Here is a 115,343-nt window from a genome sequence, read left to right as displayed (position 1 = left end):
CCTAATCCAATGGCCATTTTCGCTGCGTTTGTACCAACAATACCACCGCCAATAATGGTCACTTTTCCACGGCTTACACCAGGAACACCTGCGAGAAGAATTCCTTTACCTCCATTTGACTTTTGTAAAAATTGCGCACCTATTTGGGCAGCCATCCGGCCAGCAACCTCACTCATAGGTGTCAGCAGCGGCAACGTACGATTCATTGAAACGGTTTCATAAGCAATCGCAAGTATCACTTTTTCCTTAAGCGCCTGAGCTAACGCAGGTTCAGCGGCCAAATGTAAATAAGTGAATAATAGTAAGCCTTCACGGAAATAGCCATATTCACTTGAAAGCGGCTCTTTTACTTTCATAATCATATCTGACCCGGCCCATACGTCTGCCGCATTTTCAATAATTTCCGCACCAGTATTTAGGTAATCTTCATTGGAAAAACCACTGCACACACCAGCGTTTTTCTCAACTAACACTTTATGCCCTGCATTTACAAATGAAACGACACCAGCTGGAGTTAAAGCTACACGGTTTTCGTTGTTTTTAATCTCTTTAGGTACACCAATAATCATGACAATCTCTCCTTTTTTTTAAAAAATTAGATTAAACAGCCTCTTTATTCTTCAAATCATCAGATTTCTGAGGGTTCTTTTTCTTCACAATAAAATAACCAATTGATAAAAACAGCAGCCAAGGGATACCAAATTGAAGCATTATTTTGAAATCAGTAAACCATGCTGTGATCATTAAACTTAGTAGGAGGAGTCCTCCCACTATCGTTAAATACGGAAATCCAATCATTCTTACCGGCAGTTTGCGTCCACCTATTTTTTCCCACTTCCTGCGGAAAGATAGGTGAGAAACGAAGATAACTAACCAGGTAAAAAGTGAACCAAACATGGATATGCCCATCATGAAGGCATAGGATGATCCAGGCAGCAGCGCATTCACAGCTGCAGCAAGGCCGATTCCAGTCGTTGAAGCTGCCAAAGCAGTAGTTGGAACACCTTTTTTATTCAATTTACTGAGAATGGCTGGAGCAAACTTTTCAGTTGATAAGGAATACATCGTTCGTGAGGCAGCATATAGCTGTCCGTTCATGGCTGATAAAGCAGCTGTTAAAACGATAAAATTCATCACTCCAGAGGCACCTGGTATATTTAAGATTTCCATTACTTGTACAAACGGACTTTCTTCAATTCCAGCCGATTTCCATGGGACAATCATCAACATGATTGCCATCGTCAAAACATAGAAACCACTCAAACGAAATACCGTTGCTTTCAATGCTTTCGGAACAGCAATATCTGGCTCTTTTGCTTCACCTGCTGTAACGGCTACTAATTCTGTACCTAAAAAGCTAAAAAGTGAAATGAATACGGCAATCCACATTCCCTTTACACCAAACGGCATGAAACCACCATGGTCGAATAGGTTCTTAGCCCCCACACCTTCATGGCCAGAAGTTCCAAATAACACATATGCTCCAAGCAGAATAAACCCAACAATGGCACTAACCTTTATCATCGAGAACCAATACTCAAATGTAGCAAACGCATTCACACTAGTAGCGTTTACATAAATGAGGACTGCTGCAAATGCAATAATCCAAACAATCCCAGGGACTTCAGGAAACCAATACTTCATATAAATGGCAATTGCACTTATTTCAACCCCAATAGCAAGAACCTGAGCAATCCAATAGGAGTACCGGACAAGAAACCCTACCATCGGATGAAGAAATTTATCGGCTATCGTCCCAAAAGATCCTGAAGTGGGGTAGGCAACCGTCATTTCTGCCAAACAGCCCATTAATAATAAAACGATGAATGCACCTATGGTATAACTCAGTATCACACTAGGTCCAGCCGTACCAATAGCTAATCCACTTCCAAGGAATAAACCGGTCCCAATTGCCATCCCCATCGCAATCATCGAAAGCTGACCGGTTGATAATTCCCTCTTTAAACCCTCACCACTACTTGTATCCTTCATCCTAATTCATCCCCTTCTCTAACCAAAAGGCTTTGTCCGTATTTTATTTAGCAACTGTCCGCCTCAGGTGGACAGTGTCCACGTGTGGTGACAGGCACCGTGTTCGTTAAGCGACTACTTCCCGTTCGTTTTTGAATTTTTCATACTGCTTTTCTGTCATGATGGTTTTAAGGATTTGAACGACTTTCCAAACTTCTTCATAAGAGGTGTATAGGGCTACTGGTGCAAGGCGAATTATGTTTGGAGCACGAAAATCCGGAACGATGCCGTTTTCCTTTAATGACTTACAAATTCGTGCTGCTTCATTATGCTCAAGGCTCACGTGACCGCCACGGCGTGCATCTTCTCTTGGCGTGCCAATGAAGAATCCCATATCTGCCAGTTCGGTATCAATTAAATCCATTAAATATTGATTGATTTTTAGTGATTTAGCGCGAATATTTTCAATGCCTGCTTCTGTGAAAATTTCTAAAGACCCAATCAAAGGGGCAACGCTTAACACATGAGGAGTTCCAATTTGGAAGGCTCCTGCAGATTCAGCAGGTGTTAATGTATGCTCCATATCAAATTGTTTTTCTTTTTTAGAACTAAACCATCCAGCGAGTCCAGGCATTTTTCCAAAATGCCTCTTATTGACAAATAAGCCTCCAACACCGCCAGGTCCGCCGTTTAAATGTTTATAATTGCACCAAAACGCAAAGTCAACATCCCAGTCACTGAAAAAATGTGGAATTGATCCAGCCGAGTGGCAAGCGTCAAAACCGATTAAGATGCCCCTATTGTGTGCTGCTTCCGTTAAACGTTTGATGTCTAATATCTGACCGCTGCGATAAAGAACCGTTGGCAAGACGATTAATGCAACTTCGTCGGTCATTGCTTCAATAATTTCATCCTCGTTTAAAAAGCGGCCATCACGGCTTTTTACACGAATGAGATGTTCATCCGGATTATATCCATGAATCCTTAGCTGACTTTGAAGAGCATAAATATCAGATGGGAAAGTTAGTTCATCTGCTAAAATTTTTGTGCGCATACCATCTGCTTTATAAAAAGTCGAAACAAGCTGATGCAGATTAGTAGTGGTAGAACCGGTCACAATGACTTCTTTAGCAGAACCGCCTACTAACGGCGCAAGCTTTTCTCCAAGCTCCTCTGCCATAAAGAACCATGGATGGTTCCCCTGCGTCCAGCCATCAATCCCATGCTCTTTCCAATCCTCTAAAGATTCTAAAAGAGTTCTTTCTGCTCTTTTCGAAAGAAGGCCCAATGAGTTCCCGTCCATATAAATGGATCCTGGCTTTAAATAAAACTCTTCTCGAAAATGCTTAAGAGAATCTTCCTTATCCAAACCTTTCGCGTATTCTAAAGTTGCTTGAAAGTTATTTAAAAGCATTATGATTCTCCCCTTTACAGTATTAAAAACGCTTACACAAATGTATATGACATAATGTCAATATTATTATCTATGGAATATGACATTGTGTCAATATTATTTTTTTCAGAGAATTATTACTACTCGACCCCTTCCCTTTTTAAGAAAATCCCTTTATCCTAGAGATAATGAGTTGTGGAGGAATAAAAATGACTGTAGAGGATAAACGACATTTACGCTCGATTTTGACACGGCAAAAATTACTAGGAGCCGCAAAAGAAGTTTTTCTTCAAGAAGGCTTTCAAAAAGCAACCATCTCACAAATGATAAAAAAAGCTAAAGTCGGATACGGAACGGCCTATGTTCATTTTGAGGGCAAAGAAGATCTGTTAATTGTATTGATGGAAGATGTCATGGAGCGGTTTTACGAAATTGCGGAAATCTCTTTCTTACCAAAATCAAAACAAGAAGCAGAGGAAATTATTTATAAACAAGCCAATGGTTTTTTAACAATGGCAGAAGCCGAACGCGATATGATGCAGGTCTTTGAACAGGCAATTGGCGTGTCTTCCTTAATATCAGATAAATGGAAAATGATACGGGAAAAATTTATTCAACGAATTTCAAAGGACATTGCCTATACACAGAAAAATGGGTTAGCTCGAGCGGAATTAGATCATGAAATTGTGGCACGGGGTTGGTTTTTTACCAATGAAATGTACCTGTGGGAGATTGTCAGGAACGAACACCATACATCAGTTGAAGAAATAGCAAAAACAATTACCTCGATCTACGTCGCAGGACTGTATATCTAAGGCAGGAAGAAGAACGTACCTATCACTCAGGTGGTGACAGGTACCATTTATACATCACTGTATATTTCTGATTCATGCTTCTTCCTCTATTTCTTCTACTATCTCTTCTTCTGAGTCTGTTTGTTCTTGTTCTTTTTCTGCTTGTATTCTTGTGATTTCTCCTGTTAGTTGTTCGAATGCAATTAGTCGATAGTGGGCGCAAGCTAGCAGGTCGTCAATGATTTCAATGAATTTTTCATAGGGAACTCCATTTTTGCTGCATTCGGTTATTAGTTTAAAGAAGTCTTTTTCAAATAAATGATACCGTTCTTTAAATGTTTTCGAATCCATGGTTAGAAAATACTCATCCTCAACGACAAATTCGTTAAACACTTTCTTAGTTAACCGTTTTTTTGTAACCTCTATATCTTGTTTATCTTGATCTTTGTCATAATGGGCTTCGTCCTCATACTCGGAGCAAAGCGTGTCATAGATTTTCTCCAGCAGCTCGGTCGGGTTTAGATATTTCAACTCTTCCACAAAAATCACCCCTATTTATATAGTTACCCAAAAAAGGAAATTTCCGACACTTGGATTAAACCAAAACCTTTTGTTACCGAATTTTCTACTTCCCCCTGTTTTTGGGCACAATCCCGCCTTCCCACATCTAATAAGATGCAAGAAAAAAGCGCATGCAACATGCTGCATGCACTTTTTTTATAAATCTCCTAAACATATACGCCTTCTTCAAACTTTTTTGTTAGCGTTGGCCAGAAGTCTTTATTCGCTTCGATTAAATCATCGAGAATTTTTTTTGCCACAATCGCAGATGGGATCGTCTTATTAAGAATAAATGCTTGTAATGCTTTTTCATAAGAGCCTTCTGTGATGGCTTCTACTAAGATTTTCTCAGAAGCAAGCTGAGTATCAATCATCGCTTTGTGGAAGTATGGAATTTCTCCCACATATTCAGGTACTGGACCTTTGCACTTTATCAATGACCTTGCTGATTTCACCGGAACGGGAAAAGATGATCAGTAGATTATACTTTTGGATATTTATTATTGAAAAAGATCGCTCTGCTATCGCTTGTAGAAGTGTTTGAAACATAGTAACCAAATAACTCAAGTTTTTTTGCCAGATAGTTTGAAAATAAAGTAGAGAATCCGGCGCCATAGAAATAAACCATTTTATTACGCTCAATTTCATATAAAAAACCTTCTATATTCTTTTCCCCGGTTGCCTCAAAAGTGAGCTTGAAGTTTTTACTAAACTCCTTCAGGTTTTCCTCGTAAGGTCCGTGAATGCCAGCAACAGACTCTGATTCTGAATCAATCATTTTCGTTACTTTTAGACCTAAGTTATACGTAATTTCACTATATCCACTAAAACCGAGCTTTTTGCAAACTCGAATGATTGAAGTCGTCGAAACAAAAAGATCACTGGCCGCTTTTCGGATACTTAGCTGTTGGCTTTTAAACTTTTTTTGAATCAGATAGGACAAAATATCTTTTTCCGATTGATTCAGGTCCTTATCATGTATGTAATCTAAAAAAACCTTTTCTGACTGTTCCATTTCCCAACCTCAACCCTTAACGCTACCCCAAAATGATCTGCCCCGTAAAGGTTAGACACCATTCTAACATATACAGGGAATTTTTTATGGCTAAGTTTAGTGCGGAGGATAAATCAGCGGCTGTTCATAGCTACTTACAAGGCAATGATAGTTATCGTATGATTGGGGCATCCCTCCTTGAAGAAAGAAACAAAGAAAACAAAAACCGTCAAAACGATCAAGCTTACAAAGCTTGACCGTTTTTCATTGATTCATAATCTTATTTCTTTGCCATTTCTATTGCCATGTCCAAAACCGCTCCACCGTTCATGGTTCCATAAAGAATGGAATCAATAACCGCAACGGGAATTCCCTTGGGTTCTGCCTCACTTTTCACCTTATCAAGGGCATAACGAGCCTGTGGTCCTAACAGAACAACATCCGCTCTATCTAGTTCATCATAGATTTCTGTTGCTGGCAAAGCGCTGATATTAGCCTCAATTCCACGTTCCGCAGCGATCTTCTCCATTTTGCTAACCAGCATACTTGTTGACATACCTGCAAAGCAGACTAAAATGATATTCATCTTTTGTTCCTCCTATTTCTTTAATAGCGTAAAGAGTTTTTTCAGCAAGTCCTTACTTATGTTCTTAAAGGGAGAACTCTCAACCCTCACAGCGGTACCGAAATGATATTCAGGGGCACTGGTCGCTTCCATGATTTCCTTAATATTTTCAAAGTTCAAGCCCCCTCCAACCAATATCTTGATATGACCGGAGTGAAGGACCATGTTTCGGATGATCTCTCTATTCTTACTCAAGCTTCCTTTCCCGCCTGATGTCAAAATTCTATTTATGCTTTTATAGTGTGAAAGAATTTTTACTCCTTCCACTGGATGTTCTAGTTCATCGATTGCTCGATGAAAGGTAACCTCTAGACCATATGCAGCTTCTAAGAGTCTGTTAAGGCTTTGTTCACATATTTGATTTTTTTCATCAAGAGCGCCAATCACGATACCATTGGCTCCTAACTCCTTGGCCATTTTAATGTCCTGCCTCATCATCTCAATCTCTTCATCCGTATAAACAAAGGATTGTGAATGCGGTCTTATAATCACATTGACCGGGATGCTGACAGATTCGATCACAGCTTTCATGAGCCCATAACTTGGCGTTAATCCGCCTTCTGATAGAGCACTGACAAGCTCAATCCTATCACCTCCATAGGCTTCAATCTTCTTTGCATCCTCACAAGTAGCCGCAATAAGCTCAATCTTCACTGCATCTCCAAATGAATCAGCACGTTTTTCCTCTTGATTCTCAGCAATATTCTCACTCATGACGAAACGCTCATTTTCCCTTTTGAATTCTTGCTATCAGAAACACCCGTTTCTTCGGCTACCTTTTTCTTGTCCATCACGGCAATGAACGGGAACCAAATGAGCATAACGATGACGATATCGACAAGTTGAAGCAACGCACCTGACCAATGTCCTGTTATCAGGAATCCTTGGATTAAAGGTGGTGTGGTCCATGGAATGATTACTCCTGTCGGTCTAGCGACAATTTCGAGGGCCATCAGAGTATAGTTAAGGATAGTAATAACGATTGGTCCAAGGATTAACGGAAGCATCAAGACTGGATTTAGAACCACAGGCAGCCCAAACATGATCGGCTCATTGATATTAAATAACCCAGGTGCCAGTGACATTTTTCCAAGTTCCTTATACTGCTTTGACTTTGCGTTGTATAAAAGCACCAAGACAACCGCAAGCGTTGCACCTGCACCGCCAATCCAAATCATATCAAAGAACTGCTCGGTAATGATATTTGGTGCTATTTTCCCAGCTTCGATTGCAGCCAAGTTTTCATCCTGAAGCGGTACCCAGAATGGTCTCATGATTCCATTTACTATGGTTCCGCCATTTAACCCCAAACACCAGAGAAGACTTATGGCAAATACCGTTCCGATGGCACCAAAAATATTATTAGCCACCAAACTCTGCATTGGCAATGAAACTACTTGATAGATAAAATCATGGATATTTTCGTATGGTGTTTGCAGGAATAACAATCGGATTAAAAGCATAACAACAATGATGACAAAGCCCGGCAGAAGTGCCGAGAATGCCCGTGAAACCGCTGGTGGCACACCATCAGGCATCTTGATGATGATTCCTTTTTTAATAAAATAATTGAACATTTCCGTTACCACTATCGCCGTAATTATTGACACAATAATTCCGTTTGTACCGTACCAGCCGCCAATTGTGATGACCTTTTCCACCACGTGGCTCGTCCCATCAATGTCAATCGTCGTGGTAATCGGTGTTAACAGGATAAAGCCACTAATAGACAACATAGAAGCCGAGAAGGCATCAATCCGATACGATTGTGCGAGTTTATAAGATATAGCTGCGACAATAAAGATTGACATGATATCATAGGTTACCCGTTTTGGAAGAATGATAAATTGATTAAAAAATTCTCCAAAGAGTTTGACCTGCAGCTCCTGCCAGCCTGGTGCAGGGAAATCTTGGATAATGATAAAGATCGAGCCGATAATTAAAAATGGAATAAATGAGATAAATCCGTCTCTGATTGCAGCAAGATGTCTTTGCCCAGCTACCCTTGTTGCCGCAGGTAAAAGCTTGGTCTCAAGGAATCTTTGAATTTTCTCCATATACTACACCCCTTTTATACAATTAGGGATCTAAAATCCCCGAATTCATCTTAAACCCTGACTTTCTATTAAACTGGACTTGTAATCCTCTTAGTATAGGCTTCTAGCCATTCTTCCGATGCCGGTTCGTATAAAGTTTTGTCTCCTATTGGATAGGCAACATACACCATTGGCCTTTCTTCTGCGGTGGAGGCGACAAAGGAGAACTCCACATTCGTACCGACTCCCCACTCACCACAGTTGTTCATGGCAATCACCGACATGGCTCCCGCTTTTCCACTTTTCTCTGTCAGATAGCGGGCAAACTGATACACTACACGCTCGGCAGCAGCCTGAGGATGCATGCCCTCCCTCATCAGCCGGACCACTTCATAGGATACACAGCCCTTCATCAGATCTTCGCCAAGCCCGGTTGCCGAAGCTCCGCCTATGTTGCTGTCAACGTAGAATCCTGATCCTGATAGCGGGGAATCTCCCACTCTTCCTCGTTTTTTCATAAAAAGTCCACTTGTGGATGTGGCGGATGCCATCTGTCCCTTGGAATCAACGGAGACCATTCCCACCGTATCATGGCCATCGTAAGGGCTCAGATTTTTCTCACGAATCTCTTTAACCCGCATTTCCCAAAGTTTTCTTGCTCTTTCTGTCAGCATATTCCTTCTTTGAAAACCATTTTTATGGGCATATTCCTCGGCACCATTTCCTACAAGGAAGGTATTAAACCGTTCTTCACTCAGTCGTCTTGCGATGGACACCGGGTTTTTATAGTCCTTTATCCCAGCTACAGCACCGATTGAAAGCGTATCTCCATCCATAAATGCGGCGTCAAGTTCAACCTCGCAGTTTTCATTCGGAAGCCCGCCATAACCCACTGATTTATAAAGGGGAAAATCCTCTACCATCCCTACGGCTATCTCCACTGCATCACCTGAACTTCCGCCTTCCTTCAGCATGTCACTAGCGGCTTCCACACCTTCTTTCGCCATCCGCCAGGTCGCAATAATACCCCACTTCACCTTCATCCCTCCTTATTTCTCCTCTAATTTTCTATACAAATGAAGCATTTCACCGATTAATGTTTGAGATAGTATGGCATTCATTAAATGATCCTGTGCATGAACCATAATGATTGAGTATTTTGATTTATTCCCTTTTGATTCCTCCACGATCAAACCCGTTTGGGCATTATGCGCCTTTGCTAGTGACGTTTTCGCTTCATTCATAAGATTTTCTGCTTCTTGAAACTTCCCTTCTCTTGCACATTGAAGAGCACTCAACATCATGGATTGGGCATCACCTGCGGATGCGATAATCTCAAATGCCGTTTGTTCGACTTCTACCACTAGCTTCACCTCCTTGACAAAAAATAGATTAGGTCTTACTTACCTTTTATTATAATTTTCCATCCTGTTCCTTCTCCAATAAACATTTTCCTATCAAATAGGAAAATGTTTATTGAAGGAATTACGGAAACAAAATGGCAAAAATGCTGAAGACAACAAAATCCCGGCACAAAAGCCGGGATTACTATGCCTCATAAGATAAAATTCGTGAGATAAAATCATTATAATTTTCAGATTTGATTAAGTATTGGACTCCTTCCGGTTTTTCAACGATTTCAATAATATGCTTATATAGTTCATTTAATTTTTTTCTGTCACTTTCCTTAAGGGCAAACATAAACACAAGCTGGACCTTGTTTTTTCCCCACATCATCGGCTTTTGCAGGATCGTTACTGCAATGACCGTCTCATACGCATTCATAACAATCGGATGCGGTATTGCAAGAAGATTCCCAAAAGACGTAGAAGAAATCTTCTCCCTTTCCATCACCAGGTTGACATATTCCTCTGGCGTATACCCCTTTGTAGAGAGCTGATTCCCAAGATATTTAATAACATCCCATTCATCCTTAAACATGTTGCCCTTAAAGAAAAGATCCTTTCTGAAAAAATAATTAACATCATTCAAAAACCGGGATCGCCCGATATCATTTCCATAAAGATATAAATGTTGATTAATCTTTTCAATATCCTTCTGATCAAGGAATGGTGATACCTCAATCACTTTGATGTCCATTTCATATTCAAACTTAACAGTAGAAAGGATGAGGTCTGGCTCCTGCTTCTGCAGCTTATCCAACTCCATAAAGGAAAATGTTCCAAGAATCTCAATCTTGTCTTGATACACGGAATACAGTTTTGACTTCAACAGCTCACTTGTGGTGTAACCCGTCGGGCAAATGAGGGCAATTTTCCGTTTGATGGTTTGGTTGCCATTAAGACTATCAAAGGCTGCACCGAGATGAAGAGCAATAAATCCAATCTCGTCTTCCTTTATGACTAGTCCCGTTATTTTGTAAAATTCCTTCGAAACAAAAACAGCAAGTTCAAAGATAAATGGATATTTAATTTTTAGCTCATCCAGTAAGGGGTTCCGCAACAAAACATGGCTGTTGACCCTTTCAATCATTCTTTTGGTATGTAAACATAATCCGATAAAGAGGTTGTCGTCTTCTATAAAACTGATGCCGAATTCCCTGTTAATTGAAGCAATCAGCGCCTCCGTAAGGCTTGCTATCTGAGGGTCGATAATCCCCTCAAGTTCTTTTTTCTCCTTATATCTATTTTTAATGATGCTTTTCCCTAAGATAAGGTAAGAAATATAGATGATATCTCCTCGAGGGAATTTGACCCCAAACGCATCTTCTAACTGGCCACAAAGCTCTTCAGCCATTTTATATTCCCGCATTCCCAACACCTTGTCCAATTCCACTTCCATATCCAGGATATTTTCACTTTTAATCCTGTCAATGGTAATCGCAATATGGATGACTAGATTGACCACGGCCATTTCATTGAGATGAATGCGATAGTTCTCCACCGCCTGCATGAGCTTTCTCTGAATAAGAGTTAAGTCGAGGTGATGGAAGTACCGTTCATATTTAAAGATATTAAAAAAGTTTCTGTTCGTTTCCTTAAATAAAAGCTCACTAAAAAGCGCTCGTTTATCCTTTTCACTTCCTGCCAACGAGATGGATGCTGCCTTCCTTGATAAGCCCAGGTCCCGGTTATTTTCAGAAATCAACTTCTTAATTTCCTTAAGGTCAAGTTCAATCGTTGCTTCACTGACCAGAAGCATTTCCGAAAGTTCATATAGATCTAGCTCCCTGTTTCGAAAGAGGAGGTGTTTCAAGATATAGTTGATCCGCTCTTCAGGAAGAACAGGAATCCCTTCTCCTTCATTCGCAACAATCTCACTGGCTTTAACGTAATCCGATAATTGATAGCCTTTTTTATTTTGAGACACAATCAGGTCCATATTTACTACGGAATTAATATATGCAATATCGTTTCGTACTGTCCGATCCGATACCCCAAGCTCAGCAGCCAACTCTCCTCCTTTCATCACTGCCTTCTTTTCATAGAGCATTTTTATAATCGTTCGTTGACGGGGATGAAAATTATCCATTTAGGGTTACCTCCAGACAAACCGCGTTGTCGTAAACCATTTTTCATTTATTATATCAGAACCATAGGCATACCACAGGGACAGTTTCAAGTGATCAATTGATAGTTTTGTGCGCGAAAAAGCCCAACTAGTGGATTAATCTAGTTGGGCTTTTTCACGTATTTAGAGATGTTCCTTCTCTTAATTTTGTGTTTCAAAAACGCTGATTTCGTACAATGAGTAGCCCCAGCCGCTTGATCGTTTAATGCCCTGCATTTTAACATATCGGGCGTCCGTTGCCGGGAACTGAATTTCATCGATTCCTCCGTTGCTGTTTAGCTCTGTGTAAACATCTGTCCATTGGCTACCGTCCGTTGATACCTGAATTTTATATTGTTTTCCATAAGCCGCTTCCCAGTTTAATTTCACTTTATCAATGGAATATACCTGCCCCAAGTCGACACTAATCCATTGATTATCGGTGTACAAGGAGGCCCATCTGGTATTATTGTTGCCGTCTACAGCCAGGTTCGGTGTCAGCCAGTCGACTTCACTCGTAGAAGCAGTGGCCTGTTTTCCTTCGGCTAAATTCTTCCCTTTAAGCGCACGGTCTAGGAATGTTGGAACCACGCCGATACTTAACTTCTGAGGGATTTTGTCCATCGCTGTCATCGATTGCTGCAGGGCCAATCTTGCTTCAGCAACTCCAGCAACGTTCCCGCTTTGTTGAGCTAGCACCAAGTTAACGGCGGTTTCACCCGTTTGTCCTAATAGCTCCAGTTTGTTTAAATATCCATCCACCTCTTTCAAGAAGTTCGGATTATTCACCTGATTGCGTAGCTGGCTAGGAGCCTCCTTCAACTTGCTGAATTCTTTTAACAGAGCAGTGCCAGCCTCTGTAACACCCTGACTGTCGTTGGCTTCCTCCGCAGACCAAAACTCCTCAATCAACGGCTTTAATCTTTCTGAAATCGGCTCCTGGTTGCTATTGAGACTCGTAGCATACGAGGCTTCCACTAGGATATTTAAAGGTTCATAGGCCGCTGGAGCAAATTCTATCAAGCTCCGCTTCAACGAGTCAGCTGGGTCATAGGCTTCAGGATTCCACGTATAATCAGCAACTGTAAACAATGGGATTTTCGAAGCCTCGGCCTCATTCATCGGGTTGGCCGTTAAGCCAATCACCCCATGTTCCTCCGTTAAATCCGAATCCCGCCCGGTCAGCGGCGCAAGGAACAAGCGGTTTCGGTCAAAATCATTGACCGGGTAGTTATCCCAGACTAGTAAATCGTGTTTAAAAATTCCATGGATTTTATCAGCGTCCTCCGAGGTAATCGTAGGAGCAACAACACCAATTCCTGTCCATTGAACAATGATGTCAGGCTGAACCAGCGCGGCAAATCGTTCTCGGTAAGGAGTAGTGCCCGCCTGATAATAATCGGTCGGCACCGTGATCAAACGCTCTGCCCCTTCGTGTTTTTGAATAAATTCTTCATTGAATCGATTTAATAGATACGCCTGTGCCGCTGCCGGCGGGTTTCGATCGCTGCCAAACATCGCCCTGTCTTCTGGTGAACGGAGGCTAGGATCAATATCATCGAGGAATAAAGCAAACGATCTTACACCGATATCCCACATTGCTTGTGCCTTATCCATTAAAGCCTGTAGGTCCGCCTCACTGGAATATGTAATGGTATTCCCTGGCGAAATCGCAAAGGTAAAATCGACATGGTTATCGTGAGCTGCTTGGACGAGTTCGGCAATCTCCGTTAACTTGTCTGCCGGATACGGCTCTTTCCATTTATCGCGGTGGTATGGGTCATCCTTCGGGGCATAAATATAGCTATTCATCTTATGCTCGCCGTAAAATTCTAACTGACGTAAACGGTCTTCATGAGACCACGGCGCACCATAAAAACCTTCAATCGAGCCCCTGATCGGCATTGTTGGCCAGTCCTTAATTTCCACCTCAGGAATCCAGTCTGTTCCTTTCCGCTCGACAATTATTTGTTTGAACGTTTGTGTACCGTAAAAAGTACCTGCCTCATCATGTCCGGAGATGACAATATGTTTCTTATCCTGTGTTCCGTGCTTGGAAGCAACAATATATCCCTCATTTTTTGTCATCTCCAAGTCAACCAGGCCCGTGTGCTGCTGAATAATTTTCAGTTCATCAGGTGCAGAGAACTCCCCTAGCCATATGATGACAGGTGCTTGGAGCTTAGGGTCTTTCATACTACTTTCCATAATTGTAGTTACACCTGCCTCTTTTAGGGCTTGCTTCAATTCATTAATCGCAGCAGGATCAGTTCCTTCTTCTGTCACCAATGCAACCTTGGGATTCAAAGGAAATCCATTATCTGTTTGTTCTAAGTATTTCGGGATGGGCGATACCGTCAATTCAAAGCTTTTACTACCCTGTGCTTTCCCGATATGTTGACTATCAAACGGAACCAATAACCCAGATACCAAACAAGCTGAAACAACGGCCTTTATCGCTTTACTTTTTGCCAACGTAACCACCTCTTTTATTATCATTTTAAACAATCAGGGACGAACCTCAGGTTCCAAGATGATCAGGCTCTCAAGGATTCAGAAGCCTACCCATAGCCTTGACACAGAAAAAGGCAGGACAACACGCAGCAACGGGAAAACCCCATTACCAAGTGCCGCCCTGCCTGATCAAGTCAGTAACATGCGATTTAGATATTCGTTCCTATAATGGATATTATAACCAATATACCAATAAGTTCATAGAGTCTAAAAACCTATTTTTGAAAACCCTTTCAATAATTGAGTCAGGACATTTTTTATATTGTTTGATATGGGTACCATCGAATAAATGATAGAATTATATACAATATAATCACAAGGCAAAATTAAAAGACCTGAGTCCAGTGGAATACCAAACTCAAGTCTTAAAAGTTGGATAAAATTAATTATCTACCTTATTGGGTCAGTTCAATATGAAGCAGTTCCCTTTATACATGGATGAATTTTACCCTTTGACCAGGTTTGAGGTAGGACAGAAGCACGATATCTTCCTCAACAACTCTTCCTACCACATTCACCCGATCATCCGCCGGAAGGTCACAAAGAGTAATTTGAACCTCACCCCGATAGCGGCCATAACGGTCATTATCTCTTGTAATACTTCCAACTATCCGTTCAGAAGTATTCTCAGGGCTGATCGGATCTACACTTCTTGTATCCATCAACCGTAAAACATCACGCGCAAAATCTGGACGGAGCTTAAACTCCCCTTCTTGAAAACCTTCAATACATATAGCTACATGATTATTTTCATGAAAGTCTATTAGCCTCTTAAGAAGAGTCTCGCTAACCTCTGGATCACCGATGTAGATATCTTCTACTCCAAAGTGAGCTAACTCTAGTGCCGCCAAAAACGGATCCATTTCGCGGTGCTCTTCTAGTGTAGGAAGTCCTTCAAACAACGGACCACGTTTTTCGCCATCACCTGGAATATAGGCACTAACCGGGATTCCATACTTCCCAAAAAGTTCATTTTGCTTCTGAAAAAACCAATCGGATAATCCTGTCTCAATCCTTGGATAGAAATTATGCCATGCCAAAAGCTGATTCGCTTTTAGACCACCATCCAAGAGCGCACGAATGTCATCCTCAAAAAGAATGCTGGCATTCAGCGCCAGCTTAAATTCAGCCGCCAGTTTCAAAATCAACTCGTTCTCAAAAAAATCATCGAGTCTGAGGCCGCTGACCCCAAGTGATTTCAACGCAAACAAGCTATCTAATCCTAAGTGACCAGGTGTTTTTAATGAAACATCTGCATACACTTCTATCCCAGCGTCCTTCGCACACTGAAGCAGCGTCATGGCACGACCTGCCAAATCACCAGACTCTTCTGGTATGTGAAGCGAGGTAAATGCCCGCTTCACACCCATTTTTCCAGCCAAGGTAATTCGCTGTTCTGCTAAAGGATCATTTAGATAGAAGGAAATGCCGATCAATCAAACTCACCAGCCATGTCATCATTGAAACCGAATAAATACGTGAACAAGAATCCTGCTGCATAGGCGATTAATACCCCAACTAAATAAAGGACAACTTGACCTGCAACAACAAGGAATGCAAGTGGTAAACCAGAAACCCCAATCGCGATTGTGGCAATACCAAATGCAGCTTGGAACGCACCGCCCACACCGGCACCTAAACATGCAGTTAAGAACGGACGACCTAATGGAAGGGTAACACCAAAGATTAACGGCTCACCGATACCAAGAATACCTGCGGGCAGACCGCCGCCAATCGCTCTTTTTAAACGTGTTTTCTTTGTTTTAAGGTAGATGGCAAACGCTGCACCTACCTGCCCTGCTCCACCCATCGCTAAAATTGGTAAAAGCGGGTCATCACCGATTGTATTAATTAACTCTAAGTGGATCGGTGTTAAACCTTGGTGTAAACCAGTTACAACAAGCGGAAGGAACGTTGCACCCAGAACGAAGCCTGCCACAACACCGCCCATATCAAGTAAGGATGTTAACCCTTTTGTGATAATATCTGAAACGAAACCACCAAGCGGCATAAAAACAAGATAAGTAACAATACCAGTAACCAATAAAGCCACAGTTGGTGTAACGAAAAGATCAAGACTTGTTGGAACAAACTTACGTACTCGTTTTTCAACTAAAGCAATAAAAATAGCAGCAAATAGAACTCCGATTAAACCACCGCGTCCAGGAAGTAAATCTTCGCCAAACAAATGAATTCCTGCAACAGCTGGGTTAATAATTAAGATACCGGCAATCGCACCAAGTGCTGGTGAACCGCCAAATTCTTTTGCTGCATTCGTACCAACTAAAATTCCCAGGTAACCGAATAATCCACCGCCGATAACGGAAAGAATCGTTGCTAGCTGCGAATCACCTGCTAACCAGCCTGCTTGAACAATCGCTTTTGTGATCCCTGTAATTAAACCTGACGCCACTAGCGCTGGAATTAATGGAATGAAGATACCAGCAATTTTACGTAAAAACATTTTAAATGGTGTTGCATTCTTCTTGTTGATTTCTGCCTTTGTGCTCGCTGCTTTCTCTTTTAAATTGATTCCCCCGCCAGCATCGATCAACTTACCAAACTCTTCCGTTACCTTGTTTACTTTTCCAGGTCCAAGAATGATTTGAAGGGTTTCCTCCTCTACCACTCCAAGAACTCCGTCGATCTTCTTAAGCGCAGCTTTATTGACAACCGTCTCATCCTTTGGTGTTACGCGAAGTCTTGTCATACAGTGTGTGTAGTTGCCGATATTGGCCGATCCACCTAATTGCTCAAGAATCTTTTCAGCTAAAATTTTATTTTCTCCAGCCATGAATTTCCCCTACTCTCTGTTGTATTTTAAAACCTGAATCACGTGAATCTATTTCCCCATTCGCTCAAGGTGTAAATAGTGTTCACATCACCCCCTACAAGTTTTAATTCCCTTCTTTAATAAATCGAATTGCATCCCTTGTTTGATCAATGGCTTGAATCGTATGCTCATACTGAACCGTTGCCATGGATAAAAACAAAATATCCATCATGTATAACTGAGCAAGACGTGATGATGTCGCTGCACTTCGGAAAGGTGCTTCCCCTGAGTAAGACGTAAACAGTTTAATATCTGCTAAAGACGCAACCGCGGACTGTCCGTATTTGGTCAGACTAATCGTTTTCACACCACGTTCTTTCGCTAGTGCCATCACTTTAACCACTTCCGCCGTTTCACCAGAATGCGAGATGGCAAATACGACATCATCCTTACCGGCATTCGCAATCAATGTCGCCACAAGATGGGTATCCGTAAAAGCGGTTGCATTTTTTTGAATCCGCAGGAACTTCTGCTGAGCATCCTTTGCAATAATATTAGAAGCGCCAATTCCAAAAAAGTGAACATTCTGAGCAGGGAGCAGCGTTTGAACCGCTCGTTCCAACTCCTCATAATTGATAATCTCCTCGGAATCGCGGATGCTCTGAATACTATTGCTGGTTGTCTTTTGAACAATGGAAAAATAAGATTCACCTGGTTCAATGTCACGATACCCTTGTTCCGCAGGCTTTACTAAATCACCTGCAATTCTTACCTTTAAATCTTGAAAACCATTTAATCCAAGTGACTTACATAAGCGAATGACCGCAGCTCCGCTCGTTTTCGCCTGGGTCCCGATATCATTAACGGTACTATTTAAGATACTTCGTGGATTTTCAAGAATATATTGTGCAATTTTTCGCTCGGAAGCCGGAAGCTGTTCAAGCATATTTTGGAGCATTTTCAATCCGCCTGCTGTCACACCTCATTACCACCTTTTCACCCAATCATTTTTTCTGAATGGCAATTTTTACATATCCATTTGCTGCATCTAATAGTTCTTCTGCTTGTTGTTTTGTTGTTTCCGTCATAATCATCACGATTGCTGTTTTAACTTGGAGGCCTGATTTTTCTAATGTTTCCAATGCCACTTCATAGGAAACGCCAGTAATTTTGCGAATAATCCCAATCGCACGTTCCTTTAACTTTAAGTTACTCACTTTTACATCAACCATTAAATTTTCATAGGCTTTTCCTAAAAGAATCATCGATGATGTCGAAATCATGTTCAAAATGATTTTATGTGCGGTCCCTGATTTCAAACGAGTTGAGCCTGTTAGAACCTCTGGACCGACAATGACCTCAATCGCTTGATCGGCTTCTTTACTAATCGCGGCGTTTTTATTACACGACAGCGCAACGGTTTTTGCTCCAATGCTTCGTGCATAGCGAAGGGCACCAATCACATAAGGCGTTCGTCCGCTCGCGGCAATACCAATCACGGTGTCATTTTCAGTCAGTTCCAATTGTTTTAAGTCATTCACACCAAGTTCAGGGTCATCCTCTGCTCCTTCAACAGCTTTCAAAAAGGCGCCTTCTCCTCCGGCCATCAAACCTACTACCATTTCAGGTTCTGTACTGAAGGTAGGCGGACATTCAACGGCGTCGAGCACACCTAATCTTCCGCTCGTGCCGGCACCTAAATAAATCAGGCGGCCGCCATTTTTAAAGGATTCAAATACAAACTGAACCGCTGCCTCTACCTCTGGTAAAACTTCTTTGACAGCCAGTGCTACCAATTGATCTTGTTCGTTCATGATTCGTAATATATCGATGGCCTCGGCCGTATCAATCTGCATCGTTTCTTGATTTCGGGACTCGGTCGTTAATAATTCGAGATTTTCTTCGATCATTTCCTTATCCTCCTGTTTGTTTTCTAGCTGTAAGCGATTTCTACACTTTCATTATAACGCCGTTGAAATAATAATTCAATAATTATATTAAAATTTTAAAATATCATTTCAAAATTCTATTTTAAAGGCTCTATTAAAGACAGATGTTGATTTTTCTTACGGAGAATTCTCCTGATTTGTCTTTCATCGTCCTTTATACCGCTGTGAGAATCAACGATGAATTTAAACAAAGCTATTATATTAAATAACGACGAATCGCCTGTGCAACTCCTGCTTCTTGATTACTTCCTGTTACCTGGTCGGCAAGTGCCTTCACTTCATCCGGTGCATTGCCCATCGCTATTCCAAGTCCTGCAGTGGTAAGCATCAGGGAATCGTTATAATTGTCTCCAATCGCAGCAATTTGGGAGATGGGGATGTCGTACTTCTCACTTAATTTTAAAAGTGTGGAGGCTTTGCTTACTCCTGATGGTGATATCTCCAAATTTAAAAAGTTGAGACTGCTGCTAACCTCCATTCCGCCAACCTGAGCACCAATCACTTTTGAAAAATCAGCAAGTCTTCCCTCTTCATCAAAAACTGCAATTTTCGTAATATCAGGTTGATTGGACTTAATGTATCGATAAAAATCATCCACCATTTTCACCTGGCATTGACCTCGAAATTTTTCTAAATCCACTGCTCTTCCACCTGTTTTCTCAAGAGAAGGAATATTATTTTCAATCCAGTTCTTATTCCATTTCGTTTCTTTTGGAACGAGCAATGTATCTCCCTCATAAAAATGAGCGTAGAAGCCTTCTCCCTCACACAATTCCCAGAAACTCAGGAGATGCTCGTGCTCGAAAACTGCCTGTTCGCTAATCTCCCCATTTTCATCGAGAATAATTGCCCCATTATAAGCAATGATCGGTTCCCCTTTTAGGCCAATGGTATTAGCAATCCACCGTGTTGAAAGCGGTGAACGGCCACTGCAAATAACCACCCTTCCTCCTTTTTGGCGGAAGTCATGGATCGCTTGAATGTTTTCCCGATCAATCTCCCTATTTTCATTTAATAATGTCCCGTCCAAATCGGTTGCTAATAATTTATATGCCATCATACTCTCCCCTTTGCACTATTTTTTCAATATGTTTATAGTATTTAATAAAATATCATTTTAATCAATGGCAGGAGGTGCTGTACATGCTTCAACCAGAACTCGCTGAAAAGATTGTCAGGGAAGTCCAAAAACTAATAACAGAAGAAATTATTGTCGTGAACACAGAGGGCACGATCATGGCCAGCACCAATCGCAGTCGAATAGGTACCTTCCATGAAGGTGCATTAGTCACGTCACAGCAGAAGAAAAAACTGATTATCACCGAAAATGAAACATCAAAATTAAAGGGAGTAAAATCCGGTATCAATCTCCCGATATTCTTTCAGCAGGAAGTCATTGGTGTTATCGGGATTACCGGTGACCCCGAAACGGTCACCCCTTTTGGTGAAATTATCCGCAAAATGACGGAGCTATTAATCAGTGAAAATTATTATGGTGAACAGTTTGACTATCATTCCCGTGCAATGGAAACCTTCGTTCTCGAATGGCTCCAGGCAAAAGAACCAAGTGCTCTCTTGCTTGAACGGGCTCGTACATTGACAATTAATCTTGACCTAAGCCGGATTGCCGTGATTATCGAGTTTGAGCAAAAAGAGCACCTATTATCAAGGGATGTGTGGTCTTCTATTTTGAATTCCTTTTCCCAAAATAAAAACGATGTGGTCACAAGGTCAGGAAACGAACGAATCATTGTGTTAATTGATTGTTCCGATTCCGTTCAGCCAACGTCCATTAAACATCGACTAAAACACTTTCTTCAATTTATTAAAAATAGCTTTGGGATCACTGCCTACGCTGGCGTTGGTCAGTGCGCGGCACCAACCAACCTGCACCATTCCTATGCTCAGGCCGAACGAGCGTTGAAACTGGCTAGAAGGAGTAGCGAGATTGTTTTTGATCAAGAATTAATCCTTGAAATGGTAACAGGAGAACTAACTTCAGAGATAAAGACAGAATACATTCAACGGAGTATTGCACCACTGTTAACAGAAAAAGACCTCCTGGAAACCTTAGTTGAACTATTTAAACAAAATCACTCGTTGAAAAATACAGCCCAATCCTTACACATTCATATCAACACCCTCCATTATCGATTGAAAAAAATCGAGGAGCTAACAAATTTAAATCCAAACAGTATCCATGATTTGTTTTGTTTGTATCTTGCTGTTCTACTTTTAGATGAACAACCAAAAGTTTAATGAAAATAGTTTATTATTTTGTGCGTTTCTCCATAGCAGGCTTAAGCCTGTTTTTTTTATACTTTAGATAGTATGAAAATAGTACGAAATTGGGGGAAATAGCATGCTCTCGAATGAAGTAAAACAAAAATTGATTACCATTGTTACGGAAAAAAACTTCGATGATTCTAAAATAGAACGTTTAGTCTATTCCTATGATGCAACACCTAACTTCCAGTCAATGCCGAACGCTGTCATCAGCCCGCGAAATACAGAGGATGTTTCAGAAATACTGAAAATTTGTAATCAATACGAAGTTCCGATTGTTCCGCGCGGGTCGGGAACTAACCTGTGTGCAGGAACTTGCCCAACCGAAGGCGGGATCGTTCTTCTTTTTAAACATATGAACAAAATTCTCGAGATTGACGAGGAAAATCTAACGATTACCGTTCAGCCTGGTGTGATTACGCTGGATATGATTCATGCCATTGAGGAAAAGGGTCTTTTCTATCCGCCTGATCCAAGTTCAATGAAAATCTCTACGATTGGCGGCAATATCAATGAGAATTCCGGCGGCTTGCGCGGTCTCAAATATGGCGTAACGAGAGATTATGTAATCGGTCTTGAAGCCGTTCTGCCAAATGGCGATATCATTCGCACCGGCGGTAAGCTCGCTAAGGATGTTGCCGGTTACGATTTGACACGTTTATTTGTCGGTTCTGAAGGAACGCTTGGTGTCATCACCGAAGCGACCTTGAAGCTGATTCCAATGCCGGAAACACGGAAAACGATGCTCGCACTTTATCAGGACCTGTCCGCGGCTGCTCGTTCTGTTTCAAAAATTATTGCTAACAAAATCATTCCGACCACGCTTGAGTTTTTGGATCAAGCTACATTAAAAGTAGTCGAAGACTATGCTCAAATTGGGCTGCCAACAGATGTTCAAGCGGTTCTGTTAATTGAACAGGATGGTCCGCCTGAAGTCGTCGAGAGAGATATTCAAAAAATAGCAGAAGTATGTAAGCTCGAAAATGCTGTATCGATTCAAATTGCAGCAACAGAAGAAGAAGCAATGGCACTTAGAACAGCAAGACGTGCGGCACTCTCAGCAGTTGCTCGTTTAGCACCGACAACCATTTTAGAAGACGCAACCGTTCCTCGCTCAGAAATTGCCAATATGGTAAAAGCGATTAATGAAATTACTGAAAAATATCAGTTGACGATTTGTACCTTTGGCCACGCTGGCGACGGGAATCTCCACCCTACCTGTGCAACAGATGCTAGAAACCATGAAGAAATGGAAAGAGTCGAAAAGGCCTTCGCGGAAATTTTTGAAAAAGCGATTGAATTGGGCGGAACGATTACCGGCGAGCACGGAGTAGGCGCGATGAAGGCTCCATATCTTGAGTGGAAGCTGAAAAAAGAGGGAATCGCGGCGATGCTGGGGATCAAACATGCCTTTGATCCGAATAACATTATGAACCCTGGAAAAGTCTTTGCGAAAGACAGCAAGAAACGCGTGGTGATTACCAGATGACAACCTTAGTAGAACAAGAAAAAATTCAACAGCAATTCAAAGAGCGGATGAACGAGGATGAACTCTTAAACTGTATGCGCTGTGGCTTTTGCCTGCCAACCTGCCCAACGTATATTGAATCAGGTTATAAGGAGTCGCATTCACCGCGTGGCAGAATCGCGATGATGAAAGCCGTGGTTGACGGCATCGTTGAACCGGATGAGGATTTTGAGCGTTCACTCGAGCTTTGCCTCGGCTGCCGAGCTTGTGAGCCCGTCTGCCCTTCCGGCGTTAATTATGGCCATTTACTTGAAGAAGCAAGAGATATTATTAATCAAAATAAAAAACACTCTTTACCTGTCAGAGCTGTTAGAAAAACGGTCTTTGAAGGGTTATTCCCTCATCAAAATCGTATGCGTAATATGGTCGGCCTTCTAGGTTTCTATCAGCGGTCCGGGATTCGAACCCTTGCGCGCAAAACAGGCTATTTAGGGTTGTTACCTGACAATTTAGCCACGATGGAAAAAGTGCTTCCTAAGGTTCCAACGCTGAAAGAAATGAAAAACCGGCCTGAACATCTGCCGGCGATTGCGGAGAAAGTTCATAGAGTTGCATTTTTCAGCGGCTGTTTAATGGATACCATGTTCATGAAAACAAACGACGCTACCATGAAATTATTGCAATTAGCTGGCTGTGAGATTGTGATTCCGAAGCAGCAAACATGCTGTGGAGCTTTGCACGGGCATAGCGGTGAAAAGAATGGCGCGAAAGAGCTTGCCAAGAAAAATATTGCGGCATTTGAAGACCTGGGTGTAGATTTTATTATTACCAATGCTGGCGGATGCGGAGCTTTCCTTGTTGATTATGATCACCTGCTGAAGGACGACCCGGTTTGGAAAGAACGCGCTTTGGCGTTCAAATTGAAGATAAAGGATATTTCTGAAATACTAGTGGCCGTTTCTTTTCATAAAAAAGTAAAACTAGAGCTTCCTGCTCAGGTTATTACTTATCAGGATTCCTGTCATTTACGAAATGTGATGAAAACGGCTTCCGCACCACGAACATTGTTGGGGGCAATCAAAGGGGTCCAGTTCAAAGAAATGAAAGAAGCGGACCGCTGCTGTGGGTCTGCTGGTATCTATAATATCGTCGAGTCCGAAATGTCGATGGTCATGCTCGACTATAAAATGGTCCAGGCAAAAGCCACACATGCCACCACCATCGTAACGGCTAACCCTGGGTGCTTGCTGCAAATGCAGCTAGGAATTGAGCGCGAGGGTTTGTCTGATAAAATGCGTGCTGTTCATATCGTGGATTTGCTTGCCGAAGCAGTGAAGTAAAATACGTTTTGGGCACTTTGGAGCTATATCGGCGTTAATTGCATTATATCGGCAATAATCGGAATATATCGGCGTTGCAAACTAAAACCACAAAAAGACGATTCGAGGGGGACGAATCGTCTTTTTTGTTGTTACACACTATGCTGTTACTTTTGCTTTTCCAACAGTTTTGCGGATGAATGGAACCACCCAGCGGTCTAAACCATATTTACCAGCGTTGAAGCCTGCTGCTAAGATGATGAAGCCTAAGAAAATGTCGGTTGGGTTATGAGATACAGTTCCTGCTAAGAAAAAGCTGAAGTTCATCACTAAACCAAAGAACATCGCCGCAGTTGTTAAGCAACCTAGTAGTAGTCCTAAACCAATCAATGTTTCGCCCCAAGGAACGATGAAGTTAAACACATCAATGTTTGGTAAAGCAAAGCTATCTAAGAAGTGAACGTACCAGCTATAAACCATATTGCCATCTGGACCTTTTACGGGATTCGCAATCGCTCCTTTTAGGAATCCGGCAGCGTCAAATCCGCCTGTTAATTTATGAAAACCAGCTGTGAACCAAGAGTAGCCAAGGTATAAACGAATAACGGTTAAAATAGCTGCTGAAATCTTATTTTCTCGTAAAAATTTGTTAAACATAAGTCATTCCGCCTTTCAATATTTAACTTGTTCTTGATACTTACACTATATTAGAATTTGATAGTTAGTAACATAGGTATAGTAAAAAGTTCACAGTTTGTTTGAAATGATATGACGGAATGTTGAACACACTAAAATCGCAGTAATTTTGAGCAGGACTTACATTAAAAATCGGTATCAAAAAACAGACCAACTCTATAGAAAAGTCGGTCTCCAGTTACCATCCAAGTCGATTACTTAGTGAGGTGATATGAGCAATATGATGACGTCCATGCCATGCATATATTCCAATGGTGTTCCCTACTGTTTGAACACCGGAATCAGGATGGATGAAAGTTTTTTCAAAATCAGATTCATTCAAAGAACGCAGCAATGTTACCCACCGCCCATGCAATGCTTCTAGGAGGGACAACGAAATTTCAACCGGTAACTCCGAATCCGGAAGTTCCGCCCACCTATCCTCGAAATAAGGTTTAATGGTTGGCTGATCTTCCGTAAGCGCTAATTTGAATCGAATATAGCTGTTCATATGACTGTCTGCAATGTGATGAACAACTTGGCGAACCGTCCATCCTCCTAGACGGTAAGGTGTATCGAGCTGTTCCTCACTTAAATTCCTTACTGCCTCTCTTAGTTGAAATGGTGCAACTTCAATTTCCTTCACCCAATTATCAACCACTTCCATTGTCAAAGGATTCTCAAAAGAAAATATTCCAATCGGATATCGTAACTCTTCCATCTTCCACCCACACCTCCAATTATTCATTAGGCTTTTTTTCTCAATCCACGTTAAATTCGGCTTTAAGATTTTAACAACAATGCTCACGAAAACAGCCCTTCATTAACATATTCTCAAATTTTGCGACTATGTACCTCCCGACAAACTCTGACTGTTTACACCCCCGCGAATCGTTTAATTAAAACTACTACAAACCATTAAAAAAATCGAACTTTTAACAGTTTCTAAGAAAACTTTTTGTCGAGGAATAGCCAATGCACCCGCCTAATAATTTCCTTTTTTTACAACTCTTTATTTAATAGTAGTAAAATACTATAGGAGACTACTAAATGAATCAATCAAAAATAGAGAACCCTTTTTGGGCTTGGTTTGTCCTGATTGGCGGTGGGATATTTTTACTAAAAGCGGCTCCAGGTATGCTGATAACTGTTGCCATCCCTCTGTGGAAACCAGACGAGTTTAGTACTTTTTCAATCTTTTATTTCGTTTTCGCCCTTGGCATTCTCGCTTTGACGATTTTGGGGATGAAGAAGGCTTATTCAGCCATAAAAGGCATATCAACAGGTTAAAAATAACCAAGTTGTACCCCATGTCGAAGTTTCACCAGAATCGATCTCTCAGATACAACCTGCTGCCAAAAAGCTAGTTTGGCCATGGATCGTAATAGGAGCAGGTGTTGTTCTGGTAATTAGTACCGGTCCTGCCGCTCTTATGCTGCCAGTCATGCCACTTCTATTAGCAGCGTTTTCTACACATTCACCAAGCACGCCTGATTATGTCCCTATTCTGATCATCTTTGTGGGATACGGAATCCTTGTGGGGTATACAATACTATTAATTAAAGCAATTAAAAAACTAAGATTAAAATAACCCTTTTGAGATAAGACGACACGTAAAAATACATCCAATTTTGTTTTACATGAACAGACCATGTCAGGTGTCGACATGGTCTGTTTTATTGGAGAAATACTTTTGATACCAATCAATTGTTCTTCTCAAACCAGATTCAAAGTCATACACCGGTTTCCAGTCCAACAAGTTCCTGGCTTTTGCCGCACTCAAGTTTTGGTTCAAGATTACTTTGATTTTGAATAATCGGCACTAAATCGCTGTTCATCAACTTTGTAATGTTATCGACCACTTCCAAAACACTCTGTGGCCTTTCATAGCTGATGTGGAAGGCTTCGCCTGTAATCTGACTGCTTTCCATTTCGTTTTCTAACAAGCGTAGTTACATTTGCGCCTAATCGCAGTAGTCCTGCACCAAATGACTTCCTACGAACCCTGTGCTGCCAGTCACAAATACATTTTTATTTTTCCAGCTCTGCATTCACATCAGCCTTCCACCAATAAGGTTACGATTCTCTTATGCAGAAATCTTGAATCCTATTCTGCCTTGCTCAGAGATTACCCATTCAATTTGGTCTAGATTTCTCTCAAACTGAAACTCTCCATTAACCAATATCCCAAAGTACAAGCTGATTTTGTCGTTTGGGATTGCTAAACGGACGGCCTTGGCAAATCGAGGGCGGTTTTCAATATGAATAATATCCGGCTTTATTACCTTCAGCTGGTCAATACTTTGGTTTATATACGTTTTAGCCTTGGAAGAGGTATAACGATAGTAAGTAATGGAACCCTTCGTTTCCCATTCAGGCTGCTTCCTAAACCCTTTTCCAAACATAAAAACATATGCCTCTTTTTGAAAAAGATTTGCCAGTTTCTTCATTAACATCTCAATCGAACTAGATTTTCCACCAGAAATCGGAAAAGTACCTGGTGAAATCATCGCGATCTTTAACCTTCTGCCCACAATGCCACCCCTTTCGATTCCTGTCTATCACACTAGCTTATTCGATTGAGTAAAGAATGGTGTGGACAAGTTGATTTACTAACGGTAAAAAGTAATGGGATTTATCTTGACTATGCTATAATTTATAAGGTTTGTTTTATAGAGAGGAGTTGCTTTTTTGGAGTTATTAGAATCAAAAGCAAATACAAAATCAACTTATATATATTTTTTTATTGCCGGGATTGTCCTTATTGCCTTTAATCTGCGCCCAGCGATTACATCGCTCGGACCGTTAGTGGGGATGATTCAGGAGGATGTAGGTCTGGCACATTGGAGTGCAGGTTTATTGATGAGCTTGCCTTTAGTGGTTTTCGCGGTCATGTCTCCACTCGTTCCCAAAATAGCGTCTCGGGTCACAAATGAATTAACCTTAATAATAGGGTTATCATTTCTTTTAATTGGCATTGCGATCCGGTCCATCCCGATGACCTTTTTCCTTTTCACCGGAACTCTTTTGGCGGGAATGGGAATTGCAATTGGAAATGTTTTGTTACCAGCGGTTGTGAAGGATAAGTTTCCACACAAATTCGGTTTAATGACCAGTGTTTATTCAACATCGATGGGATTAATCGCGTCCTTAGCCTCAGGGATCAGTATTCCTTTAGCAATCGATTTGAACCTTGGGTGGCAAGGGGCACAAATTGTATGGACCATACCGGTGGTGGTGGCAATCCTAGTGTGGATACTTCTTCGAAAAAATAATCTAAGGGATCATTCGAGAGCCATTAAGCAGCAGGAGGGTTCTACCACCAATACAATGTGGCGCACTCCTCTGGCATGGCAAATCGCCATTTTTATGGGATTTCAGTCCTTTTTATTTTATGTAACGATTTCTTGGCTGCCTGAGATCTTGCATAGTCATGGAATGAGCATGAAAACTGCTGGTTGGATGCTGTCCTTTACCCAGCTAGTAGGATTACCGGCAAGTTTCTTCATTCCTGTCCTCGCAGGACGTTCTCAATCACAGGTATGGATTGCATTCATGTTAGGGATGTTCTCCATTGTTGGTTATAGTGGATTACTGTTAGGTTCATCGTATCCGGTTTTAATCATGAGTATTGCCTTAATCGGATTCGCGTTGGGAGGAGCCTTTCCCTTAGCGCTAAGCTATATTGGTCTTCGTGCTCGGAGTGCTAATCAAGCTGCTGAGTTATCTGGAATGACACAATCAACAGGTTACATGCTTGCAGCAGTGGGTCCTTTGTTTATTGGCTATTTATATGATATGGCGCATTCTTGGACCCTTCCCATCGTTACCTTGATTGTCGTTTCAATGGTCATTGTGGTATTTGGAATGTTGTCCGGTCGGAATAGGTATGTATAAGGAATAGCAAAAAGACGATTCGAGAGGGACGAATCGTCTTTTTTTTGTTACCACTTATGCAGCTGACTTTGTCTTGGTTTTTCCAACTGTTTTGTTAAAGAATGGTACTACCCAGCGGTCTAAACCGATTCTGCCAGCATTGTAACCTGCTGTTAAGATGATGAAGCCTAAGAAAATGTCTGTTGGGTTATGAGATACTGTTCCTGCTAAGAAGAAGCTGAAATTCATTAATAAACCGAAGAACATAGCTGCTGTTGTTAAGCATCCTAGAAGTAGTCCTAAACCGATTAACGTTTCGCCCCAAGGAACGATGAAGTTGAATACATCAATGTTTGGCAAGGCAAAGTGTTTTAAGAAATCTACATACCAAGCATAAACCATAGTGCCATCTGGACCTTTAACGGGATTAGCTGTTGCACCTTTCAAAAATCCTGAAGCGTCAAAGCCGCCTGTAAGTTTATGAAAACCAGCTGTGAACCAAGCGTAACCAAGGTATAACCGAATAACAGTTAAGATAGCTGCAGAGATTTTATTTTCTCTTAAGAATTTGTTAAACATAAGTCATTCCGCCTTTTCATAATTTGTTTGTTCTTTATACTTACACTATATTGGATTTTGATAGTTAATAACATGGGTACAGTGTTAAGTTCACAGTTTGTTTAAAATGTTATGGCGGAATGTTGAACACACTAGATTTAGCGTCGTTGGAGAGCAACTTTAAATTTTCCCCGTTTATAGTATAGGTAGAAACAATCATACGCCTTAATCTCGGTATTACTCTTCTATAAATAACGAAAAAACTCCTTTATCTAGACAGATGACACAATGCCCATTACTACATATAGTACATTATTGGTGGAAAAGTAGGGGGCGATCTTTTGGTTATACATGTTGTCCGGAGCGGAGAATCACTTTGGCAAATTGCCAATCGTTATAATGTGAGTATGAATGGAATTATCGAAGGAAACGGTCTGCAAAACCCAAACCAGCTGGTGGTTGGACAGTCTTTAGTCGTACTAGTACCAGGGACGTGGCACGTCATAAAAAGCGGTGAAACGTTATGGTCCATTTCACAACAATATGGTGTGACAATTAATTCAATTATCCAGGCAAATCAAATCACCAATCCAAATGTTTTGTATCCTGGAACCCGCCTATTAATTCCGTCAAGAATCCACACTATCCAGCCGGGAGAAACGTTATGGCAAGTGGCTAACCGATATGGAGTTACCGTTCAAGCTCTTATCAGCGAGAATCAGATACAAAATCCAAACCTTATTTACCCGGGTTTACAACTCAGAATTCCAGTGCAGAAACCAACCATTGAAGTAAATGCTTATTCCTATCAAGCAGACGCCTCAGGTGCCCAAACCATACATGAACTTGGTGACTTCCTTACGTATGCCAGTCCTTTTGCCTATCTTATTAATGAAAGCGGGGACTTGCAGCCAGTACGCGACGATTTAATGATTCAAGCCGCCATAGCAGAAAACGTCGTACCGATGATGTCGATTACAAACTTTACTTCAACTGCAGCCGGCTCCAATGTAGCCCATACCATTTTGGCTAGTCCGGAAATACGAGAAAAAGTCATTACCAATGTTCTACGGATTATGGAGGAAAAGGGATACCGGGGAGTAAACATTGATTTTGAAAATGTATTACCGGCTGACCGGGTGAATTACAATCAATTTCTTCAGCTCACCGTCGACCGCCTTCATCCACGAGGCTATTTTGTCTCAACCGCCGTAGCTCCAAAATTGAGTGCAACACAAGCCGGTCTGTTATATGAGGCCCATGATTACGAGGCACATGGTCGAATTGCCGATTTCGTTGTGCTCATGACCTATGAGTGGGGATATCGTCTTGGCCCGCCGCAAGCAATCTCACCGGTTAACCAAATGAGACGTGTCGTGGAGTATGCTCTATCAGTCATGCCAGCAGAAAAAATATTCTTAGGATTTCAAATTTATGCTCGAGATTGGCTTACCCCACATGTTCAAGGGCAGGAGGCTGAAACATTTAGTACGCAAGAAGCAGTTGCTCGAGCCGTAAAATACGGTGCCGCCATTCAATATGACACCCTCACCCAATCACCATATTTCCGCTACGTCGATGAACAAGGACGCGGGCATGAAGTTTGGTTTGAAGACGCTCGAAGTGCCCAAGCAAAATTCGACTTGGCAAAAGAATTCAAACTTCGCGGAATCAGTTACTGGGCATTAGGATATCCATATCCGTCAAACTGGACGTTATTAAGAGACAATTTTAATATAAGAAAGTTAAGTCAATAAATTTGGAGTTAATTTGGCAATTTAAAGATTAAACAAAGGCATGATACAATGTGGGGATATAAAAAATGGTTTGATGAATAAAATGGCAACTGTGTCAGAATCAGGGATAATTCTGACAGGCTTGCCGGATTCCGTTGCTTCTGTGTCTGAACCTGGAGCGTCTTCTGACTTCAGTGTGAAAAGAATACAATATTTTTATACTAATTTAACATGTTAAGATTAATAGAAAAATATAAAAAACCGAAGGAAAAATCCTTCGGTTTCTCATTTAATATTTATTAATTTTTTAAGTCAATTTCGACCACAGCATCTTCTTCAGTTACAACTTCAGTTCCTACTTCAATAGCTTCTTGAGCAGGTACTACATCTTCTGCAACCTCTTCAGATCCAACTTCGGTCGTAACTTCAACAGCTTCCTCAGCAGGTACTTCTACTGCTACTGCAAGTACAGCTGAATTCGCTGCTACATGTGCTTTAGCAGTTTCACTTGCTTTTACACTTGCTTGTGACTTTGCTTTGTTTGCCGCAGATGGGTTTACTTTTTCAACCTCAGTTACTTCTGCCTCTTCTTCAACTACTTCGGTTTCTTCTGTTTCAGTATCAACTACTACTGTTTCTTCTTCAGTCACTACTTCTTCAGCAACCTCTTCAGATTCAACACCAGTTTCCACTTCAACAGCTTCCTCAGCAGGTACTTCTACTGCTACTGCAAGTACAGCTGAATTCGCTGCTGCATGTGCTTTAGCAGTTTCACTTGCTTTTACACTTGCTTGTGACTTTGCTTTGTTTGCCGCAGATGGTTTTACTTTTTCAACCTCAGTTACTTCTGCCTCTTCTTCAACTACTTCGGTTTCTTCTGTTTCAGTATCAACTACTACTGTTTCTTCTTCAGTCACTACTTCTTCAGCAACCTCTTCAGATTCAACACCAGTTTCCAATTCAACAGCGTCCTCAGCAGGTACTTCTACTGCTACTGCAAGTACAGCTGAATTCGCTGCTGCATGTGCTTTAGCAGTTTCACTTGCTTTTACACCTGCTTGTGACTTTGCTTTGTTAGCTGCAGATGGGTTTACTTTTTCAACCTCAGTTACTTCTGCCTCTTCTTCAACTACTTCTGTTTCTTCTGTTTCAGTATCAACTACTACTGTTTCTTCTTCAGTCACTACTTCTTCAGCAACCTCTTCAGATTCAACACCAGTTTCCACTTCAACAGCGTCCTCAGCAGGTACTTCTACTGCTACTGCAAGTACAGCCGAATTCGCTGCTGCATGTTCTTTAGCAGTTTCACTTGCTTTTACACTTGCTTGTGACTTTGCTTTGTTAGCCGCAGATGGGTTTACTTTTTCCTCTTCTTCAACAACCTCAGCTTCTTCGTCATCTTCCGTTTTTACAATTGCGTCTGTTTCAAAGTCGACGTTTTCGGAATCTTCATCCTCATCTTCTTCATCTTCAATTCTTACAACTGAATCGGAGTCAGCAGCTGTTTCTTCTTCCTCGTCTTTTGCCGCGTCATCCTCATCTTCTGTTTTTACAGTTACATCTTGATCAACGTCAACCGCTTCTTCAGAATCAGTAGTGGTATCTGCTTCGGTTACATCCGTTGCAGCTTCGGGTTGAAGGTCAATGACAGGTGTGGTTTCCTCAACTGGTTCTTCTTGCTTTACTGCCTCATCCACCACCACATCTTCAGCTTTTTCTCCCTTTCCATGAACAGCTGAATTTGGGGCTGCATGCAATTTTGCATTTTCGCTTGCATGTACGCTTGCCTGCGACTTACTAGCCTTTTCTTTATTAAGCTTTACTTCATCTTTGGCCTGTACTGCTGGTGCTGCTGGTGCTGCTGGTGCTGCCGGTGCTGCCGGAACCACTGGTTTAACCTCCACATTAACCTTTGCGTTATTGGATGGTTTCACTTGAACCGTTTTTTCAGCTTTAGCGTGATCTGGACCTGCTGCTTCAGTAAATTGACCTCCAGCAAAAATTCCAAACGATAATGCTCCTGCAAGTACAAAAGATTTAGCAACTTTATTAGGGTTTAAGTAATGTTTCATTTTTAATTCGCTCCTTTTATTATCATGATCCGTGGCTTTTAGCTGCGGGTGACATTAGTAAATAAAGGAGCTGCCTGCGGCGGCGGTGCTGGCGGAGCATTCACCCATTGAGTATTCATCAAGGCCAACCGGGAAAGGTATGGCTGGGCTAGTTTGATTTCAAAGTAGTGATTCCATTCAAACCATTTATCCAAAAAGCTTAAATTATTTATCCCTTGATTAACCCGATCATTTGATTGACCCCCAGAACTGTTGCTTCTTTGTGATTGATTCAGTACTTGGTTCCCCTTAGGAATCTCTTCCTTCGTGGCAGGTTCTTTCTGTGGCTCCTGCACAACGGATTCTGACATTGTTATGTCTACGTCTTCAGCTTGCAAATACACAGTATCATTTACTGTTTCTGGTTTTACTTTTTCAACATTAACTTCACGATCCGTAACTTGGATAGAATGATTTGGAGTCAACTTTTCTACTGTATGAGTTGCCTCTGCTTGTTCAGGGACATTAACCTGAGCAACATTCTCAGCATTCTTTACCACCGACTTTATGTTTCCATTGGCCTGCTCAGGCAAACTTTTTTCTGATGAAGCCTGATTTTGGGCTGGTCGTTGTTTTGCTTGTACCTGGTTTTCACGAGCCTGTTCAGGAATCGTCTTATTCAGCGATTTCGCTTCTTCAGACTTTGCTGGTACTGCTATTGTCGCTGGTTCTGGAATTGAAGCAGCTTCTGGTACAGATGCCTGCTCTGGTATTGAAACATGTTCCGGTATCGAAGCCGGGGCTTGTCCCTTTTGAGAGCGAAGTTCATTCTTCTCAGCAAAAGCATTGTCTGGAAAAAGCATCGCTGCACCAACCAGTAGTGCAAATATAAGTAATTGGCGGAAGTGCACATTTTCACCCCCTTTCAATGAATATGAATTGTTGCGTTCACGGACAAAATTCGAGCATAATCTTCGTTTTATGTCGTCTTTTCTTAAAAATGCTTCTTTTCACCCAATCACGCTAGAGTTTTTAGGTAATTTTAAGCATTAAAAAAAGACGATTCGGGGGGAACGAATCGTCTTTTTGTACCTATAAGTTAGGCTGCGGCTTTACTTTTTTCAGAATAAGTCTTAGCTGTTTTGCGGATGAATGGTACCACCCAGCGGTCTAAACCATATTTACCAGCGTTGAAGCCTGCTGCTAAGATGATGAAGCCTAAGAAAATATCAGTTGGGTTATGAGATACAGTTCCTGCTAAGAAAAAGCTGAAGTTCATCACTAGACCAAAGAACATAGCCGCTGTTGTTAAACAGCCTAATAGAAGTCCTAAACCGATCAATGTTTCGCCCCAAGGAACGATGAAGTTGAACACATCGATGTTTGGTAAAGCAAAGCTATCTAAGAAATGAACGTACCAGCTATAAACCATGTTGCCATCTGGACCTTTTACTGGATTCGCAATCGCACCTTTTAGGAATCCGGCAGCGTCAAATCCGCCTGTTAATCCGATTTGTCCTCAAGACCCCACATTGAGGACATTTCCTTCTTCGCACTCGTCCGATTTGTCCTCAAGACCCCTAATTGAGGACGAATCCTTTGGGCAGCGAGTACGATTTGTCCTCAACCCCCAGGCATTGAGGACGAATCCCTTGGGCAGCGAGTACGATTTGTCCTCAAGACCCCTATGCCAATAGCCGTAGCCTATTTATTCTGTATTACTGACACCGTTAAAATTCAAAATGCTACGATATCGAGGCGTGTCCCCCACTATTTTGGATGAATTCTAAGAACCCGGAAACGCCGATTTTATTGAAGCGTTGTTGTTTTTTAACAAGCCATAGGTTTCTGGATATGATGACTCCTTCAATACCTACTTCTCTTAATAGTCCAAGCTTCAGCTCTCTAGCAACCGTTAGTCTTGGCAGAATACTGATTCCTAGTCCTGCTTCGACGGCACTTTTGATTGCCTGCGTACTGCCTAATTCCATATAGCTTTCCATTTTTTCTACTATCCCATGTTCTCTTAAGGAGTTCTCCACAATCAATCGTGTTCCTGATCCAGATTCCCGCCAAATCATCCGTTCATGAATCAGCTCTTCAATCTGGATCTGTTCTCCCCACACATGTTCTGGCGAACAAACAACAATGAGTTCATCATCAGCAAATTTCTCAACGATAAATTCCTTATTCTCGACCAGGCCTTCTACCAGGGCCATGTCGATTACATCATTCGATAAATCTTCCAAAACACCTGGGGTATTTTTTATCGTCAACGTCACTTTGATGTCAGGTGTTTGTTTTTTATAACGCCCCAATAAGCTCGGTAATAAATACTCACCGATCGTAAAAGATGCACCGACATGAAGATTTGTATGATACTCACCCATTGCCTGTTTGATGCTTTCCTTGGAACGATGAAAATCATGAACGATGGATTTAGCAAACGGATATAACATTTTTCCAGCTCCTGTTACCTTCAGCTTTCCATCACTCCGGTCAAATAACAATGCACCATAAAAATTTTCCAGTTGGTGAATCTGTCTTGTTACAGCAGGCTGAGAGACATAGCTTAATCTTGCAGCCTGACTAATACTTCCTTCATCTACGACTAAACAAAACATTTGCAGACTCTCTATATTCAAAAAACTCAACCTCCACAAAACAACTATCTTCTCTAGTATTATATTCCACAGGCTATACGTTTTGGTTATAGCCTATAAATTTATTGCAATTTACCCATCAAGTCAGGTCTGATAACCTTAGTATATAGATTCGTATTCCCGCACAGGAGGGATAAAAATGAAGGAACGTTGGAAAGCACTAATTGAAATCTTTTGGACCTTTTTTAAAATAAGCCCTGTTACATTTGGAGGGGGCTTTGCCATGGTCCCTCTAATTGTAAGAGAAATAGTAGAAAAGCGAAAATGGCTGGACAGCGAGGAAGTGGCAGATGTGTTTGCCCTATCACAATCGATACCCGGATCGGTGGCCATTAACTCGGCCACTTTTATTGGCTATAGAATTGGCGGAGTTAAAGGAGCACTAGCCGCAATGATCGGGGTTTCGCTTCCCACTTTTTTAATCGTTCTCGCTTTAGGAGTGTCCTACCTTTTCATTCATGATCATCCAAAGCTAGAAGCGGCATTTGTATCGATAAGAATCAGCATTGTAGCCATTATTATCTATGCAGCCATCAAAATCGCCAAAACGGCGATCGTTGACAAAACCACCTTCTTTATTACGCTTGCAGGGGTTCCGGTATTGTTTTTTGTTCATCCAACCACTGCCATTCTGCTCGGAGCCTTAACCGGTGTTGTAGTGGTTTTTTCAAAGAAAAAAATGGGCTACAAACATAAGAAGAGTAAGGATCCTGCCAAGAACCCTGATTATTTTATGGGGGCTGGAATCTAAGAACAAGGAGGACTAAGCATGGAGTTATGGGAACTATTCCACACATTTTTTCACATGGGGTTTTTCTCCTTTGGAGGAGGATACGCAATGATGCCCTTTATCGAAGCAGCAGTTACAAAATACGGCTGGATGTCCCCCGAACAGTTAACCAATATGATCGCTATTGCTGGTATGTCTCCAGGACCAATTGCTGCCAATAGTGCAATTCTAATAGGTTATTCAACAGCAGGAATCAGCGGCGCCATTCTATCTGCCTTTGCCATCTTGCTTCCCTCTTTGATTTTAGTCCTAATTGCAGCTGCCTTTTTTGTAAAAATGCATCACAATCCCTTGGTAGAAGCGATGTTCTATGGGTTAAAGCCGCTTGTTACTAGTTTAATTATCTTCGCCGCGATAAGTTTTGCAGAGGCCAATCACCTTGTTTCCTTAAATGGCTCTTTTCGTTCCATAAGCTTATGGATTATCTTTGCACTATCCTTATTCGCCTTATTAAAACTTCGTTGGAATCCCATTTATGTAATTGCCCTTTCCGGGCTAATAGGAATAACACTCTATTCTTGATCATACTTATTTTAAATATCAAAAGGCCGGTTCTTGATGAACAGGCCATTTTACTAGCTTAAGAAGATACAAGATTATTACGGTTATGAACCTTATCAAACCAGGAGCTCGCTGATTCTTTCAAAACGACATTAAGTTCTTCAATATTCTTTTTGCCCACGACTTGTAACCATTCACGACCTGCTTGTTCTCCACCAGAAGCAAAAGGGGCAACACCGTCTTTCCAGGTTGCACGGCCGCATAATACGCCATTAAAACTGGAACCAGATTTCTTAGCAAATTTCAAGGTCTCTTGGAATAACTCAGCACTTACTCCGGCACTTAAAAAAATAAACGGCAGGTCTGTTGCCTCACTTTGTTCTTTAAAATACGCTGCAGCTTCTTCTTGACTATAGATCGTTTCACCTTCAGTGTAACCTTCAACAAAGTTCATGTTGACAGGAACTTCTACTTTTAAGACATCCACATGGTACTGCGGTTTGGAAAATTCCCTCATCGCCTCAATCACCTTATGCGGCTTTACTTTTGCATACTCTTTACTTTTTACATCTTCATTTTCGGCGTCATAAGATACGATTTCTAAGAAAAACGGAATATCTTCAGCCACACACTCCGCTCCGACTCGTTCCATATAAACATGTTTATAATCATTGATTTTCTCGTTTTCATCTACATCATAATACAATAAAAATTTAACAGCATCGGCCCCTGCCTCTTTTAATCGTTTGACGGACCATTCCGGTAATAAATCAGGCAGACGGCCCACGGCAGTAGCGTCATATCCTGTCTTTTCATAGGCAACTAATAATCCAGCGTCTTTACTGCGGGCTTTAGCCGCCGGAAGTCCAAATTCTGGATCTAATAGAATCGCAGTTGAGTAGGGTGTTAATTCTTCAGAAACCAATTCTTTAAAGGTGATGATGCCTTCATCCCCGACATCATTCGTACTTCCCGCTGCAATCATTTTTTTTAATGACCCGCGCTGGTCAATCGCTAAAGCTCCTATTACACCATTTTCATCTGATAAACGTTTTAAAGCTGCTAATTTGTTTTGTGTTACTTCTAACATCGTTATTCCCCCTATCAATCTATTCTTTCAACCATTACCAAATCATAATACTGGTCAAACTTGGTCATGTTTATTGAACCGGTTCCTGCTTCCATCGTATTAAGCATTCCTGTCGTCATAGCTGTTTTAAGAACTTCCTCGACAGGCAAATTGAGTTTCAGTGCCACCGCTAACCCTGCAACGGTAGCATCTCCAGAGCCGACTGGATTCACCACGTCTATTTTTGGGATGGTAATCCGGTAGTCATCACCATCATGCCTTACAAAGGCACCATGCTTACCCATCGAGACGACAATCCAGTCAATTCCTTTAAACAACTCCTGATCCAAAGCATGTTTCAAACTGCCTATCCTGCCATCTACCTCAAAGCCAAGCAGTTGAGACAATTCCTCCGTATTGGGCTTAATCGCTAATGGTTTTTCTTTATGTAACAAGGCTTTTCTTAATGATTCACCAGAGGTGTCCAATAGTACAGGAACCCCTTTTTTCTGACTCATCGTTAACATTTTTTTATAAAAGTCGGCCTCCAGCCCCTTTGGTAAACTGCCTGAAATCGTCACAAATGTAACCTTAGACAACAGGTCATTAAATTTCCCTAAAAAATCTGCCCCTTCTTCTTTCGTTAAGGTTGGCCCAGATTCTAAAATTTCTGTTTGCATGCCTTCATGAAGAATAGCGATACAATTTCTCGATTCTTTTTCAATTTTTAAAAAGTCACTGGGAATATCGCTTTTCTTTAATTCTTGGACGATGTAGTCACCGAGTGTTCCGCCGAGTACACCCGTTGCCAAGACATCTTCTTCCATTTGTGTGATCACGCGGGCAACATTCAGGCCTTTGCCGCCCGCCGTTTTCCGAACATTTTCCACACGATTCACTCCATCTAACTTGAATTCATGGAGGTGATAGGAAATATCAACGGATGGATTCATGGTGACCGCTAAAATCATCGCACTCCCTCTTTCTGTACTTGATAACGGCATACTCCATCAAGGTACGTTGCCATTAACCCCAAATCAGGAGTTAATACGATAAAGTCGGCACCATAGCCCGTGGCAATCTTCCCGCATTCGCCTTCCATCCCAATACTTTTAGCAGGAGCTGTACTCGCCATATAGATGGCTTCCTCCGGTGTTGCAATTCCCCATTCAACGACATTTTTAACGGCATCCTTTAATTGTAAAATACTGCCTGCTAAACTGCCGCCTGCGATTCGGGCAGCCCCGTCCTTCACCTCTACAGGAAATTCCCCCAGCTGATAGTTTCCCTCCGGCATGCCTCCAGCCATCATACAATCAGTCACCAGCAGGGTTTGGTCTCTTCCGCGGGCATTCATTAAGATGTTGGCGGCAGCAGGATGAACATGGTGTCCATCACAAATGATTTCGGCAAAAACATCTTTTAGATTTATTGCTGCACCAGCCATCCCCGGCTCACGATGGTGCAGGGGACTCATGCCATTGAAGGTATGAACAAATATGATTGCGCCTTTTTCAACTGCATGTTGTGCTTGTTCATACGTTGCATCGCTATGTGCTAACGCCACCGCAATTTCTTCGCTGGCGGCATATTCAATAAATTCTGCTGCACCCTTTCTTTCAGGGGCAATCGCAATTTTTCTAACCAATTGTTTGGATTGTTTCTGCCATGTTTTTAATTTTTCAATCGAGGGATCACAGAAATATTTCGTGTTTTGCGCCCCTTTATGTTTTTCGGTAAAAAACGGCCCTTCTAAAAAAATTCCTTTAATTTTTGCTCCACGAACTTTTGTGTAGTGGGTACCAATCATTTCAACTATAGTATTCAGTGCTTCAGTGGATGAGGTTAAGGTTGTCGGTAAAAAGGATGTTACTCCGCAGGAAAGAAGCCCTTCAGAAATCTGATTCAGCCCTTCAAAATCACAGTCCATAATATCGTGATTTCGAAATCCATGAATATGTGTATCTACTAAACCAGGAGCAATCCAGTGACCTGTATAATCAATGACTTCTGCAGCCTTATCTGGCATTTCCTTCGAGAAATCGCCGAATCTTCCGTCTTTTATTTTTAAAAAACCAGGACCTGTAACCGTCCCATCTAGAAAAAACTTATCTGCATAGATATAACGTACCATGCCTATTTCCCCTATCATGTTACTGATATTCGTAAATCGTTACGCCTTTAACAACCCGGTTTACCGTTCCTGTCGGAGATGGGGTATCTGGCGTATTACCAACCTTTATCGAAGTCAGCAAAGAAATTGTTTGTCCAATCATGACAAAAGGTAATGCCAAGTATGCATCTGGTATGGACCCGGCCTCGCTGCCAAATGAGAATGTGTTCCCATCATAATTGATTTCTCCATCCACACCGATGGCACAAATGTAGCTGGCAATGTTATCCTGCTGCATTTCTTTTAAAATATCTAAATCGTATTTACGTGTATAGGGATGGTTAGAAACAAATACAAACACCAATGATTTTTCATTGACAAAGGATTTAGGGCCGTGGCGGAACCCCAACGGTGAATCATAGGCGGTGACTATTTTTCCCGCGGTTAACTCTAGTATTTTTAATTGCGATTCTCTTGCTAATCCTTCTAAACTGCCAGACCCTAGGTAAATGATTCTGTCAAAATGACAATCAATTATTTCTTGAATGGCTTCTTCCCTTCGAATGACACTTTCACCCATTTGACAAATGGTTTTCACGATTGACCCTTTCTCTTCCACTGACAAAGGATCAAAAACAAGTAAGGCTGTTAACGCCATGCAAGTATAACTTCCGGTCATGGCAAATCCCTGATCATTCGATTTCTCAGGCATCAATAGTAATAAATGATTCTCATCACCTTTTGCCAGTTGTGCTAATTTACCATCCTTCGCACATGTAATCGTCAACTGATACAAGTCGGTTACAATTTGCTCAGCTAATTGTACGGCGGCCACACTTTCCGGGCTGTTGCCACTTCTAGCAAACGAAACCAGTAATGTTGGAAAATCAGCTTTTAAAAACTGATAAGGATTTGACACCAAATCGGTCGTCGGAATACTTAGCATTTCCCACTTGTTTTCATCAATTTTTCCTTTTAGATAAGGTGTGACAGTTTCACCGACATAAGCAGATGTCCCAGCGCCTGTAAAAATGACTCGAACCCTGGCGTGCTTCATTGATAATTTCAGGAAAAACTCTTCTATCTCTCTGCTTTTTTCTGTAAACAAGGCATAGGCTTCACCCCATAGCTCTGGCTGTTGTTTTATTTCTGCCGTTGTGACCGATGCACCTAATGGCACTAATTTTTCACTGCTTAATGTAAACATAACCACTCACTCCTTATTAGATTCTCTCGAATACTCGCAATCCTGCACCAACAACCCCATTATTTTGCGCCAGTGTACTGATGCTCATTTGGTCTAATAGGTGCTGCTGTTCAGAAATTTGATAGGTTTTTAGCTTTTCTTTGATTAACTCAAGCAGAAAAGGATTATTCACGATGACACTGCCGCCAAATACCATTTTGTGCGGATCTATTAAACTAGAAATGGAATAGAGCCCTTGTGCTAAATGATTGGCCGCCTCATCGATAATGGACTGGAATTCCTTTGACCCGTTTACATATCCAGTAAAAACATCCTTGGTTGGAATCCCCGCTATATTCTGAATCCCTGGACCGGCAGCGATTTTTTCCAGCCGTTCATTGCCCTCTTTCGAAAGAACCGGAATCAACCCCAACTCACCGGCGAATCCGGCTCCTCTCAAAAAGAAACCATTATGGATGATACAACAGGAGATACCTGTACTGATCGTCACGTAAACAAAGGTTTCATTCATTTGGCCTTGTGTCGTTTTCCACTCGGCAAATGCGGCCATATAGACATCGTTGTCAATGGTGATTGGCTTGGCGCCAAATTGTTCCCGTAATCGTGCGGCAATCGGAAACTGCTGCCAAGGCAAATTGTTTTGAAAAATAGCGATACCGTTCTCGCGATCAACTTTTCCTGGTACCCCGGCGCCGATACCTTCAATCTCTGACAACAATGTTCCTTTAAGAACTTGTTCTACCGCTGTTACTACTTGTTTAAACATACTTTCTCGGTCGGAAGGATCACTTTTCACTTCCTGCTGGTGAAGCAATTCTCCCGATTCCGAAATGATTCCGGCTGCAATCTTTGTCCCGCCTATATCAATCCCGATGGCCTTTTTCATTTTTCTGCACCTCTAATTAATATTATGTCAACCTATCATATAGATGGGTTGTTGGTACAAGTATTATTCAATAAAAACTCATAGTCAAAATACTATGAGTTTCCAAACCACACATACAATCTAATTATTAATTATTTTATATCAAACCTACTTGTTGGGTCAACCCGACATATAGATTCTTTTTGGTTGTTCTTTTTTAAAACAAATAATCCAATATATACCCAGGGGCAGGATTATGAAACTTGTTAGCCAATAACTCCATTTAACTCCAAATTCATCCATTATAATAAAACTAATTAAAGGTCCTAGGGCAGCACCAACATCTGAAAATAATGTATATAATGCAATGATTGTTACGTGTGATTGGCTTTCTGTGAGGTCTGCTGCAATCGTGTCACTCATTGTTATTAATAAGGTTGACGTTAACTGGAACAGCAATATCATTCCTATAAATAAACCTACAGATAAATCTAAAGGGAAAACTGCGAAGCATAATGAAGCCGTTAACAATCCTAAAATTAAAATAGGGATTCTCCCCCACTTTAGGTCGGAACATTTTCCAAGATAAGGTGCAAGGAAGGGTTCCCAACCTGTTCGAATAGCCTGAAATATACCTGTCAATGATGCTGCACCTATTGAAAATCCTAATATAACCATTTTTTGATCAATATGAAATTCCACTATTTTACTAAAAGTGGAAGTAAAAACTCCATATACAGCAAAAGCAACTACTAAACCGGTAATAAAAGCTGATACTACTCTTTTATCTTTCCATATGACCAAGGTGTTTTTCTTATCAAAATTTTTCCTTACTTCGATTGTCTTTGTGTTGGGAACATGTTTTACAATAAACGGAAGACTGCAAGCACCCATAACTGAAAACAAAGTAGTCACTGTCTGAATGCCAATAAGATCAGAAAAAAATCCGCCTAGTAACATCCCGAATAATGTTCCAAGTCCCCAAAGTCCGTTATATAAACCGACATATTGTCCTCTTGTTTTGGAGTCGGAGCAAGAAATAATCGTTAAATACCCGCCTAATCGAAAAAATGACCACGATATTCCCCATATGCACCGAGCAAATAAAAGCAGCCAAAATCCTTTTAATACACCATAGGAAAATGTCGAAATAACTGCCAAAATGACAGCAATCATTAAACCTTTTCGTTTGCTGGTCCTTTGATAGCAAAACCCGACTAATGAGTTAAGTGGAATTCTAATAATCCGATTCGCGGATAATAGGATCCCAACCTGCCAAAGGGAGTTTAGACCAAAAAATTCCCAATAAATAGGAAGAACAATAAACAGCATCTCATTTCCCAATAAACAAACAGCCGTGACCAGAGCAATGACAACAATAGGTTTTTTTGAAGGAGTATCTTCAATCATCAGATGTGTTATTCCCTTCTTTATAGACCAAAAAAGTTAATATTCGATGTTTAATTGATATTCTTGAATCCATTGCTTATTCGTAAAATCCCGCCCCAAAATGAATACCCGATCCTTAAATACTTGTATATATAATCCCTGACTTCCAAATGAATCGATAACCGTTTCTCCTCCTGCTCCATCAGGTCCCCATGTATTATATACAGCACCTGTGTTTATCATATTAAAAGGCGTATCTACAAACATCTTTGGAAAACGAAGATCAAAATGGGAATGTCCTGAAAAATAGAATACGTTTTTACAGCCTGATAAAATATTCAATAAATCCTGATCTTGAATAATACTATTTTGATAGTATTCTATATCTGTTCCAAATAAAGTAAATGGTATAGGCTGATGCAAAAAAACAAAAACTGGTTTCGTATCATGTTTCGACTTATCTATTTTTCCTTTTAACCAATTGATTTGTTCATCGCTTAAGACAGCTGAATCTTTCGTAGGACTTCCAATAGGTCCCCAGCTTTCTGTTCCTAAAAATAGGAAGGTATGATTACCTATTTCTTTATCGTAATAAACTTTTTCGAGATGACTAAACGCTAAAAATCGGCCTATTGAAGGTTCATTACCATCGTTTTTAAAGAATTCATGGTTTCCTATTGTGAAAAAAACGTCCTTTGGATGTGGCCCGTTATCCAAAATCTCCCTGATTTTTTTATAACTTTCTGCCTTCCCATCATCAACTAAATCACCATTAATAATTAAAGCTGAGGCATCTAAATCTATTTCATGCAAATCCCGTAAAGCATGGGCAAATTTTTGATGTGAAATTTCGTTTTGGCAAGTTAACTGGATATCGCTAATAACAAAAAATGAAAACAGAGGTTTATTTGTACTCATCGAATCCCCCTTAAATAATGATTGCTTAACCTTAAACAAGGAACTTACCTATTTATTTTCCGCCTGTTACAGCAATTCCTTCAATAAATTGTTTTTGCAGGATGATGAATAAAATCAACATTGGCAGGATAGCTAAAAAGGATCCAGCCATTAGGATCGGATAGTTGGTTAAATATTGACCTTGGAGCGATGACAATCCGGCAGAAAGTGTCATAGATTCTGGAGAACTATTCACAATCATTGGCCACATTAGTTCATTCCAACTCCAAAGAGTAGTGAAAATACCTAATGCAATCAAACCAGGTTTCGCAAGGGGTAGCATTATCTTCCAATAAATTTGGAAGTGATTGCAGCCATCCAGTCTAGCTGCCTCTTCTAGTTCTTTTGGGAGCCCCATAAAGAATTGACGCAGCAGGAATGTACCGAAGGCGCTAAACAATCCAGGGACAATGACAGCTTGCAATGAATTCAACCAACCCAATTTCACCATAATCATATATTGAGGCAACAAAAACACTTGCCCAGGAACCATTAGAACAGATAACGCCAGGATAAACAAAATATTCCTGCCCGGAAATTCAATTCGGGCAAAAGCATAGGCAGCCAACGAACAGAGAAACAATTGCCCGACTGTTCTTAAGACCGTAACAATAACGGTATTATACATAAATTTGAAAAAAGGCAGCAGTCCAAAAACCTCTTTGTAATTCCCCCATTGGAAATCTTCCGGAATAATCACTGGTGGAACCTGAATAGACTCGGCATAGGTCTTTAATGAGGTTAAGATCATCCATAAAAAAGGTACGACCATTGCCACCGATCCAACAATGAGGACTAAATGGATAAGGAATGTTTTACTAGTCAAAAGCTGTCTCGTTCTTTCCAATGAATCTCCCTCCTTTAATCATAATGAACCCATTTTTTCTGTAAGACCATTTGTATTGCTGTGATAATCAGGATAACAATTAATAAGAGAACCGCGATCGCTGCTGCATATCCCTTATCGTTTAATACAAACGCATGCTGATAAAATAAATAAACAATCGATTGCGTATTTTCCAAGGCTGTACTGCTTTTTCCAATCATCATGAAAATTAAATCAAACACTTGAAATGCCCCAATTAAAGACATAATACTAACAAAGAAAATGACTGGGGAGAGCAGCGGCATGGTAATTGTAAAGAACACTCGGAATGGCCCTGCTCCATCCATTTCTGCTGCTTCATAATACGTCTTTGGAATCCCTTGTAGTCCCGAAAGGAAAATGACCATGTTATAACCAATGCCACTCCAGATGCCTACTACAATAATCGAATATAAGGCAATTTTCGGATCACTTGCCCACTGCGGACCCTTGATTCCGAATAAGGATAAAAGGTAGTTTAGTAGACCAAAATCAGAATTATAAAGCCATTTCCAAACCATGGCGATGGCAGCGGGCATGGTAATAACGGGTAAAAAATACAATGTGCGATAAACAGATTTCCCCTTAATGTTCTGATTTAAGAGTACCGCTACAAGTATTGATAAGAATATCCCGATTGGGACAGTAAAAATAATATAAATCCCCGTATTCTTAAACGATTTTATCAAATTTGTATCCTCAAGCATCCGCTTATAATTATCTAACCCCGTCCACTCATATTGTCCAAATGCTCCCCATTCGGTGAAACTAAAATAAAAGGTCTGAACGATTGGCCATAGGTAGAAAATAAACAAGCCTAGCATGGTTGGAGCAATCATGAGATAAGCCCAAAAATAATCGGATCGTTTCCTTGTTTTCGTCAAGTTTGAAACCTTAAAAACTTTTTTCGATTTCACTTCGACCTGTAGAGGAAGTTCCTTCACTATATTCCCTCCTTTTTAGAAAAAAGAAGAGAAGAACTAAATTCTCCTCTTCAATTTTTTTAATTCTTAGATAACGCCTCATTTGCCTTTTTCGATAATTCTTTTACGGCATCTTCTACACTTTCTTCCCCGGCCCAAGCCTTCTTAAGAACATCCGTTTCATACTGCCAGATCTCTCCAGTACTTTTCACACTTGGTAGTGGGTTGGAATATTCTAAAGCATCAATAAATACCTGAAGGTTCATATTCGGTACGGATTTCAACCACATGTCCTGTGAACCGTTATATGCAGGAATAACCACGCCACTTTTTGCAAACTCTTCAGCAACTTCTTTTGAACCTAGAAACTTCACAAATGTCCATGCAGCATCTTTATGTTTTGTGTTGGCAGCAATTACATTGGACAGACCATGAATAGAAACTGCACGATTCTTTCCTTTTGGTGGGATGGTAACGTCTATGTCTGGATTAACTCTATAATCTGGCACCATATATGAACCATCTAACTTCATGGCAAGTTTTCCTGAAATGAATAATTCAGAAGCTGCTGTTTCTGTCATTTGAGCCAGTGTAGGTGATAGTCCTTCCTTAATGAAACTAATATTATATTTTAGAGCCTCAATAGCCTCTGGAGTATCAAATCCAACCTGTTTACCATCCTTCGAAAGAATATGACCGCCATTTTGCCAAATCAAGTCATAATATCCACCTTGATTTTCCATCATTGCTCCAAAGCCCCAAATTCCTTTATCCTTATTAGTTAGCTTTTCGGCCACTTCCTTTAATTTATTCCAATCCCAAGTATCGTCTGGATACGGTATACCTGCTTCATCAAATATTTTTTTATTATAAAACAAACCTGTTGTATCAAAGTCTTTTGGAATTCCATATACTTTTCCATCGACAGTGTAAAGATCAACCAATGACTTCGGATAGTTGTCTAAGCTATAATTGTCTTTTTTTATTAGATCATTAAGTGGGATAATTACCTTCCCCTCAGCATACTGAGCAATATGAGGGCCATTCATCCAAAGAACATCAGGCATTGCACCACCTGTTGCTGCTGTTTCAAGCTTTTGAAAGTATTGACCATATGGAGTTAGTTCAACTTTCACCTTAATATTTGGGTGTTTTTCATTAAACAATTTAATAACATCATTTATGACAGGAACCTGTGCTTTTCCCCATACCCCATAGGTAATTTCAACCTTATCATCTTTTGCGTCACCTGATGTCGTTTCGCCATTACTACATCCTGCTAACCCAAGTAATCCTAACATGACAGTTAAAAGCATTATTAGCCACTTTTTCATTAAGTTTCCCTTCCTCCTATAAAGTTTAGTAGATTTCTAACAAAATACTTCTTAAAACACTATGGAACAATAACAATTTCCCCCTTGATAGCCCTTACATTACTCATAGCGTGATCTTTTAATAAACGATTACCACCCCCTTAACAACATTGCTCTTTCTATTTTTAAAACACATTAAGATTCTACCTTTTCTATTAAACAAGTATAATAATCATCAATATTAATAGATTTCCCTTGATGTAACCGCGATTCTTCAGCAGCAAATGCCATAAGATGGCTTCTTACGGAAGCAGATGTGGAAGAAACACTATCTTTTTTACTTCCATATTGAATTTCGCGAAGAAATTTTCTCATGATTCCTTTATCACCGCCGCCGTGTCCGCCAACAGGTGTGTCAAATTTTATGACGGTTTCATGCTTGGTGAGGAAATCATAGATGGAGATACTATTTTCCTCCATATTTCCACGGATTTCTCCTTTTGTCCCCATGATTTGCACGATCCGCGTTTGCTCTCTCGTAAAGCCACACATACTGAATGTCGCGGTTGCTCCGTCTTCAAACTCCAGGTTGACCACTTGATGGTCAACTACATTATTGTCTGAGCGGTATACACATTTTCCATATGGTGTTTCCTGTAATGCTTTGATTATGCCCTCATTTGTATAATCCTCGGTGAATTTTTTGGCCCAGCCTTTTCCTTCTCCAAGATAGTATCTGCCTGCATGGAATGGACAATCTTGTTCAGCAGGACAGCCATCTAAACATCTTTGCGGTGCTCCAGCCGGGGCATTTTCTACTTTAAAATGCATAAGCGACCCGTAGGAACTCACGCGTTTACACTCTTTGCCCATGACAAACGATATAATATCCATATCGTGGCAAGATTTTTGAAGGATCATCGGACTTGATTTCTCCTTATTATTCCAATTGCCGCGGACAAAGCTGTGGGACATATGCATCACTTCCACATTTTCATTTAATTGCAGCGATATGACCTCTCCGATTTCTCCTTTAGATATAATCTTTTTAATCGCTGCCCAAAATTCTGTATACCTTAGGACATGGCAAATTGTAAGTTGCCGATTATGCTTTTTGGCCGCTTGTTCCATAGCAATGCATTCCAGCGGATCTGGAGACATCGGTTTTTCCAAGAGAACATGATAACCCATTTCTAATGCTTTCATCGTCGGCTTAGAGTGATGGGGGTCAAGTGTACAAATAATCGCGATATCTGCAATTTTTGTATCTTGGTTTAATACCTCTTCCCAAGACTCATAACAATGTTCATTGGAGATCTGATGTTTTCGCTGAAATTTCGTCCTTCTTTCACGATTCGGCTCGGCCACAGCGATAATCTTTAATTCATTCGGATAATCTAAGGCATAAGGCCCGTAAGCTCTTACCCCTCTGTCACCTGCTCCGATAAGGATTGCCGTCATTGGTTTCATGTTAAACTCTCCTACCCTTCATTTTCCAGATATTTTCCCGATTTTATCCAAACGTTTTCCAGAGTGTTGTAAAAAAAGAACCGATTAGGTTCGTTTTTTATTTGCTGATTCACGAAGAACTATTTCAAATGGCAAGATAAGCTTAATTGGTAGATTAATTTTCCCCTCCACCATTTCCATAATCGTTTTGGCTGCCATTTTTCCCATTTCATATTTAGGTATTTCAACCGTTGATAGCTGTGGTGATGAATATTTGCCCATTTCAATATTATCGACCCCAAAGAAAGCGATGTCCTCTGGAATGCGAAGATTGTTTTCTCTGACCGCTCTCATCGCAGCGATAGCCATTAAATCACTGGCACAAACCATGGCTGTCGGTAGATGCGCTGGATCCTGTTTAATCAGACTTTTCATTTTTTCATAGCTGTTTTCCATTTTCCACTGTGTATTAATGATCCATTCAGGATGAATGGCTAATCCAGCTTCTTCCATTGCCAATTGATAGCCTTTAAAACGATATTCGGAATGTAAATCTTCGAAACCTTCGTTTACACCTCCACCAATAAACCCTATCTCCCGATGGCCTTGATTACCTAAATACTGGACCACCTTTTTAATAGCTTCCACACGGTCGTAATCGACGATCGCTATGTTTTTATCTGTATAGTAAAAGTCCAGTCCTACTAATGGTATATTTTGTCGAATATATTCAATCAGGCTATCATCAATCTTATCGATTAGAAGCAGACCTTCAATCCCTAATTCGTGGATGGTCTTAAGGAGCAGTGCCTCGTTATTAATCTCATCCTTTGTGATACTAATCAGGGTATAATCATGATTGGCTAATGTATCACGAATACCCGTATAAATATTGGCAAAATAAGGGTTGGTTTCCGCTTGTTTTGGATTGGCAACCCAGCCAATTTTCATTGTTCGTGTGTTACTCTTTTCTTGCTTGTTGGTTACTAAATTTCGAGCATGCTGATTTGGGACATAGCCTAACTCCTTAACAGCCTCCCAAATTTTTGCTTTTGTTTCCTGGTTAACATTTCGGGTCTGGTCATTTTGAATGACTCTCGAAACCGTTGAAATCGAAACCCCGACATGCTCTGCAATATCCTTTAATCTTATCACGAATTAAACACCTCTTAGCTAAACACTTAAGCGCTTTCTTTAATAGAATAACAAAATTCTAACATCTTTTGTAAGAGAGGTTTTACTTTCTTTTGTAAAGTTCCATAACCACAGATTAAATGAATGGGTTGTTGGTACAGGATATTAAAAACTTCAACTCTTAACTGAAAATTTTAACTAATATGAATATACTTCCTCTCCTAATGACCTGTCAACCCATCAAGTTGAAATAAATTTTTCTTTTTTGAAATTAGCAAAAAACTCATAGACACAGTGCTATGAGTTTTCAATGATTATGTTAGTTCGGTGTAAAAGCGGCAGCGATCGCCACGGACAATAGAAATACAAAATTCAACCGGCACATCGTTGGAATCAAAGGCTGTTCGTTCCAGCAACAGCGCCGGACGGCCTTCTTCCGTTTCAAGGTGCTCACTTTCGTCAGGACGGATAAGAACAGGTTCAAATGCCTCTTTTGCTCTCGTCACTACCGTATTAAATTGTTGCGCAAATAAATCATATAAAGATATTTCGCCCACTTTTTTAAGCTGCTCCATATCAGATACAACATGCTTCGGAATGAAAGATGATTCTAAAATATATGGCTCATCATTGGCACAGCGGAGGCGTTTCATTTCAATCACATTCTCATTTTCTCCAAGTCGGAGTGCCTCGCTTATTTTTGCAGTAGGTTTGACCTCTTCTATTTTTAATATGATATCCTTTGGATTCAGCCCTTTCTCTTTTAATACTTTGCTAAAGCTGTAGAATCCCATCAACGACTGCTGCAATTTCGGCTTTGCCACAAATGTCCCTTTTCCTTGAATTCGGTATAGAATTCCTTCCTGTACAAGCTCCTCAATCGCTTTTTTTGCTGTGTTTCGGCTCACACCAAATTGATCCATTAACTGATTTTCCGATGGAATTTTATCACCAGAAGTCCAATGCCCTTTTTCAATCGAATCCTTCAATCTTTGCATTAATTGATGATATAGCGGAATTAAACTTTCATGCTGCAATGGTTTCATTTTTTAACCTTGCCTCCAAAACATACTTATTAAACTAAATTATATCACCTGTACTTGTACAATCAACCCAACAACTTAGAAAACGTGATTATTAGTTATTAATATGAATAAATTAAATATCCTCCTAAATAACAAGACTTAGGAGGATCTAATCGTTTGACTTTGTTTTAAATGTTAAACTTTTTTAAAGAAGTTATTCTTTTTTAAAACAGAGCCATTTTATCTAAATCCAAGCATGAAAAACTTCCATGTCGGATTTAAAAATTATCATTAACATCCTTTGTAGGCATTCGAATCGGCTTTTTTACTTTTAGGTGGGTGACATTTCTTTTCGAGTTCAGGAACCTTGAACTCGAGTCGGTGCGTCGAACCGGCTGCTCCGGTCGTATCTATTTCATATCCCTTCTCGGTTTGTGTTACTGTATCGTCGCTTGAAAGCAGCGTAATATTATCACGATTTATATTTAACTGAATCTGCGTGTCTGAATGCGTTGGATTAGAAATCGAAATGACCAGCTTGCCATCTTCCTCTGTCGTGACGATAGAAGCAGGCTTATCTACTGTAATCCCATCCACAGTACCACCATTCTCCGACCAAATATTTGCTAGTAATGTAGCGCTTTCTAGTTCTTTAACCGCTTGAATTGATGGATTATTATAAAGAATTTCTAAAGTGTTCTTTTTGGCATACAATTTCGTATTATGTGCTGATTGCCCCGGGAGTAGTACATAAGCGTAGGTTGCATCTTTTACGTTTTGTCCATGATTGATCAGTAATTTTACATAATCATTTGTATAGGTTTGGTCATTATTGAAGTATCCGTTAATATCGGCGTATTTCCCTTCTCTTGTTTCTTTTTGAATTGTTAAAGATGTCTTTTGAGGAAAATAGTAGCCAATGCTCTCTTCTTCTGTCTTACCGGCTAAATGCCCCCAAGCGTGTTCATCTAAATCAATAGTTTGAGCTTCATTAGATATTTGTTTATTATTCAAATTAAACACTTCGTCTTTGACCAAACGATTTTCTACAATGGTCTCAATCGAATATTCCGTCTGTCCCTGAATATCTGCCCCTAGGGCGACAATAGAGTCGTTTAGTAAAAACCATGATTTTTTTGCACGTAAATCCATACCGAGTTGAAGATTCGTTTTATTCAAGTACATACCGACTGCACCAATCTGCCCATTGGTCGCACCACCAACCCATGTTTGCGGCGAGGTCTTCGATTGTGCGGCGCCGTCTGCCAGTGGTTTCGTGTCTACCGTTGTCCCAGGTAAACGATACGGGTCTATAGTTGGCCAATATCCCTCATTAAATTGCTTAGAATCGTGATTGTATACATACAGCATCCCGTCTCCGGTATGCCATCCATGTTTGTTCTCTGTATTGCCATACTCATAATTGGCGATGCGTTTTGAATACATACTGATGCCGATAGCATACGAATCTCTCACTTGTACAGCTCGCGCCATAGAACCGTATACTTTCATTCCTTTGAACGGATTTGCAGCAATAATTGAATCATTGCTTACCACTTCCTTCGCTGCTAACAAAGCTCCTAAATCACGTGCGTTCTCAAAGTAATTATAGGCATTCTTTGACGTTGTCAGCCAAGATTTTACGGCTTGTTTAAAGTATAGTTGATCTTGCATACTAGCAAATTGGCTGATCAATAATGTATTGGCGATTGTCTCAGAACCCGCTGCATACTCAGTTGTGAATGGATTGGTGAATGGTGCTCGTGAAATACTTCTACCATTGACCATTGACATCATCTGCCCACGGTACATGAGAGGAATATATCCATTTCGAATCGTCTGAAAGACATTTTTGATTGAAGCATCTTTCATTTCCCACTCCGTCCCTGCTACAATCGACTGGATGCGCCCTACTCCTTTCAACAACTCATTCCCATAGCTTCCCGTGTACGCATGGTTCACGTGTTGGATAACAGATCCATCTTGATAAAGTCCGTCCCCTGATTTAACCATTTTGAATACGTCAGGAACCTTTTGTTGTACAAGCTCCATCTTGGCATCTTGCTCTGTTAATAAGGCGGTCCCCAATACTGAAATTCCAATATCAGTACGATTTGCACCGGTAGCTGTGTACGATGGCCATTGTTTTGCAGGATCAGAGGCGTACCCACCTATTGCATTCGCATACATCGCCAAACGATTTGAGCCCTCCGGCGTATTCAATAGTTCGTCTCGGAGAAGAATCAGAGCATCAACAAATGGTTGTGTGCTCCCGATTTGCCAATCCCACCAATTCCCAGTATAATAGCTGCCATTATATTTTTTCGTTGTGACCATGAAATCGAATGCATCGAACAAATCATTACGAAGCGCTTCGTTCCCTTGAAGCGTACTTCCTTCTATGCTGTATGCTAAAGCTAATTTCTTTAAATGATTGAACTGCGTTGTATAATCTGCTGATACGGTATCAGTTGAAAGTCTTGGCCATAAATACATTCGATTGTCATCTTTATTCAACGATGCCCAAAGTTCTTCTGCTGTGGCGGAAAGCTTGTTTACGTATGATTTTACATCTTTATCTTCTGTATTTAAATCAACTGGTCCGACCAATTGTTCTCTCCAACGATTGCGCATTTGAACATATTGAGCTTTTTCAGCCACAACCTCTAGCATTGCCTCTGCTTTTTTCCCATTCGATGTTGTGATACTGATTATCGCTTTTCCTTCATGTAACGCACGAACGAGACCTTTTTCAGAGACTGTTGCAACCGCCTGATTAGAAGATGCCCATTCAACTTGTTCAGTTGAAGTCAAATATCCAGGGGTGATAGTATAAGTCAGTTGTTGTTGCATGCCAGGTGTTAACTGGATTTCAGTATCCTCTAGTTGTACATCGGTTACTTGTGGTACTTCTTTAAAAACTTCAAGCTCCTTAATCGATGAACCATAATATTGACCATTTGAAGCATGCCTCCACTGTTTGTTCTGAGAATACTTAACATATCTAACACTCTTGGCTTCAAAAGAAATATTCTTCGTGACCGCTCCCCCTTGTGAACCATTCAATTCTTTAAACACTGATTGATAAGTGATACCATCAGCAGAAACCTGCACCTCGTAATCAGGGCTCTCTGCATGGAATTGGATTGTAACCATTTGTATAGGTTGCTCCTGGCCTAAGTCTACAACGAGCCATTGCTTATCCATTTTATCCGCAGACCATCTCGTCATTACGTCTCCATCAACCGCTTTTTCCCCTACAAACTGTGGATACTTCCAACTACCGTTTACTTTACCACCTTCAACCCCCGAATAAGTCACTGGCTTATTTGATGCGAGATTAAGTATAGGTTCAGGCTCTTCTGCTTTTACTATTTTACTAGCTGTTCCTTCGAACTTGACCATTAGCAACAAACTTAAAAACGCAGCAAACACCAAAGTGACCAACCTCTTTTTCGAACATTCGTTCATACAAATTCCTCCTAACATTCCCCTGTTTTGTATTTCCTAAAAATAATGATAGAAAGCTGTTTATTTTCCTATTTTAATAAACGATGATTTTTTTTATATCCCCTACCCCATTGAAAAACATTTACCACCTCCTTTCACATATTTTTAGATCCCTCTTTACATCAACAAAAAAAGGCATGCGGTAACAAATCAAAAGAATTGAAATTCTTTCAACTGTACCACCATGCCTGATCGAATCAGTAACATGTGATCATATTAAATAAGACTATAATTGAATATTTTCAACCAAACGCTGATAATATTCTTCAATCGCAATAGATTGACCATGATTTAACCTTGATTCCTCAGCTGCAAATGCCATTAGGTGGCTTCTTACCGATGCCGATGCGGAAGAAACACTATCCCGTTTGCTGCCATTTTGAATTTCACTCAGAAACGTTCGAATGATGCCCTTATCTCCTCCGCCATGTCCTCCAATCGGCTTGTTAAAGTGGATGACGGTTTCATGTTTTGATAGAAAATCAAAAATGGAAATACTGTTTTCTGCCATGTTTCCACGTATCTCGCCTTTTGTCCCCATAATTTGGACCATCCGTGTTTGTTCCCTCGTAAAGCCACACATACTAAAGGTCGCTGTTGCTCCGCCCTCAAATTCCATATTTACGACTTGATGGTCCACAACATTATTATCGGAGCGGTATACACATCTTCCATAATGTGTTTCATTCAATGCTTTTATGATACCTTCATTCGTATGGTCTTCTGTGAATTTCCTTGCCCATCCTTTGCCTTCACCAAGATAATACTTGCCAGCATGGAAAGGACATTCCAGTTCGGCAGGACAGCCATCTAAACATCGCATTGGTGCTCCGATGGGTGCATTTTCTTCCTTAAAATGCATAAGGGATCCATAGGAACTAACCCTTTTACAATCCTTGCCCAGCACAAAAGATATAATATCCATATCATGACAAGATTTTTGCAGAATCATCGGGCTCGATTTTTCTTTATTATTCCAATTACCGCGTACAAAGCTGTGAGACATGTGCATCACTTCTACATTTTCATTTAATTGCAGGGAAACAACTTCACCGATTTCTCCTTGAGAAATCATCTTTTTAATCGTCGCCCAAAATTCGGTATACCTTAATACATGGCAGATCGTAAGCTGTCGATTGTATTTTTTGGCGGCTTGTTCCATCGCAATGCATTCCACTGGATCGGGGGACATCGGTTTTTCCAAAAGAACATGATAACCCAACTCCAATGCCTTCATGGTCGGTTTAAAGTGAAAGCGGTCAAGTGTACAGATTATGGCAATATCTGCAATTCTCTTATCAAGATTCAATACGTCTTCCCAGTTCTCATAGCAATGTTCATGAGAAATATGATGTGCTTGTTGAAATTTTATTCTTCTTTCACTATTCGGCTCTGCCACACCGATAATCTTTAATTCATTCGGATACTCTATCGCATATGGAGCATAAGCTCTTAGCCCTCTGTCACCTGCCCCAATTATGATAGCGGTCATTGGCTTCATCTTAAACTCTACCTCCTTCGTTTTCAGCTTTCCATTTTTATCATTTTTACAGCTCTGAGTTTTACCGCAGCTGCTTGCCAAATCTCCGGTCCTTTTGGTTTTTCCCTTACTTTACTAGAGTGTAGTCGTAAGGAGTAGAGTCCTGGTCGTTCGATCTCAAAGATACCTAAATGACTGTGAATTTCGGTATATGGATGCTGGCAAGTCTCCGAATCTTCAATAATATCATCCTCATTTGGCATCACGCTTTTTGACTCATTCCCAATTGCTATTTTCATACTATCTGCAAATTCATTTTTCCAGTCTACACCTGTTCTTTTATAGGTGATAAGATGAACTTCATACTTCCCTTTCTCAGCAATTTTCACTTGCCATTCGGCAGCATTTTGCTGCTGTTCCCTCTCTATTTTTGCATGACCGAAATCCAGTTTAATGACACCGGATTGTTCAATGAAAGCAGGGTCAATCTTTAATTCTTCGGCTAATTCTAAAACGATCACCGAACTAAGTTGACATGGAGGTTCTTCCGGTAGCTCCAATTGCAAACGGTATAAGCCCTCATTTTCACGATTCTCCTGCATAAAAGAAATCTTCTGTTGAGGATTTGAAAGAATATAGGCCTGATGTAACCTAGTTTTAAAGCCATTGATGCGTAACGAACCGGATGACCATTTCTGATTATGAATATGAAGAAAAACTTTATTTTCTTTTACCGTTACTGCTCCCCAATCAAACTCATAGGGAAATGGACTTCCCTTTGTTCCGTAGATGCTTTCGCCATTTTTATCCATCCAGTCTCCGATTTCCTTCAATTTTTCTACTGAAAGTTCTGGAATTTCCCCACGCTCATCAGGCCCTACATTAAGAAGCAGATTCCCTCCCTTGCTTGCAATATTTACCATTTTCCTAATGATTGAATCTGTAGATTTATAATGATCATCACCGGCACTGTAACCCCAGGATTTATTTAATGTCATCGGTGTTTCCCAAGGTTTTGTATCTTCCCCACTCATGGGGATCTCATTATCACCTTTTGATTGAAAATCTCCAAAATCTGGCCAATGGCTGACCCTGCTGTTCACTAGACAATCAGGCTGAAGGCTTTTGACCAATTGAACCATTTCCTCACTATCTTTTTTGGAAAGACCACCTGAGGTATCAAACCATATAAGACCAATGGGGCCGTATTGTGTTAGAAGTTCTGTGACTTGTGGTTTGACCAAACGGTTCCAATAGTGATAAAAGGCCTTTTCTTCCAAATGATAATCCCATGTATTGTTAGCAGAGTCATGAATGGAATGAGGATGATGCCAGTCTATGACATGGGAATAATAAAAACACAACTTCATCCCTTGGAGGGCACATTCCTCGGCTAGCTCTTTTAGCGGGTCTCTGCCAAATGGAGTAGAATCTACGATATTAAATTTGTCTGCCTTCGAGTGGAACATTGCAAAACCATCATGATGCTTTGCGGTAATGACGATATACTTCATCCCTGCTCTTTTAGCCAAACTTACCCATTCCTTCGCATTAAATAGATTGGGATTAAATGTCTCCGTAAGCTGTTCATACTCTTTCACGGGAATTTTTTGGCCGTACATCACCCATTCACCTTTACCGATAGCAGCATATAACCCCCAATGAATAAACATCCCGAATCTCGCATCAGTAAACCAGTCGACCGAACTCCTATTTTCTACCATCAGTTCCTTCATAGAATCACCCTTTTCCTCTATATTTAGCTAAAATAGCATTTTCAAATTGATCGCTTCTCTCCAGCTTCTTCCTGCTTTGCATTTTCAAAGGCGAGATTTGCCATGAACATCAAAAACCATGCCAATAAACTTACACTTAAGAATGGCAGCAGGCCTGGGATATACGTCATAAAGAAGTAAAATGCGACAAGCCCGCCGATCATGGAAATCCCATGAAACGGGCAGGAAAGGCAGAACCAAAGTGACATTTTCAAATATTGAAAGAAACGCAGCTGAAAATGAACAAAAACCGGACCTAAGAACAGGTTCGTAATCAAAAAGACAAAGGTAATCGACAGCACAAGGAGATAAAGAATCAACGAAACTGCACCACCATGTGCCTTTAGAAAAATGAGATAGAAATACAGGATAAACCCTAAAAGGGTGATGATTCCGCCCAATGCATTGGCCTTCCAAAATTCCCTTCGAAAACGGGTCCAAAACGTCTTGAAAAAGGAAAATTCCTCGTCGTGTTGGATCATCTTCCTGAGCACCGCAAACATGGCCATCGTTGCAGGAAAAACCCCGCCAATGACAAGACCCACCACACTTCCAAGAAGCCATAGAAATTGTACATATACGAGCTTTGCAATCCAGTCCATTCCGTTATACAGCCTGCCGATTACCCCGTTTAATTCCATGATGAAAACCACCCATTCCTTTCAAACTACCAGTATAGTGTCCAGTTTTTCGTCAGTCTGACAAGCGCTTCAAAATAAAAATAATCGCCCCACATACAGCTTTCATCGATTCCGTGGCTGAAATTTTTATTGTACACACTATGAAGCAATACACCTTCTTCTGCCTCATCTTCACTTGAGACATACTGCTTTGATAAAGAAGAAATGATTTTTATGGCTGCATGTTCATAGTACCTGCGGTCTTCATCCAAAACCGGAAGCTGTTTGACCATTTCTAGTAATCCGCATGCTGCGATTGCCGCTGCTGAACTATCACGTTCCTCTTCTCCCTCGGTAAAAATCAAATCCCAGTAGCAGACATCATCTTCCGGCAGTCGATTGAGAAAATAATGAGTTAATTTTTTGCTCACGGAGAGGAACTGTTCATCTTTTGTGTAGAGATAACTCAAGGGGAAGCCGTATATTCCCCAAGCCTGCCCTCGTGACCAGCAGGATTCATCGGAAAATCCTTGGTGTGTATCGCCCTTTATTGGTTCGCCACTTTCCGGATTCATATAGTACGTATGGTATGTAGACGCATCATCGCGGACAATATAGTGAAATGCCTGGAGAATATGCTGATAGGCAGCTTGTTTGTATTTAAGGTCGCCGGTTTCGCCTGAAGCCCAATAAAGTAACGACAAATTCATATTACAGTCGATAATCATCCGGCCACGCTGCTTCGGATTGGTTAAATCTCCCCACGCCTGAATAATTCCGGCCTTTTCGTGAAATCTTTCAAGCAAGAGGTCTGCTGCCTTCAAGGCAAGCGTCCGTGCTTCCTGATTACCCGTCAATTTATATGCAGCCATGCAGGAGAGGGTATATAAAAAACCGAGATCATGAGTATTGGTCATCATTCTTTTTTCAATTCTTTCCCGGTAGCTAGCCAACTGAATTTCCGCAACTTCACGGTATTTCGGATCACCCGTGACTTCGTACGCAAGCCATAGCATTCCTGTCCAAAATCCCGGCGTCCACTCAAGATTTTCGGTTGCTTCATAGCGAAGGTTTGATGTACAGGGGGCAGGGAATTGCTCAGTAAATCGCGGGAGCTTTTGGTCTATTTTTTTTAACACATGTCGAATGGCAATTTCTGCATCCTCTTTTGAAAATTCCGGCATGCATGCATACCGATCTTTTCGCTGAATTCCTTCATCTGTAACCATTTTATTGATTTGTTTAATCATCACGTTCTCTCCTCCTCTAACAGTTGATGCGGTACAATTCCCTTAATCTCGTAAACTTCTTTATTTTCATGGCTCACAATGATCAGATGGTCATTTCTTAAAATGAACCCCGGCTTACGTTCCCAAAGGAATTTTCCACGTTCCAAATCACAATGACCTGTGACGGCTGTTACGTATAAATGCGTGCCAGGGTTAATTTGTCCGTGTAAAGTAGGAATGAACGAAGTAGAAGAATGTAGCACATTTGTATTTGGGTCAGCCACTACTAATGAAGACGAACGTTCTCCAAATAAATTTATGATTCCACTAAGACCCCAAGGGCAAAGTGTAGCAATACCATCATCATCTACCACTTCCGTATGGAAGTGTTGAAGACTGATTTCCTTTTCACGGGCAATCGCAAACCCGCCTTCAGCTGTAATAAGCTGTCTTTCCGTTTGAATTTTATGAATTCTTACATGCCACCCATCCAGCGGAATCAGCCAAGTCTCCACCTCTACATTACTCCATGGTTTCCAGCGTGAAAAAATGGCTGCGTCCTCCATCCTTACTTCTTCGCATTTTCTGCGCCCGCGATAATACATATTTTCCTCACTGAAGACAATCATCGAGTCATACGCTCCCTGGATCAGATCATAGTTGCTTTTCGGCACGCTGAATCCAAAGGCTGTGGAATATGCAAACTTTGCATACTTTTCCGCTGTATGGGCAGGTTCGAATAACGCATACTGTCCGGAGGTCAAAGCATACACATGGTCTCCATCCCTTGAAATAATCATGTTCGGATGAAGCAAACCTTTCATGTTTTCCAGTTCAGGCAGCGGTTCCTCTTCCGCTGCCCAGAGCGGGTGATTTTCGTCCAAAGCAAGCAGAAGGAAGTTTTTAAGCGCCCAATAGGGTGAACCGGGGGCATTATATTTTTCCGCCATAATTAAATTTGGATAAGCATACCCAATGCTTAAAATACCATCTGAATGATAGATTGGCTTGCTTAGCCACCAGCGTAAATGGCGCAGAATAATTCCTTTCATCACGCCCCATGAATAAACTTCCAAGTCGGCAAATGCCAGTGCACTCCAAAATGACCCTTGAGCAAATCGATAGGTTAGGCTTCTGCCAAAGGGGATCGATGAACCATCCTCGGAAAACCAATAAATAAAGTCCTTCGCAAAAACTTTTGCCCGGTCTTTAAATCTCTTAGAACGTTCCGGGTCCTTATCCTTCATGACTTCTGCGTAAATAAGCCCATAAAAATAAAACCCAAACGGAATATAGTAATCAACCTGCGGGGCTTTGCCATCTGAAAACCAGCCAACTCCCAAGTAGAACTCTTCTAATCTCTTTAACGTTTTCTCTTGAAGATTTTGGTCATAGGGTAACCCCAACGTATCAAACGCGGTATTCACCATTACTCTAAAAAATAGCCAATTATTATCGACAGGTTGTTTTTCATTTATTTGATTTAACCACTGATACAAGTTTTGCTTTTCCTGGTCAGTTAAAGGATGCCACAGTTTATCCGGGACGAGAACCAGCCCCAGCGAGAGAGCAGCCATCTCTACCATCCGCTGATCAACATCGGTAATCGGTCCCCAATATTCTTCATGGTCCGGATTGGAGCCGTTCCGAATCCCTTCCAGATAAATATCCTCTAAAACAGGGCATTCGCCGCCGCCCTTCCAAAAAGGTACAAGCCCCCATAACGGCCGTGAAAATCCCTCCATTTGAATAACTTGATTTCTTGAGATGGCGCTTGTTCTGCCAACATCTAATAAAGACTTACCGTCTGAGTAAAAATCAACCAATGGCAGACAAAGCTGTCTTACTGCCTCCATAACATCTTTTCTCGTTTTTAGCGGATTTTCCATTATCGGAATTTGATTATATTTCATATTTTTCTCCTATCCTCAGCATGTAAGGAAGGTGTTAGTTCGAAGTGGAGAACTAACACCTCAGGGTCATCGATCTAAATGAAGAACTTAGCTATCTTGATAACGCTTATAAGCATCTTGGTAAACTTTGATATACTCTTTAAATCCGATTTCATCTAAACGCTTTTTGAATACTTCAAGGTTCACAGGCTCTGACCCCATGATCCACTTTTGCACCGTTTCGTCTTTATACGTTGTAATTTGCGTTCCAATATCTGTAAGGACTTTCTCTTCTTCCTCCGTAAATGTCAAGTTCGGAATTTGTTCGGCAAAGTAATTCCCTTTTGTATATTCCTCAATCCCTTTCACCGCAATTGGATTCATCCATAGCTTTTCATATTCAAAGTCTTGATGGAAAGAGAACGGAACTTGAGAGCCGTAAGACCGTAGGTTTTCAACAATATTCCCATCATTCGCCTTCAAAACCTTGTCAGTAAACACCGGATTACCATCCTTGATTTCATAGGTTTCGCCTTCAATCCCATAGTTCATCAGTCTTCGGCCCTCTTCACTGTAGAAAAAGTCGAGATACTTAATAATTTTTTCAGGATCTTCGGCCTGTGCACTAATGGCAACCCCCAGATTATTTCCATAATCAGATCGTTTTGTCGGCTCAATTCGTTTACCGTCTACATTTTCAGGCGGAGCCATCACAATAAAATTAATACCTGGAATAGAATCCTTTAAGGCATCATTGTAGCCTGCTGTACTTCCAGGATAATAACGGGATGCCCCGCCAAGGTTATTACCTAACAAATATTCCCTCGCCTTTTTCCTGGTGAAAATTTCCTGATCAATTAACCCTTCTTTATACCATTTTGATAGGTTTTCCATTGCCGTTTGAAACTCCGCTTCATATGGTCCATATTTAATTTCTCCATTTTCAAGGTAAAGGCCATCGAAGGCTCCCCATAACGTACCCAGACCAAGGATATTATCCTCCGAAAAATAAGGGATTTCATCTTGTTTCCCATTCCCATTCGGATCCTGTTCTTTAAACGCTTTCAAAACGTTGTAAAACTCGTCTACCGTCTGCGGCATTTGAAGCTTGAGCTTATCGAGCCAATCCTGCCTGATAAAATACGTTTCCGCTACCAATCCATCAGAAATATATGGAACCATATACAACTTTCCGTCTGGTCCCTGATTAGCCTTTAAGAATCCTTCTTTCTCTTTTACATACTTTTGGATATTAGGCGCATGTTCTTTGATTAAATCATTCAGCGGCAGAAAAGCACCTTCAATACCATATTTATTTAAGTATTTCTTTTGACCGTGAACCAAATCCGGAATCTCGCCAGAAGCGATCATCAAGTTAAACGCCTCTGTACTGTTGGTAGACGACTTTGGTGCCGTACCTTTTAGTTTAATTCCCGTCTTTTCAGCGGCTTCTTTAAAAGTGGCCCAATCGTCATTGAAAATAAAATAACCATTGGATGCATGCATAAAGACCTTTAATTCTTCGACTTTCCCATCCTTTTTCGAATCCTTGTCTTTGTTGCTGGTGGAAGCCGCATCACTGCACCCGCTTGCTAACATCATCATACTTGCAAGTAAAGGAACCATTAATTTTCTTTTTTTCATTTTATTGCCCCCCGATTTTCAAATTTTACCTGCTAAAGCTTTCATTATAGATGCTATTCATTCACTACCCGATGAAAAAATTATTCTTTTATCCCGCCAATCATTGTACCTTTCACAAAATATTTTTGAAGGAAGGGATAAACCAACACAATCGGCAATATCGACACAATAATAGTGGCATAAATAAACGTTTCTTGTGACATTGCATTGGCGGCATTCATCGAACCTGTCAATTCCTCATTTAAACTCATTTCGACAATCATTTTTTTCAGCAGTACCTGCAGCGGTATCTTACTTTCATCGTTTAAAAGAACCATCGCCCAAAAGTAACTATTCCATTTACCAACAGCATAAATGAGTCCTACGGTCACTAAGGCAGGCTTGGATAATGGTAAATAGATGTGCCTCAGGATTTGCAAATCATTGGCACCGTCCATTTTAGCTGATTCCTCTAATGAATCAGGAATGGATTGAAAAAAGGTTCTCAAGAGAATGACCAGAAAGGCTGAAACGGCAAATCCGACAATGATGCTTGTCCTTGTGTCCAGTAACCCCAATTCTTTAAAATTTAAGTAAGTCGGAATAAGCCCCGCACCAAACCACAAGGTAAATGCGATAAAAAAGGCGACAAAGGTTCTGCCCACAAGTCTGCTTTTCGACAGGGGATAGGCCCCGCAAATGGTCAACAATATACTAAACGCCGTACCGGCTACGGTATAGAAAACGGTATTGCCATAAGCCTGCCATAACCCCTCTTTTGCTAAAATCGACTTATAGGAATCAAGCGTGATGTCCTTCGGAAACAGTAACACTTCCCCCGTAATGACAGCGTTTCCCGAACTAAATGAAGCGGAAAAGACGTATACAAAGGGATATAAACAAACAATGGATAGCAAAATTAGAATTGTTGCAATAAAGATCGACGATAGTTTTTCAGAAAATGATCGTTTCATCTCATCACCTACCATAATCCGACGTTCGTCATTTTTTTACTTAAACGGTTGGCTAGGACTACTAAAATTAAGCTTACCACAGAGTTAAACAAGCCCGCCGCTGCCCCTACCTCATAATTTCCGCCTTGAAGACCCGCACGGTAAACATAGGTATTAATCACATCAGCTGTTTCATAGGTAGCAGGCTGGTACAACAGAATAATTGATTCATAACCTACTTCAAGAAAGCTGCCTAGATTTAAGATTAGTAAAATCATAATCGTTGGCAGCATGCCTGGAAGGGTGATATGCCACATTTGCTTCCACCTGTTCGCCCCATCCATTTTTGCTGCCTCATAAAGGGCCGGATTGATGCCGGCAATAGCCGCTAAATAAATAATGGCACTATAGCCTACATCCTTCCAAATCTGCATCGATCCAATATAAATGGTGCGAAAGAATTCCGGCATCGCAAGAAAATTGATTTTTTCTCCCCCAAATTTTTCAATGATAATGTTCACAATCCCATTCGTTGGCGCTAGAAAATTGGTGACGATACCTGCGATGATGACAACTGAAATAAAGTGTGGAAGATAAGTAATCGTCTGCACTGTCTTTTTAAACATCACATTTTTTACTTCATTTAACAGTAATGCGAGAATAATGGGTGCAGGGAAAGCAAAAATTAATCCCCAAAAATTGATCATAAACGTATTCACTAAGTTTCTGATAAAATACTCACTGCGAAAAAAACGTTCAAAATTTTCAAATCCCACCCAGGGACTTTCTGTTATCCCCTTAAATAAGCTATAATCTTTGAATGCAATTTGCAAACCGTACATCGGCTTATATGCGAAAATTAAATACCATAGAATAAACGGAATTAACATGAAATAGAGGTATTTATCCCGCCAGACAATCGTTTTTACGGCCTGCAGCTTCAAAGCAAATTCCGATCGGTTTGCTTGTGCACTCGTTTCTTTTACTTCTGACAATGGACTATTCAACTGCAACCATCCTTCCTCCGTTTACTCCCAGTGAATGCGCTTTCTTTTATCCAAATGAAAATCCCCCTCCTTATCTCTGTTAATTCTCATCATAAAAAATCGAGGGTCAGGTTTCTATCTTCATTTTTCAAGATACATATGCGAATATTCACTTAATTTAGAAAAACCGAGTGATGTAGCGGTTTTGTTTTCTTCCATTTTGAAAGTTTTGTAGATATTTTAAAAAAATGATTATACTATTTTCACAACCATCAACGTGACAGCCCAATAAAAAAAGCATGAACCGGATGTTTAAATCCTCTCCATGCCAAAAAATTAACTGCTTTTCTCATATTGTCCCGGCGGCAGTCCTACATATCTCTTAAATGTACGGATGAATGTGTTTACATTGTTGAAGCCTACCATTCCGGCCAGTTCCTTTATTTTTATCTCTCTATTTTCTAAGATTTCTTGTGCTTTGGATATTCGATATTTATTCAAGTAATCTTTATAATTTTCACCGGTATGATTTTTAAAAATGGTACTGATATAGCTGGTAGATAATCCAAATTCGTCAGCGAGGTCATGGAGAGAAATATCCTTTTCATAGTTTTGCTGAATATACTTCAAAAACTTCGTCGCAATTGACGTTTCTTCCTTACTCTCCGTCGTACTGATTTGCGTTAACAGCACGGAAAAGATCAAACGGATTCTTTCCTCTAGTTGGTCTTTATCATGAATTTGCTGAAGCTCAAAATGAAAGGTGGAAATTTCATCACCGAAAATCTCTTTCGATGTTTTATTGGCCGCCTGCAATATCCGGTTAATCGTTCCTCTGATCGCAAATACAAATTGGGAGAGTGCATTCTTTGTCAGCTTCTTAGAATGTAAATTTTCATCAAGAACACGATTCAGTATTATTTCCGCTTTTTCAATGTTTCCCTGAACAACTAGCTGAATTAAGCTCCGTTCGACTTCAAACGGAAAATAAAAGTTGGTCTGATCCAAATATTTAAAATCCTCGTAGGAGAGAACTGTATTCCGCTCCAAGGCGAATTTACTCTCTAAGATTTTCAGTGCACTTTCAAATGAATGATAGATATATTCCAATTTTGCAACAGGCTGGCCAACAGCTGTAATAATATTAAGCTCTAATTCTTTGTTCATCGTCGAGAATAATTGTCCCAGTTTTAAAACAATATTTTCCACATCTTCCTGATGAATGATCAGCACGATTTTTTCATAGCCATATTCAAATAATTCACAGGCAAACATCGGCTCAATTTCTTTTTTAAGAATGCCAAGGATTTGCTGCTTTACCGTCAGGATCCCCTCTTTAGAAAGTCTTTCCTGAAGCACGACATTGGAATCGACCTCAATGATGATAACCTTCAAGTCCTCCTGTTTGACCTTTAGGTGAAAGCGGTTTAGTTTTTCTGTAAACTCTTTTTGATTCATGGGTCCTACAACCATTTCGTTGAGGAATTGCTGTTTGAGCGGCAGCTTATTGAGCTCGATGGTCTGCTTCAGATTTTCATTCATTGTGCTAATTTGATCGGTCGTGCTTTTTATAAAAGAAAGTTCATCATTCCCTTCATATTTTTGGTATTGGGACAAATGATGAATGATATGTTGTATCGGTCGATACGTCCGATTCACAAAATAAGCTGCTAATAGAATTCCTGCTGCTAACAACGAAAGGCCAATCAAAAAGGCTTTTACATACACCTCTTTCATCGCTGTAATTAAAGCGGGTTTCGGTGAAAAATAAACATAATTTAAATTACTGAGAATATCTGACTGTGTAAGATGAATATCATACCTTGCCTTTCCCAATGTGACAGAACCGTTTTCAAAACTAAGCTCATCCAATTTAGCTAATTCCTTAGGTGCAAGGATCTCCTCCACCTTGGCGGATTCTAAGTCGGTCTGCAAATATTTTATTTCATCCTTTGTTACCAGGCCAAAGCCTTCCTTGCCCTCTCCTTCTACAAAGGAAAAAAAGCTTTTTGCATAAAAAGAAATAAAGAACAATGTTTCTACGTTATGAAAACTTGTTTCCTTTTTAATTAAAGTTAAATACTCACTATTATTTTCGTTCGAAAGGATCATGACTTGATGATTGCCGTATTGCGGGGTTGATTTATGTACATATTCCTCTAGTGCTGCAATATTCTTCTTAGAAAATCCTAATTCCTTAAAGAACAAGTCTTTGTTCATCGTTGAATCTTGTGTGACGACTACGTTATCTGCAAGATTCAGTATCCCGCTTTTATATTCAAAATTAGCAAATGCAGAATTATTGATTTTCAACTGTTTCAATACTTGCAGCATTCGGTAGTAATATTCATCTTTTTGATTTGGCCTAATATAATCTTTAAATTCCTGGCTATTTTGCAGCTGCATCAAGGCATTAAAAGCTACCTGGATTCTAGTATCAATACTTTCTTTCGCCTGCTCCAGCAGAATTTTCTGATGCTGACTTCTCTCTTTTTGGTACACTTCACTGCTGTCTTTGTATAAAAGGAAGGTGGTAACGGAGGAAAATAAAATAATAAAAACACCGAAGTACATCAGCATCTGCCAAAATAGTTTTCTCTTTTTCATTTTTACCTCCTTAATATTATTAACGCAATGGTCTGTAAGATTTCCCTTGAATGGCGTCTTTTCACGAAAATATCAGAATACATACTAAAGAGAAATAGGCGTAATTTACCATTTTGTATTTTTTGAAAATTTAGAATTGATTTCCGCTATTGATGATGTTAATTTAGTTTACAGTGAAAACACTTACAAAAAGGGAAACAAAGGAGGGTTCGTTTAAAAATTAGTAAGTTGCTTTTCATGAACGATTTGGGTGCTACGTTGAAGTTACTGGTAATTATATCATAACATCTATAAGAATAACTTACTAGAAGACCATTTTTCAGTTCACCCTATCATTCTTTCATTTTGACTCAATTATAATGCATAAACTGGTAGTAACATCACTACAACATTACAAATATAGGAGGGAAATATACCGTGAAAAAAAATATGATAACAGTACTGCTCGCCGGTGGTCTAGCTGTAAGCCCCACTATTGTTCCCCTTGCCAACAACGAAGTACAGGCATTAAGCACCGTAGAAGCGAAGGAATTGAGCGAGTCTACTCAGGAACAAATAAAAAACGATTTGGCAAGGTTCTATAATGGGATAGAAGGATTTCCTAGTTACTCCAGTTCTCATGCAGGTGGTGTAAGCGCCATCGGTGAGAATGCCTTTGCTGTTGCGATTAATCCCGAAACGGTTCCCATTATTGGTGCGGCTAGATTTGGTAAAGGTAGAGTAGTAGCAGCGGGTATGAGTGAGTATTTTGATTTTACTAATACAGATTCAACAAAAACAGCTGTTGCTAGTAACATATTAAAATGGGTGACAGATAAGGATAAAGTCCTACCCGTTCATTTAACCTACGAGGACGCTTTAAAAGGCAAAGGGAAAATTACAATGATTACAAATCGGGATATCCCTGTTAGTCACGATTTGCCAATAGTACTACAACACGTAGATAATTTCTTATCCATTCAGTTAAATCCGTTAAAACACCAGGTTGTTTATGTTAACAATTTTCATCAGCCTCTATCAGATGAAGAAGTACAAGTATTGATTAAATATGTGAAGCAGGGGGGAGCGGTAATTTTCGGAGAAAAAGGCTGGGTAATGGAAGGTTATCCGAAAGAATGGATGGCGAATGAAAACAGTAAACCAAACCTTTCCGATTACGGTATTCAAAAATTCCTCAATGAAGTTGGCCTATCCTTAACAAATATTACAGCAACCACAAAGACAGCAACACTGCCACCTCTCTCCTATGAAAAAGCACAAAATTATTATGTACCTGCACTTATTGATAAAGCTAAGGCGATTGAAAATGGATCATTGGATGTTAGCACCCTTGATATTGGTCCTGAAGGAGCGACATCCACTAAAAAGAAAGAAATTATTGCTCAAATTGTCAGTGGAACCATCGCCGGCTTAATAGAGGGCCACCCTCTTCAGCAGAAGGTCCTATCTGATTTAAGTCAACTCACTGTTACATGGCCATTTATTAAGAGCGATTTCCCTTATTCAAGTGCACTCTTGGCCTATCAAGTGAACGAAGCATCCTTAGATCCAAATGGTGAAAAATCACCCTATGCCGACCACTTTCCGGGCCCGGTTCCACAGGATGCACCTTTGATTAATAACAAAGAAATTCAAGTCGATTTTGATTATGAAGATCTTAGCCACTTAAGAATGGGTTATCCTCCAGGGAACTGGATCAGTACAGGTCTTTATGCCCCTGCAGGAGGCATAATCACCATTGATGTCCCAGAGGGAACAGAGGATTTGTATGTTCAAGTCGGTTCGCACACGGATGTGTTAACAGGAAAACCTACCTGGAGCCGTATGCCGGTGGTCGCATTGCAACAAAAGCTTGAACCTGGAACAAATCAAATAAAAAGCCCTTATGGCGGCCTTGTCTATCTTATTCCTAAAAAAGCAAAGGCAAATACCCAAACCTCTATTCATATAAGTGGCGGCGTTGCCTCCCCAACCTTTGTAAAAGGACAGACATCAAACGAGGAATGGCACAATTCGATTAAAAATAATCCGGCCCCTTGGGGTGAACTTGTAGGTGAGCACGTTATTTTCACATTGCCAAAAGAAGCTTTATTAACCATTAAGGATCCAGTGGCACTCATGGAACAGTGGGATTCCATTACTTCCAGCTACAATACTTTCGTCGGTATCTCGTCTGATTTACCAGTCCCTCATAAAAGTCCCGATAGACAGCACCGATATGTGGCAGATGTTCAGATTAGCGCAGGCTATATGCATGCAGGCTACCCAATCATGATTCCAATTGACCCGGCGGCTTCCCATGTAGTCGATCCAGAATTGGCCTTGGTAAGAGGATGGGGCTTTTGGCACGAAATGGGCCATGAATACCAGCAAAATCCTTGGAAATGGGGTGACATTACAGAAGTCTCAGTGAATATTTATACCCTTTTTATCCAGGAAAAATTTACAGATGTAAAAAGGCTGCTCCAAAAAAGTGCAGATGGGAAATCCCATTATGACAGAGCACTGGAATTTATTGCAAATCCTTCCCCTTCGAAGAAATTTACAGACTTGGATGGGATGGATCAGCTAGTATTCTTTAAACAGCTTCAATTGGCATATGGCTGGGACTTCTATACAGAATTGCATAAAGCCTATCGTGAGCTTGATAGCAGTACGCTTCCAACAACAGACCAGCAGAAGAAAGATATGCTTTTATTTATGACTTCCAAAATAGCCGACCAAAACCTTGTTTCTTTTTACCAGAAGTGGGGTTGGAGTCTTACAGAAGAAGGAATTCAAAAGGTAAATGCTCTAAATCTACCAGAACCTGAAGTTGCTGTTGAGACATTAAGAGAATACGAGTAAACAATAATCAACTATTTCATAAGCAGTGTCGATCATTTATTGTATCGACCTGCTTATAAGAAAAAAATGAGAGTGGTGAAAAAATGATACCTCAATTAAAGAAAATTATATATTCAAGCTTCTCTCTTCTCTTCTTAGCAGCGGCAACGATTCCAGCATCGGGTGCTGCAGAAGTTCAGTCTCCCAATCAGAAAAGTGTGGCCCAAGCCCATTCAGTGGAGGAAGACTACCCTTTTTTTATAAAAGATTTAGATGGAATCCCTGTTGTTTCTGGGAGCGGAGGTGTTGCTGCAATTGGTGAAGATGCATTTCCTGTCAATGTCCCAGAGGCAATTCCAAATATGGCAGCTTCCCGGTACGGGAATGGAAAAGTTGTATTAGCAGGTGATCAAAGATATTTTTCTTTGCAAAATAATCAGGAGCCGTTAAGCGTGCTTTCCCGTAATATTCTAATGTGGTTAACTGAGGAATCTGTTATTAATAATGGCAAGGGAACAAAATATACAGGAAGATATGAAGAAGCGCTAACAGCTAACAAGACTTTAAAATTGATTACGACTTCAGAGGATTTAACGATCGACCCTTCTCTTCCCGTAGAAGTCGTAAAAGTGGACAAATGGGACAGAAGCTCGTTAAACCCCAATAAATATACAGTTGCTTTGATTGATGAATCTGTTAAGGAAAGTGAAATTCCTATTCTTGAAAAATATGTACATCAAGGCGGCAATATTATTGCCACCATAAACGGCGGTGATCTAGAAGGCATTACAAGAAATACACCTGTAGAAAAAAGAGCAAAGCTCGGAAACTGGAGAGGAATCCGAATTAGCGAGCATTACCCTGTCCAGAATCTGTTAAATAAGACTGGTCTATCTCTGCTTAATGTGAAAACCAATTCATCGGGAACCTTAAATCATATGACTCCCGATGCCATTAAGGAAAATCACTTTTTAAATCGACTAAAACAAGGAAAGGAAATTGAGGATGGAGTTTTAGGCTTTAAAGATATTAATCTTGGCCCTGCTGGTACAGATAACGAAAAAAAGAAAAACCTGTTACTAAGTGTCTTAACCGAAACCCTGGAAACCATCACAATAGATTCACCACTGTATAATTGGGCAGTTAAGGAAGCAGCATCCTATGGTAAAGTTCAGTTTCCAATTAAAAAAGGTGAAATGCCCTATCGTAATTCTTTATTAAACTTCCAATTTACTCATTTCTCAATTGATGCCGGAAATGAAAAGTCACCGTATGCTGATGAATTTCCAGGAAAAGTATCTGAAGCGGCACAACCTGTTCAAAATAAAAAAATATCTATCAATCTTGGAAATCCTGATCTTATGTACACTCGTGCATTACCAAGCAAAAACTGGATCAGCACCGGGTTGTATGCACCACCAGGAAAAGACTTCACCATTAAAGTACCTGAAGGTGTTGAAAATGTTAGTGTCCAAATTGGCTCACACGATGATGAATTAAATGGATTGTCAGAGTGGAAAAGGGTGCCGAATATTGTTCACTTTAAAAAACTCACTCCTGGAACCAATGTGGTCAGCAGTCCATACGGAGGTTTAATTTATTTTATTCCTATGATGACCAATACTCCTGATCAGCAAGCGGATTTTTCAATAAGCGGTGCTATCGAAGCTCCCTACTACGAAATCGGAAAGACAACCGAACAAGAATGGCAAAATATAAAGGCTAGAGGAGCTACTACCCCGTTCGGTGAATTAAAAGGAGAAAAACTCATTATAACTCTTCCATCTGAATACTTATTAGAACTGGAAGATCCAGGGCGGATCATGTCACTATGGGATGATATTATTATGGATTATGATCGACTGGCAGGGCTGGATACACAAAAAGAAATGCCAAATAAAAGACATTCGATCCCCTTCCGTATTGTCCTGGATAAACAAATTAAAGGTGGATTAATGCATGCTGGATATCCTATCATGGTGCCAATTGAATATGGTTCCACTAATTATGCAGCTTCCATACTTGATGAATCCTATATCAAGAATAATGCTTGGGGATTCTGGCATGAAATCGGACATGAGTATCAGCAGGCTCCGTGGACTTGGGGAGACCTTGGAGAAGTAACAGTCAATCTTTTCTCCCTGCTGACACAGGAAAAATTCAATAACCCGTCCCGTCTATTGGATATTTCTAATGGAAAAGACTCATACGATAGGGCGTTAGAGTTTGTAATAGACCCCAATCCTGATAAGCTTTACAAGCAATTAGGAAACTTTGAAAGACTCGTCATGTTCCAGCAGCTTAGAATGGTTTATGGCTGGGATTTTTATACGAACATCTTTACAACTTATAGAGAGACGCCGGATGATCGCCTCCCAGCAACAAATCAGCAAATGATCGATACGTTTGTTACAATCGCTTCCAAAACAGCTGGAGAAAATCTGATAGAATATTTCTCTAAATGGGGAATTTACTGTTCGAACGATACTCAATCTCTAATTGAATCATTAAATCTGCCTAAGCCTAAGACTGGAATCTGGCTAATAAGAGAAGAGAAAAAATAATGGGTAAAGCAGCACATTAATAAAAAGAGCCATGTCATTTTTAAGACATGGCTCTTTTCTGCTGCGCGAATTTTCTGACTTCGTGGAATGACAATGGAATACTAAAGTCTTTCAATGTATAATTAGTGTATTCGAAAATAGATTAAATTAACGCAATAAGGAGTAATATATGATGATTAAAGATCCGAGATTACCCCTATATTTTCAATTGATGGATACCATCCTCGAAAAAATTGAACTTGGAGAACTGAAAGAGTATGAAAAACTGCCATCTGAAAGAGAACTCTGTGAATTATATAAAGTTAGCCGGACCACAGTCCGTCAAACCATGCAATCTTTAGAACGGGATGGATATATTTATAAAGTACATGGGAAGGGAAGCTTTGTATCTCCCAAAATATATAATCAAAGCCTAGTCCAATTTTATAGTTTTACCGAAGAAATGAAGAAAGCAGGAAAAAAACCCTCTACTCAAATACTCTCGTTCGAACAGGTTATTTGTGAGGATAACATTGCAAAAAAAATGAACTTATCAGGAAATTCAGATGTATATAAAGTGGCCAGGCTACGATTAGCAGATGATGAACCAATGCTTTATGAAACTTCTTACCTCCCAGTCTCTCGTTTTGAAAATTTAACAAAAAATCAGTTAGAAAATAAGCCGATGTATGAAATTTTCCGTAAATCTTATAATGTTACGATTACCAGGGCGACGGAAACGTTCAAAGCAGTATCCACACGAATGATTGAAGCTGAATATCTTCAAATAATTGAAAATACCCCCAGCCTCATGCTTGAGCGTACAACCTATGAGCACGATTCCATTATTGAATATACTGCTTCTATCGCTAGAGGTGATAAGTTTTCTTATACAGTAGAGTTGAAATAATAGATTATACTCCATGGATAGTAAACTATTTAATAACACCTTTTTTCAAAATTATATTGGCGTATTGTGCCGTTTCACTAGTGGCCACAACCGCAAAAGCCATTTTTGTACGATGATAAAATTCAGATCGTTCCATAAACTCAAAAGGAAATGAATAGTTTAACTGATGAATAATTTCTTCGTAGTCTTTCCATATCGTTGGTTGTACGGAATCACCAAGAACAACCGCCATGAATGCAACGGGATGTTCCACATACGTGTCTAACGGAAGAAATTCTAATATTGCTTTTAATAATTCAGATATTCCATGTCCATCACAACGAATAAGGCGCTCAGTGTGACTGGCAGCTGGGAAATTTCCATCTGCCAGTACAATTTCATCACCGTGCCCCATTTCCATTAAAGCCTTCATTAATTCCGGTGAAATAATCGAAGGTATCCCCTTAAGCATCCTGTATCACACTCGCTTCTTTACTTTTCATCTACAAAATAGTTAGTCAGCGATCCTAATTTTTCTATTTCTACCGTAACCTCGTCCCCTGGTTTAATATACACTTGCTTCTCTTCTGGGTACCCTAAAACGACTCCTTCTGGTGTACCTGTTAATATAATATCTCCAGGCTCCAATGTCATATGACGAGAAATATAACTTACAATTTCCGCACAGGAAAAAATCATATCTGATGTATGAGAATCTTGTCTTAGTTCACCATTTACATATGTTTTTAATGCAAGATCATTAGGATTACCTACTTCATCTGAAGTAACTAAGTATGGACCGATAGGACTGAATTTATCACAGGATTTCCCAAGCAGCCATTGATGCGTTCTCATTTGTAAATCACGTGCTGAAAGATCATTTACAGCACAGTAGCCAAAAACATAATCAAGCGCTTCCTCTTCTTTTACATTTTTCGCCTTTTCCCCAATTACAATGCCTAATTCAACCTCATAATCTAGCATATCTGTCACTTTTGGAACAGGTATTTCACTTTTATGCCCGGTTAACGCGTTATCAAATTTATTAAACAAAATTGGTACTTCCGGATAGTGGGCATTTGTTTCATCCGCATGTCTTCGATAATTTAACCCAACACAAATAATTTTATGAGGCTTTGTTACACACGGTCCCCAAGTCATTTTATCAGGAGCAACAAACACCGCTTTTTCTTCCGCTTGGACACTGGAGATAAAATCCTGAAGATTAGATAGTTCTTCTTTATTACTAGAAATGACAGACATTACATCTGTCTGGATGTTGCATTTTGCATTCTTCTCTGCAGTAGCAGCAATATCAATGATGCCTTGCTCTGTTTGAACACCTAATTTTTGTCTTCCTTGCTCTTCAATCGTTACTAGTTTCATGGTCTCCATCCTCTTCTTTTAAGCATTCTTGCCAAACACAACCCCGCCATCTATATAGAGGGGAGATCCCATCATAAATTTTGCCTCATCCGACGCTAAAAATAAGGCAGCGCTTGCAACATCTTCAGGTCTTCCTAACTCGCCGCTTAATTGCCTAGTTTTTATTTTATCGATGGCCTCTACTGGATCGCTATAAGAGGTTCTTAAATAATTTTCAACAAATGGTGTAAAAATCGTTCCAGGCAATAAGGCATTAACTCGAATATTATAAGGTGCATAGTCCACCTGCATCGCCTTTGTAAGCGATAATATCGCTCCTTTCGTGGCCGAATACAGCGCTCGTTTCATCAGCCCCATTTCTGCGGCACATGAGGACATATTAATGATACAGCCATTCTTCTGTTCCATCATATACGGAACAATATATTTGCTCGGCAAATACACACCCTTCACATTCACACACATTACCTTATCCCACTCTTCAGGCTCTACTTCATCCACTCGTCCAACATTACTGATTCCTACATTATTAAATAAAATATCAATTTTCGTATGTTCTTGAACGATTGATTCTGTCATTGCTCTTACCGATTCAGGGATTGTCACATCTTCATAATAAAATGTCGCACTTCCTCCTTTTTGGTATATTTCTTTCGCCGTATTTTCACCATTTTCCTCGTTGACATCATTGACAATAACGTGTGCACCTTCCTTAGCGAAAAGGAGGGCAGTAGCTCTGCCAATTCCGCTTCCAGCTCCGGTAATTAACGCTACCTTCCCATCTAATCTCATATGATTAAGTTCCTTTCTTGCTCCAAATGATCTTCTGGTTGTGCAGCCTTTACTGTGAGTCCTCCATCTACCATTAACAGATGTCCATTTACCTGCATGGCATATTCTGAGGCTAAAAACACAACCGCATCACCGATTTGTTTTTCCGTTCCAAGCCTCCTCATCGGATTGGCTTGAATTTCTTTGGCTAAAATTTCTTCATCTTTTAAATAATCATGACACATATCCGTTGCAACCGTACTGGGACCGACAGCATTTACATTAATATTGTATTTTCCTAATTCAATCGCCAGTGCCTTTGTTAAATGGCTTGCGGCCGCTTTCGATGAAATATAGTGCGGAATGACTGGGCTTGTAACGAGTAAGCTTGCCGTTGAGGTGATGTTAATGATTTTTCCGTATCTTTTTTCAATCATTTTTTTTGCCACTCGCTGCGTAGTAAGAAAAATAGATTTTACATTTGTTTGATAGGTACGATCCCAAATTTCCTCGGTTACTTTCATAAATGGCTCAAATGGGGCAATGCCAGCATTATTGACAAGGATATCGATCGATCCAAGAGTTTTTTCAACCTCGTCAATCATTTGATCTATCTCTTGCTTGATGCCAACATTCGCTTTCACAACCATGGCGCGGACATGATAATTTTCTATTATTTCCTGCTTTAATTTTTCTGCTTTCTCATAGGAACTCGGTGAGGTGTAATTGATGGCCACATGTGCACCTTCTTCAGCTAACCGCTCTACGATGGCCGCTCCAATACCTCTGCTTCCTCCTGTTACTAGGGCAACGCGATTTCTTAGTATCATCCAATCCCATCCTCCTAAAATTCTATTAAACTTACAAACTGATCCCTATTCTACTAATACTAAATTCCTGATGACCTAAAATCTCAGACTTTGTTTCTTGACCGTTCGCTACGTTTAAAATCATTTCATAGATATTCTGCCCGGATTCATCTAGCGTTTGGATTCCATGTAAAACAGGACTCGTATCGACATCCATATTGTCAGCCATACGTTTGGCCGTTAATTCGTTCCCTGTTATTTTGATTACCGGGATAATAGGATTGCCCGTTGGCGTCCCCCTGCCGGTGGTAAAACACACTAAATGAACGCCTGCTGCTGCCATACCGGAAACACATTCGATATCGTTTCCAGGTGAATCCATAAAATAATAGCCCTTTCCCGGAATTTCTTCCGCAAAGTCAACGATGTCCTGTAATGGAGCTGAGCCAGCTTTACTAATACATCCAAGTGATTTTTCTTCTATGGAAGATAAACCTCCATCAATATTTCCAGGACTCGGATTCCCCCCTCGCATATCTACACCCATTCGTTCAACCTCATTTTCAAATTGCTGGACGCATAGGTATAGTTTTTCCCTTACTTTCGAGTTAACAGCCTTTGCCGTGACAAGGTGCTCTGCTCCAATAATTTCTGTCGTCTCGCCCCTGACAATGGTTCCACCCTCGTTGAGAAGCATGTCTGCAGCCTTCCCAAGTGCTGGATTGCTGCACAAGCCAGAAGTAAAGTCAGAACCTCCGCATTTCACCCCAACGATCAGCTCCGAAACAGAAACATCGTCCATTGGCGTTTTTTCAATTTCCTTCATGAGTTTCTTTGCTTCTTCAACCCCTCTTTGGATCGTTTTAATGGAACCGCTTCATTTTGAATATCAATCCAAATAACAGGTTTACCCGTTGACTCAATTTCTTCTTTTACTTTAGCCGCATTAATTACCTCGCATCCGAGACTAACGATTAAAACAGCTCCTACATTAGGGTTTTTTCCCATACCGACTAACACTTTATGTGTTCGTTCTTTATCCGCACCAACCTGGCTACATCCATGTTGATGAGGAATTGCAACCGAACCGGGCACTTGCTGTTGAACTCTTGAACAGACTTGATTGGCACATATGACAGTAGGCAAGATTAATAGATGATTTCTAATGCCAATTTTTCCATTTTCACGGCGATATCCTCTAATGGTTTGCAAATTCTTTACCTCCTCCGCGGCCTATATCTCCTCTTCCCCTTATGCCTTCGATATTATGAACATGGACATGGGTCCCAGCAGGAATTTCTATAGTAGCAGCACCAATAACTTCACCGTATTTAATCACTTCTTCGTTTTGACGAATGACAGTAATCGATACTTTATGTCCAAAAGGAATGTCTTGAATTAATGTTAACTGAAAAGCTTTTCCATCCCTTATGTACGTTATAACCTCATCCTTTTTACAATCCTTCAGAAGCGTTGCAACATTATCCTGATCGTGCATCACTATGCATGAAAGTCCTTTTTGAAAGGCTTGTTCAGCCATAGAATATTCCCTCCTTCGAATCTTTTTACGGCAATCGATAAAATCGTTTCGCATTTCCTCCATATAACAATTCTATTTCTTCCACCGTCAATTCTTTAGGCAAGTTTTCATGTAAAATCTGGACAATATCATCATAATCTGCTGCAAGGAGGCAGACCGGCCAGTCACTGCCAAACATAATCCGTTCATGACCAAAACACTGAATAATATGATGAATATATGGCTTAAACTCATGAATCTCCCATGATTGATGGTCTGCTTCCGTCACTAGTCCAGACAATTTGCACATTAGTGTTTCATACTTTGAAACTTCTTCTATCCAATCTGCCCACGATTCCCATTGCTGTTCCTTAATATTAGGCTTTGCACAATGATCAATAACAGCTCGTAAGCTAGGAAACTCCTTTAACAACTCTACGATATGCCGTAAATGTTTGGGATAGATTAATAGATCCAGGGGAAAGTCGTTTTCTACCAAAAGCCGAATATTGCGCTTCACTTCAGGTTTTAATATCCAATGATCGTTTGCCATACTTTGTAGCATCGGTCTTATTCCAACAAATTTCGGCCACTTCAACAACCGTTTAAAATGATTAGGAAATTCCGCGGAGGACAAATCAATCCATCCAACAACTCCGCCCATAAATTCATACTGATCGGCTAAATCCAGTAAAAATTCGGTTTCTTCAATAGATTCAGCAGCTTGTACTACAATCGTTTGCTTGATATTGTGCCGTTTTAAATGCATATCCAAATCTCCAGGGAGAAAATCCCTATAAATTGGTTTTAAACCAGGAGTAGGCCAGTCATACAGCTTTGTATCTAATTTCCAAAAGTGCTGATGAGCATCAATTTTCATGTGACACTTCCAAAGACAACGCTCACTTGTATGCATTGGTATATCTCCTCCCCGTTTCTCTGTTAGTACTCATCATAAAAAATTCTGCGATTAGTTTCTATCTTCATTTTTTGTTGTATACACTCAAATTTTCGTCTTATTAGGAATTATCTGAATTTTATTCACCTTAATTTCTATGTTTTTTAAAGTTTTGTAGATGTTTTAAAAAAATGAATATATATAAAAAGACATGAACCAGCTATTAAGACAGCTTCATGCCAAAAGATTAAAAACTTTTATCATATTGCACGGCGGCAGTCCCACATAGTGCGGATGCAAATTTATCGGCCAAATCATTCAGTGAAATATCCTTTTCATAGTTATGGTGAATATAATTCAAAATACTGAAGCAATCAATGCTTCTTCCTTACTTTTCTCTATGCTAATCCTGGTCAAAAGGACGGAAAAAATTGAGAGGCAATTTGATATTTCGCCGTTGCCTATGCCGCGATTAAAAAACCGGACGTTGTTACCCTCTTTTTTTTCATATGATCGTTTTATCCCTAAAAAAAAGTACAAAAAAAGACGATTCGAGAGGGAGCGAATCGTCTTTTTGCTTTACCTATTTAGGCTGTTACTTTTGCTTTGTTTTTTCTAACTGTTTTGTTGATGAATGGTACTACCCAGTAGTTTAAACCATATTTTCCAGCGTTGATCCTGCTGCTAAGATGGTTAAGCCTAAGAAAAAGGGCTGGCTAGAACAGCCCTATTAGCTGAAGACTGAGAAAACTAGCTAATATCTCATACAAAAATTGTTGCAATTTAGACGTTATTACAAAATAACTTATTATGGTCGAAATCATGTCTAATTAAAGGCTGTTTTCAGCAGCAAGATATATCAGTATCATTTACCCTTTTCTCAATTTTCCTACTATTTAAATCAGTGTTCACAGCTAAGATGTTCTGTGTTACTATCGGAAAGGCTTTGGAAAAATGCTATCCATCATAAATTGAAGAACTTGGAAATCAAGTCATCTCACCTTCCAAACCACAGTACAAATAAACATACGAGGTGTATGATGAAAACAAACAAATTAACCCAAATCGAAAACAAGAAACTTTTAATGGACATCGTGGGGCTAAAAATAAAACTAAGTGAATTATTTAACCAAACTGGCCCAAATACTTCCGAATATATAAGTCTATCAATCAAACTTGATTGCCTGATGAATGAATACTTTAATGAGAAAATAGAACAACTAATCTAACAAGTAAGAGACCAGCAAAACTTTGCTGGTCTCTTTTACATCTCCAGACCACCTATAGATCCAACTCCAATTTCTTTTCATAGCGGTTACTCCAGAATGCACAAAACATGTTTATTTTATCGGACCATGTCCTTTTCGCTTATTTTTCTATATATAAAGGGTGAAAGGAGGTGATCGACAATGGCACAGGCAGTTGTAACATCGTCTAAGTTACGTTTGGTGTTTCAAGTAGGCATGGATGACGAAGGGAAACCCGTTTTAAAATCAAAGACACTTAGTAATATCCAGAAATCCGCTACAGCTGATCAACTTTTCCAAGCAGCACAAGCGTTGATCGGTTTATCAAACGATACTCTCAGCAATATTGAGAGAGTCGACAATGCAGATTTACTAGCTTAATGGAAAAATAAATAGCGATAGGAGGTGAATGAAATGGCTAAAACATTAGAGTTGGAGTTTGTTACTGAGTTTGGTAAATCGGCACGTTTATCAATAGAAAATCCAAAGGAACCGATTGAGGAATCAGTCGTGAAGGCAGCGATGGAGGAAATGATCGCATCAGGAGTTTTCACTTCTACAAACGGTAATTTTGCTTCTGTAAAGGGAGCTCGCATGATTGACCGCAATGTAACGGAATATGAAATAATTTAATAGAGTAGAAGGAGGCCGGGTTCCGAGGGAAGCCGGCCTTTATTAAGAAGAAAGGAGTGAAATCTTATGGAGCAAATGATACCTCTTATCAGTGAGGTAGGATTTCCAATCGTTGTGACCCTCTATTTGCTATATCGGATTGAATCGAAGCTAGATATGGTAGTCCAATCGATTCAAAATCTTCCCGAACGCATGAAGGCATAGAAGCTAAACCACTATGTCACCTTCAAATTAATAGAACCTTAAACCTTTGTTCATAGTTTGTTCATACTTAGGGGGTAAGATAAATACATGAAGAGGACAAACATTTTTCTCTCTCTTTCATAAACCCCCTTTTATAAGATTTCTTTTTGGATTCGGCAACCGGCCGGATCCTTTTTTTTAGCTCTTTTCTAAAACTTTGCTGCTGTTGGAGATTAAAAAGCACTTGAATGAATTATGACCTCTTGCAAACTGGATTCAAATTTAAGAAAAGAGCTAGCAAACATACTTTATTCATAAAGATAGATTGTTCCACGTTAAAATCGGCTTTAGGATTTTAACAACCAAATACGGAAGATAGCCTTTTTTATGAAAATTTTGCACCTGACTCGCATAGAATGGAATGTTACTTATTTTTGCTGAAACGTTTCATTCCTTTTTCCGTTTGTTGATGTGAAAATTCACTATGGAGGCAGGTGTTATATGAATCTAACAATAAAAAAGTGTCTAGAATGCGGTGGAACTTCCTTTACGCAAGCAAGTGACCACAAATGCTTTCGTTCAATAGAAAAAAGTTTTACAAAGGGAACCGTAGAGAACTATATTGTATGTTTAACGTGTGGTGAAATTCTGTCCATTTATATCCTGCACCCCGGTAAATTAAAATACGGCAATCACTAAGCTATGTGATTGCCTTCTGGCGCTCAGCTTATCCAGAAAATCTCCTGCTAAGCCCGCTATTTTCCTTTATCCACTCCCCACAAATTTTACTTTTATTAAAAAAGTACAAGTAACCCGCTAAATTAGCGAAGATAAATTCTATCAAACAACTTTTTTAAAAATTTTACTTGCAAGAGCGCTTACATTAAGTTTATAATATCCATAAACCGATTTACTAAACCGATTTACTAAAACAATTTAATTTAATTACTTCAAAGAAGGTGTCATAACCATGCAAAATGTGATTGTTCCTTTAAATGCTTTTGAGAGAGTTGAAGTCTTAGAGAAAGGACAAACTTCTTTTATTAAGCTTATTGCCAGTTCAGGTGCGTTTGGAATTGAGATTCGCCGGGAGTTATTTTCAGAACAAGATCCGCCGTTAGAAAGCATGAAACTAGAAATAGAACAACATCAACTTTTTACTGTGTATTCGGCACCCGTCGAGTTATGGAATGCGAATCATCAGTTAAATGAACAAGAGTTATCTACGATTTTTGAAGAAGGAAAGAAGCTAGGTGCCAAGTGGGTCAAAGTATCACTCGGACATTTTAGTAAAGAGCAATCCAATGTAAGCCACTTGCACTTCATTCTGAAGCAGCATTCTGATATTCAATTGTTCGTAGAGAACGACCAAACGCTGTATGGCGGAAATGTTTCCAACTTAAAGGCATTTTTTGAAAGCGCCTCCGAACAGAATGTGCCGGTTAAAATGACAATGGATGCCGGAAACTGGTACTATTCCAAACAGGATATAGACGACGCTTTAAGTCAGCTCTCCCAATATGTCCAGTATCTTCATTTGAAACAGGTCGATTTGGAAAACGGAGAACTCGTAACCGTGCCGCTTCAAAAAAACATTGGACACAGTTGGGAAAAAGTGATGAACAGCCTCCCTTCCAATCTAGTGAAAGCGCTTGAGTTCCCCATACAACCAAAGGAACGAACAAAAGAGTATATCCAAATGATGACAGAAAGCGAGGTACTACTATGAAAAAGTTAGATGTGGTAACATTTGGCGAAGCAATGGCGATGTTCATGGCGAATCATCCTGGTTCCTTACATGAAGTTAACCAATTCACCCGTGAGCTTGCAGGCGCCGAAACCAACGTTGCAATCGGTCTTGCCCGCCTTGGACTGGGCTCTGGCTGGGCGAGTAAAGTAGGAAATGACGCATTTGGAAAATTTATTATGAACCGTCTCCAAAATGAAAACGTCAACATAGACCATGTTTTGCTAGACAACATGTATCCTACTGGGTTCCAGTTAAAATCAATGGTAGTAGAAGGAGATCCTGAAGTTCAATATTTCCGTAAAGGATCCGCTGCAAGTCATCTTACTGTAGAAGATTTTAACGAAGAGTATTTCACAGCCGCTAAACACCTTCATATGACAGGGATTCCATTAGCGATTTCAACAAGTGCACGAGCATTTGCCAAACATGCATTAACGACTATGAAAAAAAATGGCCGAAAGGTCTCCTTGGATCCGAATTTACGCCCGACTCTTTGGGCATCACAAGAAGAAATGGTAAAAGAAATCAATGAGGCTGCTTTCCAAGCGGATTACGTTTTGCCGGGGTTAGCCGAGGGTGAAATTTTAACAGGTTTCAAAAACCCTCGTGATATTGCTTCCTTTTACTTGGATAAGGGTGTTGAGCTTGTGGTCATTAAGCTTGGACCAGCTGGTGCTTTTTATAAAACAGCAACCGAAGAAGGAACCGTACTCGGCTTTCCTGTAGAAAAAGTCGTCGATACCGTTGGCGCAGGTGATGGTTTTGCTGTCGGAGTGATCAGTGGACTTCTTGAAGGTCTCTCCATACATGACGCGGTTATGCGGGGAAATGCAATTGGTTCACTAGCTGTTCAGTCACCTGGTGACAATGATGGCTATCCAACGAAAGAACAGTTAAAGAAATATATAGATAATAAATTACAGGGAGTGAATTAACATGAAACAAACAATTGCTAAAAAAAGATGGTTTTATTTAATTCCAATTGCTTTTATTACTTACAGTCTTGCCTATCTTGACCGTGCGAACTATGGATTCGGTGCTGCTTCCGGATTAGCGAAGGACCTTGACATTACAGCGGCGACTTCTTCCCTGCTTGGGGCACTTTTCTTCTTGGGTTATTTCTTTTTCCAAGTACCAGGAGCAGCTTACGCAGAGAAAAAGAGCGCCAAGGTACTGATTTTTTGGTCATTGATTGCTTGGGGCTTACTTGCTACGTTTACGGGTATGGTAACGAATGTAAAGTTACTGTTCGTCATTCGTTTCTCCCTTGGAGTCGTAGAAAGCGCTGTTATGCCGTCGATGCTTGTACTATTAAGCAACTGGTTTACGAAAAAAGAACGTTCTCGTGCCAATACATTCTTAATTCTTGGTAATCCTGCAACTGTTTTGTGGATGTCGATTGTTTCTGGTTATTTAGTTGAATCCGTCGGCTGGAGATGGATGTTTATTATTGAAGGACTACCTGCTGTCGTTTGGGCGTTTATTTGGTGGAAGTTAGTTAATGATAAACCGCGTGAAGCAAAATGGTTAACGGATAAAGAAAAGTCTGATCTTGAATTGCAATTAGCTAAAGAGCAAGAAGGTATCAAGCCCGTTAAAAATTACGGCGAAGCCTTCAAATCAAAACCAGTTATTCTATTAAGCGCTCAGTACTTCTTATGGAGCATTGGTGTATATGGCTTTGTGATGTGGCTCCCTTCTATTATTAAAGCGGCGCCAAATATGGATATTGTGACAACAGGTTGGTTGTCTGCAGTCCCTTATTTATTAGCGGTTGTTCTGATGTTAGTTGCTTCCTATTTCTCTGATAAAATGATGAACCGAAGTGCTTTTGTTTGGCCATTCCTATTAATTGGCGCAATCGCCTTCTATGCTTCTTATGCAATTGGTACGCAGCATTTCTGGATTTCCTTTGCGCTGTTGGTCATTGCAGGTGGTGCGATGTATGCTCCGTACGGTCCGTTCTTTGCGATTATTCCTGAGATCCTGCCACGTAACGTTGCCGGTGGTGCAATGGCCCTGATTAACTCTATGGGTGCATTAGGATCCTTCGTTGGTGCCTATATTGTAGGATATTTGAACGGTGCAACAGGTGGATTTGGTGCTTCTTATATCTTTATGGCAGGATCTTTATTCCTATCTGCAATCTTGACTGTTTGGGCGGTAAATGTTGCAAAAAAGGATAGCAGCAAGTCCGCAGATATGAAAATGAGTGCGTAATAATTTCACGTAGCGCGGTTAGCATTATGGTTGAGGATGACAAAAATATGTCATCCTCTTTTCTTTATAAAAAAAAGACCGTACATCGAAGATACTGGATAAATAGCTGATTTGCCGCTAAAATGAAAGCAATGAACCATAGGAAAGAGGAAAATAAGCATGGAAAAAGTAACGATGGCCGATGTGGCTCGTGAAGCAGGTGTTTCAAAAAGTACCGTTTCTCAATACTTAAATAAACGATATGAATATATGAGTGAAAAAACCAAGCAGAAAATTGAGGAGGCCATTGACACCCTAGGGTATCAACCCAATTTTTTAGCCAGGAGCCTCAAACAGAAGCGTACCTCTCTTATTGGAATCATTGTTGCAAATATAACACATTATTTCTCAACAGAAGTGAGCCGTGCGATTGAGGATTTCTTTCATCAATATGATTTGCAGACCATCGTCTGCAATGCCGATGATGATCCCGATAAGGAAAAGAAGTATATTGAAATGTTGCGGGCGAAACAGGTGGATGGGCTGATTATTTTTCCAACAGGAAAAAATAATGAATTATATGAAAGCATGATAAATCAAGGCTATCCCGTTGTGTTTGTCGATCGAAAAGTAGAAAATCTTGATGTGTTTTCCGTGATTACCGACAACACCGAATCCACCTACAAGGCCATTCAGCATTTCATCGAAAACGGACATAAAAATATTGCCTTTGCTGTCCAGCCGCTTACAGTCAGCACGCGGATAGAAAGATTGGAAGGATACAAAAAAGCTTTGAATGACGCAGGCTTAGAGGTAAATCCAAATTACATTATCGAAGCAAGTATTCCCAAAATGAAAAAGAAATTGGAAGAGCTTTTTTCATTAGATGTAAAACCAACAGCCCTATTTGCAGCAAATGATCGTGTTTTTATTGCTCTTGGAGAATTCTTAAAAGAAAAAGGAATGAAGTTTGGGAAAGACCTAGATGTAGTAGTATTTGATAACATCCCCTTCTCCCAAATGCTCGAGACAACCCTATCCTTTATCTTACAACCAGCAGCAAAAATGGGGACCAAAGCCGCCGAACTCCTTTATCAACAAATTCGCAAAGAAAATCATGACCCCGAAGTAATCGTATTTCCGAGCGAGATTAAGTAGGTTGTGCTTAAGTTGGTGCCTGTCACCGCTCGTGGACACTGTCCACCTCAGGAGGACAGTTATTGGCAGGCACTTCCCCCTTCCTCCTCCATTCTAGACTCTCTACTTTTTCTATTGAATAACGCTTACAATTGAAGTATAATGAATTCATAAACCGGTTTAGTAAATCGATTTATCTATCTACCGAAAAGGAGTTAAACCGATGAAAATACAACTTGCTTTGGATCGGATGGAAATAAGTGAAGCGATTGAATTAACAAGAAAAGTAGAAGATTCTGTTGATTGGATAGAGGTCGGAACCTCATTGATTAAGGAATTTGGGATGGCGAGCGTTCGAGAGATGAAACAAGCTTTCCCTGCCAAAACGATTGTTGCCGATATAAAAACGATTGATAATGCCCGTTATGAATTTGAAATGTGCTATGAAGCCGGAGCAGATGTGGCGACTGTGATGGGCGTGTCTCCCATTGTAACCATTGAGGCGTGTATGGAGGTTGCAGGGCGATATAATAAAACCGTAATGATCGATTTATTAAATACAACAGAGCAACAAAAAATGGATTTAATGAAATACAAGAATGCTGTTTTTTGTGAGCATATAAGCAAGGATCAACAAGAGGAGCTTGGGGCTAGCAATCATGGTGCAGTGGAAAACAACTTCTATGGTCCTGATATGACCATTGCAGCTGCAGGCGGAATCACCCTCGATTCATTGGATTTACTACGGAAAACACGTAATCCTTCCATTGTGATTATAGGCTCCGCAATCACGAAGGCAGAGTATCCAGCAGAAGCAGCAGCCAAATTTAAATGTGTGGAGGCAAAATAAATCATGTTATTCATTCCTACTATTATTAAAGAAATCGAAACTGTACTGAGTCAGGTAGAAGAAAATAAGCTGGACGATATTGCCCGCCAATTGCAAAAAGCCAAGCGAATTTTCGTTATTGGTGAAGGTCGTTCCGGGCTGATGGCCAAATCATTTGCCATGCGCTTAATGCATTTAGGTGCCGCCGTCTATGTTGTCGGTGAAACAATCACCCCATCTATTGAAGAAGGAGACATTTTAGTAGCGATTTCTGGTTCAGGAACAACTAAGAATGTGGTTTGGACTGCTGAAAAAACACATTCTCTTGGCTGTTCCGTTATCGCAATCACTACCAACCCAGAGTCTCCATTAGCAGTTGCGGCAACAACGGTTCTTCACGTACCGGCAGCGACTAAATACCGCCGTGAAAACGAGTTGAAAACGATTCAGCCGCTTGGTTCCCTATTCGACCAGTGCGCTCATATCTTATTCGATACGCTTTGTCTGCAATACAGCGCCCTTAACAAAGTGGACCACAACGCTGCATTTGGACGCCATAGTAATTTAGAGTAGACCCATTTCAAATGGGTCTTTTTTTCGACAGTATTTAAGAGTTTTCACCATAAACAAACGATTGATTAAAACTTCCTCAATCACATTTAAAAGAGAATTTTTGAAAGTTTTCCGGGAAATTTTTTGTCGAAGATGGGTTAGTGGATTTCGACACTAAAACGAAATATTCATACCGTAAATAACATTAGGATTTTTACTATATACCTCCATAAAGAGAAGTGATACATTTGAATAACTTCCATATATTAACTTGAAGGGAGTTTTCATCATGCAGCGGATTAAATTTATGGTTCAACTTTTTCTTAAAGAGCCTTTGTGGTTTAAAATACTCATCTCCATAACGTTACTTACCTCCATCATTTTCAGCAGTTCCTTTTTTTCAGCTACCCCACTTTATCAAGGCATATCCAAATTAGCAGCAGCGATCTTCTTTTGTGCGTATGGATTTAAATTCAAGATGAATCGTTTAACTTCTATCCTATTTTTCACTGTAGCCGCTATCTGTATTTACCTATCCATTCTAGCTTTTAGGTAATAATAAAAGCAGTCATGTGACTGCTTTTGCTATGCCTATTCAAACGTTTTGATCGATGGAGCCTCATAGTTTAAAAATTTATCAAGTAATGCCGCTGGCTCATCCTCAATGATTGCCATTGAACGGAACTTTTCTTGCAGAAACTTTTGGCCAATCATATGGTCAAAAAGGCTGATCAATGGGTCATAATAGTGGTTAATATTAAGTAGACCGCACGGCTTTTTATGTAAGCCAATCTGACCCCAGGTAAATACTTCGAAAAACTCTTCAAGGGTGCCGGTCCCGCCGGGCAAAACAACAAAACCATCAACCAAATCAGCCATCTTCGCTTTTCGCTCGTGCATGGTTTCAACCGTTATTAACTCCGTTAACCCTTTATGGGAAATTTCCCGTTCCTCTAACACCTTAGGTATCACGCCAATGGCTTGGCCGCCTTCACGTAACACCGTATCTGCGACAGCGCCCATCAACCCGATACTTGAACCGCCGTATACTAAGGTAATATTCCGTTTTGCGAGCTCTTTTCCCAACTCTATGGCTCCTGTTTTATAAGCCTCTGAAGCACCCAAACTTGAACCGCAATAAACTGCCACTCGTTTCATGCCGCTGCCTCCCTATAGGTAAGTTTTAACTTTATTATAATTAATGCTAGATAAGATAACAAAAAACAGGAAGAATGAACTTCCTGCTTGTTAAGATATGCTGCGCTCTTGCATGGTATAATCTTTTTTTAAGTTTTGGAAAATATTATGAAACTTCACTACCCTTCCATTCGTATGATTATTACTAGGAAAGAAGGTGACTACCATGTTGAAAACGCGGTTTACTAGCATAATCTTACTAGTTTTATTATTCGTTTTCCCCCACCAAAGTTTAGCCGTCGAGTTTTCGATTACCAATTTAAAAATCGATGCAACGTTACAAAACAACGGAAATGTAGAAGTAGAAGAAACCCATACGTATGATTTTGATGGCGAATTTAACGGGATTACCCGTGAAGTGGTTCCGAAAGAAGGAGCTTCTATCAGCCAATTTACGGCAACTGAGAACGGTAAAAATTTACGAATTGAAAAAGAAGATGACCTTTATAAGGTTCACCGTAAAGGTGAGGATGAAACCATTACAGTGAAACTCCACTACACGATTGAAAATGGAATAGAGGTATACCAGGACGTTGCGCAATTTTACTGGCCGTTTTTTGATGACAGAAATGATTCCTCCTATGAGGATCTCTCGATTACGATTCACCCTCCTGTGTCGACAGATGATGTGATTGCCTTTGGATATGACGAGGCGTTTACTATTCAAACCATACAGGAAAATGGTTCCGTCCTTTTTAAATTAGGATATGTTCCTAGTAACACAAATGCCGATATCCGTGTTGCCTATCCTTCCAGTCTATTTCCAAATGCACCTCTCACAGCTGATAAACCGATGAAAGAGGACATTCTTAAGGCGGAACAGGAGCACCTTAAGCAGGCAGAATCCGACGCCAAAACAAAAGAAACACTTTCAACCATTAGCTCGATAGGTCTCCCTTCCTTTGCTATTATTTTATTCCTATTAATGTTGCGAGATTGGTTAAGGGCACGGGCCATGCGAAATGATTTCATGCGTGAGGGAGCAACGTCTTTATCTGTACCAAAACAAATCATGAGTTTACCTGCAACCATCTATTTTACTAACAACAACTATCTTCAGCCCAAAGCCATGGGGGCTGCATTACTAGATTTGGTTCGCAAGGGATTCGTAACAAAAGTGGCAGATGATCAGTTTCAAAGAATCCGATCCAAAAGCCCATTAAATCATGAAAATACATTGATGGAGCTGCTATTTGATAAAATTGGAGCAAACCATATTTTCAGTCTTGACGACTTAATAGCTTATACAAAGAACACAAAAAACCATATTAAATACAACACTTACCAAACCGAGTGGAGGCAGGCAGTAAAACAGGAGGTCGACAGTCACTCCCTTTACGAAAACAAAACCACCTATCGATTACTTATTGGTTTTTCAAGTATCCTTTTACTACCGTTTATTTTCTTTTTCCTGATTTACAGTCTATTTTTTTCCTTTATCGTGACAGTGCTTTTAGTAATAACCGTCATCATCTATGCTAGTGTCTATCGACAAAAGACAGTAGAAGGCGCGCGGATTGCCTATGACTGGAAGCAATTTAAGGTGCGATTTAAAGATTTATCACAAACAGAGTGGGAGAAATGGTCTGAAGATGATCGCATGCGGGCCTATATTTATGGGCTCGGAATCAGCAGCAAAGAAATCGATCGAAAACATGATCAGCTTATCGAAGCCCTCACCCCAACAGGTAACGATTACGTTGATGATGGCAGCTTCTTCTCGATCATCTACATCGGGCCATACGCTTCCTCAAGTTTCCACTCCGCTTATCAATCTTCTTTAAGCAGCGGGGGCGATTCTGGAGGAGGAAGTAGCGGAGGAACCGGTGGAGGCGGCGGCGGGTCCGGTGCTTTCTAAAACAAAAAGGCTTGAGGCTATCCTCAAGCTTTTTCGTTTTACCGTGCAAGGGCTTGTAGTTATGCTTGAAACTATAATATTATAGAGTTAGAGATATCCATGAAATTCCATATTTACTTAAAAAACTATCATTCAAAATGGAGGAAAAAGTATGTATCCGAATATACTAAGGCACCCAGGACCGACTCCAATACCTAAAAGGGTTCAGCTTGCTATGAGCCAGGACATGATTAGCCATCGGACACCAGAGTTCGTACGGTTATATCAAGAAACGACCAATCGTGTGAAACCTATTTTCGGGACATCACAAGATATTCTACTTCTGCCATCAGGCGGTACTGCAGCATTAGAAGCAGCAGCGGTAAATACCGTTTACCCTGGCGAAGAAGTAGTGGTTATCACCGTCGGAGCCTTTGGCAATTATTTCGTGTCTATTTGTGAGAAATACGGGTTTAAAGTACATAAGCTCGAAAAAAGTTGGGGTGAGGCTTGTACGGAGGAAGATCTTACTGAGTTCCTTAAACCGTTATCAAATATAAAGGCAGTATTTGCAACCTATAATGAAACTTCAACAGGAATTCTAAACCCTATTGAAAAATTAGCAGAGGTTGTTCGTACCCATACCGACGCTTTGTTTATTGTCGATGGAGTTAGCTGTCTTGGCGGAGCTCCTGCAGAAATGGACCAATGGGGAATTGACATTTTAGTAACCGGGTCACAAAAAGCGATGATGCTCCCTCCTGGCCTGGCACTGGTAAGCGTCAGTGAAAAGGCATGGAAAATAATCGAGGAAACGAATAAACCAGCTTATTACCTGGATTTACTTAGCTATCGGGAGTGGGCAGAGAAAGGCATGACACCTAACACCCCTGCTATCTCACTGATTATGGGTCTTTCCGCTGTCTGTGACTTGATTGAGGAGGAAGGCGGGTTTTCGCAAACGGTGGCAAGGCATGAACTAATGAAGAATATGGTTCGTGAGGCAATGAGTGCTCTTTCTATCAGACTGCTAACATCCGATGAGCATGCTTCACCAACCATTACGGCTATATGTGCACCAGAAGGACTGGATTTACCTTCCTTTATTGGTCACTTAAAGGAGAAATATCACCTTGATTTTGCTGGTGGACTTGGTCATCTTCAAGGGAAGATATTCCGATTCGGGCATATGGGCTATTGCTTCCCAAGTGATGTCCTTCAAGCCGTTTCTCTGATCGAAGCTGGATTACAAGACTACTCCTATTCCTTCGAACCAGGTGCAGGAGTCGCTGCGGCACAAAATGTTTTCTTGAATTCTCTACGGAAGTAATATAAAGGAGGCATGGTCTTAATGGACTGTGCCTTTTCTCTTTCGGCCACTCTAGAGCTCTTGCATAGACCCAAATGCTTTTACTTCATGCTCTTCGGTCACTCCAGACCACCTGGATTGACCCAAACGCATTTTTTACATGCTCTTCGGTCACTCCAGACCACCTGCTTTGACCCAAACGCTTTTTCTACATGCTCTTCGGTCACTCCACACCACCTGCATTGACCCAAATGCTTTTTCGGCATGCTCTTCGGTCACTCCACACCACCTGCATTGACCCAAATGCTTTTTCGGCATACTCTTCGGTCACTCCACACCACCTGCATTGACCCAAATGCTTTTTCTGCATGCTCTTCGGTCACTCCAGACCACCTGCATTGACCCAAACGCTTTTTCTGCATGCTCTTCGGTCACTCCAGACCACCTGCTTTGACCCAAACGCTTTTTCTACATGCTCTTCGGTCACTCCTGACCACCTGCTTTGACCCAAACGCTTTTACTTCATGCTCTTCGGTCACTCCTGACCACCTGCTTTGACCCAAACGCTTTTTCTACATGCTCTCCGGTCACTCCAAACCACCTGCATTGACCCAAATGCTTTTTCCGCCTGCTCTTCGGTCACTCCAGACTTTCATTACTATTTTACATAAGTACACGGCGTACCCACCCAAACCCATATTATGGTATAGTACCAATATTAAGGAATTTCAATAGTCTGGGAGGAATGAATGCATGCAATATCGTCGTCTAGGCAATACCGGTTTAAAGGTTAGTGAAATTAGTTTAGGTAGCTGGCTAACTTATGGAGGTTACGTAGAAGAACAAAATGCAGTATCCTCGATTGACCTTGCATACGAATCAGGAATCAATTTCTTTGACACCGCAAATGTATACATACGAGGGGAAGCAGAAAAAGTCGTTGGTAAGGCATTAAGCAAATATCCTAGGAGTTCCTATGTTCTAGCTACAAAGGTGTTTGGAAATATGGGAGACGGACCAAATGATCAAGGATTATCCCGCAAACATATCATGGAGCAATGTGATGCAAGTCTAAAACGCCTTGGCATGGATTATATAGATATTTACTACTGCCACCGTTATCACGCTGAAACTCCTTTACACGAAACACTAAGAGCATTGGATGATTTAGTACGCCAAGGGAAGGTTCTATATGTCGGCGTGAGTGAGTGGACAGCAGAACAAATTACCGAAGCAGTGCACCTTGCAGATAAGAAACTTCTAGATCGCATTGTCGTCAATCAACCAAATTACAGCATGCTGCAGCGCTATATTGAAAAAGAAATTATTCCTGTCAGCGAAAAACATGGTATCGGTCAAGTCGTATTCTCCCCTTTGGCACAAGGTGTGCTAACTGGAAAGTATAAAAATGGTGCAAACGTTCCAGAAGGAAGCCGTGCAGCACAAGCAAATACAAACATGTCCCATATCCTTACGGAGGAAAATTTAGATAAAGTGGAACAATTAAGATCAGTAGCCTATGCGGAAGATTTAACCTTAGCTCAGCTCGCTATTGCATGGATCTTACGTCAACCAAATGTAGCAAGTGCTCTAGTGGGTGCAAGCCGTCCAGAGCAGCTCCAAGAAACCATAAAGGCATCTGGAGTCAAACTATCCAGCGATGCGCTAGAAAAAATCAACGAAATTTTAACGAACTAAAAGAAACAAGGATACCATCATAAGACGGTATCCTTGTTTCTTTTAGTTAGCACTCTATAATTTTAGTTCAATTCATAATAACTACAAACTACCTGACCAACCGCTTTGGCGGCTACTAGGAGTGAATCTTCATCAATATCAAATTTCGGGTGATGATTAAAATAAGGATTTTCAACCCCTTTTGGTGTACAGGCAATGTAAAAGAAGCAGGCCGGGAATTTTTCAGCATAATAAGCAAAGTCTTCGGATGGAGCCATCGCCGGAAACTCTTTCACTTCTTTTATATCTGGATCATTCATGCTTCGTAAACTTTCTGCAACCATTGCGGTAAGCTCAGGGTCATTGTATAAAGGCGGATAATCTGGCGTATACGTGAGCTCACAGGTTACGCCAAATTCTTCTTCAATTCCTCGTACAATCCGCTTCACTTCTTTTTCAATCGTTTCTTTTGTTTCTACCGTCATATAACGAATATCGCCTTCAAGTTCTACGCTGTCCTTGATCACGTTGAATGTACCTTTTCCATCAAAAGATCCAATGGTGATGACACCCACATCGAAAGGACTTAATCTTCGGCTAATGATGGTTTGCGCTGCAGTAACAAAATGTGCGGCAGCGACAATGGCATCGTTTGCGAGATGAGGCGAGGAACCATGGCCGCCTCTTCCTTGCACCTTCAATTTCATGTACGCTCGTCCATTGAAGGAATATCCAGCATGGTAACCTACTGTACCGGCCGGCCCCATTGGCAGCAAATGAATGCCATATACAGCATCTAAATCATCAATCAAGCCAGAATCGACAATACTTTTTGCTCCGCCTGGCGGAACCTCTTCTGCATGCTGGTGAATGATTTTGATGGTACCTGGGATGGAGTCCTTTAATTGGATTAAGCAATCAGCTAAAACTAACAAGTAAGCCGTATGTCCGTCATGGCCGCACGCATGCATGACACCTTCATTCTTTGACTTAAACGGAACATCTGCTTCTTCTACAATCGGAAGGGCATCAAAATCCGCACGAAGACCAATGGTTTTTCCAGGTTTTCCACCTTTAATCGTAACGATAATGCCATACCCATTCCCAACATTCGTTTGAATCTCTACATCTTTTCCTTTATAAAAATCCACAATATACTGAGCCGTCTTCTCCTCTTTAAATGAGAGCTCAGGATTTTCATGTAAATGACGGCGGATTTCGATGATTTCTTGTTTACGTGATTCTAACATGCCCATTAAATCGCTTTTCATCATTTTCTTCTCCCCTTTTGATGACAAAGATAATTCAATTAATGACTTCCTGTTGGTGTTGGAGTTGGTGGTGTGCGCCTTGATTTTTTCTCTGGTGCCTCAGCGGGTTTTCCTGCACTACTAGGAACCATGATCATAATCGAAAGTATGGAAAGTACTCCAAAAATCACGTTAACGATAATCCCAATAGATGCGGCAGTCGCTACATTTCCATTCGCTGCAATTGAACTATAAATCGTTGCGGAAATGGCAACACCGAACGCACCGCCAAGTGAACTTGCCATTTTATAAACCCCTGCAGCTTCACCAACTTTGTTGGATGGCGCATTCGATACAGATGTATCTGTAGATGGCGTTGCATATATGCCAAGTCCAAGACCAAATAAGGCAAACCCAATGAATACGACAACGGTATAAGCAAAATCAGGCAGGAAGGTTAAACCCATAATCGCTACACCAACCGTAGTGATAATCGCGCCCCAAATCATTGGTAATTTCGCACCAACTCGTTGCAGGATTTTCTCTCCGACACGAATCATGGCAAGAACGGCTATTAAATATCCAATGGATAACATCCCTGACTGAAAGGCAGTGAATCCTCTTCCGACTTGAACATACGTATTCGCAACAACGAGCGTTCCGGCTACTGCATTTAACAAAAAGTTAGAGTAGGTGGCACCCGCATATGGTTTATTTTTAAATAAAGAAAAATCAATGAGGGCAATCTCTTTCCTTTTTTCAACTTTGAAGAATACAAAAGCTCCAACTACAGTAACGATAGCAGCGATGATGGAAGTAGGGCTTGTCCAGCCTAAGTCTCCACCGAATGTAATAAACACGTTTAATGCAATCATGGTGACGATAAAGATTGCTAAACCACTATAATCGAATTTAAACTTACCAGTTCCTTCTGCTTTGCTTTCAGGTGTGTCCTTAATCAACCACATGGCGAGAAGGGCAAATACAATAGAGAAGATAAAAATCCATCTCCATCCCATATATGTTGCAATGGCACCACCAGCAAACGAACAAACTCCTGAACCGCCCCAAGATCCAATCGACCAGAAACTAAGGGCACGTTGTCTGTCTTTTCCCTCAAAGTACGCTTTCACTAAGGCAATTGTTGCTGGCATAATACAAGCTGCGGAAATTCCTTGAATGATACGTCCGATAATTAACAATGTCGCTCCTTGCGCTACTACTAGGCAAAGAGAACCAACCACGCTTAAAATTAACCCGAGATAGGTAATTTTTTTACGGCCAATTTTATCTGCGAGCCCGCCAGCAGCTACGATAAACATTCCGGAGAATAAAGCGGTTAAGCTAATCGCTATATTCAGCGTCCCTGATGAAATTCCCAAATCTTTTTGTACGGCGGGGACCACATTGACCATTGCCTGTGCAAAAAGCCAAAATGTGATAACGCCGAACACAATCCCTGTGATCATCCTATCTGTACCTTTATAACTTGTCTCCATGATGTGCCTCCTATTATTTTATTAGGTACCTGTTATATAGTTAGAATGCACTACCCAAATAACCTTAATCAAAAAACATTAACTATAATTCAGGACCTTTTCTTGTGGTTCTATACGTTAATTATAAAAATTAACCCATAGTTAAGAGAGTCAATTTTGATGCAAATCAATAAGACAATGTATGTATTTATAAACCTGCTGGTTAATGTGGTAAAAAAAATACGGTCGATTTTTACCCTCCCAACAAAAAAAAGTCCGACCCATCGTAATGGGGTCAGACCCTTTTAGTACTAGCTGTAGGTTTTCCGAATATCAAAAAAGTGAATCGCATTACTGGTTAAATAGGTATAAAATGACCAATCCTCTTCAATCGATTCGTCAAAGATCTCTAAAGAAGGTCTGCTGGAATTAACAATATAATCAATCACCTCAGCATCCATTCCATGCTTACTGTTTAAGCTCCACCATTTTGTATATAATGCTCCATGGTATTTATCAAAGACGTGCTTACGTATTTGATATTCCCCTTTCGGCATTCCAGAAATGGTTACATGAACTTCCTTATTTAGTTTTTGTAGAAATGTCTCCTCCACAGAAAAGTACGGATTGATGATCGTACTATTCATCAGAATCAATTGGTATCCCCGCTCATTCTGTGTCATCACGTAATCTTTGCCATGTGCAACAATCTCGCCATGCAGGCGTTTTAAAAACATCAATGCAAAATAAGCTGGGCGTTTTCCATTTAAATAATGGAATAATTCTACGCCATCCGTCTGGTAACGCTTGTCTTTTCCTGCCTCTTCATGTACGAGGGTATTGATCCAGAGTGCAACAGTACTCACGTCATTGGCAATATCTAAAACATTTTTCAAGACTAAGGCTCCTCGAAAAAAAGTGCCATTTGTATACCGAGTATTGCCGGACAACGTGTTCCATGAAACGAGATGAAGCGGTTTGTCTAACTGGTTTCTTTTTAAATACCGTTTCAACTTGTCCGTTTTTTCCTTTATGTAATCCCTTGCTAAATCGAATTTGGTATCCGCTGTTTCTTTAAAATCAATGACCTCATTTTGGTTCGCGTTATAACCAATAAAATCAATCGACACCCCATTGGCTAGCTGCCAGGCATGATGCTCACTTGTCTTTTCTTTGCCGAACGAAAACGGCATATACACGCCTACCCGTATCGAAGGAATCATGGTCTTCCATACGTTGTGCAGTTTTAAATAAACTCTCTGAAGTTCCTTTGCTTCGACTCCCGTATAATAAGGCTCGTAAAACATTACATGCCATTGCTTCACAAACGATTCTCCGTACACCTGCAAGCAATGTTTGATGAACTGAGTGAGTTTTGTAAAATAGGGTTCTTCATTGCGCGAGATATTCATATAATCGGATCGGATAAACAACGATAAATCTTGCTGTTTCAAGAATTCCAAAACACGATCAATCGTAAAATACGGAGAGGTTGTCGGAATTGCTTCATCTGTTTCCACCTCTGGAGGGATAGCCGTATTGCTAAAAAGATGACGAACTCCGATATAACCTATCTGTAGATCTCTTTTCACATCAAGCACCTGAGAGCGCACATCTTCTTTTAATAAATTGATAATTTCTCCAATTTCTAGAATGTAACTAGGACCATTTAATTTCTTTTTTACCGGTTTGGACAGGTTTAACGGTAACTTTTCATACCTTGTCTCGGTATGGGAGAAAGTTTTTTGATCACCTAAAATCATATCCGTTAACTTTGCAACAATCTCAGGTGAGTTAATAAAACTCGATGCGTCTTCCTTGCTATAGCTTTGAACAGAATCTTCCTTTTGGACATAATGGTTCTCACGATAGAGATGAGGGGTCATGCCGTACACTTCTTTAAAAAAGGTTGAAAAAGACTTTGTATTGGGAAAGCCATTATTCATGGCGATTTGCGAAATCGAGTCAGTCGTATATAGCAAATCCTTCATACTATGTGTAAGCCTGATATTCATTAAAAAACGACTAAAACCCATCCCCATTTTCTTTTTAAAATAGCGGGATAGATAGCCAGTTGACAGGAAGAATTCCTTTGCAACCCCCTCTAATGTAATCATCTGGTCATAGTTTTTTTCTATATAATCAATGATTTGGGATAAACGAAGATCTTCCGTTTCCATATTCTCTAGAACACTGCCTTCTTCTTTAAATCCCCGAATCAGGATCAGTAGCATTTGGCAGATATAACTTTTAACCTCAATTCGATAGCTTTCATCCTGTCGATAAAAACTAATCATCACATTCGCCAGCAGCTTGCGAATCGATAAAATCATCTCTTCTCTTCCCAAATCAATTTCCCTGGAATAGCATTCAAATCGCATATTCCGATAATCTTCGTAATGCTGATCCATGAAGGCATCCGAGATGGTGACAATCATAACCCTATTATCTTCACTGCCTTGAATCTGGTAAAGCTGATTACGATTAATTACAAGCAAATCCTTTTCTTCCATGTGATAAAAACGATAAGAGGTTTCTATTTTCAATTCACCATCTATGACAAGGATAAACTGGAGTCCTTTATTAACCCTTGGAACGAGTAAATCTATATGTTGAAATGATAGTTGAAAGTCTGACAACGGATTGTTCAATCCATACACCCCTAACTTTTATTCAGGTTTACGCTCCAAATAAACTGCCATTCGTCCTCTGCCCTATGTCTTCTTAAGATAACATTTTAATATAATAGCCAGTTAATTTCACCATGGTTGGTTAGGACGTACAGACCGTGGAGCATAAAAATAATGATGTGTTTAGTAAAGTCGACACTTTGAGACAATTACTTTTCATCTGATTAGGGATAAAATAAAGGCAGAATCACATTCATAAATAGACGAGGATGAAAAAGATGGAGTTAAATAAAGATTGTATGTATTGCATGAAGGATGAAAGGCGCGATAACCTTATGATTGAAATTTGTGATCTAGAGGTATCGACGGTTTTTCTTTTTAGAGAACAGACGTACACCGGCAGATGTAATGTGGTATATAAAGGCCATGTTAAAGAACTCTATGAACTTGATAGCCAGGAGTTATCTGCTTATATGAACGATGTGAAGAAGGTTGCAGCCGCTGTGGACAAGGCTTTCCAACCTGGAAAAATTAATTACGGGGCGTATGGCGATAAAATGCACCACCTACATATGCACATTGTGCCAAAATACGAAGGTAAAGAAGATTGGGGTTCCACTTTTGTGATGAACCCAGATAAAACATATCTATCAGAAGAACAATACAAGGAGTTTATCGAAACAATAAAAAAATCACTTTAATGTCAAAAGGATGGTGCACAACTGCACCATCCTTTTTAAATGAGAACTTACAGCACCTTACTTAAAAATGCTTTCGTTCGTTCATGCTGAGGATTGCCGAATAACGCATTCGGTTCATTTTCCTCCACAATATAACCGCCGTCCATGAAAATAACACGGTCTCCCACTTCTCTAGCAAAGCCCATTTCGTGGGTAACTACAACCATGGTCATACCCTCTTTAGCAAGCTGCTTCATAACTTCTAAAACATCCCCGACCATTTCAGGGTCAAGTGCAGAAGTCGGCTCGTCAAAAAGCATAATCTTCGGATTCATCGCTAGTGCCCGTGCAATCGCAACACGCTGCTTTTGTCCTCCGGATAGTTCTCCTGGATAGCTATTTGCTTTTTCTCGTAATCCTACTTTATCGAGTAACTCAAGCGCTAATTTTTCGGCTGCAGTTTTCTCTGTAGAATGAATCTTAACAGGACCCAATGTGATGTTCTCTAAAACAGTCATATGAGGGAATAGGTTAAATTGTTGAAACACCATTCCAACCTCTTGTCTAACCTTGTTAAGATCAACCTTTTTGTCCGTAATATCATGTCCATTAATGACTACCTGTCCGCCAGTAATCTCTTCCAAGCGATTTAAGCAGCGTAGGAATGTACTCTTCCCTGACCCAGAAGGACCTATGACACAAATAACCTCTTTTTCCTTTACTTCTGCATTAATATCTTTCAAAACCTCTAGATTACCAAATGATTTTCTTAAGTTTTTTACCGTGATCATGCTCATCGCAGTTGAAACCTCCTCTCAACGAAATTAGCAAGAAGTGTTAACAAGTAAATGACGATGAAGTAAATGACACCTACAGCCAGCCAAATCTTGAAAGCTTCAAATGTGGCTGAAGCTTGAATCTGTCCTTGCTGTGTTAAATCGGCAATACCAATGACCGATAAAAGCGAAGTATCTTTTAAGCTGATGATGGATTGATTCGTAATGGTTGGGAGCATTCTTCTAAATGCCTGCGGAAGAATGATATAGCGCATTGTTTGTGCACCAGTAAAGCCAATCGATCTGGCCGCTTCCGTTTGTCCTTTATCAATCGATTGAATACCCGCTCTAATAATTTCAGCAAAATAGGCCCCGGCATTAATTGCAACCGTAATGATCCCAGCAGTCGTACTGTTTAAGGAAATAAATTGAAGTGAATTAATACCAAAATAAATAAAGAACAATTGCACAATAAATGGCGTTCCTCGAATAGCGTCGACATAAATCTTTGCGATCCAGTTTAAGATTTTAAGAGGCGCAAGTCGCAGCAAGGCGATTACTAAACCTATTAAAAAACCTAGTAATATAGCAATTAAAAAGATATAGAGTGTTACTTGAAGCCCTTTTAATAATATGGGCAAAGCAGAAACAATAATATCCACCTTTTTCATCCCCTTTCAAAAAGAAGACGCGCTCGCTTTAAGCACGCCTAATCCTATTATTTTATTCACCAAGATACGTTTTTAGAATTTTATCATAGGTTCCATCTTTTTTAAGCTCAGCAAGCCCATTGTTGATTTTTTCTAATAAATCCTGATTTTTACCTTTCAATACAGCAATTCCGTATTGATCTCCATTTAAACGATCTCCCACAGTTTTTAATCCTAAATCCTTCTGGGCAATCGCATAAGTGATAACAGGGTAATCTTCAATTAGAGCATCAGCATTTCCATTCGATACTTCCTGGAACATCGCAGGACTATCGTTAAATTGAACAACTTCGATTCCTAGTTTTGAAGCATTATCTACTGCATATTTCGCACCAGACGTACCTTTTTTAACAGCAACTTTTTTCCCTTTAAGGTCATCAACGGATTTAACTGTTGAATTATCATCTTTAACAACAACGATTAATCCCGCGTCAAAATACGGTGATGAGAAATCTACAATTTTTTTTCTATCTTCTGTAATACTCATTCCGGCAATCGCCACGTCAAGCTGGTTAGCTTGCATAGCTGGAATAATTCCACCAAAGTCCATTGGCGAAAGTTCGATTTCAAACCCTTGTTTTTCCGCAATCGCGTTAATTAACTCGATATCGATACCCTTATATTCGTCTCCTTCTTTAAATTCAAACGGAGGATAAGTTGTATCAACACCAACTTTATATACTTTTTTACTACTACCACTTTCACTCGCTGTTTTATCGGTTCCACACGCTGCGATAAAAAGAGTTAGAACCAGAAACAACGTAAATAGGCCAAATTTTTTCATATCATTCACTCCCCATATAAAAGTTATTAATATTACCGTAGTAATAAAGTTATGACTTTAATAATATAGCATAAATTCAGATAAAATTAATAGTGGCAATTATTGAAATATAATAAATTAAGAGAATAATCAATGATAATTACCTTTATGAACATAAGAATTGCAATGCTTAAAAGCTATTTAAATGAAAATAACACACGAATCGAAATAAGAAAACCTGAAAAATTTACATGCAATTATTTTAAAATGGGTTGTAAAATTTCATATTCAATTTCTTACCTATTAATATGGTGCTGGTGAATCTCCTCTCTCCGAATATTATTTTCTGATTACTAGATTATTTCAGAAATATTATTGCAATATAAATGCCACGGATGTAACCGAACTAACACCTCCCTGTTCTTTTTCTCAGAATATTCTATGTTACGATTATTAAAAATTAGCAACCAAAGAACATGGAGGGTAAAAGAATGCTTAAGAAATTCGTATCAATTTTAGCAGTTGCTGTACTCTCAGTAACTGTAAGTGCTAATGTCCAAGCTGAAAGTATTACGGTTCAAAAAGGGGATACCCTTTGGGCTCTGTCACGGACAAATAACATGTCTTTAGAAAATCTCCAAAAGATAAATAATCTTACTACTGACCTTATTCATCCTGGGGATGTACTAACGGTCGCACCGGAAATACAATATACGGTTATTCAGGACGACACATTATGGGACATAGCCATGAATCATCAGGTAACAGTTTCACAATTGAAAGAATGGAACCAATTACATACTGATCTTATCCATCCTGGATTAAATCTTGTAATCTTTGAAGGTTTCGAAAATACTAATATCGATTTAACAGTACAACCAAAACAGGAAACTGCACCTGCAGCAGAAGCGACAACTGAAAGTACACCCGCTGTAGAGGAGCAAGCGACAGCACCTGCTGAAAGTGAACCCGCAGAGGAAGCACAAGCCCCTGCACCAACAGAAAGTGCACCGGCGGTAGAAGCTGCAGCACCTAGTCAAAAGGAAATTACAGTAGAAGCGACAGCCTATACGGCTAGTTGTGAGGGCTGCTCCGGCATTACGGCCACGGGGATCAACCTTTTAGAAAACCCAAATCAGAAGGTCATCTCTGTTGACCCGACTGTTATACCGCTCGGCAGTAAAGTATATGTAGAAGGCTATGGTGAAGCAATCGCCGGAGATACAGGCGGTGCCATTAAAGGAAATAAAATTGATGTCTTTATCCCGTCAAAATCAGAAGCCATCAATTTTGGAAGAAAACAATTAAAGGTAACCATCTTAAACTAACACTGAAACCCTTAATGGGTTTTTGTGTTTTTGTGTGAAAAAACGCAGTAAAATAACCGAGATTAAAGGCTTTAAACAATCATAAACTCACCGTTCGTTAATCACAAAATATAATTGGAAAAATAAAGAAGAAACTTCTTGAAAAAAAATTAAATTGTCTATTGCGGTGATTTTTATATTCTGCTAATATGAAATAGCGTTGTTATTGGAAAGCTTTTATTCATTATATCTTTGAGTCTTTCCAAGCAGATAATTTTTGACCACTTCCCTAAAGAAGTTAAGGCCATACGGACAGCCGGGTCAAATGCCGATTGGCAACTTTAGTTGCCTTATTGATTGAGTTAAAAGCTCAAATTTTATAAGTTGGTTACTTTACAACCAGTGCAGATGCACACAACTTGTGAAACGGTCAATAAGAGTAGTAAAAGTAATTATTTGCTATATAGACTCTGATCCTATAAAGATATATTCTGAATATTAGTGAGCTTTCTTTCATAATGTCCTAGGACTTTTATGCTAAGAGTATACCCACGCTTTACGGGATACTATGCTTATAATATTTATTAGATATCTAAACAAGTGTTGTGCGCTGTTGTAGCGTTTTTTCACTTGTTTTTTTTGTTGGAAAAAAATCTATTTAGTTGGGAGATAGGAGAATGGGAAAAGCACTTATCATTGGTGCCGGCGGCGTCGCATCAGTAGCAGTTCATAAATGTGTTCAAAACAGTGACGTATTTGAAGAGATTTGTATCGCAAGTCGTACAAAATCCAAATGCGATGATTTAAAAGCAAAATTAGAAGGTACAACCAAAACAAAAATTACAACTGCTCAAGTAGACGCAGACAATGTAGAAGAATTAATCGCTTTAATCAATGAAGTTAAACCAGATATCGTGATGAACTTAGCATTACCATATCAAGACTTAACGATTATGGATGCTTGTCTTGCAACAAAGACACACTATATGGATACAGCGAACTACGAACCTGAAGATACAGCAAAATTTGAATATAAATGGCAATGGGATTACAAAGAGCGCTTTAAAAAAGCTGGCATTACAGCTCTTTTAGGCAGCGGCTTTGACCCAGGTGTAACGGGAGTATTCTCTGCTTATGCATTAAAGCATTACTTTGATGAAATCGAATATATCGATATCCTTGACTGCAACGGCGGCGACCATGGCTATCCGTTTGCAACAAACTTTAACCCTGAAATCAATATCCGTGAAGTTTCTGCTAACGGCCGTTACTGGGAAAATGGCGAATGGGTTGAAACGGAGCCAATGGAAATTAAGCGCGTTTATGACTTCGCTGAAGTTGGCCAAAAAGATATGTACTTGCTTTACCACGAAGAGCTTGAATCTCTTGCGAAAAACATGCCTGGCCTTAAGCGTATCCGCTTCTTCATGACATTTGGCCAAAGCTATATTACACACTTGAAAGCTCTTGAAAATGTAGGAATGACTTCTATCGAACCAATTGAATTCGAAGGAAAACAAATCATTCCCCTTCAGTTCTTGAAGGCTGTATTACCAGATCCAGCTTCTCTTGGACCACGTACAGTTGGAAAAACTAATATCGGCTGTATCTTCCAAGGTAAAAAAGACGGAAAACCGGTAAAGTATTATGTTTACAACGTTTGTGACCACCAAGAGTGCTACAGAGAAGTTGGTTCTCAAGCGATCTCTTATACAACTGGTGTTCCTGCAATGATCGGTGCAGCAATGGTTATGACTGGAAAGTGGAATAAACCAGGCGTATTCAATATTGAAGAATTTGATCCAGATCCATTCATGGAAGAGTTAAACAAATGGGGACTTCCATGGGTAGAAGATTTCAATCCTGTGCTTGTTGATGAGCCAGTAAACGAAAAAGAGTTGGAGCGCGTTCGATAAAATGCGTTTCGAAGAATTACCAACACCATGTTATGTAGTCGATGAAGGTCTTCTAGAGAAGAACCTGAAAATCCTGAACGGTGTCATGGAACGTACAGGAGCTAAAATCGTACTAGCACAAAAAGCCTTTTCTATGACAACAATGTATCCCCTCATTGGAAAGTATTTAAGCGGCACAACAGCAAGTGGCTTATTCGAGGCACGTCTAGGTTACGAAGAAATGGGCAAAGAAAATCATGTCTTTGCCCCTGCCTACCGTGAAGATGAAATTGACGAGATTATTTCTATTTGCGACCATATTATTTTTAATTCCTTCTCACAGTTGGAAAAGTTTAAGGATAAAGCCCTTGCAGCTGGCAGAAAAGTCGGTTTGCGTATCAATCCTGAATGTTCAACACAAGTGGGACATGAAATCTATGATCCATGTTCCCCAGGTTCGAGATTCGGTGTAAGACAAGAAGATTTTCGTCCTGATTTACTAGATGGTGTTTCAGGATTACATTTCCATACTCTTTGTCAGCAAAACTCTGACGATTTAGAGACCACGCTAAATGCAGTCGAAGCTAGGTTTGGCGAGTGGCTTCCACAAATGGAGTGGATTAACTTTGGCGGCGGCCACCATATTACAAGAGAAGATTACGACATTCCGAGACTGGAAAACTGCATCAGAAGAATGCAGGAGAAATACGGATTAGAAGTATATCTGGAGCCAGGTGAAGCGATTGCGCTTAATGCAGGCTATTTAATCACTTCTGTCCTTGACCTCCATCGTAATGGAATCGAGATTGCCATTCTTGACACTTCTGCAACCTGTCATATGCCGGACGTTTTGGAAATGCCTTATCGTCCTCCCTTGTTTGGATCAGGTGAAGCAGGTGAAAAGCCTTTTACCTACCGTCTTGGCGGACAAACCTGCCTTACTGGCGATGTAATCGGCGATTATTCATTTGATCAGCCATTAAAGAGCGGTGACCGTTTAGTTTTCGGTGATATGGCCATCTATACAATGGTGAAAAACACTACATTCAATGGTATGCCTTTACCAGCGATTGCTATTCAAGACAAAGACGGCGACTGTCGTATTGTCCGTGAATTCGGCTATCAAGATTTTAAAGTAAGATTAGCGTAACCAGTTGTGAAACCAGATTCTGAAAATGAATCTGGTTTTTTTACTGTGTTTAAAAAATAAACGGAAAAATTCCGGCTAAATTGGGAAATACCCATATTTCCTTAAAAATAAGCGGAGTTTTTCCGGTTAAATGATCCAAATCTTTTGATTTTGACTTATTTAGAGCAGTTAACCGGATTATCTCCGCTTATATCTGCTTTTTAAGCTACCTCAATATACATTAACCGGAAATTCTCCGCCTATGAATTCTCATACCATAAACAAGAATCATAACAGAGCCTATATATAAAATATGTCCATTAAATAGTAACAATATTTTGATACTTTAACTCGTTAATGAGGTATAATAGAAAGAAACTGGAAAAAAGAAGATGATATCTTGTTATGTAAAAGCCTGGAATTCAAAAATACTTTTGGACAGAAAATTAAAGTCACCGATATCCCTGTATTAGATTCAAACAATCAGTACTATTTTTTAGTACAGGTTCGATTACAGCGGTTTGTTTCACTTCTGAATGGTCAGCATCAAGAAATAAGCAGCCACTCTTTCCGTGAACATTTGAAACGAAAGATGAACTGGGTTGAATTTAAGGAATTATACAGTATTCAAGTCTTTAAAAATAACGCATAATCTCTACATAGGGTCTGCATCCACAACTGGATGCGGACCTTTCTCTTTTTGGATATCCATTACGCCCTGTGCATTTATCTAAGTATCCTTTCTTTTCTCAGCTCCTCCACTCCAAACCCCCTGCATTTACCCAAGCACTTTTTCTTTTCTCATTTCGGTCACTCCAGCCCCTTTGCATTTACCCAAGTACCCTTTCTTTTCTCTTCTCGGTCACTCCAGACCATCTGCATTTACCCAATGTACCCTTTCTTTTCTCCTCTCGGTCACTCCAGCCCCTCTGCATTTACCCAAGTACCCTTTCTTTTCTCATTTCGGTCACTCCAGACCCTTTGCATTTACCCAAATACCCTTTCTTTTCTCTTCTCGGTCACTCCAGACCCTCTGCATTTACCCAAGCATCATTACTTTTCTCATCTAGGTCACTCCCGATCCACTAGACATCTTAATGAGAAAAACCAGCTTATTTGAGAACCGACTATTTATAGCTTTCAAATGATTTATAGTTACCGTGAAAATCTATAACTGAAAAAATAAAACATAATGGTTGACAACTTGGGTGCTTTTATATAATAATAAACATTGTATTAGAATTATTCTAATTTAGTTATTAGTATTTGATGTAAACCATTCTCAAAATTATTTTAGGAGGAAATACACTATGTCATTAATCGGTAAAGAAGTACAAGCATTCACAGCAAACGCGTATCAAAATGGAGATTTCATCACTGTTTCAGAAGAAAACTTTAAAGGTAAATGGAGTGTCGTTTGCTTCTACCCAGCAGATTTCACATTCGTATGCCCTACTGAATTAGAAGACTTACAAAACGAATACGCAACGTTAAAAGATCTTGGAGTTGAAGTATACTCTGTATCAACTGATACTCACTTCACACACAAAGCATGGCACGATCACTCACCAGCTATCAGCAAAATCGAATATATCATGATTGGTGACCCGTCTCAAAAACTTACACGCGCATTTGATGTATTAGATGAAGAAGAAGGTCTTGCACAACGCGGAACATTCATCATCGATCCAGACGGTGTTGTACAAGCTATGGAAATCAATGCAGACGGTATTGGCCGTGACGCAAGCACTCTTGTTAACAAAATTAAAGCAGCTCAATACGTTCGAAACAATCCAGGTGAAGTTTGCCCAGCTAAATGGCAAGAAGGTTCTGAGACACTTAAGCCAAGCCTTGACCTAGTAGGAAAAATTTAAGGAGTAGATAATAATGTTACTAGATGCAGATATAAAAGCTCAGTTATCCCAGTATCTTCAACTGATGGAAGGCGATATCCTTCTTAAAGCCAGCGCAGGAACCGATGACGTATCTCGCGACATGTTGCTGTTAATTGATGAATTGGCAACTATGTCATCTAACATTAAGGTTGAAAAAACAGAACTAGAGAGAACACCAAGCTTTAGTGTAAATCGTATCGGCGAAGACACTGGAGTAACGTTTGCTGGTATTCCTCTAGGACATGAATTCACATCCTTAGTGTTGGCTCTCTTGCAAGTTAGCGGAAGAGCGCCAAAAGTAGAACAAAAAGTAATCGATCAAATCAAAGCCATCAAAGGTGAATATCACTTTGAATCTTATATCAGCCTGACTTGCCACAACTGTCCTGATGTTGTACAAGCCTTAAACTTAATGAGCATTCTCAACCCCGGTATTACCCATACCATGATTGATGGTGCAGCCTTTAAAGCTGAGGTTGAAAGCAAGAACATCATGGCAGTTCCAACTGTTTTCCTAAATGGAGAATCGTTTGGCAGCGGCCGTATGACAATTGAAGAAATCCTCGCTAAAATGGGCACTGGTCCAGATGCAGCTGAGCTTTCTGATAAAGAGCCATACGATGTTCTTGTTGTCGGCGGGGGTCCTGCCGGTGCAAGTGCAGCGATTTATGCAGCTCGAAAAGGTATCCGTACAGGTATTGTAGCTGAACGCTTTGGCGGTCAAGTAATGGACACAATGGGTATTGAAAACTTTATCGGAACCAAATATACAGAAGGTCCGAAACTTGCAGGAAGCCTTGAAGAGCATGTGAAAGATTATGGCGTGGATGTTTTGAACTTACAACGTGCAAAACGCTTAGAAAAGAAAGACCTTGTAGAAATTGAACTCGAAAACGGTGCTGTTCTTAAGAGTAAAGCCGTGATCCTTTCCACTGGTGCACGCTGGCGTAATGTTGGTGTCCCAGGTGAAGCGGAGTTTAAAAATAAAGGTGTAGCTTACTGCCCACACTGTGATGGTCCATTGTTTGCAGGAAAACGCGTTGCTGTAATTGGCGGCGGGAATTCCGGTATTGAGGCTGCAATTGATCTTGCAGGTATCGTAAAGCATGTAACCGTTCTTGAGTTTGCAGCTGAGTTAAAAGCTGACTCCGTGCTTCAGGACCGTCTATACAGCCTGCCTAATGTAACGGTAATCCTGAATGCTCAAACAAAAGAAATTACCGGTACTGACAAGGTAAATGGTATTTCCTATATGGATCGTGAAACAGAAGAAGTTAAGCATATTGAATTAGAAGGTATATTTGTACAAATTGGTCTTGTACCAAACACAGATTGGTTAGAGGGTACCCTTGAACGCACTCGCTTCGGTGAGATTATTGTGGACAAGCATGGTGCTACTAGCATTCCAGGCGTATATGCGGCTGGTGACTGTACAGATAGTGCCTATAAGCAAATCATTATTTCTATGGGATCCGGTGCTACTGCTGCATTAGGTGCATTCGATTACTTGATTCGGAATTAATCTCTCAATAAAAAAGTCGCTGTACTATCTTGACCGATAGTATAGCGGCTTTTTTCCTTTTTACCGGCTTTAACTAGGCTGTATCTCTTTTCCCCCTTCTCTTCCCCTCTCCTTCTAACAGAATAGTATTTTCAATTCTAAGACAACCTAATAATAGAATTAAATTTTCTTCAAGTGATTATACAGCTTACCATATAGAGTTGTTGAAGGGAGATTGATCCGTGAAACTGTATCAAGTAAGAAAAGGACAATTTGTTTATTATAACAATGAGTTACACAAGGTATACGGTGTAAAACCTATGTATAAACTGTCCGTGCATCTAATTAAGCTAAGGGATTTAACTCAGCATATTACCAATGCTGCAAGCGTAGAAAAATACAAGCCGAAGGAAAATGACAGTTTTATTTTTAATCATAAGGCATATACGCTCAAAAAAGAACGAAATGCAGAAGCAGGAGATTATATTTTAATTCACAATCCAATGCCCGATTCCCTTGATACCTATACATTAAATGAAATTGAATTGGTCGAAACGGCGGATAAAAAGGGAGTTATCACAGGTAACTCCCACGGGGTTAAACATAATGAGTATTTATTAATGGTGCCGGGCCGCGCTGCTGATAGTAGTCCTATCGACTATAAAGACAAGGCAAATGAGGAAGACGAGAGCTTAAGTTACATCGGAGCCCTAGGTCCTGCCACCAGCGATCTTCTGCCATCCATAGGAGACATCTATAAAAAGAAAGACAATGACTCCATATTCGAAGCAATGGTGGTAGCAATCAAAGACCAAACTGTTTACCTTGGAGGCGGATTAGAGATTCCACAGGAAGAGTTGATGAACACGGAAAAGTGGGAATTTCTCTATAACCTCCTTGATAAGTGATTACTCCCAAAAAATTATCCTTTCTAAATAACTGACACCAAGCTTTACTAGGAGGTTTCTATGAACAGTAATAATAAGGAAAACAGCGTGTTTATTATTTCATTATTACTTACGCTCATTTTTATTGTCTGGGGAGTCTTTTTTACTGATAATCTAGCCAAAGTGACCGATATTATCTATAATGGTTCGATTGATTACCTTGGTTGGGTGTATCTGGGTGCTACCCTATTCTTTGTTATCTTTTCAATCTATTTATTGTTCTCTAAATATGGTGATATTCGACTGGGAAAGAAAACTGACCGGCCTGATTTTAACACAGCATCTTGGCTTGCTATGTTATTTGGTGCTGGTATGGGAATCGGGATTGTTTACTGGAGTGTCGCCGAACCTGTAACACACTATACATCCCCTCCTTATGGGGAAGGTCATACGATTAATGCCGCCAATACGGCAATGAAATATACATTTTTTCATTGGGGCCTGGACCCATGGGCCATTTATACGGTGATTGGTTTAGCCCTTGCCTTTTTTCAATATAACAAAAGGCTGCCTGCGGCGATAAGTTCAGCATTCCATCCGATATTAGGAGATAGAATTTACGGGCCGATTGGAAAAACAATTGATATCCTGTCTATCTTTGCAACAGTCTTTGGTATCGCGACATCTTTAGGCCTTGGTGCCATGCAGGTGACCGCCGGAATGCATGACCTATTCGGTGTTCCTAATCAGTTATTTGTTCAAATGATTGTGATTGTTGTCGCAACAATTATTTTTATCATTTCCATCAATACAGGATTAGAAAGGGGCATTCAGTACTTATCCAATGCTGCAATGATTCTATCTTTTGCGATTATGCTGCTGATTTTAATCGTTGGTCCCACTCTCACTGTAATAAAAGTTTTTTTTAATACAACTGGTCTTTATATTAGTGACTTTATACATATGAGTTTAAGGTTAAAGCCTTTTGGTGAAGGAGAATGGATTGCCTCCTGGACACTATTTTATTGGGCATGGTGGATTGCCTGGGCACCATTTGTCGGTATGTTTATTGCCAGGGTTTCAAAAGGAAGAACAGTTAAGGAATTTGTTATTGGCGTACTGGTTGTTCCTACTCTCGGAACATGTCTCTGGATGTCCATATTTGGCGGCTCTGCACTTGAATTGGTACAAAACACTGGCAACCATGACCTGGCAAAAAAGATTACCGAAGACGTTTCATTGTCAATCTTTACATTCTTTGATTATCTTCCATTAAGTTCAGTGTTAAGTATTTTAGGGTTTGCAGTTGTAGCCATTTATTATATAACCGTCGCCGATACAGCCACGTTTGTACTGGGGATGTTAAGTGAAGGCGGAACATTAAATCCTTCAAATAAAATAAAAATGACATGGGGTGTCATTCAATCTGCGTTGGCTGCAGTATTGCTTTTAGCTGGGGGTTTGAACGTTTTGCAGACTGCTTCCATTGCGGCTGCCCTGCCTTTTGCGATTATACTTGTAGTGATGTGCTTCTCCTTAGTAAAAGGGTTAAAAAGTGAAGTCGAGGTACAAAGAGGCAATAAAAGAAGCGCAAACCATTCCTGAAGGGTCATTAAATAAAAAAAATAAGAAAAACCACCTTTTAAAAAATGATCATTTTCTTAAAGGTGGTTTTATTATGTATATTGATTATTTTAGAAGGATTAGGCTAACTTTCCTACGTTTCAAAGATGGCTCCGCAGGTAGGACTCGAACCTACGACCGATCGGTTAACAGCCGATAGCTCTACCACTGAGCTACTGCGGAACAATTAAAAGTTGTTTTTGCTGTTGAATAACTCTGGTTATTATATTTGGCAAATGGTTGAATTATTATGCTAAGCAAAAAATTCTGGTGGGCCTAAATGGACTCGAACCATCGACCTCACGCTTATCAGGCGTGCGCTCTAACCAGCTGAGCTATAGGCCCATAATTGGAGCGGGTGATGAGAATCGAACTCACAACATCAGCTTGGAAGGCTGAGGTTTTACCACTAAACTACACCCGCATATTTAATTTGGAGGCAACACCCGGATTTGAACCGGGGATAAAGGTTTTGCAGACCTCTGCCTTACCACTTGGCTATGCTGCCCAAACTTTTAAAGAGCAATCCCAATTTATTAAGATTAATGGGGCGACTGATGGGAATCGAACCCACGAATGCCTGAACCACAATCAGGTGCGTTAACCACTTCGCCACAATCGCCATATTAGTTATTTCACTACCGTGAAAAAACTTTGGTGGAGGGGGACGGATTCGAACCGCCGAACCCAGAGGGAGCGGATTTACAGTCCGCCGCGTTTAGCCACTTCGCTACCCCTCCATATATAAAAGACCAATAAAGTTCAAAAAAATGATGGCTCAGGACGGAATCGAACCGCCGACACAAGGATTTTCAGTCCTTTGCTCTACCGACTGAGCTACTGAGCCACACAAGTAAAGTTTCCTAAAGTTTGATTGATAATCAAACCTTTGCTCAAAAAACCTCACGGTTTTTCTCGCAGATTGCCATGGAAGTCCATTCAGTGAAGTGAGCAATCTGCTCTACCGACTGAGCTACTGAGCCATACAATCTATTATCTATATCAACAGTAGAGTTAACCTACTGATATAAAAAATGGCGGTCCGGACGGGACTCGAACCCGCGACCTCCTGCGTGACAGGCAGGCATTCTAACCAACTGAACTACCGGACCAATGTTTTTCAAGTGTATTACTTGAAAAATTAATTGCGGGGGCAGGATTTGAACCTACGACCTTCGGGTTATGAGCCCGACGAGCTACCAGACTGCTCCACCCCGCGACAATAAAATTATTTAATTATATCCATGCCCAATATAAGAATATAGAATTTATGGAGGAGGAAGAGGGATTCGAACCCCCGCGCGGTTTGACCCGCCTGTCGGTTTTCAAGACCGATCCCTTCAGCCAGACTTGGGTATTCCTCCGAATATAAGTGGAGCCTAGCGGGATCGAACCGCTGACCTCCTGCGTGCAAAGCAGGCGCTCTCCCAGCTGAGCTAAGGCCCCATATATTTAATAGTTTTGAATGGTCGGGAAGACAGGATTCGAACCTGCGACCCCTTGGTCCCAAACCAAGTGCTCTACCAAGCTGAGCTACTTCCCGATTATATATGGCGCGCCCGAAAGGAGTCGAACCCATAACCTTCTGATCCGTAGTCAGACACTCTATCCAATTGAGCTACGGGCGCATTTTAAACTATAATTTTTTATTCAAAAAATGGTGCCGAGGACCGGAATCGAACCGGTACGGTAGTCACCTACCGCAGGATTTTAAGTCCTGTGCGTCTGCCAGTTCCGCCACCCCGGCAACATTGGAGCGGAAGACGGGATTCGAACCCGCGACCCCCACCTTGGCAAGGTGGTGTTCTACCACTGAACTACTTCCGCATTTATTGAGTTATTTTACAGTTAAAAAACCTAAGTGCGGGTGAAGGGAGTCGAACCCCCACGCCTTGCGGCGCCAGATCCTAAGTCTGGTGCGTCTGCCAATTCCGCCACACCCGCATATTTAAAATTATTTGCTTTCGCAAAAGGAAAGTTATTTTCGCTAACGCGAAAAAAATTTGGTGAGCCATGAAGGACTCGAACCTTCGACCCTCTGATTAAAAGTCAGATGCTCTACCAACTGAGCTAATGGCTCTAATAATGAAATTTATCTAAACTTATTTTCTCTGCTTTAAATCCCTTTCGGGATGTCATGCTTCCGCTGATGCAAAATCAACGTAGCAAGAAGCATGGTGCCGGCGAGAGGACTTGAACCCCCAACCTACTGATTACAAGTCAGTTGCTCTACCAATTGAGCTACCCCGGCACATTTTAACTATCGTGAAAAAACATTGGTGGAGGATGACGGGATCGAACCGCCGACCCTCTGCTTGTAAGGCAGATGCTCTCCCAGCTGAGCTAATCCTCCGTATAATGGTAAGATGTTTTTCGTTGATGCAAAAAATCTTTGGTGACCCCTACGGGATTCGAACCCGTGTTACCTCCGTGAAAGGGAGGTGTCTTAACCACTTGACCAAGGGGCCTTAATAATTTTTGAGCAAAAAAATAGCCCCAAAGGGGTAGCCTGGCAACGTCCTACTCTCACAGGGACAAAGTCCCAACTACCATCGGCGCTGAGAAGCTTAACTTCCGTGTTCGGTATGGGAACGGGTGTGA

The 115,343-nt window shown here is 40.3% G+C and carries 98 protein-coding genes, 20 tRNA genes, 1 rRNA gene and 3 pseudogenes (1 of these 122 running past the window's edge); 37 read left to right on the top strand and 85 right to left on the bottom strand.

All coding sequences use genetic code 11. The features are described from left to right. The 3 genes from ald to kynU all read right to left on the bottom strand — a co-directional run. Positions 1-569, bottom strand: the 5' portion of a protein-coding gene (ald, locus tag F4694_RS00605) for an alanine dehydrogenase (protein ID WP_179594967.1). Its footprint begins 565 nt before the window's first position; only the first 569 of its 1,134 coding nucleotides appear in the window; it begins with the start codon at positions 567-569; the stop codon falls past the left edge of the window. Positions 570-600: 31 nt separating this feature from the next. Beyond that, positions 601-1,992, bottom strand: coding sequence for an amino acid permease (locus F4694_RS00600; RefSeq protein ID WP_179594966.1), 1,392 nt, complete (start codon positions 1,990-1,992; stop codon positions 601-603). Between the two features lie 106 nt (positions 1,993-2,098). Continuing rightward, positions 2,099-3,385, bottom strand: a complete 1,287-nt coding sequence (gene kynU / locus F4694_RS00595) for a kynureninase (protein ID WP_179594965.1) — start codon at positions 3,383-3,385, stop codon at positions 2,099-2,101. A gap of 188 nt (positions 3,386-3,573) precedes the next feature. Here kynU and F4694_RS00590 point away from each other — a divergent pair, with 188 nt between their 5' ends. After that, complete coding sequence (locus F4694_RS00590) at positions 3,574-4,179, top strand: TetR/AcrR family transcriptional regulator (RefSeq protein WP_257029067.1); 606 nt, start codon at positions 3,574-3,576, stop codon at positions 4,177-4,179. Positions 4,180-4,251: 72 nt separating this feature from the next. Here F4694_RS00590 and F4694_RS00585 read toward each other — a convergent pair whose 3' ends face one another. The 3 genes and pseudogenes from F4694_RS00585 to F4694_RS00575 all read right to left on the bottom strand — a co-directional run bounded on the left by F4694_RS00585 (position 4,252) and on the right by F4694_RS00575 (position 5,734). Further along, the gene (locus F4694_RS00585; RefSeq protein ID WP_179594963.1) at positions 4,252-4,698 is read right to left on the bottom strand and encodes a hypothetical protein; all 447 of its coding nucleotides are present in this window, start codon (positions 4,696-4,698) and stop codon (positions 4,252-4,254) included. Between the two features lie 188 nt (positions 4,699-4,886). Next, positions 4,887-5,159, bottom strand: a pseudogene (locus F4694_RS00580) (family 4 glycosyl hydrolase); the annotation flags it as partial. A gap of 41 nt (positions 5,160-5,200) precedes the next feature. Beyond that, a complete protein-coding gene (locus F4694_RS00575) occupies positions 5,201-5,734 on the bottom strand; it encodes a MurR/RpiR family transcriptional regulator (RefSeq protein ID WP_257029066.1) in 534 nt (177 codons plus the stop codon). 86 nt (positions 5,735-5,820) lie between these two features. Here F4694_RS00575 and F4694_RS00570 point away from each other — a divergent pair, with 86 nt between their 5' ends. Then, complete coding sequence (locus F4694_RS00570) at positions 5,821-5,970, top strand: hypothetical protein (RefSeq protein WP_179594962.1); 150 nt, start codon at positions 5,821-5,823, stop codon at positions 5,968-5,970. Between the two features lie 23 nt (positions 5,971-5,993). On the opposite strand, the gene F4694_RS00565 is transcribed toward F4694_RS00570, so the two are convergent. From F4694_RS00565 to F4694_RS00510, 12 genes are all read right to left on the bottom strand, one after another. Next, complete coding sequence (locus tag F4694_RS00565; RefSeq protein WP_179594961.1) at positions 5,994-6,299, bottom strand: PTS sugar transporter subunit IIB; 306 nt, start codon at positions 6,297-6,299, stop codon at positions 5,994-5,996. A gap of 12 nt (positions 6,300-6,311) precedes the next feature. Further along, complete coding sequence (locus F4694_RS00560; RefSeq protein WP_179594960.1) at positions 6,312-7,052, bottom strand: copper homeostasis protein CutC; 741 nt, start codon at positions 7,050-7,052, stop codon at positions 6,312-6,314. Continuing rightward, on the bottom strand, positions 7,049-8,395 hold the full coding sequence (locus F4694_RS00555) for a PTS sugar transporter subunit IIC (RefSeq protein ID WP_179594959.1): 1,347 nt from the start codon (positions 8,393-8,395) through the stop codon (positions 7,049-7,051). Before F4694_RS00555 ends, F4694_RS00560 begins: the two co-directional genes overlap by 4 nt. Before the next feature lie 68 nt (positions 8,396-8,463). After that, positions 8,464-9,411, bottom strand: a complete 948-nt coding sequence (locus tag F4694_RS00550) for a N(4)-(beta-N-acetylglucosaminyl)-L-asparaginase (RefSeq protein ID WP_308806216.1) — start codon at positions 9,409-9,411, stop codon at positions 8,464-8,466. A 12-nt stretch (positions 9,412-9,423) separates the two neighbouring features. Beyond that, complete coding sequence (locus F4694_RS00545) at positions 9,424-9,738, bottom strand: PTS lactose/cellobiose transporter subunit IIA (protein ID WP_179594957.1); 315 nt, start codon at positions 9,736-9,738, stop codon at positions 9,424-9,426. 184 nt (positions 9,739-9,922) lie between these two features. After that, positions 9,923-11,866 (bottom strand): BglG family transcription antiterminator, encoded by a 1,944-nt coding sequence (locus F4694_RS00540; protein WP_179594956.1) that lies wholly within the window; start codon positions 11,864-11,866, stop codon positions 9,923-9,925. Between the two features lie 180 nt (positions 11,867-12,046). Then, the gene (locus F4694_RS00535; protein ID WP_218895474.1) at positions 12,047-14,383 is read right to left on the bottom strand and encodes a beta-N-acetylglucosaminidase domain-containing protein; all 2,337 of its coding nucleotides are present in this window, start codon (positions 14,381-14,383) and stop codon (positions 12,047-12,049) included. 443 nt (positions 14,384-14,826) lie between these two features. Next, positions 14,827-15,834, bottom strand: a complete 1,008-nt coding sequence (locus F4694_RS00530) for a MupG family TIM beta-alpha barrel fold protein (protein WP_179594954.1) — start codon at positions 15,832-15,834, stop codon at positions 14,827-14,829. After that, entirely contained in the window at positions 15,831-17,192 is a 1,362-nt protein-coding gene (locus F4694_RS00525) for a PTS transporter subunit EIIC (protein ID WP_179594953.1), read from the bottom strand. Before F4694_RS00525 ends, F4694_RS00530 begins: the two co-directional genes overlap by 4 nt. A gap of 103 nt (positions 17,193-17,295) precedes the next feature. Continuing rightward, positions 17,296-18,150 carry a MurR/RpiR family transcriptional regulator gene (locus F4694_RS00520; protein ID WP_179594952.1) on the bottom strand — a complete coding sequence of 285 codons (855 nt, stop codon included), beginning with the start codon at positions 18,148-18,150 and terminating at the stop codon, positions 17,296-17,298. A 25-nt stretch (positions 18,151-18,175) separates the two neighbouring features. Next, a complete protein-coding gene (gene murQ, locus F4694_RS00515) occupies positions 18,176-19,081 on the bottom strand; it encodes an N-acetylmuramic acid 6-phosphate etherase (RefSeq protein WP_179594951.1) in 906 nt (301 codons plus the stop codon). A gap of 235 nt (positions 19,082-19,316) precedes the next feature. Next, positions 19,317-20,177, bottom strand: a complete 861-nt coding sequence (locus tag F4694_RS00510; RefSeq protein ID WP_179594950.1) for a Cof-type HAD-IIB family hydrolase — start codon at positions 20,175-20,177, stop codon at positions 19,317-19,319. Positions 20,178-20,263: 86 nt separating this feature from the next. Between F4694_RS00510 and F4694_RS00505 the strand changes: the two genes are divergently transcribed. The 3 genes from F4694_RS00505 (at position 20,264) to F4694_RS00495 (ending at position 24,214) form a co-directional block, all read left to right on the top strand. Then, the gene (locus F4694_RS00505; protein ID WP_179594949.1) at positions 20,264-21,379 is read left to right on the top strand and encodes a CdaR family transcriptional regulator; all 1,116 of its coding nucleotides are present in this window, start codon (positions 20,264-20,266) and stop codon (positions 21,377-21,379) included. Between the two features lie 103 nt (positions 21,380-21,482). Beyond that, a complete protein-coding gene (gene glcD, locus F4694_RS00500; RefSeq protein ID WP_179594948.1) occupies positions 21,483-22,895 on the top strand; it encodes a glycolate oxidase subunit GlcD in 1,413 nt (470 codons plus the stop codon). Next, the gene (locus F4694_RS00495) at positions 22,892-24,214 is read left to right on the top strand and encodes a (Fe-S)-binding protein (protein ID WP_179594947.1); all 1,323 of its coding nucleotides are present in this window, start codon (positions 22,892-22,894) and stop codon (positions 24,212-24,214) included. Before glcD ends, F4694_RS00495 begins: the two co-directional genes overlap by 4 nt. Positions 24,215-24,352: 138 nt before the next feature. Here the strand turns inward: F4694_RS00495 and F4694_RS00490 are convergent, their stop codons facing one another. Both F4694_RS00490 and F4694_RS00485 read right to left on the bottom strand, forming a co-directional pair. Continuing rightward, a complete protein-coding gene (locus F4694_RS00490) occupies positions 24,353-24,850 on the bottom strand; it encodes a DoxX family membrane protein (protein ID WP_179594946.1) in 498 nt (165 codons plus the stop codon). 217 nt (positions 24,851-25,067) lie between these two features. After that, entirely contained in the window at positions 25,068-25,589 is a 522-nt protein-coding gene (locus F4694_RS00485; protein WP_179594945.1) for a YfiT family bacillithiol transferase, read from the bottom strand. Positions 25,590-25,918: 329 nt separating this feature from the next. On the opposite strand from F4694_RS00485, the gene F4694_RS00480 reads away from it, so the two are divergent. Next, the gene (locus F4694_RS00480) at positions 25,919-26,158 is read left to right on the top strand and encodes a hypothetical protein (RefSeq protein ID WP_179594944.1); all 240 of its coding nucleotides are present in this window, start codon (positions 25,919-25,921) and stop codon (positions 26,156-26,158) included. A gap of 142 nt (positions 26,159-26,300) precedes the next feature. Beyond that, on the top strand, positions 26,301-26,459 hold the full coding sequence (locus F4694_RS31685; RefSeq protein ID WP_218895473.1) for a hypothetical protein: 159 nt from the start codon (positions 26,301-26,303) through the stop codon (positions 26,457-26,459). Positions 26,460-26,601: 142 nt separating this feature from the next. Here F4694_RS31685 and F4694_RS31680 read toward each other — a convergent pair whose 3' ends face one another. Together F4694_RS31680 and F4694_RS00470 are read right to left on the bottom strand one after the other, a co-directional pair. Further along, positions 26,602-26,814, bottom strand: coding sequence for a hypothetical protein (locus F4694_RS31680; RefSeq protein WP_218895472.1), 213 nt, complete (start codon positions 26,812-26,814; stop codon positions 26,602-26,604). A gap of 141 nt (positions 26,815-26,955) precedes the next feature. Then, entirely contained in the window at positions 26,956-27,402 is a 447-nt protein-coding gene (locus tag F4694_RS00470) for a glycosyltransferase family protein (RefSeq protein ID WP_179594942.1), read from the bottom strand. 157 nt (positions 27,403-27,559) lie between these two features. On the opposite strand from F4694_RS00470, the gene F4694_RS00465 reads away from it, so the two are divergent. Then, the gene (locus F4694_RS00465; protein ID WP_179594941.1) at positions 27,560-28,765 is read left to right on the top strand and encodes a CynX/NimT family MFS transporter; all 1,206 of its coding nucleotides are present in this window, start codon (positions 27,560-27,562) and stop codon (positions 28,763-28,765) included. A gap of 54 nt (positions 28,766-28,819) precedes the next feature. Here the strand turns inward: F4694_RS00465 and F4694_RS00460 are convergent, their stop codons facing one another. Continuing rightward, positions 28,820-29,323, bottom strand: a complete 504-nt coding sequence (locus F4694_RS00460) for a DoxX family membrane protein (protein WP_179594940.1) — start codon at positions 29,321-29,323, stop codon at positions 28,820-28,822. A 320-nt stretch (positions 29,324-29,643) separates the two neighbouring features. Here F4694_RS00460 and F4694_RS00455 point away from each other — a divergent pair, with 320 nt between their 5' ends. Further along, the gene (locus F4694_RS00455) at positions 29,644-31,059 is read left to right on the top strand and encodes a LysM peptidoglycan-binding domain-containing protein (protein ID WP_179594939.1); all 1,416 of its coding nucleotides are present in this window, start codon (positions 29,644-29,646) and stop codon (positions 31,057-31,059) included. Positions 31,060-31,337: 278 nt separating this feature from the next. On the opposite strand, the gene F4694_RS00450 is transcribed toward F4694_RS00455, so the two are convergent. From F4694_RS00450 to F4694_RS00435, 4 genes and pseudogenes are all read right to left on the bottom strand, one after another. After that, positions 31,338-33,110 (bottom strand): hypothetical protein, encoded by a 1,773-nt coding sequence (locus F4694_RS00450; RefSeq protein ID WP_179594938.1) that lies wholly within the window; start codon positions 33,108-33,110, stop codon positions 31,338-31,340. Between the two features lie 38 nt (positions 33,111-33,148). Then, positions 33,149-34,000, bottom strand: a complete 852-nt coding sequence (locus F4694_RS00445; protein ID WP_179594937.1) for a hypothetical protein — start codon at positions 33,998-34,000, stop codon at positions 33,149-33,151. A 188-nt stretch (positions 34,001-34,188) separates the two neighbouring features. After that, positions 34,189-34,596, bottom strand: a pseudogene (locus F4694_RS00440) (Crp/Fnr family transcriptional regulator); the annotation flags it as partial. Positions 34,597-34,834: 238 nt separating this feature from the next. Beyond that, a complete protein-coding gene (locus tag F4694_RS00435; RefSeq protein WP_179594936.1) occupies positions 34,835-35,734 on the bottom strand; it encodes a LysR family transcriptional regulator in 900 nt (299 codons plus the stop codon). Positions 35,735-35,891: 157 nt separating this feature from the next. Between F4694_RS00435 and F4694_RS00430 the strand changes: the two genes are divergently transcribed. Together F4694_RS00430 and F4694_RS00425 are read left to right on the top strand one after the other, a co-directional pair. Further along, positions 35,892-36,503 (top strand): chromate transporter, encoded by a 612-nt coding sequence (locus F4694_RS00430; protein ID WP_179594935.1) that lies wholly within the window; start codon positions 35,892-35,894, stop codon positions 36,501-36,503. A gap of 18 nt (positions 36,504-36,521) precedes the next feature. Then, a complete protein-coding gene (locus F4694_RS00425) occupies positions 36,522-37,064 on the top strand; it encodes a chromate transporter (RefSeq protein ID WP_179594934.1) in 543 nt (180 codons plus the stop codon). A 58-nt stretch (positions 37,065-37,122) separates the two neighbouring features. Here F4694_RS00425 and lacD read toward each other — a convergent pair whose 3' ends face one another. The 23 genes from lacD to F4694_RS00310 all read right to left on the bottom strand — a co-directional run bounded on the left by lacD (position 37,123) and on the right by F4694_RS00310 (position 68,027). Continuing rightward, the gene (gene lacD / locus F4694_RS00420) at positions 37,123-38,133 is read right to left on the bottom strand and encodes a tagatose-bisphosphate aldolase (protein ID WP_179594933.1); all 1,011 of its coding nucleotides are present in this window, start codon (positions 38,131-38,133) and stop codon (positions 37,123-37,125) included. A gap of 14 nt (positions 38,134-38,147) precedes the next feature. Next, positions 38,148-39,083 (bottom strand): tagatose-6-phosphate kinase, encoded by a 936-nt coding sequence (gene lacC / locus F4694_RS00415; protein WP_179594932.1) that lies wholly within the window; start codon positions 39,081-39,083, stop codon positions 38,148-38,150. Further along, positions 39,080-40,246 carry an N-acetylglucosamine-6-phosphate deacetylase gene (gene nagA / locus F4694_RS00410; RefSeq protein WP_179594931.1) on the bottom strand — a complete coding sequence of 389 codons (1,167 nt, stop codon included), beginning with the start codon at positions 40,244-40,246 and terminating at the stop codon, positions 39,080-39,082. Before nagA ends, lacC begins: the two co-directional genes overlap by 4 nt. Positions 40,247-40,265: 19 nt before the next feature. Further along, positions 40,266-41,432, bottom strand: coding sequence for an SIS domain-containing protein (locus F4694_RS00405; RefSeq protein ID WP_179594930.1), 1,167 nt, complete (start codon positions 41,430-41,432; stop codon positions 40,266-40,268). A 16-nt stretch (positions 41,433-41,448) separates the two neighbouring features. After that, entirely contained in the window at positions 41,449-42,318 is an 870-nt protein-coding gene (locus F4694_RS00400) for an ROK family protein (RefSeq protein WP_179594929.1), read from the bottom strand. 159 nt (positions 42,319-42,477) lie between these two features. Further along, positions 42,478-43,707, bottom strand: a complete 1,230-nt coding sequence (locus F4694_RS00395; RefSeq protein WP_179594928.1) for an MFS transporter — start codon at positions 43,705-43,707, stop codon at positions 42,478-42,480. Positions 43,708-43,743: 36 nt separating this feature from the next. Next, positions 43,744-44,604, bottom strand: coding sequence for a metallophosphoesterase family protein (locus F4694_RS00390; protein ID WP_179594927.1), 861 nt, complete (start codon positions 44,602-44,604; stop codon positions 43,744-43,746). A 52-nt stretch (positions 44,605-44,656) separates the two neighbouring features. Then, positions 44,657-45,415, bottom strand: a complete 759-nt coding sequence (locus F4694_RS00385; protein WP_257029094.1) for a carbohydrate ABC transporter permease — start codon at positions 45,413-45,415, stop codon at positions 44,657-44,659. 89 nt (positions 45,416-45,504) lie between these two features. Further along, positions 45,505-46,425 (bottom strand): carbohydrate ABC transporter permease, encoded by a 921-nt coding sequence (locus F4694_RS00380; protein WP_308806258.1) that lies wholly within the window; start codon positions 46,423-46,425, stop codon positions 45,505-45,507. An 86-nt stretch (positions 46,426-46,511) separates the two neighbouring features. Continuing rightward, positions 46,512-47,765 carry an ABC transporter substrate-binding protein gene (locus tag F4694_RS00375; RefSeq protein ID WP_179594925.1) on the bottom strand — a complete coding sequence of 418 codons (1,254 nt, stop codon included), beginning with the start codon at positions 47,763-47,765 and terminating at the stop codon, positions 46,512-46,514. A gap of 174 nt (positions 47,766-47,939) precedes the next feature. Further along, positions 47,940-49,214 (bottom strand): Gfo/Idh/MocA family protein, encoded by a 1,275-nt coding sequence (locus F4694_RS00370; RefSeq protein ID WP_179594924.1) that lies wholly within the window; start codon positions 49,212-49,214, stop codon positions 47,940-47,942. Between the two features lie 84 nt (positions 49,215-49,298). Beyond that, on the bottom strand, positions 49,299-50,348 hold the full coding sequence (locus tag F4694_RS00365) for a LacI family DNA-binding transcriptional regulator (protein WP_179594923.1): 1,050 nt from the start codon (positions 50,346-50,348) through the stop codon (positions 49,299-49,301). Positions 50,349-50,641: 293 nt separating this feature from the next. Continuing rightward, positions 50,642-51,373 (bottom strand): GntR family transcriptional regulator, encoded by a 732-nt coding sequence (locus F4694_RS00360; protein ID WP_179594922.1) that lies wholly within the window; start codon positions 51,371-51,373, stop codon positions 50,642-50,644. A 270-nt stretch (positions 51,374-51,643) separates the two neighbouring features. After that, positions 51,644-54,823, bottom strand: a complete 3,180-nt coding sequence (locus F4694_RS00355) for a polysaccharide lyase family 8 super-sandwich domain-containing protein (RefSeq protein ID WP_179594921.1) — start codon at positions 54,821-54,823, stop codon at positions 51,644-51,646. A 265-nt stretch (positions 54,824-55,088) separates the two neighbouring features. Then, a complete protein-coding gene (locus F4694_RS00350; RefSeq protein ID WP_179594920.1) occupies positions 55,089-56,363 on the bottom strand; it encodes a Gfo/Idh/MocA family protein in 1,275 nt (424 codons plus the stop codon). Positions 56,364-56,386: 23 nt separating this feature from the next. Beyond that, the gene (locus tag F4694_RS00345; RefSeq protein ID WP_179594919.1) at positions 56,387-58,078 is read right to left on the bottom strand and encodes an alpha-L-fucosidase; all 1,692 of its coding nucleotides are present in this window, start codon (positions 58,076-58,078) and stop codon (positions 56,387-56,389) included. Positions 58,079-58,119: 41 nt separating this feature from the next. Continuing rightward, a complete protein-coding gene (locus F4694_RS00340; protein WP_179594918.1) occupies positions 58,120-58,758 on the bottom strand; it encodes a YesL family protein in 639 nt (212 codons plus the stop codon). 26 nt (positions 58,759-58,784) lie between these two features. Next, positions 58,785-59,987, bottom strand: a complete 1,203-nt coding sequence (locus tag F4694_RS00335; RefSeq protein WP_374757397.1) for a glycoside hydrolase family 88 protein — start codon at positions 59,985-59,987, stop codon at positions 58,785-58,787. Further along, entirely contained in the window at positions 59,987-61,879 is a 1,893-nt protein-coding gene (locus tag F4694_RS00330; RefSeq protein WP_179594917.1) for a DUF2264 domain-containing protein, read from the bottom strand. Before F4694_RS00330 ends, F4694_RS00335 begins: the two co-directional genes overlap by 1 nt. Positions 61,880-61,966: 87 nt before the next feature. Beyond that, positions 61,967-63,502 carry an extracellular solute-binding protein gene (locus F4694_RS00325; RefSeq protein ID WP_179594916.1) on the bottom strand — a complete coding sequence of 512 codons (1,536 nt, stop codon included), beginning with the start codon at positions 63,500-63,502 and terminating at the stop codon, positions 61,967-61,969. An 80-nt stretch (positions 63,503-63,582) separates the two neighbouring features. Further along, entirely contained in the window at positions 63,583-64,455 is an 873-nt protein-coding gene (locus F4694_RS00320; protein WP_063254371.1) for a carbohydrate ABC transporter permease, read from the bottom strand. 8 nt (positions 64,456-64,463) lie between these two features. Beyond that, the gene (locus F4694_RS00315) at positions 64,464-65,447 is read right to left on the bottom strand and encodes an ABC transporter permease (protein WP_374757392.1); all 984 of its coding nucleotides are present in this window, start codon (positions 65,445-65,447) and stop codon (positions 64,464-64,466) included. A 309-nt stretch (positions 65,448-65,756) separates the two neighbouring features. After that, the gene (locus tag F4694_RS00310) at positions 65,757-68,027 is read right to left on the bottom strand and encodes a helix-turn-helix transcriptional regulator (RefSeq protein WP_179594915.1); all 2,271 of its coding nucleotides are present in this window, start codon (positions 68,025-68,027) and stop codon (positions 65,757-65,759) included. A 417-nt stretch (positions 68,028-68,444) separates the two neighbouring features. Here F4694_RS00310 and F4694_RS32585 point away from each other — a divergent pair, with 417 nt between their 5' ends. From F4694_RS32585 to F4694_RS00295, 3 genes are all read left to right on the top strand, one after another. Then, positions 68,445-70,874: a M60 family metallopeptidase gene (locus tag F4694_RS32585; RefSeq protein WP_179594914.1), complete on the top strand. Its 2,430-nt coding sequence runs from the start codon at positions 68,445-68,447 to the stop codon at positions 70,872-70,874. An 83-nt stretch (positions 70,875-70,957) separates the two neighbouring features. Further along, positions 70,958-73,417: a M60 family metallopeptidase gene (locus tag F4694_RS00300; RefSeq protein ID WP_179594913.1), complete on the top strand. Its 2,460-nt coding sequence runs from the start codon at positions 70,958-70,960 to the stop codon at positions 73,415-73,417. A 169-nt stretch (positions 73,418-73,586) separates the two neighbouring features. After that, complete coding sequence (locus tag F4694_RS00295; RefSeq protein ID WP_179594912.1) at positions 73,587-74,306, top strand: GntR family transcriptional regulator; 720 nt, start codon at positions 73,587-73,589, stop codon at positions 74,304-74,306. A 25-nt stretch (positions 74,307-74,331) separates the two neighbouring features. On the opposite strand, the gene F4694_RS00290 is transcribed toward F4694_RS00295, so the two are convergent. The 7 genes and pseudogenes from F4694_RS00290 to F4694_RS00260 all read right to left on the bottom strand — a co-directional run bounded on the left by F4694_RS00290 (position 74,332) and on the right by F4694_RS00260 (position 79,650). After that, positions 74,332-74,757, bottom strand: coding sequence for an RbsD/FucU family protein (locus tag F4694_RS00290; protein WP_179594911.1), 426 nt, complete (start codon positions 74,755-74,757; stop codon positions 74,332-74,334). A 20-nt stretch (positions 74,758-74,777) separates the two neighbouring features. After that, positions 74,778-75,671: a fumarylacetoacetate hydrolase family protein gene (locus F4694_RS00285; protein ID WP_179594910.1), complete on the bottom strand. Its 894-nt coding sequence runs from the start codon at positions 75,669-75,671 to the stop codon at positions 74,778-74,780. A gap of 18 nt (positions 75,672-75,689) precedes the next feature. Beyond that, on the bottom strand, positions 75,690-76,463 hold the full coding sequence (locus F4694_RS00280) for an SDR family NAD(P)-dependent oxidoreductase (RefSeq protein ID WP_179594909.1): 774 nt from the start codon (positions 76,461-76,463) through the stop codon (positions 75,690-75,692). Further along, positions 76,460-77,272 carry an SDR family NAD(P)-dependent oxidoreductase gene (locus F4694_RS00275; protein WP_179594908.1) on the bottom strand — a complete coding sequence of 271 codons (813 nt, stop codon included), beginning with the start codon at positions 77,270-77,272 and terminating at the stop codon, positions 76,460-76,462. The genes F4694_RS00280 and F4694_RS00275 overlap by 4 nt, the downstream gene beginning before the upstream one ends. 31 nt (positions 77,273-77,303) lie before the next feature. Continuing rightward, positions 77,304-78,463 (bottom strand): annotated as a pseudogene (locus F4694_RS00270) (UxaA family hydrolase). Further along, entirely contained in the window at positions 78,450-78,791 is a 342-nt protein-coding gene (locus tag F4694_RS00265) for a UxaA family hydrolase (RefSeq protein WP_179594907.1), read from the bottom strand. Before F4694_RS00265 ends, F4694_RS00270 begins: the two are co-directional and overlap by 14 nt. 25 nt (positions 78,792-78,816) lie before the next feature. Next, positions 78,817-79,650 (bottom strand): amidohydrolase family protein, encoded by an 834-nt coding sequence (locus F4694_RS00260; protein WP_218895471.1) that lies wholly within the window; start codon positions 79,648-79,650, stop codon positions 78,817-78,819. 1,058 nt (positions 79,651-80,708) lie between these two features. Between F4694_RS00260 and F4694_RS00255 the strand changes: the two genes are divergently transcribed. The 11 genes from F4694_RS00255 to F4694_RS00205 all read left to right on the top strand — a co-directional run bounded on the left by F4694_RS00255 (position 80,709) and on the right by F4694_RS00205 (position 88,754). Further along, entirely contained in the window at positions 80,709-80,897 is a 189-nt protein-coding gene (locus tag F4694_RS00255) for a Spo0E family sporulation regulatory protein-aspartic acid phosphatase (protein ID WP_179594905.1), read from the top strand. Between the two features lie 180 nt (positions 80,898-81,077). Further along, positions 81,078-81,296: a DUF1659 domain-containing protein gene (locus F4694_RS00250; protein WP_179594904.1), complete on the top strand. Its 219-nt coding sequence runs from the start codon at positions 81,078-81,080 to the stop codon at positions 81,294-81,296. A gap of 33 nt (positions 81,297-81,329) precedes the next feature. Then, entirely contained in the window at positions 81,330-81,548 is a 219-nt protein-coding gene (locus tag F4694_RS00245; protein WP_179594903.1) for a DUF2922 domain-containing protein, read from the top strand. Positions 81,549-81,614: 66 nt separating this feature from the next. Continuing rightward, positions 81,615-81,752: a YvrJ family protein gene (locus F4694_RS00240; protein ID WP_034673739.1), complete on the top strand. Its 138-nt coding sequence runs from the start codon at positions 81,615-81,617 to the stop codon at positions 81,750-81,752. A 949-nt stretch (positions 81,753-82,701) separates the two neighbouring features. Further along, entirely contained in the window at positions 82,702-83,460 is a 759-nt protein-coding gene (locus F4694_RS00235) for a sugar phosphate isomerase/epimerase family protein (RefSeq protein ID WP_179594902.1), read from the top strand. Continuing rightward, positions 83,457-84,416 (top strand): sugar kinase, encoded by a 960-nt coding sequence (locus F4694_RS00230; RefSeq protein ID WP_179594901.1) that lies wholly within the window; start codon positions 83,457-83,459, stop codon positions 84,414-84,416. The genes F4694_RS00235 and F4694_RS00230 overlap by 4 nt, the downstream gene beginning before the upstream one ends. 1 nt (position 84,417) lies before the next feature. Further along, positions 84,418-85,701 (top strand): MFS transporter, encoded by a 1,284-nt coding sequence (locus tag F4694_RS00225; RefSeq protein ID WP_179594900.1) that lies wholly within the window; start codon positions 84,418-84,420, stop codon positions 85,699-85,701. 159 nt (positions 85,702-85,860) lie between these two features. Further along, a complete protein-coding gene (locus F4694_RS00220; RefSeq protein WP_179594899.1) occupies positions 85,861-86,838 on the top strand; it encodes a LacI family DNA-binding transcriptional regulator in 978 nt (325 codons plus the stop codon). Positions 86,839-87,040: 202 nt separating this feature from the next. Continuing rightward, complete coding sequence (hxlA, locus tag F4694_RS00215; RefSeq protein ID WP_179594898.1) at positions 87,041-87,667, top strand: 3-hexulose-6-phosphate synthase; 627 nt, start codon at positions 87,041-87,043, stop codon at positions 87,665-87,667. Positions 87,668-87,670: 3 nt separating this feature from the next. Beyond that, the gene (gene hxlB, locus F4694_RS00210) at positions 87,671-88,219 is read left to right on the top strand and encodes a 6-phospho-3-hexuloisomerase (protein ID WP_179594897.1); all 549 of its coding nucleotides are present in this window, start codon (positions 87,671-87,673) and stop codon (positions 88,217-88,219) included. 268 nt (positions 88,220-88,487) lie between these two features. Then, the gene (locus F4694_RS00205) at positions 88,488-88,754 is read left to right on the top strand and encodes a hypothetical protein (RefSeq protein ID WP_179594896.1); all 267 of its coding nucleotides are present in this window, start codon (positions 88,488-88,490) and stop codon (positions 88,752-88,754) included. A 35-nt stretch (positions 88,755-88,789) separates the two neighbouring features. On the opposite strand, the gene F4694_RS00200 is transcribed toward F4694_RS00205, so the two are convergent. Then, the gene (locus tag F4694_RS00200) at positions 88,790-89,356 is read right to left on the bottom strand and encodes an LOG family protein (protein WP_179594895.1); all 567 of its coding nucleotides are present in this window, start codon (positions 89,354-89,356) and stop codon (positions 88,790-88,792) included. A 205-nt stretch (positions 89,357-89,561) separates the two neighbouring features. Here F4694_RS00200 and F4694_RS00195 point away from each other — a divergent pair, with 205 nt between their 5' ends. From F4694_RS00195 to F4694_RS00185, 3 genes are all read left to right on the top strand, one after another. Then, positions 89,562-91,253, top strand: a complete 1,692-nt coding sequence (locus F4694_RS00195) for a DUF2207 domain-containing protein (RefSeq protein ID WP_179594894.1) — start codon at positions 89,562-89,564, stop codon at positions 91,251-91,253. Positions 91,254-91,404: 151 nt separating this feature from the next. Beyond that, positions 91,405-92,562, top strand: a complete 1,158-nt coding sequence (locus F4694_RS00190; RefSeq protein ID WP_179594893.1) for a pyridoxal-phosphate-dependent aminotransferase family protein — start codon at positions 91,405-91,407, stop codon at positions 92,560-92,562. Positions 92,563-93,294: 732 nt separating this feature from the next. Continuing rightward, positions 93,295-94,239, top strand: coding sequence for an aldo/keto reductase family protein (locus tag F4694_RS00185; RefSeq protein WP_179594892.1), 945 nt, complete (start codon positions 93,295-93,297; stop codon positions 94,237-94,239). Between the two features lie 62 nt (positions 94,240-94,301). Here the strand turns inward: F4694_RS00185 and F4694_RS00180 are convergent, their stop codons facing one another. From F4694_RS00180 to F4694_RS00170, 3 genes are all read right to left on the bottom strand, one after another. Further along, positions 94,302-95,489, bottom strand: a complete 1,188-nt coding sequence (locus tag F4694_RS00180; protein ID WP_179595443.1) for an amidohydrolase — start codon at positions 95,487-95,489, stop codon at positions 94,302-94,304. Positions 95,490-95,527: 38 nt separating this feature from the next. Beyond that, complete coding sequence (locus F4694_RS00175) at positions 95,528-96,970, bottom strand: MFS transporter (RefSeq protein WP_308806257.1); 1,443 nt, start codon at positions 96,968-96,970, stop codon at positions 95,528-95,530. Positions 96,971-97,257: 287 nt separating this feature from the next. Continuing rightward, the gene (locus F4694_RS00170) at positions 97,258-99,597 is read right to left on the bottom strand and encodes a helix-turn-helix domain-containing protein (RefSeq protein WP_179594890.1); all 2,340 of its coding nucleotides are present in this window, start codon (positions 99,595-99,597) and stop codon (positions 97,258-97,260) included. 257 nt (positions 99,598-99,854) lie between these two features. Between F4694_RS00170 and F4694_RS00165 the strand changes: the two genes are divergently transcribed. Then, positions 99,855-100,277, top strand: a complete 423-nt coding sequence (locus tag F4694_RS00165) for an HIT family protein (protein WP_179594889.1) — start codon at positions 99,855-99,857, stop codon at positions 100,275-100,277. A 47-nt stretch (positions 100,278-100,324) separates the two neighbouring features. Here the strand turns inward: F4694_RS00165 and F4694_RS00160 are convergent, their stop codons facing one another. The 3 genes from F4694_RS00160 to F4694_RS00150 all read right to left on the bottom strand — a co-directional run bounded on the left by F4694_RS00160 (position 100,325) and on the right by F4694_RS00150 (position 102,526). Then, positions 100,325-101,053 (bottom strand): amino acid ABC transporter ATP-binding protein, encoded by a 729-nt coding sequence (locus F4694_RS00160; RefSeq protein ID WP_306458353.1) that lies wholly within the window; start codon positions 101,051-101,053, stop codon positions 100,325-100,327. Then, positions 101,050-101,694 (bottom strand): amino acid ABC transporter permease, encoded by a 645-nt coding sequence (locus tag F4694_RS00155; protein ID WP_179594888.1) that lies wholly within the window; start codon positions 101,692-101,694, stop codon positions 101,050-101,052. The genes F4694_RS00160 and F4694_RS00155 overlap by 4 nt, the downstream gene beginning before the upstream one ends. 61 nt (positions 101,695-101,755) lie before the next feature. Then, a complete protein-coding gene (locus F4694_RS00150) occupies positions 101,756-102,526 on the bottom strand; it encodes a transporter substrate-binding domain-containing protein (RefSeq protein WP_179594887.1) in 771 nt (256 codons plus the stop codon). 470 nt (positions 102,527-102,996) lie between these two features. Between F4694_RS00150 and F4694_RS00145 the strand changes: the two genes are divergently transcribed. From F4694_RS00145 to F4694_RS00110, 8 genes are all read left to right on the top strand, one after another. Continuing rightward, positions 102,997-103,833 carry a LysM peptidoglycan-binding and 3D domain-containing protein gene (locus tag F4694_RS00145; RefSeq protein WP_179594886.1) on the top strand — a complete coding sequence of 279 codons (837 nt, stop codon included), beginning with the start codon at positions 102,997-102,999 and terminating at the stop codon, positions 103,831-103,833. A 656-nt stretch (positions 103,834-104,489) separates the two neighbouring features. Further along, positions 104,490-105,728: a saccharopine dehydrogenase family protein gene (locus tag F4694_RS00140; protein ID WP_179594885.1), complete on the top strand. Its 1,239-nt coding sequence runs from the start codon at positions 104,490-104,492 to the stop codon at positions 105,726-105,728. A 1-nt stretch (position 105,729) separates the two neighbouring features. Beyond that, positions 105,730-106,857, top strand: coding sequence for a carboxynorspermidine decarboxylase (gene nspC / locus F4694_RS00135; RefSeq protein ID WP_179594884.1), 1,128 nt, complete (start codon positions 105,730-105,732; stop codon positions 106,855-106,857). Between the two features lie 379 nt (positions 106,858-107,236). Continuing rightward, entirely contained in the window at positions 107,237-107,488 is a 252-nt protein-coding gene (locus F4694_RS00130) for a DUF2535 family protein (RefSeq protein ID WP_179594883.1), read from the top strand. Positions 107,489-108,146: 658 nt separating this feature from the next. Beyond that, positions 108,147-108,710: an alkyl hydroperoxide reductase subunit C gene (gene ahpC, locus F4694_RS00125; protein ID WP_179594882.1), complete on the top strand. Its 564-nt coding sequence runs from the start codon at positions 108,147-108,149 to the stop codon at positions 108,708-108,710. 13 nt (positions 108,711-108,723) lie between these two features. Continuing rightward, entirely contained in the window at positions 108,724-110,253 is a 1,530-nt protein-coding gene (gene ahpF / locus F4694_RS00120; RefSeq protein WP_179594881.1) for an alkyl hydroperoxide reductase subunit F, read from the top strand. Positions 110,254-110,474: 221 nt separating this feature from the next. Further along, positions 110,475-111,140, top strand: a complete 666-nt coding sequence (locus F4694_RS00115) for a hypothetical protein (protein ID WP_179594880.1) — start codon at positions 110,475-110,477, stop codon at positions 111,138-111,140. Positions 111,141-111,200: 60 nt separating this feature from the next. Continuing rightward, positions 111,201-112,724 (top strand): glycine betaine uptake BCCT transporter, encoded by a 1,524-nt coding sequence (locus tag F4694_RS00110; RefSeq protein WP_179594879.1) that lies wholly within the window; start codon positions 111,201-111,203, stop codon positions 112,722-112,724. 126 nt (positions 112,725-112,850) lie between these two features. Here F4694_RS00110 and F4694_RS00105 read toward each other — a convergent pair. The 21 genes from F4694_RS00105 to rrf all read right to left on the bottom strand — a co-directional run. After that, positions 112,851-112,925 (bottom strand) — tRNA-Asn (locus F4694_RS00105). Positions 112,926-113,010: 85 nt separating this feature from the next. After that, positions 113,011-113,087: transfer RNA gene (locus F4694_RS00100), tRNA-Ile, on the bottom strand. A gap of 5 nt (positions 113,088-113,092) precedes the next feature. Beyond that, positions 113,093-113,166, bottom strand: a tRNA-Gly gene (locus F4694_RS00095). Positions 113,167-113,176: 10 nt separating this feature from the next. Beyond that, positions 113,177-113,250 (bottom strand) — tRNA-Cys (locus tag F4694_RS00090). 38 nt (positions 113,251-113,288) lie between these two features. After that, positions 113,289-113,364, bottom strand: a tRNA-His gene (locus F4694_RS00085). 33 nt (positions 113,365-113,397) lie between these two features. Further along, a tRNA-Tyr gene (locus tag F4694_RS00080) sits at positions 113,398-113,482 on the bottom strand. A 34-nt stretch (positions 113,483-113,516) separates the two neighbouring features. Then, a tRNA-Phe gene (locus F4694_RS00075) sits at positions 113,517-113,589 on the bottom strand. A gap of 188 nt (positions 113,590-113,777) precedes the next feature. Beyond that, a tRNA-Asp gene (locus F4694_RS00070) sits at positions 113,778-113,854 on the bottom strand. A 33-nt stretch (positions 113,855-113,887) separates the two neighbouring features. Further along, positions 113,888-113,961, bottom strand: a tRNA-Met gene (locus tag F4694_RS00065). Positions 113,962-114,013: 52 nt separating this feature from the next. Next, positions 114,014-114,106, bottom strand: a tRNA-Ser gene (locus F4694_RS00060). A 9-nt stretch (positions 114,107-114,115) separates the two neighbouring features. Continuing rightward, positions 114,116-114,188: transfer RNA gene (locus F4694_RS00055), tRNA-Ala, on the bottom strand. A 20-nt stretch (positions 114,189-114,208) separates the two neighbouring features. After that, a tRNA-Pro gene (locus tag F4694_RS00050) sits at positions 114,209-114,285 on the bottom strand. A gap of 8 nt (positions 114,286-114,293) precedes the next feature. After that, positions 114,294-114,370 (bottom strand) — tRNA-Arg (locus F4694_RS00045). 30 nt (positions 114,371-114,400) lie between these two features. Beyond that, a tRNA-Leu gene (locus F4694_RS00040) sits at positions 114,401-114,489 on the bottom strand. A gap of 5 nt (positions 114,490-114,494) precedes the next feature. Beyond that, positions 114,495-114,569: transfer RNA gene (locus tag F4694_RS00035), tRNA-Gly, on the bottom strand. A 35-nt stretch (positions 114,570-114,604) separates the two neighbouring features. Next, positions 114,605-114,686 (bottom strand) — tRNA-Leu (locus F4694_RS00030). A gap of 60 nt (positions 114,687-114,746) precedes the next feature. After that, positions 114,747-114,822: transfer RNA gene (locus tag F4694_RS00025), tRNA-Lys, on the bottom strand. Positions 114,823-114,917: 95 nt separating this feature from the next. Next, positions 114,918-114,993, bottom strand: a tRNA-Thr gene (locus F4694_RS00020). A gap of 26 nt (positions 114,994-115,019) precedes the next feature. Further along, a tRNA-Val gene (locus F4694_RS00015) sits at positions 115,020-115,095 on the bottom strand. A 40-nt stretch (positions 115,096-115,135) separates the two neighbouring features. Then, positions 115,136-115,210: transfer RNA gene (locus F4694_RS00010), tRNA-Glu, on the bottom strand. 39 nt (positions 115,211-115,249) lie between these two features. Then, positions 115,250-115,343: ribosomal RNA gene (rrf, locus tag F4694_RS00005) — 5S ribosomal RNA — on the bottom strand; the annotation flags it as partial.

This window comes from Neobacillus driksii (assembly GCF_013409995.1).
GTDB lineage: Bacteria > Bacillota > Bacilli > Bacillales > Cytobacillaceae > Neobacillus > Neobacillus driksii.
The sequence above is the reverse complement of the archived record's forward strand: the minus strand, read 5'-3'. Positions and strand labels throughout refer to the sequence as shown.

Coding starts and splice junctions, on each gene's coding strand:
- F4694_RS00255 (WP_179594905.1), top strand. CDS start 80,709: ATGAAAACAAACAAATTAACCCAAATCGAAAACAAGAAACTTTTAATG.
- F4694_RS00145 (WP_179594886.1), top strand. CDS start 102,997: ATGCTTAAGAAATTCGTATCAATTTTAGCAGTTGCTGTACTCTCAGTA.
- F4694_RS31685 (WP_218895473.1), top strand. CDS start 26,301: ATGCTGCCAGTCATGCCACTTCTATTAGCAGCGTTTTCTACACATTCA.
- F4694_RS00190 (WP_179594893.1), top strand. CDS start 91,405: ATGTATCCGAATATACTAAGGCACCCAGGACCGACTCCAATACCTAAA.
- F4694_RS00570 (WP_179594962.1), top strand. CDS start 5,821: ATGGCTAAGTTTAGTGCGGAGGATAAATCAGCGGCTGTTCATAGCTAC.
- F4694_RS00300 (WP_179594913.1), top strand. CDS start 70,958: ATGATACCTCAATTAAAGAAAATTATATATTCAAGCTTCTCTCTTCTC.
- F4694_RS00185 (WP_179594892.1), top strand. CDS start 93,295: ATGCAATATCGTCGTCTAGGCAATACCGGTTTAAAGGTTAGTGAAATT.
- F4694_RS00240 (WP_034673739.1), top strand. CDS start 81,615: ATGGAGCAAATGATACCTCTTATCAGTGAGGTAGGATTTCCAATCGTT.
- F4694_RS00245 (WP_179594903.1), top strand. CDS start 81,330: ATGGCTAAAACATTAGAGTTGGAGTTTGTTACTGAGTTTGGTAAATCG.
- F4694_RS00295 (WP_179594912.1), top strand. CDS start 73,587: ATGATGATTAAAGATCCGAGATTACCCCTATATTTTCAATTGATGGAT.
- glcD (WP_179594948.1), top strand. CDS start 21,483: ATGCTCTCGAATGAAGTAAAACAAAAATTGATTACCATTGTTACGGAA.
- F4694_RS00375 (WP_179594925.1), bottom strand. CDS start 47,765: ATGAAAAAGTGGCTAATAATGCTTTTAACTGTCATGTTAGGATTACTT.
- F4694_RS00395 (WP_179594928.1), bottom strand. CDS start 43,707: ATGATTGAAGATACTCCTTCAAAAAAACCTATTGTTGTCATTGCTCTG.
- F4694_RS00260 (WP_218895471.1), bottom strand. CDS start 79,650: ATGAAAATTGATGCTCATCAGCACTTTTGGAAATTAGATACAAAGCTG.
- hxlA (WP_179594898.1), top strand. CDS start 87,041: ATGAAAATACAACTTGCTTTGGATCGGATGGAAATAAGTGAAGCGATT.
- F4694_RS00180 (WP_179595443.1), bottom strand. CDS start 95,489: ATGAAAAGCGATTTAATGGGCATGTTAGAATCACGTAAACAAGAAATC.
- F4694_RS00405 (WP_179594930.1), bottom strand. CDS start 41,432: ATGTTTACATTAAGCAGTGAAAAATTAGTGCCATTAGGTGCATCGGTC.
- F4694_RS00385 (WP_257029094.1), bottom strand. CDS start 45,415: ATGGTCGTACCTTTTTTATGGATGATCTTAACCTCATTAAAGACCTAT.
- F4694_RS00590 (WP_257029067.1), top strand. CDS start 3,574: ATGACTGTAGAGGATAAACGACATTTACGCTCGATTTTGACACGGCAA.
- F4694_RS00565 (WP_179594961.1), bottom strand. CDS start 6,299: ATGAATATCATTTTAGTCTGCTTTGCAGGTATGTCAACAAGTATGCTG.
- F4694_RS00355 (WP_179594921.1), bottom strand. CDS start 54,823: ATGAACGAATGTTCGAAAAAGAGGTTGGTCACTTTGGTGTTTGCTGCG.
- F4694_RS00430 (WP_179594935.1), top strand. CDS start 35,892: ATGAAGGAACGTTGGAAAGCACTAATTGAAATCTTTTGGACCTTTTTT.
- F4694_RS00540 (WP_179594956.1), bottom strand. CDS start 11,866: ATGGATAATTTTCATCCCCGTCAACGAACGATTATAAAAATGCTCTAT.
- F4694_RS00265 (WP_179594907.1), bottom strand. CDS start 78,791: ATGGCTGAACAAGCCTTTCAAAAAGGACTTTCATGCATAGTGATGCAC.
- F4694_RS00320 (WP_063254371.1), bottom strand. CDS start 64,455: ATGAAACGATCATTTTCTGAAAAACTATCGTCGATCTTTATTGCAACA.
- F4694_RS00285 (WP_179594910.1), bottom strand. CDS start 75,671: ATGAAACTAGTAACGATTGAAGAGCAAGGAAGACAAAAATTAGGTGTT.
- F4694_RS00480 (WP_179594944.1), top strand. CDS start 25,919: ATGAATCAATCAAAAATAGAGAACCCTTTTTGGGCTTGGTTTGTCCTG.
- lacD (WP_179594933.1), bottom strand. CDS start 38,133: ATGTTAGAAGTAACACAAAACAAATTAGCAGCTTTAAAACGTTTATCA.
- F4694_RS00360 (WP_179594922.1), bottom strand. CDS start 51,373: ATGAAACCATTGCAGCATGAAAGTTTAATTCCGCTATATCATCAATTA.
- F4694_RS00575 (WP_257029066.1), bottom strand. CDS start 5,734: ATGGAACAGTCAGAAAAGGTTTTTTTAGATTACATACATGATAAGGAC.
- F4694_RS00200 (WP_179594895.1), bottom strand. CDS start 89,356: ATGAAACGAGTGGCAGTTTATTGCGGTTCAAGTTTGGGTGCTTCAGAG.
- F4694_RS00275 (WP_179594908.1), bottom strand. CDS start 77,272: ATGATACTAAGAAATCGCGTTGCCCTAGTAACAGGAGGAAGCAGAGGT.
- F4694_RS00290 (WP_179594911.1), bottom strand. CDS start 74,757: ATGCTTAAGGGGATACCTTCGATTATTTCACCGGAATTAATGAAGGCT.
- F4694_RS00345 (WP_179594919.1), bottom strand. CDS start 58,078: ATGAAGGAACTGATGGTAGAAAATAGGAGTTCGGTCGACTGGTTTACT.
- F4694_RS00330 (WP_179594917.1), bottom strand. CDS start 61,879: ATGAAATATAATCAAATTCCGATAATGGAAAATCCGCTAAAAACGAGA.
- kynU (WP_179594965.1), bottom strand. CDS start 3,385: ATGCTTTTAAATAACTTTCAAGCAACTTTAGAATACGCGAAAGGTTTG.
- F4694_RS00370 (WP_179594924.1), bottom strand. CDS start 49,214: ATGAAACCAATGACGGCAATCCTTATCGGAGCAGGTGACAGAGGGGTA.
- F4694_RS00525 (WP_179594953.1), bottom strand. CDS start 17,192: ATGGCTGGAGAAAATAAAATTTTAGCTGAAAAGATTCTTGAGCAATTA.
- F4694_RS00150 (WP_179594887.1), bottom strand. CDS start 102,526: ATGAAAAAATTTGGCCTATTTACGTTGTTTCTGGTTCTAACTCTTTTT.
- F4694_RS00110 (WP_179594879.1), top strand. CDS start 111,201: ATGAACAGTAATAATAAGGAAAACAGCGTGTTTATTATTTCATTATTA.
- F4694_RS00505 (WP_179594949.1), top strand. CDS start 20,264: ATGCTTCAACCAGAACTCGCTGAAAAGATTGTCAGGGAAGTCCAAAAA.
- F4694_RS00340 (WP_179594918.1), bottom strand. CDS start 58,758: ATGGAATTAAACGGGGTAATCGGCAGGCTGTATAACGGAATGGACTGG.
- F4694_RS00390 (WP_179594927.1), bottom strand. CDS start 44,604: ATGAGTACAAATAAACCTCTGTTTTCATTTTTTGTTATTAGCGATATC.
- F4694_RS00325 (WP_179594916.1), bottom strand. CDS start 63,502: ATGAAAAAAAGAAAATTAATGGTTCCTTTACTTGCAAGTATGATGATG.
- F4694_RS00485 (WP_179594945.1), bottom strand. CDS start 25,589: ATGGAAGAGTTACGATATCCGATTGGAATATTTTCTTTTGAGAATCCT.
- F4694_RS00535 (WP_218895474.1), bottom strand. CDS start 14,383: ATGATAATAAAAGAGGTGGTTACGTTGGCAAAAAGTAAAGCGATAAAG.
- F4694_RS00510 (WP_179594950.1), bottom strand. CDS start 20,177: ATGGCATATAAATTATTAGCAACCGATTTGGACGGGACATTATTAAAT.
- nagA (WP_179594931.1), bottom strand. CDS start 40,246: ATGGTACGTTATATCTATGCAGATAAGTTTTTTCTAGATGGGACGGTT.
- F4694_RS00235 (WP_179594902.1), top strand. CDS start 82,702: ATGCAAAATGTGATTGTTCCTTTAAATGCTTTTGAGAGAGTTGAAGTC.
- F4694_RS00140 (WP_179594885.1), top strand. CDS start 104,490: ATGGGAAAAGCACTTATCATTGGTGCCGGCGGCGTCGCATCAGTAGCA.
- F4694_RS00335 (WP_374757397.1), bottom strand. CDS start 59,987: ATGATTAAACAAATCAATAAAATGGTTACAGATGAAGGAATTCAGCGA.
- F4694_RS00490 (WP_179594946.1), bottom strand. CDS start 24,850: ATGTTTAACAAATTTTTACGAGAAAATAAGATTTCAGCAGCTATTTTA.
- F4694_RS00205 (WP_179594896.1), top strand. CDS start 88,488: ATGCAGCGGATTAAATTTATGGTTCAACTTTTTCTTAAAGAGCCTTTG.
- F4694_RS00495 (WP_179594947.1), top strand. CDS start 22,892: ATGACAACCTTAGTAGAACAAGAAAAAATTCAACAGCAATTCAAAGAG.
- F4694_RS00600 (WP_179594966.1), bottom strand. CDS start 1,992: ATGAAGGATACAAGTAGTGGTGAGGGTTTAAAGAGGGAATTATCAACC.
- F4694_RS00250 (WP_179594904.1), top strand. CDS start 81,078: ATGGCACAGGCAGTTGTAACATCGTCTAAGTTACGTTTGGTGTTTCAA.
- F4694_RS00310 (WP_179594915.1), bottom strand. CDS start 68,027: ATGAAAAAGAGAAAACTATTTTGGCAGATGCTGATGTACTTCGGTGTT.
- nspC (WP_179594884.1), top strand. CDS start 105,730: ATGCGTTTCGAAGAATTACCAACACCATGTTATGTAGTCGATGAAGGT.
- lacC (WP_179594932.1), bottom strand. CDS start 39,083: ATGATTTTAGCGGTCACCATGAATCCATCCGTTGATATTTCCTATCAC.
- F4694_RS00350 (WP_179594920.1), bottom strand. CDS start 56,363: ATGAAGCCAATGACCGCTATCATAATTGGGGCAGGTGACAGAGGGCTA.
- ahpC (WP_179594882.1), top strand. CDS start 108,147: ATGTCATTAATCGGTAAAGAAGTACAAGCATTCACAGCAAACGCGTAT.
- F4694_RS00195 (WP_179594894.1), top strand. CDS start 89,562: ATGTTGAAAACGCGGTTTACTAGCATAATCTTACTAGTTTTATTATTC.
- F4694_RS00165 (WP_179594889.1), top strand. CDS start 99,855: ATGGAGTTAAATAAAGATTGTATGTATTGCATGAAGGATGAAAGGCGC.
- F4694_RS00555 (WP_179594959.1), bottom strand. CDS start 8,395: ATGGAGAAAATTCAAAGATTCCTTGAGACCAAGCTTTTACCTGCGGCA.
- F4694_RS00400 (WP_179594929.1), bottom strand. CDS start 42,318: ATGAAAAAGGCCATCGGGATTGATATAGGCGGGACAAAGATTGCAGCC.
- F4694_RS00220 (WP_179594899.1), top strand. CDS start 85,861: ATGGAAAAAGTAACGATGGCCGATGTGGCTCGTGAAGCAGGTGTTTCA.
- F4694_RS00230 (WP_179594901.1), top strand. CDS start 83,457: ATGAAAAAGTTAGATGTGGTAACATTTGGCGAAGCAATGGCGATGTTC.
- F4694_RS00560 (WP_179594960.1), bottom strand. CDS start 7,052: ATGAGTGAGAATATTGCTGAGAATCAAGAGGAAAAACGTGCTGATTCA.
- F4694_RS00160 (WP_306458353.1), bottom strand. CDS start 101,053: ATGAGCATGATCACGGTAAAAAACTTAAGAAAATCATTTGGTAATCTA.
- F4694_RS00450 (WP_179594938.1), bottom strand. CDS start 33,110: ATGAAACATTACTTAAACCCTAATAAAGTTGCTAAATCTTTTGTACTT.
- murQ (WP_179594951.1), bottom strand. CDS start 19,081: ATGATCGAAGAAAATCTCGAATTATTAACGACCGAGTCCCGAAATCAA.
- F4694_RS00460 (WP_179594940.1), bottom strand. CDS start 29,323: ATGTTTAACAAATTCTTAAGAGAAAATAAAATCTCTGCAGCTATCTTA.
- F4694_RS00225 (WP_179594900.1), top strand. CDS start 84,418: ATGAAACAAACAATTGCTAAAAAAAGATGGTTTTATTTAATTCCAATT.
- F4694_RS00425 (WP_179594934.1), top strand. CDS start 36,522: ATGGAGTTATGGGAACTATTCCACACATTTTTTCACATGGGGTTTTTC.
- ahpF (WP_179594881.1), top strand. CDS start 108,724: ATGTTACTAGATGCAGATATAAAAGCTCAGTTATCCCAGTATCTTCAA.
- F4694_RS00280 (WP_179594909.1), bottom strand. CDS start 76,463: ATGAGATTAGATGGGAAGGTAGCGTTAATTACCGGAGCTGGAAGCGGA.
- hxlB (WP_179594897.1), top strand. CDS start 87,671: ATGTTATTCATTCCTACTATTATTAAAGAAATCGAAACTGTACTGAGT.